Genomic DNA, 115,343 nt, shown 5'->3' on the forward strand with positions numbered 1-115,343 from the left:
CTAGACAGTCTAGTTCCGCGCAACTAGACTAGCAAGTCTAGTTACATAGCATTAACGTTTAACTTACAGCGGAAGCACTTAAAATGGATCGAACTGCCCGACGTTCTTGGCGCACTATTAGCGTCTGCGTGTTTGCTTTAGTCACATTATCCGCCTGTCAAAAGGAAGTTACTGAACACGCCACGACAACCGTACTGCCCACAGTCACGAGCCAAGCGTTGATCCTGACCCCAAGCTATCAGCACGAGCAGACCTTCACGGGGACTATCCGTGCGGGCAACACAACTGGCGTCGGCTTTGAACTGGCTGGTAAGTTAAACGAACTACAGGCCGATTCCGGCATCAAAGTGAAGCAAGGCCAAATACTGGCAATCCTCGATACCCGACTACTCGAAGCCGAGCGTCAAGAGATCCAAGCGAGTCTGGCGCAAACCCAAGCCGATGTTGATCTGGCCACCAGCACTCTAAAACGTAATCAAGAATTGAAAAAATCTGGCTATGTCTCTGAGCAGCTATTAGATGAAAACCGCTCACAATTAAATAGCTTAGCCGCGGCGAAAAACCGCCTACTTGCCTCACAGCATGCCAATCAACTTAAGCTCGATAAATCCATCTTAGTGGCGCCTTTCGACGGCACCATCAGCCAAAGACTGCATAACTTAGGCGAAGTGATTGCTGCGGGTAGCCCCATTTTCACCTTAGTGGGCAATATCAATCCTGAAGCCTACATTGGCGTACCTGTGGCGTTAGCGGAGCAATTTCACGCCGGACAGCAAGTGCAAGTCAGCGTGCAAGACCAAACCTTTACCGCCGAAATTGCCGGTATCAGCGCCGAAGTGAATCCCGTCAGTCGCACCCTACAACTTAGGATCAGCCTGCCCCAAGATGCCCGTGTGATTAACGGTGAAATTGCGTATCTGCATCAACAGCAGCAAATTGAGCAAGCTGGGTATTGGGTGCCAATTTCAGCGCTGACGGATGGCATTCGCGGATTATGGAATCTGTATGTCATCGCAAATGATGAACAGCAATCCATCATAGAGCGACGAGATGTGGAAATTCTCTACACAACCCAAGACATGGCCTACATTCAAGGCGCGATTCAGCCCAATGAAATCTATGTCAGCCAAGGACTCCATAAGCTGGTCGTAGGCCAAGCTGTGTCTCCTATTGCCGCAGCCACGAGGTAGTTATGATTAAAGCCTTTGTTGAAAACGGCCGCTTAGTCAGCCTCGTTATTGCACTATTACTGGTCGCGGGCTTTGGCGCTATCTCGAGTCTGCCGCGCACTGAAGATCCACACATAACTAACCGTTTCGCCTCTGTGATCACCCCTTATCCCGGAGCTTCTGCTGAACGGGTCGAAGCATTAGTCACTGAAGTGCTCGAAAATCAGCTCAGACGCTTAGAAGAAATCAAGCTGATCCAATCGACCTCTCGGCCGGGGATTTCAGTCATACAGTTAGAATTAAAAGACACAGTCATGGAGACAGATCCCGTGTGGTCTCGGGCGCGGGATTTATTAGCCGATGCGAAAATCAATCTGCCCGAGGGCATACCATCCCCGACACTCGATGATCAAATTGGTTATGCCTACACCGCCATTTTAAGCTTAGTGTGGAACAGTAATACGCCCGTTCGAGTCGATATGCTCAACCGCTATGCTAAGGAATTACAGAGCAGGCTCAGGCTGTTATCGGGCACGGATTTTGTCAAACTCTACGGCGCACCGACCGAAGAAATGCTAGTGCAGCTCGATGGCAACAAGATGAGCCATTTACAACTCACTCCCGCTTCCATCGCCCATATTCTCAGCGGCGCCGACAGTAAAATTGCCGCGGGTGAAATCAACAATCGTGAGTTTCGCGCCTTAGTCGAAGTCTCGGGCGAACTCGACTCATTAACACGCATTCGCCAAGTGCCACTCAAAATTGATAACCAAGGCCAAATTATTCGCCTTGGGGATATTGCCCTTGTCACTCGCCAAGTCAAAACGCCCGCGGATAGCATAGCGTTAGTCGATGGTGAACAAGGCGTTTTTGTCGCCGCGCGCATGCTTAACAATAGCCGTGTCGATCTCTGGCAAGCACAAGTGAATAACGTCGTCGATGAACTTAATCGCGAAGTGCCCGCCAACATCAAGATCCAATGGCTATTCGAGCAAAACAGTTACACCAGCGATCGCCTTGGCGGACTCGTGGTTAACCTGCTGCAAGGATTTGTGATCATCTTGCTGGTATTGCTACTCACCCTCGGACTACGAAACGCCATCATAGTGGCGATTTCATTGCCCCTCACGGCACTGTTTACCTTGGCCTGCATGAAATATATCGGCCTGCCCATACATCAAATGTCGGTGACTGGACTCGTCGTCGCCCTTGGGATCATGGTGGATAATGCGATTGTGATTGTTGATGCCATCTCACAACGGCGCCAACAAGGGATGAGCCGCCTAGCCGCAGTGAGTGAAACCATACACCACCTTTGGTTACCCTTAGCGGGTTCCACGATTACCACGATTTTAGCCTTTGCGCCCATAGTACTGATGCCAGGTGCCACTGGGGAGTTTGTCGGCGGCATTGCCATGTCAGTGATGTTTGCGCTGCTGGGCTCTTACCTGATTTCCCACACGATAATTGCGGGACTCGCGGGACGATTTAGCCATGAAGGCAAACATGATGCCTGGTATCAACACGGGATCAACCTCCCACTGGTGAGCCAATATTTTCAAGTGAGCCTCAGAATCGCCCTTAAACGCCCTATTCTCAGTGCGCTGCTTATCGGCATTACACCAGTATTAGGTTTTTACGCCTCGGGCAAGATGACAGAGCAATTCTTTCCGCCATCGGACAGGGACATGTTCCAAATTGAAGTCTATCTTGCGCCCCATGTGAGTTTAGACAACACCTTGAACCAAGTGCAGTTGATGGACAAAAAGCTCCATGCCGTCAATGGGATTACCCAAGTCGATTGGGTGGTGGGCGGCAATACGCCCTCATTTTATTACAATCTGACACAGCGCCAACAGGGCGCGACTAACTATGCGCAGGCCATGGTGAAAGTGACCGACTTTGAACGTGCCAATGAGCTGATCCCCGAATTACAACAGAAATTCGACAGTGCTTTCCCCGAGGCACAAGTGCTAGTACGAAAACTCGAGCAAGGTCCGCCCTTTAATGCGCCGGTAGAATTGATGATCTTCGGTCCAAATCTCGATACGTTGCGTTCGCTGGGCGACGAAGTCCGCAATATCCTCGCGCAAACGCCGGACGTACTCCATACCCGAGCAACCTTAAGTGCCGGTGCGCCTAAGCTGTGGCTGCAAGTGAATGAAGATGCCAGCTTAATGAGTGGTTTAAGTCTGACGGACATTGCCAAGCAGATCCAAATGTCGACCACGGGCGTTATCGGGGGCAGCGTGCTTGAGCAAACGGAGTCATTACCAGTTCGAGTTCGACTCGGTGATGGCAGTCGCGAACAAGTCACCCGCCTTTCAGAAATTCAATTAGTGACCCCTTCGGGTGAGTCAGTCGCGCTCGCTGCCCTCGCCCACAACGAAGTGCAAGTGAGCCGCGGCGCCATTCCAAGACGTAACGGCCAAAGGGTGAATACCATAGAAGCCTATATTGTCAGTGGTGTGTTACCCGCCCAAGTGCTTAACGATGTCAAAGATAAAGTGGCTCAACTCGCGCTACCATCGGGATATCGCATTGAAATCGGCGGTGAAAGCGCGAAACGTAACGAAGCGGTCGGCAATTTACTGTCCAATGTGATGTTAGTCGTCACCTTGCTATTGGCCACTGTGGTGTTGTCGTTCAACTCCTTTAGGCTCACGGCCATCATTTTGTTGAGCGCGATACAATCAGCCGGGCTTGGCCTATTAGCCGTGTTTGTGTTCGGCTATCCCTTTGGATTCCCTGTCATCATAGGTTTACTAGGCTTGATGGGACTGGCCATTAACGCTGCCATAGTGATCTTGGCTGAACTTGAGGATATGCCAAGTGCCAGACTCGGCGATATGGAAACCATAGTCTCAACCGTCAGCAGTTGTGGCCGCCATATCAGCTCGACAACCATCACCACAGTGGGCGGGTTTATCCCGCTTATCATTGCTGGCGGTGGATTTTGGCCTCCCTTTGCCATTGCTATCGCGGGTGGCACGCTGCTGACGACTTTGCTCTCTCTGGTTTGGGTACCGACTATGTATTTACTGTTGATGAAAACCCGTAAGGCGAACAATCAGTCCGCCATTCCAGCTTAAATCGCATCGTGGACTAGGTATTGATACAGTTTATCTTTGAGGTTTAACCGCTCTAATTTTAACGCTAAAAAGTGCTCATCGGCGGTGGGCACTTTAGTTAACTCCAGTGCCCTAATTTTATTGTCGAGCTCATGGTAACGACTGGCCATAGTCGCAAAAGCACTATTATTGACTTTTAGATGCTTAATTTGATCGACAAAATCAGGAAACTCATAAACTAACGCATGATTCTCACCTAGCATATACACTTCCCCTATAATGGTTCTGACTCAATGAACTCCATTCACCTTAAGCAGCTTAGTCCATGCCATCACAATACGGCCAGTTAGCAGGACTTTTTATCTGCCGACATGTCTGTGGAATGAATCCATTAACTCAAGTCTAAAACTGTTAAAATATCAAATAATTGACTATACAATTGCTTAAATACTAGACCCATATCAAGACCATGGAGTGAAACTTAGGCTACATTGATGTAACCGTTACCTATAGGATCGTACGATGAATTATAAAAATTGGCCTATTGCAAAACAAATAGGTGCCCTTGCGTTTATTCTCACACTCACCATTTTCGGCATACTCAGTACCGTTTCCTACAAAGCCGCTTCGAATGTATTAGAAGATAAAGGCATGAGTGCCATGAAGTCCGAAATGCGAGCCGTTTCAGACATGTTAGAACTGCAATACGATAGCCTTTTGCAGCTTGCAAGGCGCAACGCCGATGTGTTTAAGGAAATGTATCCAGGGCAATTTAGTAAACCAAATAAAACCGTCAATGTGATGGGAGTCAGCTCCCCCGCCCTCATGCACGAACAAGAACAAATTAACTCCTCAAAAAGTAAAGTCGATCGTTTTGCTAACCTGACAGGCGGCACGGCAACGGTATTCGTGCGTGATGGCGATGATTTTATGCGGGTGTCGACCTCACTCAAAAAAGCCGATGGTAGCCGTGCACTAGGGACCTTCCTCGGCAAAACGCATCCAGGCTATCAAGCGCTGATCAGCGGCCAAGAATACGAAGGCTACGCCAAACTCTTCGGCAAAGACTATATGACAGTCTATCGCCCAGTAAAGGACGTCCAAGGCCAAGTCATTGGTATCTTATATATTGGCTTTGACATCACCAGCTCGTTAAAACAATTACAAGATGCAGTAAACAGACTCACCCTAGAAGAAAGCGGTTATTTTCTGTTAGTGCGTAAAGCGGACAATGTACTTGTCGCGCATCCTCAGTTTAATGCTGGCGACGTTATCACCGAAAGTATGCTCGATGGGTTAAGTGTGGCTGAGGCCACGAAAGAAGATTCTGAGTACAGTTATAGCAATGGTAAAAATGAGCCTATGTTTGCCTATAGCCAAACCGTAACTGGCTGGAATTGGATGCTGGTAGGCCAAGTTAAGGCGAGTGAACTCAATGAAGAAAGTATGCAGTTACTCACTATCAACGCTATCGTTGCCCTCACTGGGATTGCACTGATCACAGCACTGCTGTCTGTGGTATTAATCCGTGCACTTAAACCGTTACATGCCCTACAAGTGCATATGGAAAGACTAGGGAGTGGCGATTTCAGTCATCACTTAGCGCCATCAGAACCACAGAGTCAAAACGAAGTTGATCGCATAACCACCAGCGTATCGACCATGTCCTCAGAGTTAAGGCAGTTGATCATTGCTCTGCAGGATTCGGTAATGAGCTTAGAGCAACAGGCTTCTAAGGCACAAAGTATCGCCAAACAGAATGGCGAAGAAGCTCAGGCTTTGATGCTACAAACGGATCAAATTGCTACTGCCATTGAAGAAATGTCGACCTCTATCCGTGATGTGGCGAATCATGCCCAAGACGGCGCAGTGCAGAGCCAGCAAGTGGATGCCGCAGCGAAAGAAGGACAAGATCAACAAGTTAAAGTAGTGCAAGATTTACTCAAGCTCAGTGAACAGCTCAGTAACAGTCATCAGTCGGTTGAAAAAGTGAGTCACGAAAGTGAAGCCATCAGTAAAGTCACCGAAGTAATTAACAGCATTGCCGAGCAGACAAACTTACTGGCACTCAATGCGGCGATTGAAGCGGCGCGCGCAGGCGATCAAGGTCGAGGCTTTGCGGTCGTTGCAGATGAGGTGAGAATCTTAGCTCAGCGTACCCAATCATCCATTTTAGAAATTGGCCAAACCATTGGAAAGCTGCAAACCCAAGTGAAAAGCACCACAGAGCAAATGGGTCAGAGTCATCAATTAGGCATGGAATCCGCAGCACAGGGCGAATCAACCGGCGAGCAGCTTAAGGAAATCACCCGCCGGATTGGTGAACTCGCCATTAGTTCACGTAATATCGCCTCCGCCACTGAACAGCAAAGCAGTGTTGCAGAGGAAATCACCCACAATTTGCATCAGATCAGTGAACTAGCAAATGAGGGCGAGCACCGTGCCACTGAAACCGTGCAGTCAGCCAATGAACTGTCTTCTTTAGCCGCGGCTTTAAAACACCAAATAAGCCAGTTTAAGGCTTAATTAGACTAGCGCGACGGGTTCAACTAGCTCAAATTTTTAATGAGTTGTTTATCAAATGCCACCCACACTGGGTGGCATTTTTTATGGCCGCGATTCCAACAATTTTGGGGCATCATTCAAGAAAGCGACTTGAGGAGACAGTTATTGATATTCGCTATTTTAAAAGCGCGATGTAAAAGAATAAGGAGTAAAGATTTTAAATAATACGGAGCAATAACCTGTATCTATTGCCATCAAAAAGCGATGAAGTGATAAAGCCTCAATGGGTGAAATGCCTTTTGGTAAGGTGCCGTCTCAGAGTTCGTCACTTGATGACGTATCTTTAATGGAATGCTTCACTTATTCATGCTGCCCCATTCCCCATTCAGCCTCAGCAATAACTGCACTTAGGCATTCAGCCCTGATAATCCACACTCTTTGTCACAACCTCTCAATCTTAGACGCCACATCTGTCAGGCATCACACTCACGACAAAACGGATATCAGGCGCACCTGCTGCGATTGCATCAGCACACGGCTACCTTTTATGGAGTTAGGTATGCAGGCTAATAGGATAGTTCTGCTGCAACACAGGTTAAACCATGCCTCACCCAGCAAATAAATCCCAATAAAAAACCCCGCTAGTGCGAGGTTTTTTAAATCGAGTTTAGACGTTACTCGGCATCATCTGCCGATCTGTCCATGTTCTCAGTATTCTCAAGCCACAGGGCATTGATAATCCCGAAAGAACAGGCCAACAAAACCCCTAATATCCACGTAAAATACCACATAGCAGATGCTCCTTAATGCCTAATAGAGTGAGGCTTTGTTATCTTCAATATGCTTACGGCCGATACGACCAAACATTTTGAAGTAAGTCCAAACAGTGTAGCTCAACACTATGGGTACGAAAATCGCAGCTGCAGCAGTCATAACACCTAAGGTCATTTTACTGGCTGTTGCATCCCACATAGTCAAACTGACGTTAGGGTCTAGTGACGATGGCATAACGAATGGGAACATAGCCGCACCGCAAGTCAAAATCACCATAGCCACAGTCAGTGAGCTGAATAGGAACGCAAAACCTGAACGGTTAAAGCGGCTCACCAGAATCACTAACAGCGGCAATACCACACCTAAGATAGGGAACAGCATAGTGATGGGATATTTGTCATAGTTGGCAAGCCAAGCACCCGCTTCAATCGCGACTGTTTTCATTGCTGGGTTAGAAACCGCATTATGGTCAAGGACAGATGTCACTACATAACCATCGATACCATTGGCTAACCACACGCCCGCCGCAGCAAACAACACAGCCACTAACAATGCGAAGAATTGTGTCGCTTTCGCAGCACGCACTCGCAGCTCGCTATCTGTCTTCATTTGTAGCCAAGAAGCGCCTTGCATCATAAACATGCTCACGCTCACAAGACCAGCCAGTAGACCGAAAGGATTCAACAGACCGAATAGACCGCCGTGGTAAGTCGCACGTAGGAACTCGTCGAATTCAAACGGTACGCCTTGTAACAAGTTACCAAAGGCTACGCCTATGATCAGCGGAGGCACAAAACCACCGGCAAACAAGGCCCAATCCCATGACTTACGCCACTTTGGATTTTCGATTTTAGAACGGTAATCGAATCCAACTGGGCGCATGTAAAGAGCAAACAGCACTAACATCATGGCGACATAGAAGCCAGAGAAAGACACTGCATACACCATAGGCCAAGCAGCAAATAACGCACCGCCTGCTGTGATTAACCACACTTGGTTGCCGTCCCAATGGGGAGCAATAGTATTAATCATGATACGGCGCTCAGTATCGTCTTTGCCTATGATTGGCAGTAACGCACCGACACCCATGTCAAAACCGTCAGTAACCGCAAATCCGATGAACAGTACGCCGATCAGAGCCCACCAGATAACTCTTAATATTTCATAATCAAACATAATGAAATCCTCTGCTTAGGCTTCTAGGTTCTCGAAATGATAACGACCAGTTTTCAAACTGCTCGGACCAATGCGGGCAAACTTAAACATCAAGAACATCTCAATCACCAGCAGCACAGTGTAGAAAAGGGTGATAGAAAGGATACTGAACCATAAGTCGCCAGTCGTTAAGCTTGAGGCAGACATAAAGGTCGGTAATACCTCAGAAATCGTCCAAGGTTGACGACCATACTCAGCCACAAACCAACCACACTCAATCGCAATCCAAGGCAATGGCAAGCTATAAAGTGCAGCTTTAAGTACCCATTTCTTCTCGACGATTTGATGACGTGTGCTTTGCCAGAATGCCGCAGCAAATACGAATAACATGATAAAGCCTAGACCCACCATCACACGGAAGCTCCAGAAAATCGGTGCTACGTTAGGAATAGAATCTTTAGCAGCGGCTTTAATTTGCTCTTCAGTGGCATCGACCACTTTGTCTGTGTAGCGTTTCAGCAAGAAACCATAGCCTAAGTCGACTTTTGCTTCTTCGAAGGCCGCACGTAATTCAGGCGTTTCTTCACCCGCACGCAGCTTCACTAACATGGCATAGGCTTTCATACCGTTACGGATGCGCACTTCATGCTCAGCAATCAAGTCATGGATACCCGTGACTTCTTCATCCAATGAACGTGTTGCCACAATGCCCATAGCATAAGGAATTTTGATCGCATAATCCGTGTGCATGGTTTCTTGATTTGGGAAACCAACCGCAGTAAAGGCCGCAGGAGCAGGCTCAGTGTGCCATTCAGCTTCAATCGCCGCTAATTTAACACGCTGTGCTTCACCGACTTTATAGCCAGATTCATCACCTAACACGATAACCGATAGAATTGCCGCCATACCAAAGCTTGCCGCAATCGCGAATGAGCGACGGGCAAAAGGTAAGTCACGTTTCTTGAGGATGTAATAAGCACTGATTGCCAGTACAAACATGGCACCCGCGACATAACCCGAAGCCACAGTGTGAACAAACTTCACCTGCGCCACAGGGTTAAACACCACTTCGGCGAAGCTGGTCATTTCCATGCGCATGGTTTCGTAATTGAACACTGAACCCACAGGGTTTTGCATCCAACCGTTTGCCACTAAAATCCACAATGCCGACATGTTAGAGCCAAAGGCCACTAACCAAGTCACCACTAAATGTTGACGTTTAGTGAAACGATCCCAACCGAAGAAGAACATACCGACGAAGGTAGATTCGAGGAAGAAGGCCATTAAACCTTCAATAGCCAGAGGCGCACCAAAGATGTCCCCTACGTAATGCGAATAGTAAGACCAGTTAGTACCAAACTGGAATTCCATTGCCAAACCTGTGGTAACCCCCAAGGCAAAGTTAATACCAAATAACTTACCCCAGAACTTAGTCATATCTTTATAAATTTGTTTATCCGTCATCACATACAGTGATTCCATGATAGCCAGCAAAAATGCCAACCCCAACGTCAAGGGAACAAACAGGAAGTGATACATGGCTGTCAGCGCAAACTGCAACCGCGATAGCTCAACAACCTCTTCAACAATCATCGGTGACTCCTTACTTGGTGCGTCCAATTGCTATGATAAAACCCGCGTTAATCACAGCAAGTGCCTTTGTAGGATAGTGAGTTTTCATTTTGTGTTTATATCTGAACATCAGTATAAACCGTTAAATTTAATCTTTTGCATTAGTTCGAAGCAGCAAGGGCTAAAAAGTACCAATATCCGTCGCATATTGAGACGCGAGTCACACTATCGCAAGTAACTGAGACCGACACCTTACCACTCAATCAATCAAATGATCTCATCGATATAAATATCAGATAGTTAAGATATTTATTCGTTTTCATTTGTGGCTATTTTATACCACCTCGCTTTGATGCAAATCAATCAAACTCAGTGGTTTAGGTGGGTTTTGCGGTGAGGTACACACTTCCCCATCGAGAGGGATTGACAACTACACGAAACAGGAGTAGCGAACAAACGTTAATTAATGTAAACCCATACTTTTATTGATTAGCCACCACAAATCAGCTCCAGCCACCAAAAAACTAACAAACAAATAATGTTGCAACAAATTAACTAAAAAAACATAAAAATATTTTTAGCGTAAATCAATTTAAAACCTTTAAAATCAACAAATAAATCCACATATAGAAATAGCGATATAAAAACAGCATTAAAATTCATTAGTTTTAATAATGAATAATTGTATTTTTTCTCGTTTGAGAAGCTAACCTGAGTTGTTTAATATATGTCCTGTGTTAAGGAGACAATTTGGTAGAACTGGTGTCGTAGCCCAGTCAATGCCAACTTCGCGCACATAGGTATTAACTTTTGGTGTGGAGATATAGATATGACTAAATTATTTGAACGTGTGGTTAACAGCTACAAGCGTGTTTTTGTTGAACTTTATACAGCTAATGAGCTGAAATAATTCCCCGAATTACTCGTGAAATTTATTGCATTAATTTGAAGTTTTGTTAGCGCAAAACGAGCCCCCCTCTCATTGAGAGTGGGGGCTTTTTCTTTTCTAAAGCCGCAACATCTGCCTTCAACTCTAGAACCCCATAAAACGTCACTCTCAGTATCAAGTACGCAACATACCTATTAATAGGTATTTACCGTAAAAAGATGCTGTTTTATCACTTTGATCCATTAGATTATTTGCAACAAGTGTTAATGATTTGAAATGCAAGATATTTCATAAAAGTGCATTTTAAATATAAAAAAAGGAGCGAAATTATCGCTCCTTTTTTACGATTAACTAAACCCGTTTTTACCATTCAAAACTGGTAAAAGCCGCTGAGTTTACTCGCTTAACCTAAGGTCACTCGCGCATTACGGAACATACGCATCCAAGGGCTATCTTCACCCCAAGCATCTGGATGCCAAGAGTTAGCGACGGTTCTGAACACTCGTTCTGGGTGCGGCATCATCAAGGTTACGCGGCCATCAGTCGTACAAATCCCCGTCAAGCCATTTGGCGAGCCATTCGGATTTTGTGGATACTGAGTCGCGATATCACCCTTACCATTGACAAAACGCAGGGCAATTGTGCCTGACGCTTCGGCAATCGCCAGCGCTTCAGGGCTGGCAAACTCAGCCAAACCTTCACCGTGCGATACAGCGATAGGCATACGCGAACCTGCCATACCTTGGAAGAATAACGACGGGCTCTGTTGCACTTCAACTAAGCTGAAACGCGCTTCGAAACGCTCTGAGCGGTTACGCACAAAACGTGGCCAATGTTCGCTTCCTGGAATGATTTCTTTCAGGTTTGACAGCATTTGACAGCCGTTACACACGCCGAGGGCAAAGCTTGAGTCACGTTCAAAGAAACGTGAAAACTCATCGCGTGCACGGTCATTAAACAGAATCGACTTAGCCCAACCTTCACCTGCGCCTAATACGTCACCATAAGAGAAACCACCACAGGCCACTAGACCTTGGAAATCCTCTAGGCTGATACGGCCAGATAAAATGTCAGACATGTGCACGTCGCGGCTTTCAAATCCTGCGCGATCAAAAGCAGCTGCCATTTCCACGTGGGAGTTAACGCCCTGCTCACGCAAAATCGCCATCTTAGGCGCAGCGCCTTTAAGAATATAAGGCGCGGCAACGTCAGTGCTTGGATCGAAGCTTAAGTTAACGGTTAAGCCTAAATCGGTTTCGTCTTGCTTAAGTTTGAACTCTTCCAGTGCACACGCCGGGTTATCACGCATGGCTTGCATACGATAAGTGGTTTCTGACCACACAGTACGCAGCGCAACACGGCTATCACTGAAAATTTCACGCGCGCCATCTTTAATGGTGATGCGTTGATCGTCAGCTAACGTCCCAATAACATGGCAAGGAACGCCAGCGATAGCAAACTGAGCGGCAATTTTCGCAGCGTTGTCGCGGCTCACTTGCAGCACAGCGCCGAGCTCTTCATTAAAGAGTCGCTCTAAATCCGTGCCCTGCAAGTCTTCTACATCTATGTCTAAGCCAGTATTACCCGCAAAAGCCATTTCCACTAAGGTGGTGAATAAGCCGCCGTCGCTTCGGTCGTGGTAAGCGATAACGGATTTCTTAGCCACTAGATTTTGCATGGTTTCAAAGAAACCGCGCAGCAGTGCAGCATCATCAAGATCCGGCGCAATATCACCTAGCTCACCAAACACTTGGGCTAAACAAGAACCGCCTAAACGATTTTTACCCGCACCGAGATCAACTAACAGTAAAGACGTTTCGCCTTTATCTGTGCGCAGCTCTGGCGTCACTGTATTACGAATGTCTTGTACCACGCCAAAAGCAGTGATGACCAATGACATGGGCGACGTCACGGTTTTATCCGCGCCATCTTGCTGCCATGCGGTCTTCATCGACATAGAGTCTTTACCGACCGGAATGGTTAGGCTGAGCTCTGGACACAGTTCTTCACCTACGGCTTTAACCGCTTCATAAAGACCCGCATCTTCACCGGGGTGACCCGCAGCAGACATCCAGTTAGCAGAAAGCTTGATACGCTTAAATGAACCGATATCGGCACCAGCGATGTTCATAATTGATTCTGCCACTGCCATACGGGCAGATGCGCCGAAATCAAGCAGTGCCAGCGGTGTACGCTCGCCCAGTGACATTGCTTCACCGGCGTAGGTATCAAAGCTTGCCGCAGTGACCGCGCAATCGGCCACAGGCACTTGCCATGGACCCACCATTTGGTCACGGTTAACTAAACCTGTTACTGTGCGGTCGCCAATGGTGATAAGGAAGGTTTTATCCGCAACTGTAGGCAAGCTCAGCACGCGTTTAACCGCTTCTTTAACATCAATCTTGTTTTGTTCGAGCGCTGGCGATACCGCTTTGGCTGATACCACATCGCGGCTCATCTTAGGCGCTTTACCTAATAAGACTTCGAGCGGTAAATCGATAGGATTATTATCGAAATGGCTGTCGCTAAGGGTCAGGTGTTTCTCCGCTGTCGCTTCACCCACAACCGCAAACGGGGCGCGCTCGCGCTCACAAATTGCAGTAAATAGTGCGAGGTTTTCAGGGGCAACGGACATCACATAACGCTCTTGTGATTCGTTACACCAGATTTCCAGCGGGCTCATGCCTGGCTCATCTGAAGGCACATTACGCAGATTGAATAAACCGCCGCGCTCGCCGTCATTCACAAGTTCAGGGAAAGCGTTCGACAAACCGCCCGCGCCCACATCGTGGATAAATTGGATAGGGTTTTTATCGCCAAGCTGCCAACAGCGGTCAATCACTTCCTGACAACGACGTTCCATTTCTGGGTTTTCACGTTGCACAGAAGCAAAGTCGAGATCTTCACTCGATTGACCCGATGCCATTGATGAAGCGGCGCCGCCACCCAAACCAATGTTCATCGCAGGGCCGCCCAGCACAATCAGCTTAGCGCCAACGGTGATTTCGCCCTTCTGTACATGTTCTTCGCGAATGTTACCTAAACCACCGGCCAACATAATGGGCTTGTGGTAACCACGCACTTCAACGCCGTTATGGCTGCTGACTTCCTGCTCGTAGGTACGGAAATAACCGACCAATGCCGGACGACCAAACTCGTTGTTAAATGCCGCGCCGCCCAGTGGGCCTTCGGTCATGATGTCCAACGCGCTAACAATACGATCTGGCTTACCGTAGTTACCTTCCCATGGTTGAACAAAACCCGGGATTTTTAAATTTGATACGCTAAAGCCCGTTAAACCGGCTTTAGGTTTAGAACCACGACCCGTTGCGCCTTCATCACGGATTTCACCACCTGAACCAGTTGCAGCGCCAGGATAGGGGCTGATTGCGGTTGGATGGTTGTGGGTTTCCACTTTCATCAGGATGTGCATAGGTTCAGTGTGGTAGTTGTACACCCCATCTGGATCGGGGAAGAAACGACCGGCAACCGAGCCTTCCATCACAGCGGCGTTATCTTTGTAGGCAGATAACACGTGATCTGGGGTGGTTTCAAAGGTGTTCTTGATCATTTTGAACAATGACTTAGGCTGAACTTCACCGTCAATTGTCCAATCTGCGTTAAAAATCTTATGACGACAATGCTCAGAGTTCGCTTGAGCAAACATCATCAATTCGATGTCGTGGGGATTACGGCCTAAACGGACGAAGTTTTCGACTAAATAGTCGATTTCATCTTCGGCTAAGGCAAGGCCCAATGCTGTGTTAGCCACTTCAAGTGCGCGGCGACCTTCGGCAAGAATATTGACGCTTTTAAACGGCGCAGGCTCAGTGCGTTTGAATAACACATCGGCTTTGGCAAAATCATCAAGCATGATTTCAACCATGCGATCGTGCAACAGCGCATTTAAGGCTTGTTGCTGCGCTACTGTCAGTGCATCTGACTCGACATAATACGCAACGCCTCGCTCCAAACGCTTCACTTTACCAAGGCCACAATTGTGCGCGATGTCAGTGGCTTTTGAAGACCAAGGAGAAATAGTACCGGGGCGAGGAGTGACAAACAGGAGTGAACCTTGGGGGATATGAGCTTCTATCGCAGGTCCATAGGTGAGAATTTTTTCAAGTTGCTGGCGTTCATTTGTATCGAGCAACTCGCTCAAATCCGCTAAATGGACATACTCAGCATAGATTTGGCGTACCGGAAGCGCAGCGTTTTCGCAGGCCTCCATCAGCTTTTGCACCCTAAACGTCGAGAGTGCAGGGGCTCCGCGGATGATCTCCATCACGTCTATTCACCTTATTATTTATTATTGCAGGGGTCAGAGGTGGCGCTATTATAAGGAAATGTCTGCCACAAATCACCTGTGACCTTACGCAAAACAGTGTTTCCTGTGATATAAAAAACGCGACCATTTTAAGTCGCCATTTTCCCCCACGAATGATTTTTTTACGTTATCGCAGACAAACGGATATAATCCCACCAATGTCGGCCAGTTCATCACACATGCCCCACTGTTAACTCGCTATCTATAATATTGATTTTATTTACTATAAGCACATTTAATGACTCGATTCCTGTTCGCTCTTATCTTAGGTTTCTTACTGACTGCCTGTCAGCAGGTGACCGTGGACGAAACAGAATTCGTGCCGAAGAAATTAACTGAGTTAAGAGTCGGCACACTCTACGGCCCACAGATTTATATGACATCGGGCCAAGGTGATAGCGGTTTCGATTACGATATGGCGGTATTGTTCGCCGAATACTTAGATGTGCCGTTAAAAATGGTGCCCTACACTAACCGCACCGAGCTGTACGAAGCCCTTAAAAAGAATGAAATCGACCTGATTGCTGCAGGCATGACAGAAACACCCGCAAGGCGTGAACAGTTCCGCCTAGGGCCGCCGTTGTACCGAGTTAATCAAGTATTGGTTTATCGCGAAGGCATGCCAGCGCCCAAAGACATCAGCGACTTAAAAGGTAAGATTACTGTCATCGCCGACTCTTCCTTCGTCGAGACATTAACTCAATTGCAAAAGCATTATCCAACGCTGGTGTGGGATCAAATTACCGACAAAGACAGCGAAGAATTGCTGGCCATGATCGCCAACAAAGAAATTGACTACACCATAGCAGACTCCAGCAGCGTACAAATCAACCGCCGCTACTTGCCCGATCTGCGTTCGGGCCCCGTACTTGAAGAAAAGCTCGATGTGGTCTGGCTATTGCCGCCGACCCGCAGTGATGAACTCATGAGTCAGTTACTGGCCTTTTGGCATCAAGAGAAGCTTGCCGGCACGCTCGATCATCTCAACGAGAAATACTTTGGCCATGTGAAACGCTTCGATTATGTCGATACTCGGGCATTTATTCGCGCCATCGAAACCGTTTTGCCCCGCTATCGTCAGTTATTTGAAACCCATGCGGGTAATTTAGATTGGCGAAAACTTGCGGCGACTAGCTATCAAGAGTCTCATTGGAATCCCCATGCCCGATCGGCAACGGGGGTACGCGGCATGATGATGTTGACTCAACCTACAGCAAAAGAAATTGGCATCACCAACCGTTTGGATGCGGAAGAAAGCATCCGCGGCGGCGCGGCTTATTTGAACGATATGATCAATCGTCTGCCGGAATCCATTCCCGAGAGTCAACGCATGTGGTTTGCACTGGCGTCGTACAACATTGGATACGCCCATGTTGAAGATGCGCGAAAGCTGGCTGAATCAATGGAGTTAAATCCCAATGCGTGGCGAGATTTAAAGAAAGTGCTGCCACTGCTGCAAAAGCGTAAATACTATCAAAAAACCCGCTACGGCTATGCCCGTGGCAGTGAAGCCGTCCATTACGTCGACAGTATTCGCCGCTACTACGACACGTTAGTCTGGGTGGATAATCAGTCGAAACAGCAAAACCCCGAGGAAGAACCGAGCGATCTTGCGTCGGAAGAACCCGCCATTCCCGCTGGAACATTGAGCCCAGAACAACCTAAGTAATTTGAATCGCCGGAGCCAAGCGTTAGAGCTATGTTTCTACACACTTAGATCAAGAGCCGAGCTTCTAGACCTAAGCTCAGAGATCTCAGTGAGCTTAGGTTTAGAAGCTAGAGCTAGAGTCAAAACTAGATCCAAGCTGGCTTAACTGGGCTGGATCCAACTCAGGTTTACGATTAAAACATCACTTAGTTCAGCTTATCTGACCAGTGCTATTGCTGCACTCAAGTGCAACTGCTACTGTCTTAGGGTTATGACCTGCGATACATCTCTGCAGGGCATCGATAATAACAATGAATGGGGTCAATATGAGAAGAAAAACCATCAGCAATACTGTCGCGCGTCGTCGTACTTTACTCAAAGTTCGTCATCGTCGTATTTTGAATCGTCAGAAACTGTTCTTTACTTTTATTCAGTCTCAGGATTAATCCTGTCGCTTTTACCGCTGTTTACTCTATCGCTTGCTGCGCCTTTTGAGCCTGTTTCAGGGCTTTTTTTTCCTCTCTACGCCGTTTAAAAAAACGACTCAATTGCGCGCTACAGGCGTCGGCCAATACACCCGATGTCACTTCAACTTGATGATTAAATGCCGGATGTTGCAATAAATTCACTACTGTCCCCGCTGCACCGGTTTTTTCATCCCGAGCACCATAAACCACCCGCGCGATCCGGCTGTGCACCATGGCACCGGCACACATAGCACAAGGTTCAAGCGTGACATATAAAGTCGCGTCTAACAGGCGATAGTTTTCGACCAAACGCCCCGCTTCCCGTAAACATAAAATTTCCGCATGGGCGCTAGGATCGTGTTGGCTAATGGATAAATTGTAACCCGTCGCAATTTGCTGACCGTCTTTAACCAATACCGCACCCACAGGTACTTCGCCCTCAGCTTCAGCTTTCTCGGCCATCAGCATCGCGACTTGCATCCATTGCTCGTCTTGCTGCAATTGTTCATCTTGCTGCGATTGTTCATCTTGCTGCATTTGGTCCACTCATGCCCTCTATCGATTAATCAAAAATAACGCCGGATTATACCAGTCAAGCACAAATATTTCACGGCTGAGTCATTCAGCCTAAGTTAATCCATCAAACAACAAAAAAGGCGCACTAGGCGCCTTTTAATCGTTAATTCAAATAATTAACTTATTCCCATTCGATCGTTGCTGGCGGCTTGCCAGAAATATCGTAAACCACACGGGAAATACCATCGACTTCGTTGATGATGCGGTTCGATACGCGACCTAAGAAATCATAGGGCAGATGTGCCCAATGGGCCGTCATAAAATCAACGGTTTCAACGGCGCGAAGTGACACAACCCAATCATATTTACGGCCATCACCCATAACACCGACTGAGCGTACAGGTAAGAACACGGTAAAGGCTTGGCTGACTTTATTGTACAGGTCGGCTTTATGCAGTTCTTCGATGAAGATAGCATCGGCGCGGCGCAATAAGTCACAGTATTCTTTCTTCACTTCACCTAATACACGCACACCAAGACCTGGTCCTGGGAACGGGTGACGATAAAGCATATTATATGGCAGACCTAACTCAAGACCAATTTTGCGCACTTCATCTTTAAACAGTTCGCGCAGTGGCTCAACTAAACCCAGTTCCATATGGTCAGGTAAACCGCCAACGTTATGGTGCGACTTGATCACATGTGCTTTACCTGTGGCGCTGCCAGCAGATTCAATCACGTCTGGATAAATCGTGCCTTGCGCTAACCATTTTGCATTAGCGCATTTTTTCGATTCTTCATCGAAAATTTCCACAAATACACGGCCGATGATCTTACGCTTAGCTTCTGGATCGGCTTCGCCTTTCATAGCGTCAAGGAAGCGATTTTCCGCATCAACGTGGATGATATTCAGGCCGAAATGATCGCCAAACATTTCCATCACTTGCTCGGCTTCGTTCAAACGCAATAAACCGTTATCAACGAATACGCAGGTCAGTTTTTTGCCGATAGCGCGGTGCAGCAACATAGCCACAACCGAAGAATCGACACCGCCCGATAGCCCTAAAATCACCTCATCATCGCCGATTTGCTTCTTCAAGCGCTCAATCGCATCTTCGATGATAGAGGAAGGTTTCCAGTTAGCCGCACAGCCACAAATGTCTAAAGCAAAGTGCGATAACATGCGCATGCCTTGGCGAGTGTGGGTCACTTCTGGGTGGAACTGTACGCCGAAGAATTGCTTCTCTTCGTTTGCCATAGCAGCAAATGGGCAAGTGTCCGTTTTAGCGACCGCCACAAACCCTTCAGGAATGGCCGACACTTTATCGCCGTGGCTCATCCATACGTCGAGTAAGGGTTTGCCTTCGCTGTTAACTGCGTCTTCTATGCCTTTGAATAGCAAGGAATCTGTCAGCATTTCAATTTGAGCGTAGCCAAATTCACCTTCGCCCACACCTTGGATCACTTTACCGCCCAGCTGCTCAGACATGGTTTGCATGCCGTAGCAAATGCCCAGTACAGGCACGCCTGCGGTAAATACGTATTCAGGCGCACGCGGCGAGTTTTCAGCCGTTACACTTTCAGGTCCGCCAGCAAGAATAATACCGTTCGGGGCAAATTCGCGGATTTGGGCTTCTGTTACGTCCCAAGCCCATAATTCACAGTACACACCGATTTCACGGATACGACGGGCAATCAGTTGAGTGTACTGAGATCCAAAATCGAGGATCAGTATCTTGTGCTCATGAATATCGCTCATGGGTAACCTTTATCTCATCTATTGTTTTAACATTGCTCAACGCGGCGAAAGCCGGCCTTGAGTATTGGATCACACGCTTTACAAAGGGGCGGCTTATTGCCGCCCCTCTTATCAAACGATTAAGAACCTGAACGGTAGTTCGGCGCTTCTTTAGTGATAGTCACATCGTGCACGTGGGACTCGCCCATACCCGCTGAAGTCACTTTCACAAATTGGGCTTTTTCATTCAGTTCTAGAATGGTGGCACAACCTGTTAAGCCCATGCATGAACGCAGACCACCCATATGTTGATGGATGATTTCCTTCAACTTGCCTTTGTAAGGCACGCGCGCTTCAACACCTTCTGGGACTAACTTATCGGCAGCATTATCTGATTGGAAATAGCGGTCAGAGGAGCCTTGAGACATAGCGCCTAAAGAACCCATGCCGCGATAAGATTTATACGCACGGCCTTGATAAAGTTCAGTTTCGCCTGGTGCTTCCTCAGTTCCCGCAAACATTGAGCCCGCCATGATACAAGATGCACCCGCGGCTAATGCTTTGGCTAAGTCACCAGAGAAACGAATACCACCATCGGCAATCACAGGAATACCTAGGCTCTTCATGGCTGCGGCAGCATCTGAAACGGCTGTGATTTGTGGCACGCCAACACCAGTTACGATACGAGTCGTACAGATAGAACCAGGGCCAATACCCACTTTAACTGCGTTAACGCCTGCTTCGACGAGCGCTAATGCACCTTCAGCCGTGGCAACGTTACCACCGATAATTTGCAAATCAGGATGTTTAGCGCGAGTTTCACGAATGCGTTGTAAAACGCCTTCTGAATGTCCGTGGGAAGAATCGATAAGTAATACGTCAACGCCAGCTTTAACGAGTGCGTCAACACGCTCCTCGTTACCTGCGCCCGCACCAACTGCAGCGCCAACACGTAGACGGCCTAACTCATCTTTACAGGCGTTAGGTTTACGTTCGGCTTTCTCGAAGTCTTTAACTGTGATGAGGCCTTTCAGCTTATAGTTATCATCAACCACAAGCACTTTTTCGATACGGTGTGAGTGCATCAATTTTTGCACTTCATCTAATTTAGTGCCTTCAGCAACTGTGACTAAACGCGCTTTAGGCGTCATCACTTCTTCTACCGTTTTGCTCCAATCCGTCACGAAACGTACGTCACGGCCAGTAATGATACCGACCAGCTCGTTGGCTTCGTTAACCACGGGATAACCCGCAAAACCATTCTTCAGTGTTAACACTTTCAGATCGGCTAAGGTCGTTGATGGCGTCACAGTTACAGGTTGTTGAACCACGCCCGCTTCGTAAATTTTTACTTTACGAACTTCTTCGGCTTGTTTTTCAATGCTCATGTTTTTATGAATAAAGCCTAAGCCGCCTTCCTGCGCCATAGCGATCGCAAGACGAGCTTCGGTTACTGTGTCCATAGCGGCAGACACAAGTGGGATATTCAATTCAATGGTATTGGTCAGGCGAGTTTTAAGAATGGCGGTATTTGGGAGTACAGTCGAATGCGCAGGAACAAGCAACACATCGTCAAAAGTAAGCGCTTCTTTAATTAAACGTAGCATATGCAACATCTCCCCAGTTGAGTAGGATTTAGAGGTGAAATATTGCGGCGGGATTATACCTTGCATATCGGCACTGGTAAATGGAAAATAGCAAATATCCCCATTTAATTGAGTAATTCAATGCAAGGCACCAAAAACAATATTTATACTGTCTCGCGGCTCAATGGTGAAGTCAGACAAATTCTCGAGGGACAACTAGGTAAAATTTGGCTCAATGGCGAAATATCCAACTTTTCCTCCCCCAGCTCAGGTCATTGGTATCTCACCTTAAAAGACCACTCTTCCCAGATCCGTTGCGCCATGTTTAAAGGCCGTAACCAAACGGTCAGCTTTAAGCCCATCAATGGTCAGCAAGTGTTAGTCAAAGGCGCGATCAGCGTGTATGAACCCAGAGGCGACTATCAATTATTAATTGACTCCATGCTGCCCGCAGGGGATGGATTACTCGCCCAGCAGTTCGATGCGCTCAAAATGAAGCTCGCCGCCGATGGATTATTCGCCGCCGACACCAAAAGACCATTGCCGAAAAATATCCAACGTATTGGCGTTATTACTTCGCCAACCGGCGCAGCGATTCGCGATGTTCTACACGTACTCGCAAGGCGCGACCCTTCAATTGAAGTCATTATCTATCCGACTCAAGTTCAAGGCGAAACTGCAGCGCAGAGTATTTGTCAGGCAATCAATATCGCCAACCAGCGTTTAGAGGTCGACGTATTACTGCTTACCCGTGGCGGCGGTTCGCTTGAGGATTTGTGGTGTTTTAACAGCGAAGCCCTCGCCCACACAATTTATAACAGCGCCCTGCCCGTGGTCAGCGCCGTCGGCCATGAAGTCGACACCACCATTAGCGATTACGTTGCCGATATTCGCGCCCCAACACCGTCTGCAGGTGCCGAGTTGTTATCCCAAGATAGCGACAATAAGGCGCAAAAACTCGCAACAGCCTTATCGCGCCTGCAACAAAGTGCAAAACATTATCAGCTCAAACAAGAAAGACGACTCAGTTTGCTTGAGCACAGACTGCAGCGCCAAGATCCCAAACGGACCTTGCAGCAGTTCGAGCAAAGATTCGATGAGATGCAATTAAGACTGGAGTCGGCGCTGTCGAATCGCTTGCACATACTCAGCCGCCGTCAGCAGTTGCTCGCAAGTCGCCTTGAACAGCAATCTCCCAAGCATAAGCTCACCATTGAGGGTAACCGCCTAAGTTATCTTGCGAGTCGCTTACAGGATGCATTACAGGACAAACTGAGCCAAAGTGAGCAACGGATAAAATACGCGGCCCATCAACTCGAAACCGTCAGTCCGCTTGCTACCTTGAGCCGTGGTTACAGCATCACCACTGACATCCACAATCAAGTGGTCGACTCTGCCGATAAACTGACAATCGGTGATAGCCTGCAAACCCGCTTGCGCCATGGACAAGTGATTTCAACCGTCACTCAGATCAAGCCGCTCGAATAAATCTACATGACGCTGAAATAGTCTAACCAAGGCTGGCATAGTTTAAGTAAGACTGAAATAGTCTTAAAACACAAAAGGAACCCTAAGGTTCCTTTTGTTTCAAATGTGTCTGAAAAAACACTATTTGGTTTTTCTGTCTTTGATATGGCTTTGTGCGCGCTTGCGGCGACGCTCTTGACTCATAGTCAACTTCTCAGTCTTGTTTTCAAATGGGTTATCACCCTCTTGGAAACGTAGCTGGATTGGCGTACCCACCACTTTCAATGAACGACGGAAGTAGTTCATCATGTAGCGCTTGTACGAGTCAGGCAGTCTACTCACTTGGTTACCGTGAATGACCACGATTGGCGGATTATAACCACCGGCGTGAGCGTATTTAAGCTTCACTCGGCGACCATTCACTAATGGCGGCTGGTGATCGTCCTGCGACATTTGCATGATACGTGTCAGCATAGAAGTACTGACGCGGCGCGTAGCACTGTCGTAAGCTTCTTCAATCGATTCAAATAAATGGCCAACACCTGTACCGTGCAGCGCCGAAATAAAGTGAATACGGGCAAAGTCGATAAAACCAAGACGACGGTCAAGCTCGCTCTTAACGCGATCTTTAATACCTTGGTCGATACCATCCCACTTGTTGACGGCAATAACTAAAGCGCGACCCGCATTGAGTGCGAAACCTAACAGACCTAAATCTTGCTCGGCGATACCTTCACGGGCATCGATGATAAGCAACACCACGTTAGCATCTTCAACTGCTTTCAAGGTTTTGATCACTGAGAATTTCTCAATGACTTGATGTACTTTACTGCGACGACGAACACCCGCGGTATCGATAATCACGTACTCGCGACCTTCACGTTCCATTGGAATGTAAATACTGTCACGGGTTGTGCCTGGTTCGTCAAATACCACAACACGCTCTTCACCTAGAATACGGTTAGTCAGGGTTGACTTACCGACGTTAGGTTTACCGATGATCGCCAGCTTGATAGGCAAATCTTGCAGACGCTTTTGCTCAGCTTCCGCTTCTTCTTCGGTATATTCGCGCTCTTCGGTAACTTCGTCTTCGCCTTGACGCACAATGCCCATCGCTTCGGCATAAGGAGTCAGCGCGTATTCAATCATGTTGGTCACGCCGCGTCCTTGAGACGCCGCCATTTGGTAAACTTCACCTAGACCTAAAGACCAAAACTCGGCACAGGCCGAATCGGCATCGATACCGTCAACTTTGTTCGCAACCACGAAAGTGGTTTTTTCACGGCTACGTAAGTGCTGTGCAATCGACAGATCCGCAGCAGTTAAACCCGCGCGCGCATCAGTCATAAATAGAACAACATCGGCTTCTTCAATGGCGGCAAGGGATTGCTCAGCCATTTTCGTCTCGATCCCTTCTTCAGTGCCATCGATACCGCCGGTATCGACCACAATGAACTCATAGCCGGATAAGAATGCTCGACCATATTTACGGTCACGTGTTAGGCCAGGAAAGTCAGCAACCAGCGCATCACGCGTGCGCGTAAGGCGATTAAATAGGGTGGATTTACCGACGTTCGGCCGACCAACAAGGGCCACTACAGGGATCATGATTTTGCCTCTAAAAAACTTTTCAATAAAAAGCCCCCGGAACACACTTCCAGGGGCTCTACAAGGATAACACTTTTAACTATGGAAGTGTTACAACAGCTAACTTTCCACTGCGACCTTGAACATAGATTTTATCGTCAACCACTAATGGCTGGCTGTATAATCCAGAGCTGTCCACTTGGACACGACCCACAATCGTCCCTGTACTGCGATCGATGAAGTGTAAATAACCTTCGAAATCACCCACAACTAAATAGTCTTTATACACAGCTGGTGACGTCAGAGTGCGGTTAGCTAACTCTGAGTTGCTCCACAGTTCTAGACCGTTACGCTTATCAACTGAGTAGATACGGCTGTGGTCATCAACGACGAACAAGCTTAAGCCCGCTGATGCTAACTCGTTAAAGCTAGAATACTTACGTGTCCACACAACTCGACCCGTGCGCAGTTCCATCGACACTAAGTTACCGTTGTAGCTCACCGCATATAAGTTGTCGCCAAGGATCAGCGGCGTCATATCCACGTCGGCCATACGCGTAAACTCGTTACCGCCAGTTGGATTGTAAATCGCCTGTTCCCATGCAGCTTGACCATTGTTTTTAATCACAACAGCCACTTTGCCATCGGCAGTACCGATGAAGAAACCACCCGCTTCGTAAGCTGCAGAACCGGTACCGCGCAGGGTCAGATTCGGCAATTGCATTTCATACACCCATAACTTAGCGCCAGTATCGACGTTAAAGGCTTCGAGTGAACCTGAGCTGGTGCTGACAACCACGACGTCATCGGCAACCGTTGGGGCCGACAGTAATTCTCCGCCCGCAATCACATGCCATAACACTTGGCCATCTTCGGCGTTCAGCGCGGCTAACAGCCCGCTTTCACCACCTAAAAAGACTTTATTACGCGCAGCAGTCACGCCGGCGGCAATACGCGCACCTTTGTTTTTTGCTAACGCGTTATCACGAAATTCTTCGCTGAAATCTTTAGTCCAAACGCGCTCGCCAGTCGCTTCATCAAACGCGGTGACTTCGCCATAGCGATCGGCAGCAAAGATTTTTCCATAACGAACTGCGGGAGCGAGGCGAGAATAATAATCACCCACACCATCACCGACAGAGGCGCTCCAACTTACTTCAGGGAACACTGTCGCCTGAATGGCAGTTAACTCACTGACAGGCTCGTCTTCAACATCGCTCGACGAACAGGCGGATAACATGGCCAGACTTAATCCGGCGGCTAGCAGGTTTTTGCACCAAGACTTCATCAAGGGATCCCTTATGCCTGATTTAGGCTATCAAGTTTGATTTTAAGCGCTGGGCTTGTCACCACACCACCATTGTCCATGGCAGCTTGATAAGCTGTTTTCGCTTTCTCAACTTCACCTTGACGTACTAAGAAATCACCTTTTAATTCATCGCGCTGGGCGAAGAAGGCTTTATCTGTGACTTGATCTAAGGTCGCCAGAGCGGCGTCAATTTGACCTTGCTCGGCTTGGATTCGGGCTACACGTAAAGTGGCAATCACATCTAAACCAGCACCTGGCTTAGCCGCGATAACCTTGTTCAAGGCTTCGATTGCTTTAGGGTAATCCTTGGCTTCTACCGCCGTTTTTGCCACGATCAGTTCTAACAGCGCTTGATAGCCCTTTTGATCATGACTTTTAGAAAACTCGGCGACGCCCGCAAGCATTGCAGTTTCATCGGCTGATTTAGTGGTCAACTCGTGGAAGGCTTTTGAGGCTTCTTCCGCTTGGGCCACTTTAACGTCAGAATAATAATTCCACGCATACAGGCCGCCTAAACCGACGACGGCACCGATTAAAATTGAATTTCCGTAATCTTTCCAGAACTGCTTGATAGCATCAACTTGTTGTTCTTCTGTGCTATAAATTTCCACGCGCACGTCCCCTTATATGATCTATTACTTAATGGCCAGTTCAGCTAAAAATGCGCCTAAGGCACTTCGAGCTACCCGTTGTTGTTCGATGTCATTGCGTAAATGTTTAACCGTCACCATACCTTCGGCAAGTTCATCTTCGCCTATCAGTAACGCCACACTCGCACCGCTTTTGTCGGCACGTTTCATTTGTTTCTTCACGTTGCCGCCACCGCAGTGACTCATCACTTTAAGGTTTGGCAGCGCGCTGCGTAATTCCTGCGCAATTTTAATCGCTTCAACTAGACAGCTATCGCCCATGGCAGTGACATACACATCCACTTCTGACGGAATATCTTTGTTTAGCTCTAAGGTTTCAAGCAGCAAGACAATGCGCTCTAAGCCCATAGCGAAACCCACCGCTGGGGTATCTTTACCGCCTAATTGGGCAACTAAGCCGTCGTAGCGACCACCGGCAAGTACTGTACCTTGCGAGCCTAAACTCGATGTAACCCATTCAAATACAGTGCGATTATAGTAATCTAAACCACGAACAAGGCGCGGATTAATGGTGTATTTGATACCCACTGCGTCAAGTAGTTCACGCAATTGTGAAAAATGTGTCTTCGATTCTTCACCGAGGAAATCCATCAACTCAGGTGCACCAGCCAAAATAGCTTGGACATTTTGATCTTTTGAATCTAATACCCGCAGCGGATTGCTGTACATGCGACGCTTGCTGTCTTCATCGAGCGCATCTTTATGCTGCTCTAAAAACGCAATCAAAGCATCACGGTAAACCGCGCGCTCAGCAGGATCGCCTAAGGTGTTCAGCTCTAACGACACGTGATCGCTAATACCAAGTTTTTCCCACAGGCGTGCCGAAAGCATCAAGACTTCAGCATCAATATCCGCAGTGCCTATGCCATAGACTTCCACACCAAATTGGTTAAATTGGCGATAACGGCCTTTTTGTGGACGCTCGTGGCGGAACATAGGACCCATATACCAAAGACGTTGTTCTTGGTTATACAGCAGACCGTTTTCGTTACCCGCCCGCACTGTCGATGCCGTACCTTCTGGGCGCAGCGTTAAGCTGTCACCGTTATTATCTGCGAAGGTATACATTTCTTTTTCAACAATATCAGTCACTTCACCGATAGAGCGTTTAAAGAGATCGGTATTTTCCACTATTGGAGTGCGGATTTCGCTGTAACCGTAAGCACTGACGCTCGAACGTAGTACCGCTTCCACTTTTTGCCATAGAGGACTTTGAGTTGGCAGAATGTCATTCATTCCGCGAATCGCTTGGATCTGTTTTGCCACTGTATCGACTCGTCCGATTTAGCTAAATTAATAAAAAATGTCACGCATTATAGGCTTTTGAACGTAAAACGTAAAACGACCCCGTCGGTTTCGGGGCCTAGCTCAAAATCATTAGGCGTAATCTATGCCCAAATGCAGATGCATATTACTCAGTTGTGTCTTTTATTTGAATACGGTTCGCCATTTGACTGGCCTTAGCGCGAATTTTCGCTTCGAGGGAATCGACAATGTTGTCGTTATCAAAACGTTCTTTTTGACGTTCGCCCTCGTCGTAATATCCGCTCTTATTGTGTCCGCCGGTTAACCCGATGTGCGACACTAAGGCTTCGCCTGGACCGTTCACTACGCAGCCGATAATAGACACATCCATAGCAGTAGTCACGTCTTCGAGGCGACGCTCTAACTCATTGACTGTGCTTATCACATCAAACTCTTGACGGGAGCAAGATGGGCAGGCGATGAAGTTAATCCCGCGGCTACGGATCCGCAGCGATTTTAAAATGTCAAAACCGACTTTAATTTCTTCGACAGGATCGGCGGCAAGGGAAATACGCAGGGTATCACCGATACCTTCGGCCAATAACATGCCTAAACCCACTGCCGATTTAACAGAACCTGCGCGTGCGCCGCCCGCTTCGGTAATACCCAAATGCAAAGGCTGACGAATTTGCTTTGCCAATAAACGATAGGATTCAACCGCTAAAAACACGTCGGAGGCTTTCACGCTGACCTTGAATTGGTCGAAGTTCAATCTGTCCAGAATGTCCACATGGCGCATGGCTGATTCGAGCAATGCTTGTGGCGTGGGCTCTTTGTACTTGTCCATCAGATCTTTCTCTAATGAACCGCCATTCACCCCAATACGGATGGGAATATTGTGGTCACGGGCGCATTCAACCACGCTGCGAATACGCTCTTCATTGCCAATATTGCCCGGATTAATACGCAAGCAATCGACACCATACTCAGCAACTTTTAAGGCAATGCGATAATCGAAATGGATGTCGGCCACTAAAGGCACGTTGACCGCTTGCTTAATGAGTTTAAAAGCTTCAGCCGCATCCATAGTCGGTACTGAAACACGTACTATGTCGGCACCGACTTTTTCCAAGGCACGAATTTGAGCGATAGTCGCTTCAACGTCTGTGGTCTTAGTATTGGTCATTGACTGAACGGCAATCGGCGCCCCATCACCAATCGGTACATTACCCACATAGATGCGGGTGGAAGGACGTCTTTTTATGGGAGTTTCATTATACATGCTTAATACGCTCTATTTCGGTACGTGCTGCAGATCATTACGCGGTCGTTAGGCTCTCGGCAAGGTTAAACGTGCGACACGTCCCTTGGGGAAATCCGCTAAGCTAACCATTTGACCATCTAAGCTTAAGGTCGCCACATGGGGTGCCCCTAAAATAATTTTAAACGGTGGCACACCGCTCACTTGTACTGCAGCGCCGGCGCCTTTCACACCATCGACTAAGGCTTTGCCTTTAGCATCGACAATGTTTATCCAGCAATCACCGGTTAACTGAACATCAATAATTGATTGTCCAGCAACAGCGACCAGAGTGTTGACTGAGGTGGCTGGCGATGTTGAGGCAGGTAAAGGCGTTGCGGTGGCAACTGGCTGTTGAGCTACAGATTGTTGAGCTACAGTCGCGGCCGTTTGCGGCCCAGTGGTGGCAGCGATAGCTGAGCCACCATCTTCATTGCTCGTATCCGCCGTTTGAGGATAATTGTTGTCAGTAGGCCCTGTGCTCACGTCGATAGTACTGGCATCGGTATCTTTAATCGGACCGTCGATTGACATAGAGCCGTTAGCCGCTATTTCAGTCAATTGCTGGCTGGCATCAGTTTCGGTCAATAGCACGTCACCGGGCAGCGTTTGATTCACCGCAGCGACCTCTTCGGCCGTAGGCTGTGACACATCGATAGTGCTTAACAAGGTCGTTTTTTGCATCCACCAGACGACTAACGAGCCGAGTAACACAATAACGATAAAAATACTCAGCCAAGTTAAACGTGTATCGCTAGCTTGGTAAGTCGTCTTACGTGAAAAGCTTTGCATAGCAGGCTCAGTCACCACCGGCACTTGCCGCACTAAACACGCTTCAATCAAGGCCGCATCGGCACTGACCATACGGGCATAGTTTTTCACATAGCCACGAACATAAGTGGATGAAGCTATATTGGTAAAATTGTCAGCTTCAATGTCTTCAATAATGCGAGGACGTAGATGCAGTTTAACCGCCGCATCTTGAATGCTAAGGCCCATTTTTTCGCGGGCGTCTTTTAATAAGGTTCCAAGCGTTACATCTAGCGCGACTGATTGCGGAGCTACCGACTCAACTGGCGCATTGGTTTCATGATCTTTCATTGATGCAAATTAACTCTGTATTGCTTGGCCTGAGGTGATGCTGGGAATTTGGCAAGCAATAAAATACCAAATCTCTTCACAGCGGCATCATCATTCACTGCCTGCTCTATTTTGATTCCGAGCGCTAAACTTTCTGGAGTTTGCTCAGCCACTTGGTGATATCGCGCTAATTGGTTTCGCGCCTGAATAAAATCACCTTGGTCGACTTCTAACTCTGCCATCTCCAGCAACGACACCGATCTTCTCGGGTCATACTTTAACGCCATCTGAAAATACTGTCGTGCCTTTTCTGCTTGTCCTGCTTCACGGCTACAGAGACCTAAGTTCTCGTAGCTTGAGGCCGTTCGCGTATATTTAGGCATCTCGATTGCGGCCAAAAACATTTTTTCAGCTTTGTCGTATTGCTTTTGTTGACACAAAAACACCCCGAAATTATTCATGGAATCGCCAGAGGCGTCCTTGGTACTAATGGCATTCATGTACGACTCTTCGGTACGTACTAGATCGCCCACGGTTTGATAGTAATAAGCCAAAGCAGTATGCACATCTTCGAGCTCTGGAGCATATTCTAATGCTTTATCAAGATTGTATTTGGCTTGCTCCGAGTTACCTCGATTTAAATAGGTTAAGCCGAGCTGCAAACGCTCGCGCGCGGCGGCGACTTTGTCTAACTTTCGTTCCGAAACAGGAATATCTGTCCCAGTATAAGTACGCTCAGTAACGCACCCTGTCATCAATAATGACAGGGTTAAAATCAACGAAAACCTTGGCAATCCATGCTTCATGGGCAAGCCTATAAATCTGTGCAAACAAAGAGTTAATTCATTGTGACTGAAATCTGGTTTTCTTGCATGCGTTTTTTTGCTAAACGTTTCGTTCTATCGCGAATATCACCAGCTAACTGACCACAAGCTGCATCAATATCATCGCCACGGGTTTTACGCACGATCACTGTAAAACCGTACTCCATTAGCACCTTAGAAAAACGGTCGATACGTGAGTTAGATGAACGGCCGTAAGGCGAGCCAGGATACGGGTTGAATGGGATCAGATTCACCTTACAAGGTGTATCTTTCATCAACTTAGCCAACTCATGGGCTTGATCTGTGCTGTCGTTGATGTGATCTAGCATCACGTATTCAACCGTCACGCGGCCACGGTTTGCATTGGACTTGGCGATATAACGACGAATACCCGCTAGAAACTCATCCAGCGGATATTTTTTATTGATTGGGACCAGAATGTCACGCAGCTCATCATTTGGCGCATGGATACTGACGGCAAGTGCCACATCGATGGCATCACCCAGCTTATCTAACGCTGGCACTACGCCAGAGGTTGATAAGGTCACGCGGCGTTTTGATAAGCTAAAACCAAAATCATCGAGCATGATATCCATCGCAGGGATCACATTAGCTAGGTTGAGCAATGGCTCACCCATGCCCATCATCACGACGTTAGTGATCGGACGCTCGCCCGTGTCTTTTGCAAAACCTAAAAAGTGCGATACGCGCCAAATTTGGCCAACGATTTCAGAAACCGTTAAGTTACGGTTAAACCCTTGCTGACCCGTGGAGCAGAAAGTACATTCGAGGGCACAACCCACTTGGGATGAAACACACAAGGTCGCGCGGTCATCCTCAGGAATATAAACCGTTTCAACTTCTTGGCCTTGACCAACGTTGATCGCGAATTTAATCGTCCCATCGGTCGATTTTTGGAAGCTCGAAATTTCCGGCGCAACGATCTCACAGCGTGCCGCCAATTTTTGACGTAACACTTTGTTGATGTTGGTCATCTCTTCGAAGTCACTGACACCGAAATGATATAGCCATTTCATGAGCTGATCGGCACGAAAGGGTTTCTCTCCCATGTCCGCAAATAATGCGCGCATCGCCTTACGATCAAGGTCTAATAAATTGATCTTCTTTTCACTCATATAGCTAACCTCAACACCAAAACCGGATCCTGTAACAGGGCGGCGAATTATACAGACGCAAATAAATTTTAGCCAGTAACTCAATTAACCTATGCTAGAATCTCCACGGGCTAATGTTGGCCTAAAATACGGAGTTGTAATTCCACCTATATGTTAACCCTCATCATTATAGTGCTTGTCGCTGTCGGAGTTTCTTTTCTGTGCAGTGTGTTCGAAGCTGTTCTGCTATCGGTTACCCCAAGTTATATCGCATCACTCGAACAAACTGACAGTGCCGCAGCCGCGCGCTTGCGTAAACTGAAAGAAAATGTCGAAGCCCCTTTGGTGTCAATCCTTACGTTAAATACTATCGCCCATACCGTCGGCGCCGCCGTTGCGGGTGCGCAAGCAGCGAAAGTATTTGGTGACGATATGTTGGGTGTTTTCTCGGGCGTATTGACCTTTATTATTCTGTTCTTCTCAGAAATCATTCCTAAATCATTGGGTGCCAACCATTGGCGTCGCCTCGCACCGAGCGTTTCTGTTGCCGTGATGTGGATGAAGCGTGTCACTAGACCGCTGATCTGGATGTCGCAGCAAGTCACTCGTTTGATGGGCAAAGGTGATGAAGGCCATTATATCCGCCAAGAAATGAGCGCTATGGCCAAAATCGGCCATGAATCCGGTGAGCTTGATGAGCAAGAGTCAAAAATTCTGACACAAATGCTCAAGGTACGTGATATGCCCGTTACGGCAATCATGACGCCGCGCACTGTGATGTTCTCGCTGCCAGTGGATCTGACTCAAAATGAGTTTGTGCGCCAATATCGCGACAAACCTTTTACCCGTATTCCCGTGTACGACCAAGATCATGATGATGTGATTGGTTACATTACCCGCACCGATGTGTTGCTGGCTGAGCGTTACACGCCAGAAGCGCCGATTGGTGAGCTTAAACGGAGTTTATTTGTGGTGCCTGAAACCGCAAAAATTCTGCCACTTTTTGAGCGTATGATTAAGCGTAACACCCAAATTGCTATGGTGGTCGACGAGTACGGCAGTAGCCAAGGTATCGTGACTCAAGAAGATATTATCGAATCTATGTTAGGATTAGAGATTGTCGATTTAAACGATCCCGCGACCGATATGCAGCAATTAGCACGTAAACTTTGGACTAAGCGCATGAAGCAAAAAGGTATTCGCCTATCCGATGACGGTGATTTTGAAGCTGCATCCGATGATGACGAAGCCAAATCCGGCTGAAGGCTAAGCAAATTTAGTGCTTGTTAATATAAAGGGAGCCTAGCTCCCTTTATTCTTTTAGAATGCAAATGACTCAGAACCGTCTGAACCTCGCATTTTGAGGTCGCTTGGGTATATACTCACCCGCCGTAATAGAGGTAAGTTATGACACAGGGTTACACGCTCTCACTCGCGCACATCAATGACACCCATTCGAATTTTGAACCCAGCCGCGTCCAATTTAACCTTAACATCGGCCAGCATAAGCTTGATGTAACCAGCCATAGCGGTGGTTATGCCCGCATCGGCCATCACATCACTAAGGCACGTCAAGCCGCCGCACAAACCGATACGCCGTTTATTTTCCTGCACGGTGGTGACAGCTTCCAAGGCACGCTTTATTTCAACCATTTTAAAGGCAAGGCCAACGCCCACTTACTTAATCTGCTAGCGCCCGATGCTATGGTGATTGGCAACCACGATATCGATGAAGGTAACGCCAGACTTGCCGAGTTTGCTAAGCAGATTGATTTCCCATTGCTTGCGGGCAACATGGATTTAAGCCAAGAAGATCTCAACAAACCCGGTTGTCTGCGCGGTTTGCCTAATATCTTGGATTATGATCACCAGCAAAAACGCGCGAAATACCTGCTTAAGCCTTTCCACGATAAGACGTTAGCCATTGTCGGCATTACCTTAGATCAAATGAAAGAGATCGCTCGCCCCGATCCTGATACTCATTTTGTCGATGCTATCGCGACAACCGCACGCACGGTTGAGCACCTTAAAAATCAAGGTATTAAACATATCATAGTGCTCAGCCACTTAGGCTTAGATCAAGATAAACGCCTCGCGGCCGAAGTGGAGGGTATTAGCCTTATCGTCGGTGGTCACACGCATACGCTACAGGGCGATTTTCGCGCCTTAGGTTTGAGCAACCTGCCCTACGGTGAAGTCATCAACAACACGCCGATAGTGCATGCGGGTAAATATGCCGAAGTCGTCGGCTTAGCCGAGATAACGTTTGATGCTGAAGGGAAAGTGCTGAGTCTAACAGGCGGCAACTATTTCATGCTGGATCAACACTTTATCTTAAGTGCTAACACAGCTGTCGATAATCAAGATTACCAAGCGGTGCGTCAACAGCTCAGTCAGCACCCGAATGTCCTTTGGGATGATGCCGATGCCGATATTGATGGCGTGATCCGAGACATCTACAAACCCGCCATCGCGGATATGGAGAACAAAGTTTTAGCACTGGTTCCAAAAAACTTAGTCCATACGCGCCTGCCCTCTAAGGCCCTGCCCCACGGCAGTGAAATTGCGCCATGGGTGAGTCGCAGCATGTTCCAAGAAGCTAAGCTTGTTGATCCTAGGGTAAACTTTGCCCTGCATAATGCTGGCGGTGTGCGCCAGTCAGTAGCCCAAGGCCAGTTGACGTTGGCGGATGTGATGGGGCAATTACTGCCCTTCGAATTGCCGCTGGTTAAGTATGAAATTCAAGGTCAATTCCTCTATCAAGCGCTCGAATCGGCGATTAACGCGGCGACCAACAACAGCGTCCGTGGCACAGGTGCGGGCAGTTTCCCTTACACTTACGGCTTACGGTATTACTACGATGGCCGGCGTCCACTGGGCGAGCGTTTATTCAGATTAGAGATGATGCAGCAGGACATTTGGTATCCCGTTGAGCCTGAGTCACTGTATGTCGGAGTATCGACCTCTTACACAGCTGCGGGTAAGGAAGGCTATCATCCATTGCTGCAAGCTCGCTGGCAGGAGTCGATGGAATCTCTGACATTGCCACAGGCATTTATTCGATTCTTAAATCGCTCACCGAATCTGTCTGATTTATTGTCACAGCACGTGCATTACACCAGCCACAGCCAACGTATGGGTTAAGTGCCAATGCTCCTCATGCCGTCAACATTGATGCAGTGAGGAGCAAAGTAAATTAATGAGTGACTGGGTAACTGTCTTCCTTACAAAGCGTTGAATAGACAGTGATGCAAAACAAACGTTGCTCTCATTGCCTGTCATCAAAATTGCTAGACTTATAAAATTGCTAGGCGCCTAAAACTGCCAGTCGCATTGTGGCAAGCGCTCAGTAAACCAATCCTTTGCCTTGCCCTGCGCGTCTTTACGCCACGCCATAAACACAGCTTGGGGGTGGGCGCGGCATTTCCACATGACAAGCCACTAAACTTCCCGTCGCCAACGCATCCAAAATCAAGTGTTTTGGAATATAGCCTACGCCGAGTCCCAATTGCTGCGCCTTAATTTTGGTCTGCATATTCGGGACTCGGATCACTTGGCGACTATCAAATAAACCGCTCGAACGCTGCGCTAAGGCCGTCGAACTGTCAGCCACCACAATAGAAGGGAATTGCAGCAATGCCTCTGTCGGAATAGGACCCGCATGCTGCGCCAATGGGTGAGCAGGATTTAAGGCAAACACAAACTCCAACTCACCGATTTCGACCACATGATATTGACCTTTTGGCAGTTCACCCGTTACGCCGATGGCAATATCGGCACGGCCAGAGTAGAGCGCATCCCAGCCGCCACCTAAGGACTCTTCACTGATGTTCACCGTCACTTGCTTACCCAGCTCAGTAAATTCCCCGATCAACTGCAATAGGGGTAAATCCGGCACGACAGTATCGATTGCTAAGGTTAACGAAGACTCCCAGCCGGTCTCGAGTTGACGCACCGCTTCTTCGAGCCTAGACGTTGCCGAAAGGATTTCTCGACCTTGGCGCAGCACAAGTTGACCGACTAAGGTCAGTTCGGCGCGCTGGCCCTTACGTTCAAATAATTTTGTGCCTAAATCGCTTTCCAGTTTCTGCACTGTGTAGGTCAGCGCCGACGGCACTCGGAACAAGGACTCGGCCGCTGCGGAAAAACTGCCTTTTCTATCAATGGCATCGAGTACGATTAATCCATCGAGACTAATAGATGGCAACATAAAAACCTCATATTCAAATTATTTGAAGTCGACATTGAAAATGTTCCGATTTTCTTTGCCAAAGGTCAAGTCTACACTGCTTAGCAATGGAGAGGTTCTGCGGAACTCACTGCCGAAATCGGATGTAGATACTGAGTAAAGTTAAGTTAGAACAGATTTAAAAACTGAGTTAAAACTGATTGAACAACACACTTAAATACTTGTTAAATAATTTGAAATAAGGAATACCCCATGAAAGCACTCATCGCAAAAACACTCAAATCAGCCCCTAGTCTTGCCCCACTGGCACTGCGTATTCCTATCGGGATTATCTTAATCGCCCATGGTTCACAAAAACTGTTTGGCTGGTTCGGTGGGTACGGTTTAGAAGGCACTGGACAATGGATGGCATCCATTGGTCTGACGCCAGGTTACTTAATGGCACTGATGGCAGGTTCAAGTGAATTCTTCGGCGGCCTATTCCTGTTACTCGGCCTGCTGACTCGCCCAACCGCCCTCGTATTGTCATTCACTATGATAATAGCGATTTTCTCAGTACACATAGGCAACGGTCTGTTCCTTGCCAACAACGGTTACGAATTTGGTCTCGCCCTACTAGCAGCCACAGTGTCATTGGCGGTTTCAGGTGCCGGTAAGTTCGCTATCGATAACCTATTCGCTAACCGCATCAAATAAAGGGGAAGCAAGATGATCACATTAAGAAAAGCACAGGACCGCGGTCAAGCAGATTTAGGCTGGCTAAAGAGTCAACATACCTTCTCTTTCTCTAGTTACTATGACCCAGAGCACATGGGGATTTCATCCCTAAGAGTCATCAACGATGACAGAGTAACGCCCGGCGCAGGTTTTGATACCCATGGCCATAAAGACATGGAGATCATCAGTTACGTGATATCTGGCACTATCGCCCATAAAGATAGTTTCGGTAATATCAAAACCTTACCCGCAGGTGAGTTTCAATTGATGTCGGCGGGTAAAGGCATTTACCACAGCGAGTTCAATGCTTCTAATACTGAGCCGCTACACTTTTTACAGATTTGGATCCGCCCAGATACCTTAGGCATCGATGCGGGTTATCAGCAAAAGGCATTCAAGCAGAGCTCACCGCTGACGGCTGTGGTGACACCAAACGGTGAAAATGGCACGCTGAAAGTGCAACAGGATGCGACCCTATATCGTTTAGTATTAAGCGAAGACGAAAAAGTGACGATGGCCAGAACCGCCGAACAAGCGAGTCGTCATCTGTATGTTCAATTGATTGAAGGTACGCTAGATATCAATGGCACAACACTCACGACTGGAGACGGCGCACATCTGACCCAACTTGCGAGTGTCGACTTTACGGCGACAAGCGGCCAAGTCACCGCACTAGTATTCGACTTGTCAGCTAACGCGTAATACGAGCGAATGGCTTAACTGAACCACTCAGTAAAACCACTTAACGATTGAGTAAACGATTAAGCAAGTCATTGAGCAAACGGTTGAGCAAGTGATTACATGCCAGCTTGATAATCACTCACCTAGAAGCACTGCCACAAGTCATCTTTGGCAGTGTTTTTTATTGGCGTTTTGATGGCCATGTTATAAGGCGATGTTATAAAAGCAGTGCTAACGGCCTCGTTGAGCGAACCAGACCAGCACTTTGATAAGCTGAGTTAAAGCGCGAGTGTCATGCTGAAATTGACCAACACTTGGGCTTGGCCCTGTGCTTTATCCGCCGCATTCAAAAAACGCTTATGTTCATTACGGCGAATACTGCGAAATCCTTGTTTTTCAAAAAATGGTCGCGCGAGATAGGATGCTTCAACCGTTAATCGTTTCAGCGCTAAAATTTTAACTTCTTCAAACAACGCAAAATACAAAGAGGTGGCCACCCCAGAACGGGCATATTCGGGATGAACGAACAGACATTCCACTTCGGCAGCGGCTTCAACTTCACTGTCGGCACCTATCTTAAGATTGATAAATCCCACCAGCATGTTATCCGCTTCAGCAACCCAAATCGTGGTGCCCTTTAAGCGTTCGAGCCAATAGTTCTCACTGCGGATCTCACCTTCGATATAAGCCCAAGCAGAGCGCTCGGCAAACGAGTAAAACTCGCCAGAGCCTTGCATTACACTCGCCTCAAAGATCGCCGCCAGCTGCGAGACATCCGATGGCGTAAATAGTCGGATCTTCATTCTCTGCCCTCCATCTTGAATTGTTAATCGCTTAAGATTAACCGTATTCTAATTTAAGTTAAATAGTGCTGATTTAACTTAAATCGTGTCACTCAACGGCGTTAAGCTAATGTTTTACTGTGGAATACCTTACATTACTTTTTGGTTGAACCCCTAGTAAGCTAACGTTAAATATTCTTCTCCATATTCTTCTCCATATAGAAGCCCGGGATCACTTGCCCAAGTTTTTGCTGATAACTGCGCTGTATTTGAATGAATCCCATACGGGTAAATAACCCTTTAGAGAGATAAGAGGCGTCCACACTCAAGCGCGCATAGCCTTGCGCCTTAGCCCACGCTTCTAAAACACGATAGGCACGCTCACCCAATCCCTTAGCTTGATAATCTGGATGGATATATAAGCTGTCTACATAACCTTGGTGCGCAAAATGGGTTTCGACATTGATAAAACCGCAGCAAATTAAAGAAGCTGTCGCTGCATCTTTGACTAATACTACCCACGCCTTCGAGCGGTTTAAGCGCAAATCCCAATGTTTAGCCGATCTTGGCGCCGCAGACCAAGCTGCAAGTTGCGCTTGTGAATAACGAGCATGGGTAATGTTATGCACACAAAGATGAAATAACTCACTCACCTCACGGGCATAACATGGCTGATAAGGCTGGATCTCGAACTGTTCAAACGCCGTCACTTAATTGTTCTCTGTTGAGTAATAACCGCTAGCAATAGTGCTATTTTGCCGCGTTTCGCTTAATCGAGATAGGCTCAAATTTTGCGGTTTTAATGGTTAGAAACAAAAACGGCCTCGATAATATCGAAGCCGTTTGCTTAAAGAGGCGCACAGGTTAGCGCACTCGTTACTGTTACTTCTTATCGATTTGACCGACAAATAACAGCTTATCAAAGGTGCGGTTTAAAGTTTTACTGGTGAATTCGTTCATCCACATTTGTTCAACCACAGCCACTTTATCGCCTTTACTCACTTCAGTTTGAGGACCCGCAGCCCAAAAAGTAGTGTCAGCTTCTTTAATCTGTACGTAGGTGTAACCACCACCGTTCATCGTATCAACAACAGTACCCTCGTGGGTGACACCTTGAGCCCAAGCACTTGATATGCCTAACGCTAAAGTCGCTACTGCCGCTAATTTTACCCATTTTGCCATCATGCCTGCGTTCCTTTTGTTTTGCTAATATGCTGCATTAAAGCATGCTAAAAACAATAAATCGCTAATCTCTATCACGAAATACAACACTTATCGCAAAAGCAGTATTTTTCTTAAAAGAAGGGAACTCATTTCAACAGCGGTTTTAGCATGCCTTCTAAACCATTAAGCTTGATTTCGTACATTAGGGCTAATTGCTCACCGAGTTTGCCCTGGGGGAAACCTTGCTTATGGAACCACACCAAATAGGGCTCGGGTAATTCCAGCAACTTACGTCCAGCGTACTTACCAAAGGGCATTTTTTGATTTACAGCGTCGATGAGTAGTTGCTGATCCATAGATTGTTATCTCGCGCAGTTCGTCCCGATAATCCCAAGGATGCTACAACATAAGCCAATCAATGTCGCCGTTAACTCATACAACACTCCCACATAAGTCATCCAACACTTAAGGTGAGTACCATAAACGCACAAACTACATTCTCAGCTGAATCCTAAGCAACAATTTTTAATAGATTTGGCCCTAAATTAGCGCATGGCGCATATTGAAAACCATATTCACTGCATAAGCGTTCAGACTCACCATAGGCGGTAATGCTGACACAAGTCCCAGAACTTGCGTGTCCATCGACAAAGTCCATCACTCGCTCAAGCATGATCTTCGCCAGCCCATAGGATTGGTATTCGGGCAACACGATAAAATCTTCAATGGCCAAATGCCCAGGCTTATTACCGTAAACACACGCCGTAGCTAACAGATTAGACTTAGCGACTCCCGCGCCAGCATGCTCCATTTCAGCATTGTCACTCAATCGGATAGAGACCCAAAACAGTGCCTGCACATCCGCAAGCTCAACACCGATCGAAGGGCGGCCAGCGGCACTACGCAGATTGAGTAATTCATGGAATAGCGGTGCTGTTTCAACGAGTTCAAACTTAATAGGCATAATAGTTTTGATATCCATTTGGCATCCCTTCTCTCATGGTTGAAATTGCAAGCGATTTAGACGGCAGTCTAAGAGATGATAAAGCCAGCATTTGGCAGTTTGATGACAAGCACCTCACCAAACAAGACCACTTTCGACTGAGAAGTCGATTCTTTACACGGATTCATTAATAACATTTAGCAATATAAAATTAACATTTATACCGATAGAGAAATAAAAAACCAGAATTCACATCCTGTGCATAGCCATCGATTACAACAAACAAGCCTGCAAGTAGATATAAAATAAATAAAACCATTTAAAACCAATAAGATAAAAAATCGTACTGATACATCCCTCCTCACCTGTTGCTCGTCAAATTAACGGCACATGACCAGATGCTGACAAAAAACCATTGCTGACAATTTAATCAAAAACCGTCAAAAATCAGCCAATTGACTGGGATTAACATAAGGTTTACATTCGATTTCGAGCACAAAAACGGTGTGGCTCCCAACTCATCAACTCGCTGCCCAAGGGTCATCAGAAGAATTAAGGAATGCGTCATGATAGTGTTAATCGGCGGAGAAAAAGGCGGCAGCGGTAAAAGTTGTTTAGCCCAAAACATAGCTGTCTTTCTAACCACAGAATGCAATGCCTCAGTCATTATGGTGGACTGCGATCCCCAACGCACCACATCAGATTGGATCCAGGCAAGGAACAATAATCCCAAATTAGCCAGCATTAATTGCGTGCAGCTTTACGGCAAGATCCGTAATGACTTGCTCAGTCTTGAACAACATTATGATGTCGTCATAGTCGACTGTGGTGGTCAAGATAACTTAGCGCTACGTGCAACCATGTCTGTCGCTGCTTACATTTTAATGCCCTTAAGACCTAAGCGTCGCGATTTGAAAACCGTTAGCCACATGGACGATATCGTCGCAACCTGTAAGATGATAAACCCAAAGCTACAGGCTTCATTTGTGATCACCCAATGTCCAAGTTTACCTAATCAAGCTAACCGAATTTTAGAAGCCAAAGAAGTCTGTAAAACCTATGATATCAATGTCCTTGATGCAATAACCTACTGCAGGAATGTGTATGATGACAGCGAAGAGTCGGGGCTGTCAGTGATTGAAATCGACCCTAGCGGAAAGGCCGCCGACGAAATCCGCACTATCGCCTGTGAACTGTTCCAAGTTGATTGCGCCGCCAATTTAGAAGACCGCCTACATCCTGCGATGCTCGCTCAGAGTGCTGGTAAGGGTCAGATGCACAATGGTTTGACAAATAATGGTTTGCTCAATAATGGTTTGCTCCATCAAACTCAACCCACTCACCTTACCACTCAACAAAGGGGGCAAAATGGGACTCAGCGACCTCAAGAAAAACGCTATGCCATCTAGCAGCATACAACAGTCGCTTTCGTTAGATGAATTTATTGAGGCAGCAAACTTATATGCCATGGGACAAAGCCTAAATAAGACAAAAAGCAGTCATTTCGCTTTTGAAGCGGATGCAACAAACGCTAACACCGCTGACTCAAAGGTCGCTAACATAACGACCGATATAGGGCAGAGTCATTCCAATGTGCTGCGCTTACACAAACTGAGCTTAAGGACTGAAGTCTTATCGCCAGCAAAAGTAGAGGCCACAACTCACTATCGCAAGGCAACGTTTTCACTCAGCGAAGCGGCTATTAGCCAGCTCGCCACCTTGTCGGAAGAAAGCACGCTCTCCAAATCGAAACTGCTCCGATTCTTGATTGAACAACATTACGAACTGCCCATTGCCCTGAGGCAATTACGAGAACAACAGATCCAAAACCGTTAACGCTTCGCAATACTCCCACCCTTTTCCGGTAACTCAGCTAAGCTCGGGTTATCGGCTTTTTTACTTAAGAACAAGCACCAAGATAAAAACCACAATAAAATCGCGGCATAAATTCTGATCCCACCTATCCTTAAATGTACAGAATGCTGAATAAATGATATTTATTCAGGGTTAATACGCAACATTAAGGTGTATTTTTTGTTAAAGCCGATCCGACTTATTTGCCTTTGTTTAAGCGCCGCGTTTCTGATGCCCTGCTACGCAGAGTTTTCATTGGCACAAATCCCGCCGCTCACGAACAAAACGCCCATCACCTTAGTCGCAGAAAAGGGATTTTGGACCGACTATTTAACCCAAGAAATGTTGCCTAAATTTACCGAAAAAACTGGCGTCAAAGTGCAAGTGATCAGCACTGAGCTAGACACTATGTTTAACTTACAGACCCAAGATTTACTCCAAGGTTCGGGCAAATACGACTTGCTAACGATGGAAGCTGGCTGGGCAAAAGAATGGGCCGCCAATGGCTACACTGTGCCCTTAGTCGAACTCGCGAAACTGTACGATCCCGATGGTGAAAAGGCCATGGAGAAATACCTAGAACCCTATTACCCATCGCTACTGAATATTTTGTCCTACCATGGTGAAATCCATGCGATTCCCTACAACAACTATGTGATGGGCAATCATTACCGAGCGGATCTCTTCGATAATAAAACCGAAAAAACACGCTTTCAGAGCCAGTTCGGCTACCCACTCGCGCCAGCAAAAACCTTAACCGAGTTACGGGATCAAGCCCAGTTCTTCACTCGTAAAGCGGGCGCTATGTTGGCGGATAAAATGTTGACCCACGACTTTTACGGCCTAGCGCTAATGTCGGGCGATAAGCCACATATTAACGATGAATTTTCCAGCATGATCTGGAGCTTAGGCGGCGCTTGGATGCAGCCAATTTATAACGACCAAAAACAGATCAGTCATTTTGAAGTCCCCAGTATCAACTATGAGGCAATAGAAGCCGCAAAGCTGTACCGCGAATTAATGCCCTATGCCGTACCTGTTAACGAGCAATTTGCCTTCAATGAGGCCGCCAATGCAATCGCTACAGGCCAAGCGGCAATGTGGCCTTTTGCCTACAATAATTTGTGGCACAAATCTTTTAAAGTTGAACAAAATATTCCCGGCGCACGTCTTGCTGTGAGCCAAGTGCCCGGCGGTTATCCCTATAACGGCGCCTATGCTTTTGCCGTGAGCTACGACAGCAAAAATCCCCAAGCGGCCTATTGGCTCATCAAGTACATGGGCACCTATGAGGCGCAACACGCTTATGCTCTCGGCGGCGGTAATCCCTGTCGTATGGATGTCGTGACCGCCCCCGAATTAAAAAGTGAATCGTTAAGGACCATAGCGGGGGCATTCGAAGCAAGCCATATCGCTAATATGTTTTGGTCAACTAAAGTGCTAGAACTTGGGCATTTTACCAGTACCGCCATGGGACAGATTTACCCTGAACTCAGCCATGCTTGTTATCGCGCTAGCCGCAGGCCCGCTGACAGCGAGGATATTTTCATTAAATTAAGTGCAGAGATAAAACACCTCCAAAATACCTATGGAGAGGTACCTGCGATTGACAAGAAAACCAATGACAAGCACTAAACCGCTGAAAAGCCTAAAAAAAAAAATAACCTTAGCCTTCTATATCATAGTGGGCATGGCGCTGTTTAATGGTGTCGTCGCCATACTGCTGTCACAGCAACTGAAATCAGAAATTGAGCAACTGGTGGGCGTCGATGTGGTAAAAGTCACCACTGCGCTGCAACTGGCAAAAAACAGTGAAAAACTCCAAATCATCACAGCGCGTCTTAATCATTATGATAATGAACAGCAAAGACTTCGCCTATTGAGTGAGCTCTCGGCGCAGTGGGAACTATTAATTAATGACTCCCGATTACTGGCCTTAATTGAAACCTCTAGTGTCAGTAAGCAAGAATTGAATCACGCGTTAGATATCCAACTTTACTATTTACAACAGCTGCCATTACTTGCCGAGTTAACCGATTCCGCCCTACAAGCCAATTTACAAGCAACAAATATTCAAGCCAATTTAACCTCAATGGCATCGGGATTTACCGATGAAATGCAGACCCAATTTCACAGCATCAATGCCGATTCAGAGCGTCAGCTTAAGCTGAAAAATTTTGATAAAATTGCGATGAATATCAATACCAACCAGCAATTGTCTCAATTTAGTCATTTGGGAGAACACTTATTTACCCGCCTATCTCAGGTAAAAATTATCGACAATCTGGTTGAGCTTAACCGCACCCAAAGAGAAGCGATGCGGCTGCTGTTAAATATGGAGGCGATTCTCGAGGGCGTTAGCGGAGATACCAGTTTATATTTTAATTTGTTATCGCAAATAAAACAGACCATGGTCGGTGAAGATAACCTGTTTGAACTTTCACGCAAGGCCATTAAAAGCACGCATATCGCCAATGCGCATTTAGAGTACCAAGCCGATGCCGCGCAAATCGTAGCGACCTATACCCAAAATCTGGTCAACCAAGTCGAGAATGAAATCCAACAAACGGGCGGCGAACTTAAAAGCGACAGCACCGCATTTATCATATTGATTTTCTGCAGTGGTATTCTGTATTGCTTCTTCATCTGGCTCACCAGCTGGCACTTTATCACTAAGGGCATTATCAAACCTGTGATGGCGACGCGAGATGCCATGAACGCTATCGCCAATGAAAAGCTCGACACCCACATGCCGGTCACTGACAACCTAGAACTGCAGCAAATGGTGAACTCTTTAGAAACCCTAAAAAGCTATGCGGCCCAGGTTAAAGGAATGGCGGAAACCGACGGACTAACAGGCTGCTACAACCGCCGTTATTTAGACATACAACTCCAAAAAGAACTCGAGTATGCAAGGGATCACAATATGCCCCTTGGCATCATTCTGTTTGATATTGATAACTTTAAACAATTTAACGACAGATACGGCCATGTCACCGGCGATCAATGCCTGAAGAACATTGTTAACGCCGCTAAATCCATCTTAAAACGCCCAACTGACATGCTTGCCCGCTATGGCGGTGAGGAATTTATGATAGTGCTGCCATCGAGTCATCTCGAAGAGGTCTATCAATTTGCCGAACTATTGCGGGAGAAAATCATCAGCCTAGAAATTCCCCATGAAGACTCTCCCCATGCGGGCATACTTACCATCAGCGCCGGGATTACTTGCTGGCAACTACCGCAACAGCTGGATGCCAATAGTTTAATTAATCGCGCCGATGAAGCCCTCTATCATGCCAAACTGACGGGACGTAACCGCACCGAAGCCCTCCTCGGCCAACCCATTCGCTATTCCTAAGGCGCCAATCGCGGCGGCAGAAACGTTTCTTTTTTCAGCAAAGGATTGAGTTAAGTCCTCTTCACCCCCATTAGCTAATACTAAGTTAATCAGGATCAGGTCAGGGAAAGTATGCTCGCTATTGTTATCACGCTTATCCTCGGAGTCGGGGCAATTGCTTGGCTACTTTCAAGTCGTTGGCGCAAAACCTTGCACCGCCGCCGAGTCACGGCCAAACCCTTTCCAAAAGAATGGCGCAGCATTCTCAAAAAAAGACTGCCTTACTTCCATGCGTTACCGACAGATTTACAGCTACAGCTCAAACGGCTTATCCAAATCTTCATCGATGAAAAGGAGTTTGTTGGCTGCGATGATTTCGAGATCACCGATGAAGTCAGAGTCACTATCGCAGCACAGGCGTGCCTCCTGCTGCTCAATCGAAAAACAGACTTTTACCCCAAACTGAAACAAATTTTGGTCTATCCCGATGCCTTTATCGTTAATAATCAACATAGAGACACGAGCGGTATTGTGTGGGAACAACGCAATGTGCTGGCGGGCGAATCTTGGGAATACGGCAAAGTGGTGCTCTCGTGGAAAAATACCTTAGACGGCGCCGCCGATCCCCACGATGGCAATAATGTCGTGATCCACGAGTTTGCCCATCAGCTCGATCAAGAAGACGGCCAAGCCAATGGCGCGCCGATACTGCAGCATTTTGCCGATTACAGCACTTGGTCAGAAGTACTAAGCAAGGCTTTCACCCAATTACAGCACAGCGCAAACTTTGGCATACCCTCAATATTTAATTACTATGGTGCGACGAATCCCGCTGAATTTTTTGCCGTTATTACTGAAGTCTTTTTTGAAAAGCCAGAGGATTTCTACCAACAACACCCAGACTTGTATCGGGAACTGAGCCGCTTTTATCAACTCGATCCGATAAACTGGCATTAACCACTCAAACTAGAGACACGCAAAATGCTCAAGGACACTCATGCATTCGCAGTTAAAGGCACCACTGTTAATCGCGCCGCTAATATGAGTCGCGCGACTAATGCCAGTCGTGCCACTAATATTATTCGCATTAGCTTGGGGTTACTGCTCAGCGTATTAATGCTCGTCGGCCTTAATGTAAGCGCACAGGCACAGGACTCGCCAACACAAAGCGCTCAAACACAAGACACTCAAGTCCAAGGCGCTCAAACAACATCGAGTTCAGACCAACAAGCGGCAGCTCAGGTGTTGGATTTACTCAACCAATATTCAAGCGATGCCGATTGGGATAAGTATTTTGCCCTGTACCGAAAAGACGGCATTTTTATTGGTACGGATGCGAGTGAACGTTGGGGAATGGCGGAATTTGAACATTACTCCCGCCCTACAAAAGGTTGGCGCTATGATTTAAAGGAGCGGCATTTAATCCAATATGGCGACGTCATATTGTTCGACGAGTTATTAAATAGCCCCGCCTATGGTGTCAGTCGAGGAACCGGTACTTTGATCAAAACCGATGGCTACTGGAAAATTGCGCAATACCACTTAAGTTTCCCAATCCCCAATGAGATCGCGAAACAGATCACCACCGAGATCAAAGCCGCAAAAAAACAATAATGCCGTACTCCGCCGAATAGGGTTTCGAAAGCGTACAATTTATAAAAGTTAGATTTCGATAGCATCGCTGTTTCAAATTGTACGGTTTCAAAAAACCAGCGTTAAGATAAAAAAGTTAACAGCGAACGCTATCTCAAGGACACCGTAAAACACACATTCGCCAATTGGGAGAAGTGGATAAAACTTTGAAAATCCACTTCTTCAAATGCCCTTTCCGAAGGGCCCCTATCAGCATAATAAAACCCGATCACTTTGCTATCAACCAACAAAGGCGCCAGTAAAAAGCCCTTCCTTGACACGTGCCGTGCCTGTAATTCTTTGCACTGCTCCTGCCATTTTTTAGAACTGGGATCGTCCACCCAAAGTGGTGCCTTATGCTCCATCGCTTGATGAAATAGCCCACGTTTGTCACTCAAATCGATAATAAACTCTTGTTTTATCGCATCGGCATCACGGCCCAATATCACCCTAGGCTGGAGCTGTTTACGGCTTGGCGATAACAACAAAACACCGCAGCGGTCAACACCCACGCCCTCAAGAACACCTTCAAGAACCGTCTGCATTATCTGATTGAAATCTGCTTTATTAATGGCAAAACCTGTCAATTCACGCAACTTAGCTAACTGAATATTCAAGTTAACTTGATAGACTGGCATATCTAACGGAATGGGAGGTAGATCGGGTTCAGCGGCGACAATACGTTTAGGATCGGGCAAGTAATCGAGTAACACTTTAGCACCGTACACTTCTGCCAACTTATGGGTCGCATTCGCGCAGCGCTGCATTCGTACCAAAAACTCTTTCTCTTCTAGCCCAGTAAAACTCGCCGCTTGAGTCATACGTTTCGCTAACTCGAGCTTATCGAGAACGGGTTGCGATAAAATGTCGCAGAGCTTATCGGCAAGAAAAATAGCCCGAATATCTGGCCGCTGATCCTCTGGATAATTCAACGCTTGGATCAGCAACTCACCCAATCCCCAATTGCGGGCAATACTCTGGGTGAGCTGCAAAAAAGAAGCACCAAGGGCTTCGCGGGTAGCACTTCTCTCTTCGGCGGGCGTTTCACATTGGCAAAGAGTTAAATCTAACTCCTCAGTAAATTCTCCCCCAATACTCCAAAAAGCGCTCTCGCCTATGTGATATAACAAAGAGGCAATAAAGGCTTCCTCCTGCATCTCCTCGTCATGATGACTCAACATCATCCGCGCAATCATGGCCGCTTGAAATGCTTTGGCCATCAACTTAATTAACCTTTGATAGACATTGGGCGCGAGATTTTTACTCTCCAACAAGCTTGAGAGTAACTTAGCTGTAATACAGATATTTCGCACCGCATCGAAACCAAGCACTATGGCGGCGCGGCTAACGGTGGAGATTTGGCTACTCCCCTTATGATAAATAGCACTATTGGCGACTCGAAGAATACGAGAGGTTAAGGCGTTATCGTGCATCACGCTACGCCCAAGTAATGCGAGAGAGGAAACGTCATCCTTGGCGAGCTTTTCTAGCGATTTAACAGTCGAACACAGTGCGGGCATTTCTAATTCACTGATCCGATTTGTCCAATAATCGACCCCTTTATTAGTATTATTAGGCTTCAACCCAAATTTACCTTAGCAATAAAACCTTATTGTTTTGAGTATAGATAAGCACAAATATTTCGCCCGTGGTCTAAGGCTTGTTTTCACCAATCAACAGTTAATTGCTCAATAATTCAACATCAAGTTATACCCGCAAATAAAAATGCCCGAGACAAAGCCCGGGCATTTAGAGGTTTTAAAACAAGCAGCGCTTAGGCGGTGAAGTGCTGCTTCATAACCCGCAACACTTTATCTATGTCCTGACGGCTCACATCGTTGTGAGTCACAAGCCGAATCGTGCGCCCAGGGCTTATTAGAATGCCTTCAGCTCGACAGTGTTTCGCCAATAAAACCGCATCAACTTTAGGCGCTAATTTGGCAAATAACATATTGGTTTGTACTGCGGCTAAATCGACGTCGAACTCACTCAACTCTGCCAACTGGCGAGCCAAATACGCCGCGTTGTCATGATCTTCACTCAGTCGTTGCACTTGCTCAGTTAAGGCGAGCTTACCTGCCGCAGCAAGTATCCCAGCTTGACGCATGCCGCCACCTAGCATTTTACGCCAGCGTATCGCCTTCTTAATCAAACGCTCGTCACCTAAGAGTAATGAGCCAACTGGCGCGCATAACCCTTTGGACAGACAAATCGACACAGAATCAAAATGCGCCGTAATCTTACTTATCGCGATATTCTGCGCCACAGCCGCATTAGCAACTCGTGCGCCGTCGAGATGGATTTTTAACCCGCGATTAAAGGCCAGAGCCTGCGCGTCCGCTAAATAGCTTTGCGGGATCACTTTACCGCCAATCGTATTCTCTAAACTGAGCAAACGCGTGCGGGCAAAGTGGATATCGTCAGGCTTAATGGCGGCTTCAATATCGGCCAAGGCAATGGTGCCATCGACTTGATTCAACAAAGGTTGAGGTTGAATGCTGCCTAAGACAGCGGCACCGCCACCCTCAAATTTATAGTTATGGGCCTGCTGGCCGCACAGATACTCATCACCACGCTCACAGTGGGCCATCAAAGCCAATAAATTCGCCTGCGTACCCGAACAGGTAAATAATGCGCTTTCAAAGCCAAACATCTCTGCAGCCATATCCTGCAGACTATTTACCGTGGGATCATCACCGTAAACATCGTCACCTACTTCGGCTCTGGACATGGCTAATCGCATCGCTGCTGTTGGCTGGGTAACAGTATCACTGCGTAAATCTATCATCTCGTCCTCAACTTAAGGTTTGGTTGGCGCTTAATGGGCTCAAGACTCTAGCGCCAAAGGCTTATTTTGTATAGTTTATCATCATGCTTATTCATCATTTTACTGACTCCAAACGTGAATACATGGGCGAAGTGATGATCTGAATATTGGCTTCAACTAATAAAAACATAAATATACTCAAGATATTGCCGATATATGCCTGTCGATGAGTTGACGCGTGAACGCGTTTCACTTGGCGAAATGCGCCTAAGTCGATAGAATGCCGCACTAAGATGGTCATGCTACAACCATGCGATCACTTTAGTAATTTTGACTAGTACTTATCGTTCAATAGGTGATTTGTAGTGAAAAACTCCCAATCTCGATGGATCCAGCTGGTACTTTTACTATTAAGTTTAAGCCTGACATCGCAGGTATTCGCTTGGTCTGATACAGACCAAGATGGCGTGCCTGACATCAAAGATGCCTGCCCTAACACAGCGCCAGACACGCAAGTAATGGCCAATGGCTGTGTTGAAGAGGTAGAGGTGGAAGCGACTGCATCAGCAGATTGTAGTACGAGTAATCCCAATGCTGAGTTCAGCGCAGATTGTCATAATATTTCTACCGCTGTGGTGTATTTTGAATTTGCCATTGCCGAAGTTGACTTTTCGCAATGGAAAACTTTAGCCTTAGTGAAAGCATATTTAGCAGCGAATGATGTCGCATTAACCTTAGTGGGCCACACGGATATCGTTGGCACGCCTGAGTTTAATTATCAGCTGTCACTTCAGCGCGCTCAAAATGTGAAACGTATTTTGGTTGAAGATTATGGCTTTAATCCAAATCGCTTTACCGTAATGGGTAAAGGTATATCTGAACCTGTAGCGGACAACCGTTCTAGCGAAGGGCGCAGTTTAAATCGACGAGTACAATTTATCGTCAATAATAAATAGTTTTAGTTAGCGTATATTTAGGGAGTTATTCAATGGAAAACCTTGAAGGTTTATTAAAGCAAGCACCGGATCTGATTGTGACTTATGGCTTAAAAGTTTTATTTGCCATTATCATTTTCTTTGTTGGTAAATACTTTGCCGGCGTAGCGCAAAAGCTGGTTCGTAAATTACTGAACAGCCGTAAAGTTGATCCGACCGTTGTTTCATTTGTCGCAAACCTCGCTTGGGCAATTGTGTTTGTTTTCGCAGTGATTGCCACCTTAGGCCAAATTGGCGTACAAACCGCATCATTGGTCGCCGTTATCGGTGCCGCTGGTTTAGCGGTGGGTTTAGCGCTACAGGGTTCTCTGTCTAACTTCGCATCGGGCGTGTTAATGGTGTTATTCCGCCCTTGCCGCGTTGGTGACTATATTGAAGCCGCTGGCATTGCCGGTACTGTTGATGAAATTACTATATTCTCAACCAAACTTCGCACACCAGACAACAAGGTTATTGTGGCGCCTAATTCATCCATCATGAATGGCACTATCACTAACTATTCGGCAATGGATACTCGCCGTATCGATTTAGTGATTGGCGTATCTTATTCTGCCGATATCGCACTCACGAAGAAAATCTTAACTGAGATTTTAGATAACAACCAATATGTGTTAAAAGATCCATCATATACAGTTGGACTGGCTGAATTAGCGAACTCTTCAATTAATTTCGTGGTTCGCCCTTGGGTAAAAACGGCTGATTATTGGACGGCTCGTTTCCAACTGCTTGAGCAAATCAAAAATGCATTAGATGCAGCCGATATCGGTATTCCATTCCCACAAATGGATATTCATGTCAAAGAATTGCCACTCAGCAAATAACCCTAAATGAATAACAAAGGTCGGCAATTGCCGGCCTTTTTTTATGGTTCTGCATAGCATTTTAGCGTACCTTAAAGGACAGATATTAGCGAAGGCACAGATATTCATGTGCGAGGAAATCCAATGCAAAAATACGTTTCATTTTTAGCCGCCAGCTGCATTTATGGCTTAGTGCTGATAAGCCCCAATGTGCTTGCCAGTGAGAAAACCCAGGTTCTTATGGGTGAAAAAACCGTCACCTTAGAAGGAAAATTACCTAAGCTGTCGCAAATGGCGCCAGGATTCAAAGTGGTTGATGATCATTTTGCGCCAGTTATGCTAAGCGACTTTAAGGGGAAAACCGTGCTGATAAGTGCCGTACCAAGCTTAGATACGGGCGTGTGTGCACTACAAACTAAACGTTTCAACAGCGAAGTAGGCCATTTTTCCGATGACGTGGTCATGCTAACCATCAGTGCCGATTTACCCTTCGCACAGAAACGTTTCTGCAAAGTAGAAAACGTAGATAAAATCAAAGTACTATCCGATTCCGTCTGGCGTGATTTTGGTGAAAAATATGGCTTGTTGATTCAAGATTACGGCTTGCTCGCGAGAGCTATTTTCATCATAGATGCCGAAGGTAAACTCCAATACCAAGAGTTAGTTCCGAATATCACCGAGCATCCTAACTATGATGCCGCACTTGAAGCGCTGAAAACCATTCAAGCACAGCAGTAATTTACCGCTAAAAAAACAGGGCAGCCTTAGCTGCCCTTTTGTTATACGATTGTATATCTACGATTTGGTTTTACGATCTAATGTGTGTGCTGATCGCCATTGGCCTGATAATCAAAGGTCGGCATAGACCAATGATAGCGCAGCGCTAACATCCGCAGGCTAAAACCAACGCTCAGACAAATAACCAGATTAATCCACTCGGTTAATTGATAGGCTTTTAAGACTATATACAAACCAGCCGTCAGTAGTGAAATCACCGCGTAGAGTTCTTTCTTAAAAATCAAAGGCACTTGATTACACAGGATATCGCGGATAACGCCACCAAAAACACCCGTCACCAATCCCATCACCACAGCAATCGTTGGGCTAAATCCCAGCATTAAGGTCTTCTGCGCGCCCACGATAGAGAACACAGCTAAGCCTAAGGCATCGATAGCCAAAAATAACTTAGACAGATAACGCATCACAGGGGCGATAGCGACTGTGAGTAAAGAAGCGAATGCAATCGCAATAAGGTAATTCACGTGCTCAACCCAAATTAAGGGGTAATTGCCGAGCATCATGTCCCTTAGTGTGCCGCCACCAATCGCCGTTGCGCAGCCAATGATCACTACACCAAACAAATCCATCTGCTTGCGACCCGCCGCCAGAGCGCCCGTCATAGCCTCGGCAATAATACCAATCAGCCAAAGTAATCCAATAATCTGCGTCTCATGCATCTCTGCTACTACCAACAAGGTAAAGAAACAGATTCTGCCTGATAAACCCTCAGTTCTATAATGATTTTATTTTGAATAGATCATTAGAAAAATTAATTCATCATTTCATCAATAATGAATTGCCAATACCTACAACCACAAAATAGCACTGTATAAATTGCAAATAAAATAGCCAGTTATGCGCAAAACTACTTCTCACGTCTATTTAGATAACTAAAGTTTTTAATAAGTATTAATAACGTAAATTCAATTAGATGATAAATAACTGCAGATCATCTAATCGAATGGGCAAAACGCATAAAAATCAGCCACAAAAAAGCGGCCCTCAGGCCGCTTAATTTTCATTCAAACTGAGTCAGAACTACTTAGTGTCAGACTTAGGGGGATAATTTGCCATCACACTGCCCACCGCTTGATTGATGATCTGTACTCTTTCTTCTGGGGTATTTTTGTCGCGAATGGTATCGGCAACAGAACCACGCCAGATAAGCTTAGTAGTTTTATTATCAACTAAATCAATAATCAGAGTACCAACTTCATATTCTCTCACTGTAGTTTGGGTCTGCATATTGCCGCCCCAACCCCATCCTGGACCATAGTATGGGTTATAGCCAAAATTACTATTGAAGGTATCAACATTGATTTTCTTATCGACTTTGGTCAGGTAGTTCACCAGTACATCAGCGTCTTTCGCATCGACTAATGTCATACCTTTACTCGCTAACTGGCTATTAACCGCTTCTCTTACTCTTTGATCCATCAAGCCATCAAGATGATATCCGGCAGAATCGGCTTTCTGAGCAACCCAAGCATAGGTTTTATATTGGGTAAAATTGGCGCTAGGATCATAGTCCCAACCAGACTTCATCGAGCTACAGGCACTTAATGCCAGCACGGCTAAAGCTACAAAAATATTTTTCATCTTAATTTCCTCAGATGTTCGAACCGAACAAAGACAAGTATCAGAGATATGAATTTAGCTTACAGAGCAATCATCTGATCTACAACTCAATTGATTAAAAAGCAGCATCTCATTCAGCTTGACTTCAGCAAAACCGAAGATGATAATGATTATCAATTGAGATTAAAGGAGTAATGAAATGTACTGGTTTATTAGCGCGTTTTTGGTTGCATCAGCCATTTTTTTCCTTGCGCCAGAAAAAATCTCACTCGAGGCCAATAACGCTAAGATAAAGCGTCATTTACCCGTCAGCTTACTGATTTTACCTCTCATTGTACTTGACTGGCTGGTCATCGATGCCGTCGCGAATGGCACTAATTATGCGACAGTCGCCGCATTCGGCTTTGTAACCACCGCCTGCTTAATTGCGCTACCTAAGCTGCATAAATTTATTATGCCCAGCGCCTTACTGACAGCAGTAGCGCTGATCGTCATGGTCTTTATGCGCATGAATTAAAACGGCGGATAACGCTCCCTTTTTCAAAATATGCTTACTTCCCTGCAAAGAGTTAGCATTTTGTTCAGACCACTTAAGGATAATCCTCAAGTGGTCTTTTTTTACCTCCCAGAACCCCTGCAAATTTGATAAACTCAACGGGTATAAGTCATCTTTTAACACCAATGAATGAAATCTATGAAAGCAGATCCTAATGTATCCTTAGTGTACAGCACCGACAAAGGCCGTATTAATGCAGAGCCCGTCACTAAAGTGATTCCTGAATCCGACGGTATAGTCAGGATCCATAGAGACAGTAAGGGCCGCAAAGGCAAAGGCGTTTCGATAATCTCAGGCCTAGGTCTCGATGAAACCGCGTTAAAAGCAATGGCTCAGACCCTTAAAAAACAATGTGGTTGTGGTGGCACGGTTAAAGATTTCACTATTGAGGTCCAAACCGATAACCGCGAGCAATTAAAGCTATTGCTTGAGAAGCAGAACTACAAAGTTAAATTAGCTGGCGGTTAATCTCGCCCGACTTAGCAATATAGCAGCATGCTAGATCAACTTAGCCACATCGAACGGAGTAGTTTAATGGAGAGTCTGCAGAACCATTTCTTAATTGCCATGCCTTCACTGCACGATACGTTTTTTGAACGCTCAGTCATCTATATCTGTGAACATGATGCCAAAGGCGCCATGGGACTGGTGATCAATAAACCGCTCGGTATCGAAGTTAATTCGCTATTAGAACAAATGGATTTACCAGCTGAACAAGTCTCCACCGATTTAGCGTTCAATGCCAACGTCATGATGGGCGGACCCGTTTCCCAAGATCGTGGCTTCGTACTGCATACCTCTCAGCCCTATTGGGCCAACAGCACAGATCTGGGTTGTGGTTTAATGCTAACCACCTCACGCGATGTGTTAACCGCGATAGGAAGCAACAGATCGCCAGAGAAATTCCTCGTCGCCTTAGGATATGCTGGATGGAGCAAAGATCAGCTCGAACAAGAGCTTGCCGATAATTCTTGGCTAACGATTCCAGCAACCAATGCACTCTTGTTTGACATTAAACACGAAGACCGTTGGCCACAGGCCAGCCGAGCTCTTGGATTTGATGCTTGGCAGGTTTCAGCTCAAGCGGGTCACGCTTAAGCCTATTTCTTAATATAAGTCAGCACACTATGAATTCGAAAACCGTATTAGGCTTTGATTTTGGCACTAAAAGTATTGGTGTGGCTATAGGCCAAGAAATCACCGCTAGCGCCACGCCATTATTGTCAATCAAAGCCGTCGATGGGATCCCCAACTGGGATCAGATAGGCGATTTAATCAAAGAGTGGCAACCCGACCTAGTGGTTGTTGGTCTGCCCTTAAACATGGATGGCACTGAGCAAGATATGACCCACAGGGCGCGTAAATTTGCGAACCGTATCAATGCTAAGTTCAAAGTCAAAATAGCCACTCAAGATGAACGATTAACCACTACCGATGCTAAGGCGAGATTATTCGAGTTAGGCGGATTCAAGGCGCTCACCAAAGGCCAAGTCGATGCCGTGTCTGCCGTACTGATTATTGAAAGCTACTTCGAAAATAACTTCAGCAAGTAATGCCACAATAAATAAAACCACAGAAAAAAGAAAAGGATAAGTTGCCTTATCCTTTTCAGTTTGATGTTTAACCCGATAAATTACCGGATCAAAAATGTGGCTTCACTAAGTTAGCCATCATAGTAATGTGTGCATCATCATCGTTTAGTGCAGCAATGTAGCGGAACTTCTCACCACCCGCCTCGGCAAAGAGATGACCATTCTCACCAACAATTTCTTCCAGCGTTTCTAAACAATCGGCGCTAAAAGCCGGGCAAACGATAGCAATATCTCGCACGCCTTGTTGCGGCAACGCTTTCAAAGTCGCATCAGTATAAGGTTGTAGCCATTTAGCTTTACCAAAACGCGATTGGAAAGTCATCACAAACTCATCTTTAGCTAACCCAAGCTTTTCGGTAACCAGTCGAGTCGTTTTCATGCAGAAGCAGTAATACGGATCGCCTAAATGCAAATTACGCTCAGGCATACCATGGTAAGACAACACCAATTTTTGCGGTTTACCATTTGCTTTAAAATCAGCCGAGATCGAATTGGCTAACGCATTAATAAAATCGGCATTATCATGATAAGTATTAATAAAATGCAATGATGGAATATAGCGCCATTTAGACAACTCAGCCGCAATCGCATCAAAAGCAGAACCCGTAGTTGGCGCCGCATATTGAGGATACAGGGGTAACACCACGATTTTATCAATGCCATTTTGATGCATAGTTTGCAATGTACTGGCGACCGATGGACTGCCATAACGCATTGCTAAATGGACAGAAACATCATGGTTATCAGCGTTAAGTTTATCCGCTAACTTCGCCGTTTGACGCAAACTAATGTCCATTAACGGTGAACCAGCCGCCGTCCATACCTTCTGGTATAACGCCGCCGATTTTGCTGGGCGTACCCGCAAAATGATCCCGTGTAAAATCATCATCCACACTAATTTAGGGATTTCGACTACGCGGGGATCTGCTAAGAACTCAGCTAGATAACGCCTAACAGCCGATGCTGTGGGTGCATCTGGCGTGCCTAAATTTAATAACAGCACGCCCACTTTGCCGCGCTGTCCGTGTCCAACTTCTTTGGATAAGCCTGAAAATTTAGCCAAAACAGCCTCTTAATTAATAAATACTTATAAAATTAAAGTACAGATTCTATTGCTTGCTTAAGCTCTTCGCTATCTGGCTTCACTTTAGAATTGAACTGTTGCACAACCGCGCCATCGCCGCTAACGACATACTTGTAGAAATTCCACTTAGGCGCACCGGTTTTCTCGGCTAAGTATTTAAATACGCTATTGGCGTCACTGCCACGCACAGCCGAAGTCGACAACATAGTGAAAGTGACACCGTAATTGATGTAACACACCTTAGCCGTGTCTTTCTCATCATTTTCTTCTTGGAAAAAATCATCTGATGGGAAACCAATAACCACTAAGCCTTTGTCTTTATAGTTTTCATGCAATGCTTCGAGCGCTTTAAACTGCGGGGTGTAACCACAGTTACTTGCAGTGTTAACAATCAACACTGGCTTTCCCTGAGTCAATTCACACAGATTAACTGTCTCTTCAGAATGTAATTTTCGTACTTCAAGGTTCAAATACTCGGGACAAGTGGCCGCCATAGCGCCAACACTCATCAAGCTCGCTGTCATAGCGAATATCATAGGTAATTTTTTCATTGCTTTCTCCTTTACCGGTACATTACGTAAACGTACTAGGTAAAGATCATATTGAATTAAAAAATAAAAGCTATGGTTAACGACCGCATAGCGATGAAGTAAAACCGATTGAGCTGAACGAAAATCTAACGACACTAACAAAAAGCAGCCCATAAAGAGCTGCTTAACCTAGAACCTGGCTCTCGCGTTAGTCCATGTCTAAGGTGACACCTTCCATAAAGCCTGAGCCCGTGGATTCTTTATTCTGTAATTTAATCATCAAACGTAAATCGTTCGGTGAATCAGCATGGTGCAGCGCATCAGCGTAACTAATCTCGCCATCGACATAAAGTTTGAGCAAGGCCTGATCGAACGTCTGCATGCCCTGCTCGTTGGATTTAGCCATGGTTTCTTTGAGCAAATGCAGCTCGTTCTTCGCAATTAAACTCGCCACCCTTGGGGTGTTGATCAATACTTCAATCGCGGCGCGGCGCCCAGTGCCATCGACTTTTGGGATTAATTGCTGCGCCACAATACCGCGCAAATTCAATGACAAATCGAACAATAACTGCTGATGTTTACTCTCAGGCACGAGGTGCATAATGCGGTCTAATGCTTGGTTGGCGTTGTTGGCATGCAAGGTTGCCATGCAGAGATGGCCCGTTTCCGCAAACGACAGGGCGAACTCCATCGTCTCTTGGGTACGAATTTCACCAATCAAGATCACATCGGGTGCTTGGCGAAGGGAGCTTTTTAGCGCCGCATCGAAAGACTCAGTATCTATGCCCACTTCACGCTGAGTGATAATGCTTTTTCTGTGGTCGTGAACAAATTCGACTGGATCTTCAATCGTGAGAATATGACCACGAGCATGACCATTACGATATCCCACCAAGGCCGCCAGAGATGTTGACTTACCCGTACCCGTTCCGCCCACCATAATGATGAGACCACGTTTACTCATCACCAGATCTTTCAGAATGGGTGGCAGTTTTAAATCATCGACGTCAGGGATTTTAGTTTCGATACGGCGCATCACGCAGCCTGACGATTCACGCTGCCAAAAGGCGCTCACCCGAAAACGACCTAAATCCTTTGCCGCAAAAGCAAAGTTACACTCACGACTCGAATGAAACTCTTGTTTCTGCGCTTCGGTCATTAAGGATTCAACAAAATCCAGTGATTGTGCCGGAGTAAAGGCACTTTCGGCCAAGGGACGCAATTCACCGTCAATCTTGGCACTTGGCGGAAAGCCAGCTGTGATGAACAAGTCGGAGGCTTTGCGCTCAACGATCACTTTTAAAAACGGAAGAACATCCATCATAAATCCTTAAAATGTCGCTTGTTTATTCGAACTCTTCGCCATTGCATCTTCACGGGTGATAAGACCGCGATTGACTAAGTTCTGTAAACATTGCTCTAAGGTCTGCATTCCGTGGGCCATACCGGTTTGAATCGCCGAATACATCTGCGCCACTTTGTCTTCACGAATAAGGTTACGAATAGCGGGAGTGCCCATCATGATTTCATGGGCGGCGACACGGCCTCCGCCTACCTTTTTAATCAGGGTTTGCGAAATAACCGCTTGCAGCGATTCCGACAACATAGTGCGCACCATGTCTTTTTCACCGGCGGGGAATACGTCGACCACACGGTCAATGGTTTTCGCGGCAGAGGTGGTATGCAAGGTACCAAACACTAAGTGGCCTGTTTCTGCAGCGGTCATCGCCAAACGAATGGTTTCAAGGTCACGCATCTCACCGACTAAAATCACGTCCGGATCTTCACGCAGTGCGCTTCTAAGCGCCGCATTAAAGCTGTGGGTATGGCGGTGAACTTCACGCTGGTTAATCAAACATTGCTTATTTTGGTGTACGAATTCGATAGGATCTTCAATGGTTAAGATGTGATCGTGTCGATTTTCGTTAACGTAATCCACCATAGCGGCAAGTGTGGTACTCTTACCCGAACCCGTTGGCCCAGTCACTAGGACTAATCCCCGAGGGAAACTGGCGATTTTTTTAAAAATCTCCGGCGCACCCAATTGCTCAAGTGACAAGATGTGGCTAGGAATGGTACGAAATACGGCCGCGGCACCACGGGATTGATTGAATGCGTTAACACGAAAGCGTGCAAGATTAGGGACTTCGAACGAGAAATCGATTTCTAAATGTTCTTCGTAGTCCTTGCGCTGCTTATCATTCATTATGTCGTACACTAGGCTGTGTACGCCTTGGTGATCGAGCGCGGGCAGGTTAATTTTTCTCACTTCACCGTCGACACGGATCATGGGAGATATCCCTGCAGAAAGGTGTAGATCCGAGGCTTTGTGTTTTACACTAAATGCCAATAACTCAGTGATTTCCATCGTTTGGGATATCCTTGCAACTAGATAATTACATCATGACAACAATAGCAGACAGACTCGCAATCGCCCAGCGCAGGATCGCACAAGCGGCGCAAAAATGTGCACGCCAACCTAGCAGTATTCGCTTACTTGCCGTCAGCAAGACCAAACCTATTGAAGACATTATAGCAGCCTATCAAGCGGGTCAGCGTTGCTTCGGCGAAAACTATGTCCAAGAAGGCGCGGAGAAAATTACCGTACTCAAGGGGGATTTTCCGGACATTGAATGGCACTTTATCGGGCCACTCCAATCCAACAAAACCAACATAGTCGCCCAGCATTTCGATTGGATGCACACTGTCTCGCGCGACAAAATTGCCCAACGTCTCAATGACCAACGTCCAGCTGAATTAGCGCCATTAAACGTCTGTATTCAAATTAATATAAGTGCTGAAGACACAAAATCTGGCATAGATGCGGCGCAAATGCTGCCACTAGCCGAGCTAATCGCTCAGCTACCTAATCTCGCACTGAGAGGCCTAATGGCAATCCCAACGGCTACTGCAGATACTGAGTTACAGCTTAAAGAGTTTTCGATGTTAAACAATCTATTTCAAGAACTTAAATCACATTACCCCAGTGTAGACACGCTTTCCATGGGGATGAGTAATGACCTAGATGCAGCGATTAGCTGTGGTTCAACTATGGTGCGTATTGGCAGTGCCATTTTTGGTGAGCGCAATTACGCTGCGTAAACTCACTCGAGGCATGAAGTTCGAGGTCAGTGTACGAGCTTGACCTTGTTTTTAGCGCTTTATGCCCAAATACTGTATTAAAGATCACGACATTTAAGTTCAATTAGCGAGAGTCGACTAATCTGGCTCTGACATTCAAATGACTAACCGTTTTATCATCTTGATTTAAGGTGAGTCTGTTACAAATTAACGGTTAACACACTGAAGAGAATCAAATGGATCAACAGAAAATCTGCTTTATCGGTGCCGGCAACATGACGCGCAGCATCATCAGTGGCCTAGTTCATAGCGGCTATCCTGCTCAACTCATCCAAGCGACCAATCCTAGCCAAGGTAAACTCGACGCACTAAAAGCCGATTTAGGGATTTTGGTTTCTCAAGATAATTTAGCCGCAGCACAAGCTGCCGATGTCATAGTGCTGTCGGTAAAACCGCAATTGATGCAGCAAGTGTGTGAAGCATTACAAACTGTCGATATGTCGCAAAAGTTAGTCATCACTATTGCTGCAGGCATTAAAGCAAAGCGTTATACCGATTATCTGGCGCAGGATATTAAACTTATTCGCGCTATGCCCAATACACCGATGCAGATTAGTGTGGGCATGACAGGCCTCTATGCGCCTCAGGCTATTTCTACCGAGCAAAAAGCCATTTGCGATCGTTTGATGTCCAGCGGCGGCGAAATTGTGTGGGTTAATGAAGAGTCAGAATTAGATCAAGTGATTGCACTATCGGGCAGTTCACCGGCTTATTTCTTTTTGCTGATGGAGTCTATGATAGATGCTGGCAAAGAAATGGGAATGGATGAAGACAAAGCCAGAACTTTAGTGCAGCAAGCCGCGCTCGGCGCTGCTATGATGGCAAAGCAAAATCCACAACTGACCTTAGGTAATCTAAGGGAGAATGTCACCTCAAAGGGCGGTACCACCGCACAGGCACTGGCGACATTTGAAGCTGCGGATATGCGTGGTTTAGTAAAAAAAGCCATGGAAAACTGTATTAAACGTGCAGAAGAAATGGCTAAGACATTTTAATTTTCACTAACGCGTTTTTATATCGGACTTTAATAGGTAGAAATCTCGATGAATGCATTTACCTTTTTAATCACCACACTATTCGACTTATATTTGATGGTGGTGATTTTGCGGATTTGGCTGCAACTGGCAAGGGCGGATTTTTATAATCCTTTTAGCCAATTTATTGTCAAAGCGACTCACCCGCTCATCGCGCCAATGCGCCGTATTCTGCCTTCCTTAGGACGGTTTGATACCGCATCATTCGTCCTCGCGTTGCTGGTCGTGATGGTCAAAGTACTGCTGATCAGCCTTATCGCGGGCGGTGGCATAGACATACTGCTGTTTTTGATGTTTGCCGTCGTATCTGTGATCAAAAAAGCAGGGGTATTGCTGTTTTGGATGCTATTGATACGCGCAATATTGAGCTGGTTTAACCAAGGCTATAACCCCATTGTGATGGTCATGGGTCAGTTAACTGAACCCGTATTAGCGCCAATCCGCCGTATCATACCGCCAATTGGTGGCTTAGATTTATCGGTAATGTTGGTGATTATTGGTATGAATTTCCTCAATATGTTACTTGCCCAATATATCCCTTATTGGGCTGTGATCTAATGAGTGCAGTGACTTTGCAGCAAGGTGACTTGCTGCTTAATCTGTACATTCAGCCTAAGGCCAGCCGAGATCAAATTGTAGGACTGCACGGTGATGAGCTAAAAGTAGCCATCACTGCGCCGCCTATTGATGGCAAGGCCAATGCCCATTTAAGTAAGTACTTAGCAAAGACCTTTAAAGTGCCAAAGAGCGACATTCATATAATGAAAGGTGAACCTGGCAGGCATAAGCAAATCCGCGTGATTGACCCAAAGATCATCCCAAGCATCATTACTGAGCTGATGGGACAAACTAGCTAAGCTAATGCTGTTGAAAGGCTAAAAACCAAAATACTTCTTTGAATGCGGTTAATTTATCGATAAACAGATAAACATAAACAATAGTCACAGCGACCTATACTCAAACATTCCCTAATATGAGGTATCCCATCATGTTCCGTAATATTCTGGCTGTATTAGCCCTCACCGCTAGCCTTTGTGGTGTTGCAAACGCAGAGCAAAAAGAAACTGTCGGCAATTTTGACATTCATTACATGGCACTTGGCAGTACATTTTTAACGCCTAGCATAGCCAAATCCTATGGCATTCAGCGCAGTAGCTATACAGGCATTATCAACATTGCCGTGTTAGATATCAGCGAAGCGAATAAACCCGCAGTACCCGTTGAAATTACCGGTGTCGCCAATAACTTATTAGATGCTCGAATCAACTTAACCTTCAAAGAGATCCGTGAAGGTGATGCGATTTATTATATTGCCGAAGTTCCTTACCGCGATGATCAGGAGATCAACTTCAATATCGCGATCAAGCATGGTAATCAATTAAATACCAACTTGCAGTTCAAGCAAAAATTCTACGTTGAATAAGCCAAGCTGAGATTACCGCAAGACATAAGTAACTTTGGGACGGTACAAGTCTGTACCGTCCCGCCCTTTTCCTGTCCTTTAGCCCTCAGCTTGGGTATCATTGCCGCAGTATAAGTCGCCCCAATGATATAGGTGTTCCATGCAACAAATCGTCCTCGCCAGTGGCAACAAAGGCAAACTCGCCGAATTCGATCAAATGCTCGCCAGCTACGGTGTCACTGTACTGCCGCAGAGCCAATTTAATGTCAGCGAAGTGGCCGAAACGGGCACCACTTTTGTCGAAAATGCCATTATCAAAGCCAGGCACGCTGCCGAAATCACCGGACTTGCGGCCATTGCCGATGATTCAGGTTTAGAAGTGGATTTACTCCAAGGCGCTCCCGGCATTTATTCAGCGCGTTACGCGGGCGAAAATGCCAAAGATCAAGACAACGTATTGAAACTACTTGAAACATTAAAAGACCAGCCAGCACCTCGCAGTGCGAGATTCCAATGCGTGCTGGTATATATGCGCCACGCCAAAGATCCAACCCCAATTATTTGCCAAGCCGCATGGGAAGGCCAAATCGACTTTAACCAACGTGGCGACAATGGCCATGGTTACGATCCGATTTTTATCCCTGAAAATTATCAATGTAGCGCGGCGGAGCTCAGCAGCAACGAGAAAAATGCCTTAAGCCATCGTGGTAAAGCCCTAGTGCAACTCATCGCCGCCATGCAAGCCCAAGGCGTGTTAACCGGCGGGAATGCACAATAATGTCGTCAACTGCCGTGACTACTGCGATGAAACTCGAACTGCCGCCACTCAGTCTGTATATCCATATTCCCTGGTGCGTACAAAAGTGTCCTTATTGTGACTTTAATTCCCATGGCCAAAATGGTGAGCTGCCACAGGAAGCCTATGTTGATGCGCTATTGGAAGACTTACGCCAAGATTTACATCTCGTCCAAGGGCGGCAAATTCATACCATCTTTATCGGTGGCGGCACACCATCCTTATTCGATGCTTTGCAAATCAAACGCATACTCGATGGTGCCAATGCGCTAATCCCCTTTAGTGACAATATCGAAATCACCATGGAAGCCAACCCCGGCACTTTAGAACACGATGACTTTAGTGCCTATCGTGCAGCCGGTGTCACCCGTTTATCTATCGGGGTGCAGAGTTTTTCTAAGGATAAGCTCAACTTACTTGGACGTATTCACGATCAAAACGAGGCACAAGTCGCTGCTCAAAAAGCCAGCCAAGCGGGATACTTGAGTTTTAACCTCGATTTAATGCATGGATTACCCAACCAAAGTTTTGCTGAAGCGATGGCCGATATCGACACGGCAGCGGCGCTCAATCCGCCCCACCTGTCTTGGTATCAGTTAACCATTGAGCCCAACACCCTATTCCACTCAAAACCGCCGCAGTTGCCCGATGACGAAGCGCTCTGGCATATCTATGAGCAAGGTCAACAAAAACTGGCCGCATTAGGGTATGAGCAATACGAAATATCCGCTTATGCGAAACCCGGTTACCAATGTAAGCACAATCTCAACTACTGGCAGTTTGGTGATTATCTAGGCATAGGCTGTGGCGCCCACGGTAAAGTGACGCTGCCAGAAGAAAACCGCATTATACGCACGGTAAAAATTAAACATCCCAAGGGATATCTGAGTGCCAGCAACTACACCTTCGAATCGATTGATGTGGCAGAGGAAGATCGCGCGCTTGAATATTTAATGAATCGCCTGCGCCTGATGACACCTATCCCTAAGCAAGAATTTGAACTGCGTACCGGACAGCACAGAGACACATTGACCGAAGGAATGGAAAAGGCCAAACAACGCGGTTTACTCACAGAATCCGCTGAACATTGGCAATTAACCAGTAAAGGTCACATGTTTGTTAATGATTTACTGACACAATTCTGCTAATACTGCCGTTAAAATAGCTATATAAATAATGTGTTAGTGGTAAATAGTGCAGTTTAATACTATTACTGCTAACACATTTTCTAACATTAATATCCATACATTCTTGTCCAGCTTCTTTAGAATTGATGCAACTCAATCCAGGAAGCCTGATCATGCCAATAAAAACTAAAATCAGCTTAGTCGCACTGACCCTTTCAGCTCTGCTGACCATTCCCGCGTATGCTGCATCAACTTCGCCAGCCTTACACAGTGCAACCGAACCTGTGAATGCAGTGGTGCAAACCGAGTCAGACAAAGCCAATGCGTTGTTCGAAACCATCTTCATGGAAAACATCATGGCGAGCCCCATTTCGCAAACCTATATGGGGATCAAGCAAGACTATGATAAATGGGATGAACTGGGTGATGCCGCCGATGATAAAGCCCTAGCGCGCACGAAAAAACAACTGGCGCAGGTCAATCTGATTGATGCGGCCAAACTCGATCCACAAACAAACCTCAGCCTCACCTTACTCAAACAAAATCTGCAAAATGACATCGAAGATGACCAATGGCGCTACCATAATTATCCTGTGAATCAGATGTATGGCGGCCACTCTATGATCGCCTCCTTCTTGATTAACCAACATCAAATCACAGATGTCAGCGATGCCAAGGCCTATATCAGCCGCTTAAATGGCGTGCCCAAACGTTTAAGTCAATTACAGACAGTGTTAGAAGTCCGCGCAGATAAAGGCATTATTGCGCCTAAGTTTGTATTCGCTTATGTGATTTCAGACAGCCAAAACATCATCAAAGGTGCGCCTTTTAATAAGGGCGACGATAGCGCGCTACTCGCAGATTTTCGCCGTAAAGTGAACGCATTAGCGATTAAAGAAACGGAAAAGCAAGCACTGCTTAAACAGGCTGAGCATGCACTAGTAACTCAAGTCGAGCCCGCCTATAACAAGCTCATCAGTTACATCAAAACCTTAGCAACCAGAGCTGACGACCGCGATGGTGCGTGGAAACTCCCTAACGGCGATGCCTTCTACAACAATGCTTTGGCCCGCACTACCACCACAAATATGACCGCTGATCAAATCCATGACTTAGGCCTTTCTGAGGTGGAACGTATCCATAATGAAATGCGCGCCATTATGAAGAAGGTCAATTTTAAAGGCGATTTACAGCAATTCTTTAGCTTCATGCGTGACGATCCCCAGTTCTACTACCCCAATACTGCCGCAGGCAAAGCCGCCTATTTAGCTGAGGCGACTAAGCTCATCGACAATATGAAATCGCGCTTAGATGAAGTGTTCAAAGTAAAACCTAAGGCCGCCATGATAGTGAAACAGGTTGAAGCCTTTAGAGACAAATCCGCGGGTAAAGCCTTCTATGAGCAACCTGCGCCGGATGGCTCGCGTCCAGGTAGCTACTATGCAAACCTATATGACATGAAAGCCATGCCGAAATACCAAATGGAGGCGCTGGCCTACCACGAAGGTATTCCGGGTCATCACATGCAGATCGCCATTTCCCAAGAGCTGCAAAATATTCCTAAGTTCCGCAAATTTGGTGGCTATACCGCGTATATTGAGGGCTGGGGTTTATATAGCGAATCTTTCCCGAAAGAAATGGGACTCTACGCCGATCCCTATTCTGACTTTGGTCGTCTAGCAATGGAACTGTGGCGTGCATGTCGCTTAGTCGTTGATACTGGTATCCACGCTAAAAAGTGGACCCGAGAGCAAGGCATTGCCTATTACGTGGATAATACGCCCAATGCTAAATCGGATGCGGTGAAAATGGTTGAACGCCATATCGTTATGCCATCACAAGCGACAGCCTATAAAGTGGGCATGATTAAGCTGCTGGAACTCAGACATAAAGCAGAGCAACAGCTTGGCAGTCAATTTGATATCCGCGACTTCCATACGCTAGTACTTGCTAACGGCGCATTACCGCTGGATGTGTTAGAGCAACAAGTCGATCTCTGGATAGCCAGCAAGAAAAAGGCCTAATACCCTAATGTTTTAATGCCTTAATGCCTAGCCGTGAAGCATTGTTAACCTGCTTCACGACTAAAGCGACATAGATAGCTACGCCCAATAAAAAAGCCACTCGAAAGTGGCTTTTTTATTGGTACCATTATCCCGTTAGATAACAGAACCCTTCTCTCTGTGGGTCACTATATTTGTTGTATTAATTTATGCTCTAGCACTCGCCTTCACACACTTAACACACAGTTGCGACTTTAGGGTACAGGGAGACAAAACGCTTGCCCAAGGCTGCACAAACCATCAATAAAAAATTACCTCAGCGATAAGGCTGAGGTAAACCAAAAACTAGGATGATGGTTTAAAGAGCCAACATTGTTTTAGTTCTCAAACTTCTGTTGGCTGTGATCCAAAACTGCATTAACGCCGACCTGTATACAAAAATTGAAAGGGGTCATTTCCAATAAACGTATAGGACTCAGATCATTCCGAATCAACTGTTACCATTGTATTCAATTAAGAACAGAGTTCAAGGATGTTATAAAAAAGTGCTTTAGAACACCCTAAAAAACCATCAACAAATGTACTCATCAACTCAATCTAAAGTATTGATTTTAAATAACCATAAAAGTGCGCCTTCAATTTAAAACCACATAAGACTGCTTTTGAGAACAATGTTTCCTATTTTACTGACGTTTACTGAATAATTCGACATAGGGAGCATCCCAATACGGTAGCGTTCCTATGTGATCTTTGATGAATTCGATAAAAGAACTGACCTTAGGTGCTAAGTGCTTACGACGGGGATAAACCGCCTGCAATGGCAGATGGTGGGTCAATTGCCAATCCTTCAGTAAAGGCACTAATGTCCCTTTGGCAATTTCATCTTCCATCAGATAACTCGCAAGATACACAACCCCAAGACCACTGATTGCAGCAGATTTTAATGCAGGCGCATTATCCACCCTGAAATTACCCGATACGCCAATTTCACAGTAGTCATCACCCTTCTTAAATTGCCACATGCTGTGCTCGTGCCACTCGCCTTGATAGACCAAACAGTTGTGGTCAACTAGCTGCTCAGGTCGAGTTGGCTCGCCATGTTGAGCAATATAGCCAGGCGAAGCAACTAACAGGAATTGACACTTCATCAGAGGTCTAGCAACCATGCCAAGCGGTAATTGCTCAGACATAGTTAACAGTAAGTCTAAGCCTTCGCTCACGACATCCACTTTATGGTCCAGTAAGCTCACTTGTAGCTCAAGCTCAGGATGTTTTGCCATAAAAGATGGCAACGCAGGAATGATATGCATCACTCCAAAGGATTGGGAAATCCCCACCTTAAGCACGCCGCGGGTCGCATCATTTAAGTTATGCACGCTGGCTATCGCTTGTTCAGCGTCACGCAGCAGTTCTTCACCTTGCAGATACAGCAAATGCCCTGCTTCAGTCAGACTTAAGCTGCGGGTGGTACGTTGAATTAATTGAACACCAAGTCTATGTTCAAGATCGGCGACTTGTGTACTGACCTTAGACTTAGAGATCCCAAGCCTTCTTGCGGCGGCACTAAAACTACCTGCTCTGGCCACATGAGTAAAAATCGCAATAGGTTCTAACAGTTCTAACATGGAAGTCGCCTTAAGCTGTTTACGACAATGATATTAACTTTCGGTGAGCAGCTATGGTTAGCGTAATCATCGCTTAAAAATAACCATAGCATTGATATCTCGCATCAAAATGATATAACGCAGAGATTTAGACCGAAAAAGTCCACTAAAGTAGGGGGTTATATCTGACTGATATGCCAGCTTTTAATTATATTTTAAGAGTATACCAAATATTCGTCTCTAGACTGTAACATTCCGAACTAAATCGCTGCAAGCCTAGCCTATAAGCCACATCAACTTAGCCATAACGATTGTCACCACGATTAAACCGTAGCCAATAAAAAAGCCCCTAGTCGATAAATTGACTAGGGGCGTAGCATTCAAGTTTGACTCATGCACAAGGAGATAGAAGTTATTGCAGTTAAAACTAAGGGCGATTCGCAAGAACTATTCACGCAGTTCCTTGGTTGAGTTTTGTGTCAACACATAAGGTGCTAGTTCAGGCACTTCTTGGCGCAATTGATTTTCAAGCACTAACAGATTTTCAAATCGGTCGCACAAACGGTCAGCCTTAGCTTCTAATCCCTTAGATTGGCTCTCAACTTGTTGCTCAATATCTTGGCCTAAATTGTCCATTTTTTTGGAGAAGGTATCCATCTTGGCTTCAAAATTTTCACCGCCACCAGACATGATTTGGCCACCTAAGTTCATCATAATTGCGCCAATTGAATTCTGGACAATTTGTTCCATTTCCTGCTCGAATTCATCGTTAAATGTACTTTGCATCGAGTCTTCAGTCGCCCCTAAATAGAAGCTATCACCATTCTTGTAAGCCACTGAATCAACCCGTTTTTGAACGCCAGCCATCATTTCATCAAATTTTGCACCAGCGGCATCACCCATTAAAGGTGTTAAGGCCATACCAACCGCTTTGGAAGCAAGAGATACTGCCTCATTCACCAGTTCAATCACTTCTGGCACTTGAGTCGAAACTTCATCGGCATATTGAGTAACCAATTTTTTCTGCTTGTCGGTTAAGTTAACTTGCTTACCTTCCACAAATAACTTGTCAACTTCGATACGATACTTTTCTGTGCCCTTCTCGCTCATGACTAATTTTTTAGGCTCAACCATAACGTCATAATTTAAGGAAACTTCACAGCGTTCATCTATTTTTGGCTCTGTTTGTGCTTGCGCCAGCTGCACACTAGATGTTCCTAAAATCACGCCAGATAATGCAAATCCAGTTAATAACTTATTTAATTTCATTTTTGTTCGTCCTTTAATCTGAATAATTCGATAAACCTAAACTACTGAATAGCTTATAGCAGGAGACGTGCCAACTTTATAACAATTTGATTGTGTTGAATTTTTTAAAGTTAGCACTAAAAGGTCATTAGCGAAATTCGCTAACATTTAGTCTGATAGTGCTAATAAAAACGAGAGATAAGACTAGAAAATAGAACGACCGAGACGCTGACTTAGATGCTCAAGCATCGCAGTGCCCGCAAGTGAGTTGCCATTGCCATCGAGTTCTGGCGACCAAACACAAATCGACAGTTCCCCTGGAATAACGGCAATGATGCCGCCACCGACGCCACTTTTACCAGGCATACCAACACGATAGGCAAACTCACCCGCACCATCGTATAGGCCCGAGGTCGCCAACAGGGCATTAAGCTGCCGAGTTTGCACCTGAGAGATAAGCTCAGACCCCGTTATGCTTTTGCCGCGATTAGCCAAGTACAACATGGCCTTAGACAAGTCAGCACAATTCATCTTCAAGGCGCAATAATGAAAATACGTGCGCAGCACAGTATCGACATCGCCTTGAAAATTACCAAAGGACTTCATCAAATAAGCAATCGCCGCATTGCGCGCACTGTGCTGATATTCTGAGTCGGCCACTTGTTTGTCGAAACTAACCTTATCGTTTTGGCTTAGTTGCCTGACTAACTCGAGCATTCTGTGTTTAGGCGCACCTAAACGACTCTGCAATAAGTCAGCAATCACTAACGCGCCAGCATTGATAAATGGATTACGCGGCTTGCCACGTTCTAACTCGACTTGTACTAAAGAGTTGAATGAATGGCCCGAAGGTTCTTTGCCAACTCGGCTCCAAATTTCGGCTTCTTCATATAAAGTTAACGCTAAGGTTAAGCTGAAAACTTTGGAGATACTTTGAATCGAAAACGGCTCAAGGTAATCGCCCGCACCTAAGGTTTCACCATCAACGGTTGTGACGGCAATGCCTATTTTGCCAGCATCAACGCTGGCCAGTGCGGGGATGTAATCTGCAACCTTTCCTTGGCCGAGCAAGGGTCGAACTTTCTCGACCACTTCCTCAAGTAATGCCAACTCGGGCATTAACCCCACCAAATGTCGTACAGTTCGCTAACTTCAACCTGAGAAACTTTTTGGTTCGCCCAGAATGCCTTAACTGCAGCAATATCTTCTTCGGTACATTTGCCGATCGTTTGGGTTGCGATAATGCCTTCCCATTCGATGTGACCGCCGCCATGGAAACCTAACTTACGGGTTTCGATCACTTCATCGATGAATTTATCCACTGTTGCATCGATATCGGCTTCTGATACAGATGCATCAAAAGTCCAAGCCATATCAAAACCTAACTCTTGGAATTCATCAACGCGCATTTTCTTACGTAAACGACGGCTACGATTAGTTGCCATAGTGACTTTCCCCGTTGTGTTAAAAAACTAATTAATCAATTGAAATATCTAGATTAAGCGATACGCTCAAACATCAGATCCCATACACCGTGACCCAATCTATGGCCGCGGGCTTCAAACTTTGTCAGTGGGCGATGATCAGGACGTGGCACCACAGTGCCGTCACTCGACTGGTTTTGATAACCAGGAGCCGCTTGCATCACTTCCAACATGTGCTCGCTGTATTCTTCCCAATCGGTTGCCATATGGAACACGCCGCCAATTTTTAGCTTGCGGCGGATCAGTTCAGCAAATTCAGCTTGTACGATACGACGCTTATGATGACGTTTCTTATGCCAAGGATCGGGGAAAAACAATTGCACTCGGGCCAATGAACCGTCGGCAATCGCATGTTCTAATACTTCCATGGCATCATGGTGATACACACGTAAATTAGTCACACCCGCGATGGCGGCATCGCTTAAGCAAGAACCGACACCCGGTTTATGCACTTCAATACCAATAAAATTTTGCTCTGGTGCGTCTTTAGCCATTTGCACTAAAGAGGCGCCCATGCCAAAGCCAATTTCCAGCACAGTATCGGCTTCACGGCCAAAAACGTCGCTCAGAACCAATGGCGTTGGGCTGTAATCTAAGCCCATTGTTGGCCACTGGCTTTCAATAGCTTGGGCTTGGCCTTTAGTTAAGCGACCTTCTCTTAGGACAAAGCTTCTGATCTTACGCAGATACTTGCCTTCTTCATTAAATTCAGCGGTAGTGACTTCGCTCATTTTTGCCTCGTCTAGTGGACAGCACCATCATAAAAGAAGGGCATTATCCAAAGTTCAACATACAGTGCAAGCACTAATGGGGCGAAAGTATACCAAGATTATTTGAGAGTGCGAATTTAGCAGTGATTTTCGGCTTTTTAGCCCTTATCCACTTGTCTTTGAGCTTGTCTAAGAAGATAACTGCCGCTACACTGCGCCGATGAAATCTACAGCCTCCTTCGCTACACGTATCGTCTCTTGGTACGACAATCACGGTCGTAAAACCCTCCCTTGGCAGCAAGATAAAACCCCATATAGCGTATGGGTTTCTGAAATCATGCTGCAACAAACTCAGGTTGCGACTGTAATTCCCTATTACCTTAAATTTATGGCGCGTTTCCCCGATGTGTTAGCACTTGCTAACGCGCCAGATGATGAGGTGTTGCATCATTGGACTGGTCTTGGGTATTACGCTAGAGCGCGTAATCTACATAAAGCAGCCAAGATGATCCGCGACGATTATCAGGGATTATTTCCAACGGATTTTGAGCAAGTACTTGCGCTGCCTGGCATTGGTCGCTCAACAGCAGGCGCGGTATTGTCACTGTCACTTGGGCAGCATCACCCAATCCTCGACGGTAACGTCAAACGCGTGTTAGCAAGACACGGCGCTATAGCAGGTTGGCCGGGGCAAAAAACGGTCGAAGCGCAGCTTTGGCAGCTAACTGACACGTATACGCCGCAGCAAGATATTCAGAAATATAATCAAGCCATGATGGATATCGGCGCCAGTATTTGCACTCGTAGCAAACCTAACTGCGCCGCTTGCCCTGTGGCGATTGATTGCAAAGCTCAGCTGATTGGCAGACAAACCGATTTCCCCGGCAAGAAGCCTAAAAAAACCATACCGACCAAAGCGGCGTGGATGTTAGTGCTAATGCAAGACAATCAAGTGTTTTTAGCTAAACGTCCGCCAGCGGGAATTTGGGGCGGACTTTGGTGTTTCCCTGAGTTTGCCACCCAAGCCGCCCTTGAAACTCATCTTGAAGAGCAAGGGTTTGCTGGGCAACCACTCGAATGGCTAACTGGCTTTAGGCACACGTTTAGCCACTTCCATTTAGATATTCAGCCCATGATGCTTAATTTAGATAACACCCACGGCAATAAAGAGAGCGTGGGCGCTGTCATGGAACAAAACCAGTCACTCTGGTATAACATAAGTCATCCTTCCAAAGTGGGACTCGCCGCCGCCACCGAGCGCGTGCTAGCCAATTTGGGATCACTCGTTCAATCCGCAGTCAGTAAGGAATAATCATGGCGCGTACAGTCAATTGCGTATATTTAAATAAAGAAGCCGACGGCCTAGACTTTCAACTGTATCCAGGTGATTTAGGTAAGCGCATTTTTGATAACATCAGCAAAGAAGCTTGGGGCCTATGGCAAAAAAAGCAAACCATGCTGATTAACGAAAAGAAACTCAACATGATGAATGTTGATGATCGTAAGTTTCTTGAAGAACAAATGACCTCTTTCCTCTTTGAAGGTAAAGAAGTAGAAATTGAAGGTTTTGTGCCTGAAAAAGACCAAGATTAATTTTTGTCGTTCACTTAACGATAAAGCTTACAAAAAGCGCCTTTCGGCGCTTTTTGTTTATTCATCTCGTGAAGAATAACTGAGCGTTACTTACGCACGCCTTCAACCACAAGATCTAACTCAACATGGCTTGATGCTGGGCCTAAATCCATTTTGATACCGAAATCTTTCATCGCAAACGTGGTTGTGCCCGTAAAACCTGCACGGTAGCCACCCCAAGGATCTTGACCTTCGCCCACTGCATGGGCATTGATCGCTAATGGCTTAGTGACACCATTTAAGGTTAAGTTGCCGTTAATCACTAAGTCGCCATTACCTTTATCTTCAACTGTGGTTGAGGTAAACGTCGCTTGCGCAAACTTACTCGTGTTTAGGAAATCGGCGCTACGAATATGCTTGTCACGCTCGGCGTGGTTTGAATCCACACTAAGCGTATTTACTTTCACATTCACTTTAGCCGCAGTGGGTTTAGCCGCGTCATAGCTAAAGTCACCGCTAAAATCATTAAAGCGACCAACGACATAGCTATAACCTAAGTGACTCACTTTGAAAGTAATAGAGGCATGTGCTCCTTCACGGTCAATGACATAGTCCGCCGCTGAAGCCGCCATCGGAGCCAATAGAGATGCACCAATCAGTGCGCTTAACAGTTGCTTTTTCATTGTATTATCCTCGATTAAATTTAATCATTTTGAGTAAAGTTGCGTCTTTATCGATAAAGTGATGCTTTAACGCACCTGCAGCGTGGATTACCACGAGTGCGATTAAGCTATAAGCTGCGTATTGGTGGATATCGCCTGCTATATCAGCTTGGTTTTCAAAAAAAGGTCCAAATCCTGGTAGTTCAAACCAGTCAAACACCATAATTCCACGGCCTTCTGCCGTTGAAATAAGAATGCCGGCACACATGATCACCAGCAGCAATACATAAATAGCTAAATGCGCAATATGAGCAGCCAGCCTCTCCCAAGGCTTATGATTCGCCTCTGGTACGGGTTTAGGATTCACTAAGCGCCACAACAGACGGAATAACGTCACTGCCAAGAGTAAAATCCCGACGCTCTTATGTAGATGTGGCGCTGTCTTGTACCACGCGCTGTAGTAGGTTAACTCCACCATCCACACACCTACCGTAAACAACCCAATGACGACGATCGCACTCAGCCAATGAGTCACAATTGCGGTTATCCCATAAGCCAACTTACTATTTCGAAACATACTGCGACTCCGTATTCGCGTTTTCTTCATGCCATCCATGAAATAATATTCATTATCATAAGTCTAATTTTAAAAACTAAAATAAGTAAAAATCGCTCATATCTTTCTAAATTTTAGAAAGTAAGCCGAAAATTAGGATTTATGAGCACAAATCTATAGTAAACATCAGCATCCCCCTGACTTGAAAAATACAGTCAACGAATGAAATTGACCTGAATTCACAGAATAAGAGATAAAAAACAGCCAAGATGCACATTAAACCGCCGAACGAGTTATTTATTGGGAAAAAGCACTTGCAGAGGTGAAACTCACTAGCTAATATAGCCGCACTTCGAACGAGATGGCTCAGCTAGCGAGTTCAAAGTAGTTAACTAACGCTCAGTTTAGTTGCCCGAATAGCTCAGTCGGTAGAGCAGAGGATTGAAAATCCTCGTGTCCCTGGTTCGATTCCGGGTTCGGGCACCATTATTTTGCAGTAAAAGTTTAGCCGGCATAGCTCAGTTGGTAGAGCAACTGACTTGTAATCAGTAGGTCCCGAGTTCGACTCTTGGTGCCGGCACCATATAAACAACGAAGCCACTCAATGAGTGGCTTTTTTGTATTTGAAATTTAAATAATTTGAGCAACTGCAAAGCCTTTGGTCACCGCAACTGACTTACTCTCGATAAACCAGTAGGTCCTGAACTCGACTCTTGGTGCCGGCACCATATAAACAACGAAGCCACTCAATGAGTAGATTTTTTGTATCTGAAAATTGAATGATTCAAACAACAAAGCCTGTGGTCAATCGCAACTGACTTACTCTCGATAATACCAGTAGGTCCTGAACTCGACTTTTGGTCGTTCAATTCATGCCAGTTCAAAATCATAGTTGCAGACAAACTTATAAACCAAAATCTGCTGTCGACAAAAGTACCGTAACACTCACTAAACTTCGCCATCAGACGATATTCCCCTCCCCTTCGCATACATAAAATGCCTTAAGCGTTAATTTTCTTTCTTAAAACACAGATTAAACGAGCACTGAAGTTAACCTTATCAGTCTAAAGGCAAGGCTATCATCACTAAAATGCTGAAACTTTCAGCGACTCAATATGAGTAAAGTGGAAGAATCAAATAAATGTTCGATTTTTGTTTAATAGTTAATCAGTCATTTAAAAAGGGCTTGCACAGCCAAAGCGAGCACTATATTATACGCGCACTTCGAACGAACAAGGTCTTTACGACTTAGTTTGAAGTAGTTAACTAACGCTTAGTTAGTTGCCCGAATAGCTCAGTCGGTAGAGCAGAGGATTGAAAATCCTCGTGTCCCTGGTTCGATTCCGGGTTCGGGCACCACAATTTAGCCGGCATAGCTCAGTTGGTAGAGCAACTGACTTGTAATCAGTAGGTCCCGAGTTCGACTCTTGGTGCCGGCACCATATAAACAACGAAGCCACTCAATGAGTGGCTTTTTTGTATCTGAAATTTGAATTAGTTCAAAGCAAAGTGCAACTGACTTACATCAACACCAGCAGTTTGTGTTGCTTGCCCTAAAAAACTCACTATCGAACCCCGCCTTACTCAAGTACTCGATAAATTGCGTAAACAGAGCATCAATACTCTCCATATAAAAAAGCCACTCATTGAGTGACTTTGGGCTCTTATACAAACTATCAGATCAAGCAGCTCGCGCTTATTTAATTAGCTCGAGTGGAATAGGCCTATCACCGGCTTGAACTTGATGTTGAACATGGCGCCACCCTTGAGTGAGCTCACTAAGATGTGCTTTTCTCTCGGGGAATTGCGCAGAAAGTTTTTCGATAACATCGATTTGCTTCTTACACAATAATGACCAACGATCTGCATTTGATAAGTACATGGCGTTTTCCTTAACTGAGGGGTTACTTTTCCTTAGCCTGTTAAGTCTAGGCGGGAATGATTTTATTGCCAATTCAAAATTGCGTGTTAGCGCACTGTTAAAACAAGTCACTCAGGAGTATCTTTGACCTATAAACATAAGATAGGAGGCGTTATGACAGCCGATATTTTCAAACTCATTTTTGTCGCTATTGGTATATTTCTCGTTTACAAACTGATATTTGGTGGCAAGAAAGGTCTGACTATTTTTGAAATGCATTTTAAAGATGGCCGCATGACTCAACATAAAGGCAAGATCCCCGAGCGCTTCGAGCGGGAATGCCGCCACATTGCTAAAGCAGAAAAACTGACGTGTACTGTTAGGGCTGAAAAATCTGGAGATGTACGCTTACATATTTCTGCCAACGTGAGTGACAATGTGAAGCAAAGGATCCGTAATCTGTTTCCGTTTGAATATTATGACAAAAAATCGATAGATAACAGTCGCCAAGCAGGCTAGTTCTTCACCTTTCCCCTAGCAAACTCAATACTTAATCCTCAATGCTTTTTGAGGTTTAGTATTGAGACTGCAGCGAGTCCCTAACCCACTCTTCTTATTTAAACTTAACCGGATACCTAGGTTTTAAAAAATCGGATTCTAAACGACCATCTTCCCTCGCATCTCGAATACGACGTTCATTATCTTGCACCATAGGATCGCTGGCAGGTTGATAGGGATCGGCTTTTGTCTCAGCTTGTTCCTCAAACATAACATCAAAGGATGAACAAGCCGTTAACGACAAACTCAGCAAGGCACCCCATAGAACTAAGTGTTTTTTAATCATTTATCTATACCAACTTAAACTCGGAATAATTAAAATAATAAACAATGAGTTACACCACATGACTCTTATATTTATCACTTTATGCCGCTAGCAAAAAATGCCTAGCTGCCACTTTGGTTTGAGCTGAATACTTTAGTGCAGACAAAAGGTAATTATTAGTCAAGCTATACTGTTTAACTCAAGTTAAATCTCAATCAAAATTTAGGCCTTAATGAACATGTAAGCCTTAATAGACCTAGTGAATCCAAGACAAGCTGAGATAAATGTAATTAAGCTTAGCTAAGCAAAAATTAGCTCATGTTATTTTTGGATCACTAAAGTCACTTGGGCGACTGTGATGCCAAACTTAATAATATCGCTCTGATTTATAATGGTATTGTCATTCACTAAGAACATCCAATCGTCGAAATGAACTTGGTATTCATCGCCATCCACGGGTAATAACATATCGTATTTCCAACGTAGCGCACTACCACTGGATTGACCATCGGCGGTGCCGATAATGTCACCTGCAGTTCCAGAGTATCGCCCTTCCCCTAGCGCTTTAATGCGCCACACACGAGTTTGAGTTTCGCCATCATCATAAACAAACCATTCATTAATGACGCCCTCGTTTCCCTGCCAACTGGCTTCCATAGTGACATTGAATTTGCGGATCACTTTGCCACTAAAATCATGCACTATCCCAGACGCTTTTAATGGCCCATTAAAGAATGATTCCAACACCAGTGTAGGATGAGTATCTTTATAATCCGTCACTTCCACCGATGAGCAACTCGATAGCAGACCTATCATTATTAGGCCTAACAATAACTTTTGACCGATAAGTCGTGTTAACAATCGCATGGTTTTTCTCCGAGTAATTGCGCCCGTAAACTCGGACGGCTAGTGTCTTTCGATAACCAAATCGCTAAAAATGCATCAGCAAAATTAGCATCGTGGATAATGTCGAGTGGTTGATGATTAAAGAAAAACTGACTCGTTTGCCCATCCATAACCTTAAAACTTAAATGGTCGCCCTGCTTCACATCGGGCCAAGTGGCGGTTAATAAACTCAACCAACGCTGGATATCATTTTCGGCAAACGCTAGATGCTGCCATTGATCCTTGGTCGCTTCTAACAGATCTTCAGACTCTATATCTCGATAATATTCAATATCTAGTAGTAGAGGATATTGCCCCTGTTGATAACGGCCATTTACCGTCATCAGTCTCGCCTTATACAAACTAAACCACAGCCAATCCATTTCTCCGCGCCCTACTTCCTGAAAAGTCTGCGTCACATCGGCGGCATCATTCAGCTCGATAGTAATGTTTTCAAAATCTGGCGTTTTCGCCTCTAATGCTTTTAGAGGTGCGGTCAATAAACTGAGCGCCAATAAACTTAAGCAGCTTGAATTCAAAAATGAAAAACCAAGATTTGAGCTGCGATTACGAACTGACGACATAGGATCCCCTTTGACTGCATGATGTCTTACAACAGGTATTGACTAAAAAATGACTTAACCGGACTCAATTCCTAGATTTCAATAATTAACGTCCAAATACAGTAAAAGAGCGAGCCTTAGTGCTTCGATTAAATCCATAGGGATTAGCAAGTTGGATTAAAAATGGCAGCAAGACTAGCCAAACAAAAAATAACACCACAGCAGAAATGACATTGCCGTAGGGCAAAGTCACCGCATTAAACTGCGCGCCCGCGACATAGCTTAACGTGCCAAATATTCCTCCGAGTAACGCCTGAAATATCAGCGGTAAGGGTCGCATAAACGCTAAGCTATGATTCAAACTCAAGCCAAAGTGCAGCCATAAACAGCCAAGCCACCAAGGGAAGACAGCAAACTCGAACAGTCCTAAAACCGACAGCACAGCGTCAATGCCAATCCCTAGGGCGGCAACCTTGAGCATTAATCGTAAATCCGCCTGACGATACTGGCGCTTACCAGACGAGGACAACAGGATAAAGTGAAGCAATAATAAAGGTATAGTTAGCAGCAGTGACAAGTTAAGCCAAAGCACACTCGACCACCACACAGCCTGAAAACTCAGGGCGTTATAGAGAATAAAACCCTGATGTTTAGGCAGATGCCGAGAGTTAGCTAACATTGACTTCATCTTTACCTCACTTTTATCTTGCTACAACTACAGCGACAATTTCATTTAAACGGATGCACCTAAACGAACTACTCTCAACGGCTAATCTAACCGGATTGCCGCAGGAACAGCCTAGCTAGGCTGACCATTGCCTAGAACGCGATAGTCCGGACGTACGGCAACTAAATGCACTGTGCTTGTGGTGCGTTCTAAAAATCCACCTTCACAATAGCTTAGGTAGAATTTCCACATGCGGATAAAGTCTTCGCCATAACCTAATGTTTGGATTTCACCCACGGCATGATCGAAATTCTCATGCCAATGCCTCAGCGTTTTAGCGTAATCGAGCCCCATATCATTGAGCGACCAGACCACCATGTCCGTCTGTTTGGCAATATGACCGACCATTTGACTGACAGAAGGTAAACAGCCACCGGGGAAAATATAGCGCTGAATAAAATCCACACTTTTGCGATAACTGTCGTAACGTTGATCGGCAATCGTTATCGCCTGAAGCAGCATACGCCCATGGGGCTTTAACAGTGATTCCAGCTTTTTAAAGAAACCCGGTAAATATTCATGCCCTACCGCTTCAATCATTTCGATAGAAACAACCCTGTCGTATTCCCCCGTCAGATTGCGATAATCCTCGGTCAGCAGTGTCACTTTATCGCTCAGGCCTTCGCTTTCAACGCGCGCTTTGGCATAGGCGTATTGCGCATCTGAAATCGTCGTCGTTGTCACGTGCACGCCATAGTACTTGGCCGCATAAATAGCCAGTGCGCCCCAGCCAGTACCAATCTCAAGCAAGGTTTGACCGGGCTGTAAATCGAGTCGTTCGCAGATAGTCATCAGCTTAAACAGCTGTGCTTCCTGCAAACTGGCTTCCTCATGGGGATAAAGCGCACTCGAGTACAACATTTCACGGTCGAGGAACTGCTCGTACATGGCATTACCCAAATCGTAGTGGGCCAGAATGTTGCGCTTCGAGCCCTCCTGCGAGTTACGATTCAGCACATGCTTCACGCGGTTTATCGTGCCGGTTAACCAAGAAAATTTGGCTTCAATCTTATCGAGCAAGGCTAAATTGCGGGCAAACAGTTGCACGACTTTGGTGAGATCTGGGCTTGTCCAATGGCCTTGAATATAACCTTCTCCCGCACCAATGGAGCCTGAAAGCATTATTTGACGATAAAAACTGGGGTGTTTAACCACAAGCGTGGCATGTAAATCGGTATGACTCTCACCAAAACGATAGCTCTTGTCACCTTCAACTAAGGTCAAGCAACCGTGGGGCAGACTTTCCAGCGCCTTGAGCAAGACTTTACGCGCAATACTGTCGGGCAGTTTCCCTGTGGCGACTGAGGTTTGCGAAGCAGTATTTTCCATGTTATTTCTCCATCTGAGCTGGATGCGGCACAAAGGGCACACGTTTGAAAAAGAGTTTCAGCGCTTGCCAATAAATCCCGAAGAAGATCTTGAGAGTCATAAAAGGAAAGCGAAATAAAAGCGTCCGTAAATTGGCCGCCGTGATCGGTTGGCGTTTCATCATTAGATTGGCATTAAACAGTTTTTTACCATTCTCTTGCATCGACTTGTTTTCAATACCAATATTTAAGTCTTCACTCGGCGCAGCCACATGCCATAGATAACGCATATCGAGGGTCATAAAGGGGGAAACATGAAACACTTTGTCAGAAGGTTTGGGCGCGGCTACATCCACTAAATAGCAATGACGTTGATCCCAAGGCGTGTTACTCACCTCGGCCAACATGTACAAAGGCGTTTGATCTTGATAACAAAAGTAGAAATTTACTGGGCTAAAATACACGCCAAAATGGCGGATCTGACCCACAAACAGAACTCGGTCGCACAGCTTATCTGCACCTAACTCGGCCACTTGCGCCAGCACTCGACTCTTAAGTGCCGCGGCGCTCGGATCGGCAACTGCCACTTCACCGCTGTTATTGGATTTGGTCGTAAAAGAAGTTAAATAGTCTTTCGGATTAAATCTCAGTAAAGCGCGGCGCTGACTGGCAAAAACTCGCCCCATGGCACTGATCTTGTCGACTTCATCTAAGTCAATCGCCAGCAGCGCCATTGCATAACTAAAGCTATGTTTAATCGGCGTAAAACGGCTGTGGGATACAGTGCCGTAATAAATGCCGCTATTGAGCTCTGTCATATTTAAGCTTGTCACATTTACATCGGTCATAGGCTGACACCAAAATGGGCGCACACATCCAGTGCACTGCGAACGCCATCTTCATGGAAACCATTGTGCCAATAGGCTCCAGCAAAATGGGTATGATTTTGGCCGGATATTTCCTCACGGCGGCCCTGCGCCTTAAGGCTGGCTTCGTTAAACACTGGGTGGGCATAATTGAAGCGGCGTATCACTTTCGCCTCATCAATCAACTCTGACTGATTCAAAGTGACACAAAACGTCGGCGCATTGGCTGGTAACTGTTGCAGTATGTTCATGTTGTAAGTTACTGACGCAGGGCGTTTTAGATTGCCATCTAACCTATAGTTCCAACTCGCCCAGGCCGCTTTTCGCTTAGGCAGGATACGCGTATCCATGTGCAGCACCACATCGTTATTCTGGTAGCTGAGATCGCCTAAAATGGCGCGTTCTGTTGGCGTGGGATCGTTTAACATCCGCAGTGCTTGGTCGCTATGACAGGCTAAAATCACCTCATCGAATTCCAACCATTCACCGTGGACCTGCAACTTCACCCCATTGCCATGACGTTCAATACCTGTCACAGGAGAGTTAAGGCGAATATTGTCTTTAAAGGGCGCAATAAGATCAGGAATATAGCTACGCGAGCCGCCCTTTAGCACATACCACTGGGGCCTATCACTGACATTTAATAAACCGTGGTGCTGGAAGAAGCGAATAAAAAACTTCAACGAAAACGCACGCATATCTTCTATGCTCGAAGACCAAATTGCCGCGCCCATGGGCAAAATATAGTGCTCGGCAAAAAAGCGCGAAAAGTTTTCACTGTCTAAATAATCACCTAAGTTGCCTTCAGGGTAAATATCCTGTTGATAGAGTGCCTTACAGCCTTTATTGAAGCGTAGAATTTCTTTTAAAAAGGCCCAAAAGCGCGGATTCAGCAGGTTACGCTTTTGGGCAAACAAACTCCCTAAATTGTGGCCGTTATATTCAAGCCCTGTCAGCGCATTATGGACGCTGAAACTCATCTCAGTCGGTAATATGGTCACGTTAAGGCGAGCCAATAAACGCTCAAATCGTGGATAGGTTCTGTCATTAAACACGATAAAACCTGTGTCTATAGCGTAGGTTTGGCCTTGGTGCTCCACATCGACTGTCGCCGTGTGGCCGCCGATATAGTCATTGGCCTCAAACACTGTGACCTTGTGCGACTCGCTTAATAGATGTCCGCAGGTTAATCCAGAAATGCCGGTGCCGACGATGGCGATATTTTTCATAAACTCTTGTCCTTAAGCGGCTTGGCTTGAGTATCGTTTGCAATCATTTTTTGCCACACAAAGGCAGGTAAAAACGACATCAATTTCAATAGATAAGTAAAGCGTCGCGGAAAATGGATCTCGCGCTTGCCACCTTTAAGCCCATTGCGGATTGCCTTAGAAGCGGTTTGCACACTCACTTGCATTGGCATTGAAAAATCATTTTTTGCGGTCAGTGGCGTCGCCACAAAACCAGGGCAAATCAAGCTCACACCTATGTCATTCTTGGCAAGATCAAGCGAGAGACTCGAGGCGAGATACTGCACGCCAGCTTTAGAAGCGCCGTAGGCTTCAGCGCGAGGGAAAGGTAAATAAATAGCGCTGGAACTCATTAAGCCAATACGTGAGCCCCTTGGCATTAAAGGTAAAAATGCACCGAGACAATATCCCATCGCAATTAAATTGGTATGGACGACGCGCTCGAATAACATATCATCGAAGGCCTTAGCATCGTCTATATACTCACAACTGCCCGCGTTCAAAACCACCAAATCGAGCTGACAATCGGTTTTCGCCAACAGCTCTGCTAAATCTTGGCCAGCTTGTTGAACTTGGTCGCGCTGGGATATATCAAAAATTAACAGCGTGGCACCTACGAGTTCATTCAAGGCTAACGCATCTAATCTTTCTTGGGAGCGGCCACAGGCAATGACGTGCCAACCTAAGGCTAAATAATCCTGCGCAAGTTGCAGCCCAATTCCTGAGCTTGCACCTGTAATCAGCACGGTATTAATTTTCAATGGTTTAACAGCGCTCATTATTTTGCCGCCCTGTCTTTGAGCAAGCGGATAAGCCCGCCCATGCAAGGCAAATGCTCGTACAACATTTGCCCTAAGTCGAAATAATCCCTGTGAAAATAAATCTTGTCGTTGAATTTAAGTTGGCTCATGCCATCAACACGGATAAGTCCGCCTTTATTCAACTTAGGGTGGCTATATTCCATCTGCCAAAACAGCGCGGCTTGATTCGCATCCTGCTGTACTTCTTTGATCTCAAACTGAATATGCTTAACATTCTTATATAACTTCGCGAAGTACTGAGTTAACGACTCTAGCCCTTTGATTTGATGCATAGGATCGGTAAAGCTAATACTGTCGTCGTAAACTTGACCCAACAGGTGCAAGTTATCTTTATTCAAGGCTTGATAAAGCTGAATAAAATCATCAACAAGCGTATTAGTCTCAGTCGTCGCTTGGTTTGTCATCTGGTTATTGCTCCTGATCCTATTTATTGGGCCGCGGCCTTTTTCAATACGCCTAGTACGGTTAACGCCCTCGCTCTTGCTGCACTGTGCTCGACAATCGCACTCGGATAAGCCGTTTTAGTGTTAAATAACGGCTGTTCAAACAAGGACGGTGTCTGCGCTGTACTGGGTTGATGTAATTGCTTAATTCCCCAAGATGCGAGCTCTGGTAAGTACTTACGGATGAAGCTGCCATCTGGATCAAACTTTTCACTCTGGCTCATAGGATTAAAAATGCGGAAATAAGGCTGGGCATCGCAGCCACAACCGGCGGACCACTGCCAGCCGCCATTATTTGCAGCCAAGTCACCATCGATGAGCTTTTGGCGGAAATAACGCTCGCCCCAACGCCAATCAATCAGTAGATGTTTAGTTAGGAAACTCGCCACCACCATACGCAAACGGTTGTGCATCCAACCCGTTTGATTGAGTTGGCGCATAGCCGCATCGACAATCGGATAGCCAGTACGACCTTCACACCAAGCGGCAAACTCCTGTGGATTGTTTCGCCACTGCACATGGTCGGCTTGTCGATTGAAATTATGATTCTTAGATAAGTCAGGAAATGCCACCAGCAAATGACGATAAAACTCACGCCAGGTAAGCTCATTTAACCAAGTACGAGCTGGGCTAGTATCGTCGACAATCACCTCGGGGAAGTCATGCAGCAACGCGGCAACGCATTGTCTTGGGCTAACGACGCCAATGGCTAAATAGGGTGAAATTGAACTGGTACCATCGATGCCAGGGAAATCCCTATCTTGCTTATAATCCTGCACTTTCTGCTGAATAAATGCAGAAAGTATACGCTTTGCCTGCCCTTCTCCCGCAGCCCAAAGTTCACTCGATACTTTAGTCACATTGTTAAACAAATGCGGCTTTGGCTCGGTCAACACAGGTCCAAGCGGCGCCGGAACTGGAAGCGGCAAAATGGCATGACGGGCGGCAATTTCTCGCCACTTACGGCTAAAAGGCGTGAAAACCTTATACATGTCGCCGGACAAGTTCAGCACTGTGCCCGGCTTAAGCAAACAATGCTCTTCGCTTAGCACCAGAGGAATACCAGCCTGAATACAGGCTTGGTCACGCTGTTGCTCGTTAATCTCAGGCTCACTGCCTGCAAACACGCGGCTAATACCTTGCTGCTGGCAGTAATCACTGATAAACGCTGGCACATCGGCAAAGGTATCTAACTGAATTAATTCGAATGTAATCCCCAAACTCGCCAACCCTTGGGCAAGCAGATTGATGTGACGTTCGATAAAATCTAACTGAATGGGCGCCACATCATGACGTTGCCACTGGGTTGGCGTAGCGATATAAATGGCCTTAAGTGCCACGCCATTCTCCCGCGCCCAATCACAGGCTGCACTTAGCGCCTGATTATCGGCAAGGCGTAAATCTTGGCGAAACCACATGAGTGCATTATTGCCCTGCACTTTTTTTGACATTGAATCTACTGGCATTAAATCGTTAACTGATGTCATTGTTTTCTCCACTATTGCCCTGCTCGCTTTGACTCATGCCAATACTTTTCCCTTTGCCTTTGTTACTTCTGTTGACCTTACCCACAGAGCGAGACGGTATTTGTCCAATCAAGTCTGTCATCGAAGGCGCCCAGAAAGCCGATAAGGAAGTCAACGTCGGTACAAAGGGGCCAACAAATCGACATGGGAAGCTCATTTGTGCCAATACAGTGAGCATTTCAGTCTGCTCAGAACCCGAATGATTTGGATCGGGAATAAGCAAAAGCGCATCGACGTTAAGCCTGCCCTGCAGCAGCGGTAAACTGCCTATGGCCTGCTCGCCAAGGTCGATTACCGATACTCGAAGCGATGCTAACTCAAGCAATAGCAACAAAGAAAACAAGCTTTTAGTGCGAGTAGAGCTAGGCGGCGTGGCAGCGCCGCGGGATAACTGCACCACAGCCATTCGCGCCGCAATGGCCTGTCCGGTAAAGGCATAACGCCCACCAACTCGGCTGAGTAATTCGCTTTTTAACCAAGCGAGAATTAACTCGGCATCGAGCCGCTCATCCGCTAAGTCATCGAGTTGATTAAGCCAAGGTTGCAGTAACTTTTCTTTCACTAATTGAAACGGATATAAGCCAAATGCATCGTCTAATATCTGCTGCAATTTATGCTGATTGAAGTCGAACAATGCCGCATTCAGCGCAGTAATTTGCTCGCCCCACAGATCGACAACTTGGGATTCAATCATTTCACTTGATAATTTGGCGGCACTCATCAGCAAAGGTTTAACTTTGCTGATCGCAACACCTTTAGCTAACCATGTATTAATCTCGTGGATTTCTTGGATATTTTTACTCGTATATAATCTGTGTCCCTTGGGCGTGCGCGCAGGGATCACTAAACCAAAACGGCGCTGCCATGCCCTTAAGGTCACAGCATTCACGCCGGTTAAGGCCGACACTTCACCAATGGGGAGTAATACTCCATCATTGGGCTCATCGTTGGTTATGGACTGGGTATCTTGTTTCATATATCAGTAATAACTCACTAAATTCTAAGCTAAAAACCACTCAGTACAACAAAGCCAATGCTAGTAGGCATAGCGCAGCTTCAACGCCTCTGGATGGGGATTCAAATACACTTGCTCTTCAATGTAAGGCGTTGGGAATTCCCGCAGATAATGATTTATGAGCGTGATAGGCACTAACAGAGGCAATAAACCTTCGCGATATTTCATAATCGCTTCAGACAGTTCTGTCTTTTGCTCTTTGCTCAAATGCTTTTTAAAGTAGCCCTGAATATGCTGCAGCGTACTGGTATGATTTTTACGGGTCGCATTGATTTTCAGCGCCGTCATAAAGCCTTCAAAGTAGCGGGTTGCGCTTTGTTCAAGATCCTCAATATTGGCCACTATCGGCCCAAGCTCGCGATACCATGTAGGGCTATGCGCCATTAACAGGTATTTATAGCGGGAATGAAACTTCACTAACTTATGCTTAGTCAGCCCTTCATGCTTCATCAGATGCCAATCGTGATAGGCATAAACGCGGGTGAAAAAGTTCTCCCGTAGCACCATGTCATGCAAACGGCCTTCTTCTTCCACGGGCAATAGTGGATAACGTTCCATCAACTTGCGGGCGAACACACCAATCCCCGACTTAGAGCCATTGTTAGTGCCAATTTTGTACTCAGTCACCCGCTCCATGCCGCAGGTTGGCGACTTAGCGCAAAGCAAGTATCCGCCGAGGAAATCGAGCTCTTCAACCTTGTTTTCGCTGTATTCATTGAGCTTATCGGTCACATCTAAGCTACCGTCACCGCTCTGCACTAAGATGGTTTCACCATCACGGACTAAACGGATACTTTTACGAGGTGCACCTAGGCCAATCGCCATTTCTGGACAGATAGGCACATAATCGAAAAATTGCTTAATCTCTTGATTACAATAGGTAGAATTTTTATGTCCGCCATCAAAACGAACCTTCTCCCCTAATAAGCAAGCACTGATCCCAATCTGAATTCGCTGCGGGTTAAACTTGTACATAAGTCGACTCCTTGTATCACTATGTCTTTAATTACGGACCATAGTTGTACAAGGATCAAGTTTTTGTATAAATATTTTTTAAAAGTCTCGTTCAAGCGTGACTTCTGATAAATCAATCACGAATGAACCATACATAAACCCCACATAAGCCTGAGTTGGCCTCTAACTTGCTTAATAAAATACCGAGCATCATTAGATTGAGTTGAACGCCCAGTAGCACCATTTAACCGCACAGCATTAAAGCCAAAGGTGACCAAGGGACTCAATCGCAACCACTGGGCCATACCAAAAGGAATCGGACATGAGCACTATCAACTCCAACAGCTATACCAATCCCTATGCTAATTTGGCACTCTCGCAACTCAAATCGAGCCAGAGTAGCCAAGCCAATGCTCCCACTTCGATGGCGGCATCGGGTCCCGCAGTAAGCCAAGATACTGTAACCCTCTCCTCATCTGCGCCTGTAGCGACAGCCGATACCTATAGCCATCTCGCACCTAACGCCAAACAAGGCTATACGGGTAATGTGCAAGCCATTGCTGGCACCCCTGAGTCAGATAAAAGCACCGACAAATTGGCTGAAGCCATGCAGACGATCCTCGATAAGCGTACAGGTATCGATAGGGAAAAACTGAAGCAGCTAGAAGCTGAAATGGAAAAAATTGCCAACGATGAAAGCCTGTCTGAAGAAGAAAAAGCTAAGCAACTAGAGTTACTGCAAGCGCAAAAAATGGATCTGATAAAGGAGTCTTCAGAGAAAAATGAACAGAGGCAGCGCAGTGTCGATCCCGAGGTGTATTACAGCTAACCAAGCAATGGAATGCCTAGGCGTTAGGCGGAATGAGGTGTATTGAGTATTGAGTATTGAGTATTGAGAGAAGTGTAAGCGGGTGTGGAAGATAGACTGATGACGTGGCGAGTGATTCATTCGGTAAGAAATCAGCCTAAGCATTTGAACTTAGGCTGATCTTTAATATTTTTTAGCTCACTCTTTTGCTAAAAACTGTCTAAGAGAAAGTGGCTAAAAACGAGCTGCTAAAATGCGTTACCAGTAACTGTTCTAAGACGCTTAAGCTTGTTTCTCTATTTTGTTAATACTGCCCTTATAACCCGTTTCATCAACGGCCTTGAGTAAATTATCGAGATTAAAATCCTCTGGCACAGTCACTATTGCTTGCTCAGTTTTCAACGAAGCCTTGGCCTTAATCACCCCATCGGTTTTACGCAGGGCTTTATTCACGACAGTGACACACAGCGGACAAGTCATGCCCTTAACATCTAAGGTAACCAACACGTTTGCCGCCCAGCTCGACGCTGAACACAGGCTAAAGGCGAGAAATAACACTAACTTCATTCGAACACCTCTAATAACCAAGGTAATACAAAAGGATATAACTGAAATGCCAGCACGACAGGCACAGTTAACCAGTACAGCCACACCATCTGAGTACGACTCAACGTCGCAGTACAAAATAGTTTTTTAGCAAAATAGAGCCGCCAAAATCCCATCAGGATAAGTCCAGTAGACAGTATCAACATCGGCACTTGCAGCCAGCTCAGCTGCTCAATCCCCGACAGGCTCGCGGCCGACACCCCGAACACCAGATAAATAAGCGGGGCAATACAGCATAGGCTTGAAGCAACCGCAGCAACCACTGCGGCGGCCATCGTCGCTAAGAGTCCCTTAGCGTTGTTCGGTTGACTGGTAGTCATAGCCAAACACTTTTGGTTCATAATAATTCACAGGATCGCCATCGACTTCCGCATAGGGATAACCAAAGTTATTCAGTGGTGTCTGCTCGGCTTCAGGGAATAAATCAAAGTCGCGACCATAGTTAAAGCCAACCCAGTTCATTTCCCAGTTACCAAAGAGGTAATCATTCACTGCCTGAACCGCAGGATCGCTGTGTTCTTTTTTCTCTGTTAAGCGCATTTTAGTCACATCGGCAGGATCGGCGGGCAACCAACCATAACCCGCTAAATAGAACATAGCGCGGCAATGTTGACCGCCACTAACATCGGCAGCCCCTTTGTCATCGGCGCTCCCAAAGGCCTTTTTAGAGTAATGGCCCATCTTGATCGCCTGACCTAAGCGAATACCAAACATTTCACGGGCAGGGATACCTACAGCACGCATTAACGCCACAAATACCGAGTTAATGTCGGTACACTTACCGCCTAACTTGCCACTTTCTAAAATGCTGGCCACATCACCCGTGCCACAACCAATCACGCTATTATCGCGGAACATATTAGAGCTAACCCAAAGGTAAATCAGTCGCGCTTGTTTCAGTGGTTCAGTTTCGCTGCCGACGATTTTATCCGCCGTTTGCTTCACAATACCGTTAATCGGCATATGTTTAGTCGGCAGTAAATAACGTTCTACATCTGCAGGATAGTGGATCTGTGTTGGTGTGCGATAGTGAGTCAAAGCGCCGCTTTTAAGCGGTTCCCAATCTAAGGTTTCAATGTCTAACTCAACGGTCATTGTCATGCTGTCTTTAGCATCTGGCCAAGTCGCAAACAGCGTTTTGGCGCCATAACTGTTGTTTGAGCTGATATAGGCATCTTTAAAACTGCCTGTGAAATTCAGCTTACTGACCCGTTGGAATTGCGTGTCTTCAGGCAAAGGGATCCACAACTTCACCACGCCCTCAGAGCCTTCAGGAGCAACAAGATGGTAAGTGTTGGTTAAGATAAAACGGCGACGTCCATCGCTTGCGCTAGGTTCAACGACACTCGATTTAGAGGAAGACGCCAGTACCGGCGTGATAAAACCCGCAGTCGACAAAATAGCCGCACTTTTTAAAAAATTGCGTCTTTGCATTATGACATTCCTTAATATTATTTAGCGCCAGAGAAAGAGGTACTACTAAAGTTCTGTGCGCCATTATAGGGCGTCCCACTGTGAGCACAATAACGCTTGGAACACAGCAGTAAAAAACTTACATCAGAGCTCATTAAGTCTATAAACCCATATTCACTTTAGACAAAATGACCAATCAGAGAATTAAGTATCACATAAAAAAGCAAGTATTGAGTGATCCAATACCTGCTTTTGCAATATTTGGATTTTATCGCGATGTTAGCTGCTTCAGCGGTTTTAACTCGCGTGAATATTAACTAAACGCCAAGAAAGGTGATACACATAGCAATAAACCTGTGATGATAATGATGTACAGCGACGCACCTTTGTACTTATGCAGTGCAGGCACTTGATACACTAAATAAGCAGGGATCAAACACCCGACCAAACCAAAGATTGGACTGCAAATCGACGTAAAGCTCAGCACTGGCGCATTCAATACAATCGCCCCCCACGACAGTAGAATCGTGAAAATCATGATGCCGTAACCCACAAGCTTTTTGTTGATGCGATCTTCAGGCATATATCGACGCAGCATATTCATGGTTAGCCCTTGGCAAGCTTCCCTGAAACCAAGATACACCCCAAAGTAAGCCGTCATTACCGCAAAAATATTCAGCGTTAGACTCAGTAATTTCAGTGTTTGTCCCTGCATACCTTGGGCGACCATGGCTAAGGCTGAGATATTTTCTTCCGATGCCCGCACCGCTTGTTCATGACCCATAGCGAGCGTGAATGACACAGCATAAAAGAACACCACGACAAACAAGACACCAAAGGCAATATTCATGGCGCGCATCGCTTTGAAACGCGCTACAGCTAAGGATTTTTCCCGCGAACGGTATGAAATCACCATAGGGCTTAAGCTTTGAATAAACAGAATCGATGTCAGCGTAAAGGGCAGCATAACGACCGCATCTTTTAACCAATCTCCCGTTGCTGGGATAGCGCCAATATTATTGATATCCCACTTATCCACCATCAATAGCCCTAACACAGCCACAACGCCCAGCTTAGTCAGCACCATAAAAGTGGAGATCTTAAACAGTAGATTTTCGCCGCGGGATGCTAAAGCAACTAAGCCGCAGATCAGCGCTAACCCGTAGAAGGGATTATGTGACAACAAGTCTTTCGTCACCCCAAAGCTCTGCAAAAAAGAAGCACTGTCGTTAGTAATGGCCGTTGAATAAACAAACACCCAAATAACCAGCATGATGAAGTACAAACCGCCCAACAACATGCCCCAGTTTTTACCTAAGTAACCCGAAATCACACTCGGGTAATCCTTACACTCAGGTGATTCAGCTAAGGTATTGATGAATAACCGCTGGAACATATACATGGCCGGATAGCCAATAATGCCTGACAGTAAGAACACCCATAGACCCATTAAACCGACCTGAACAGGCAAGAAAACTATCCCCGCGCCAATTGCCATACCGATACTCATGATTATCCAGCCCCAATCCGTACTATCGAAGCGGGTATCTGCTTTCCACTGTGCAGCAGTAATTGTTGCATCCATTATTTCACCTTTACCTTGTTGCTATTATTTTGTGCAAATATATTTGAACAAAACAAACTCAGCAACCATTATACTCAACTTTTGTTGAACAAAGAGTTAACGCTCACAACTTAGCTAAAAACGGGATAAATAGCGCACAAATCACAGTGACAAGTGAAATTTATTAAAAAATAATTGCAATAAATGCAAAAAATACAAATAATGTTGCACATAAGCCGACCGCGGCATTCAATTTTATTTGCACGTTGGAGAGACAATGAAAACCATTATTCACGCAGAAAGCGCTCCCGCAGCCATTGGCCCTTATTCACACGGTACGAGCTATGGCAATCTCATCTTCACCTCTGGCCAACTGCCCGTTTGTAAAGAGAAAGGCGGCGTGGTTGACGGTGGGATCACCGCACAATCGATTCAGTCGCTAGAGAATCTCAAATACGTGCTTGAAGCGGGTGGCGGTAGCTTAGAAACGGTTCTCAAAACCACTTGTTATCTTGCTGAGATCAGTGACTTTGCCGCCTTTAACGAAGTGTATAAAACCTATTTTAAAACCGACTGCCCTGCGCGTAGCTGTTTTGCGGTGAAGGATCTTCCACTGGGCGTTAAAGTGGAAGTTGAAGCGATAGCACACGTGAAAATTTAAGTATTAACAAAAGGTTGTAAGCTGATGAAACCCCAATGGCAGCAGTATATTAACATCATCAAACAAGTCGTTAAGCCCGCATTAGGCTGCACTGAGCCCATCGCCGCCGCTTACGCCGCCGCCGTCGCTCGCGCCTTACTGGGTGTTGAGCCCGATTCAATTGCGGTACAAGTGTCTGACAATCTTTATAAAAACTCTATGGGTGTGTTTGTGCCTGGTACAGGCAAAATCGGTCTGGCAATTGCCGCAGCGGCAGGCGCCATTGCCGGTAATCCTGATGCGGGCTTAGAAGTATTGGCAGTGATCACGCCGGAGCAAGTCGCCAAAGCACAAGCACTGATCGATGCGGGTAAAGTCACCGTCGAGCGCACTGAAACGGCAGAATTTATTTATTGCTGTGTTATCGCAAAAAAAGGCGACCGCGAAGCCCTAGTGAAAATCTGTGGTGGCCATACGCTTATTGCCGAAAAGCGCCTCAACGGCGAATCCGTCTTCAGTGTCGATAGCACGCAAGCTAAAGCCACGGGTTCCATCTGTGAAGGCGTGGATATCACTATCGAATCCATTTATCGCTTCGCCCAAGAAGTCCCCTTCGAAGAGATCAAGTTCATCCTCGAAGCCTCTGAGTTAAACGGCAAATTATCCGATGAAGGCATGGCCAATCCCTATGGACTCGAAGTCGGTCGCACCATGAAAAGTGGCATAGCCGCCGGCATTATTGGTGAAGATTTACTCAATAAAATCGTCATGTTAACGGCTGCCGCCTCAGATGCTCGCATGGGTGGGGCAAACTTGCCCGCCATGAGCAATCTTGGCAGTGGCAACCAAGGCATAGCGGCAACTATCCCTGTGGTATTAACGGCGCAATGCTATAAGGTTTCGGAAGAACAACTCGCCCGCGCGTTGATCATGAGCCATCTCGGGGCAATTTATATCAAGTCCCATTACCCACCGCTGTCAGCATTTTGTGGCAATACAGTCACCAGCGCCGCCGCGTCTATGGCCATGGTGTATTTGGCGGGAGGTTCGTTCGAACAATCCTGTTTCGCGATTCAAAACGTGATCAGTGACAGCTCGGGCATGGTGTGTGACGGTGCTAAAGCTTCCTGCGCAATGAAGGTCAGCACGTCTTCCAGTGCGGCCGTGCGCTCATTTTTGATGGCGCTAAGTAGTCACAATGTCTCCGGCCAAGGTATTATTGCAACCGATGTTGAAAAAACCATTAAAAACATTGGCAAAATGATCCTCAATGGCATGTCATCCACAGATGTCACTATTATCGATATTATGTCGGCATAATGATTTTAACCCGCTGAATAATGGCGGGTTAATAACCAAAGGTTGAAATTGTGAAACTGCAAGATTTAACGCAAAGTGATCTGGATATTCTGAAATCGGTCGAAAATATCGTCGATGGCATCGCGGCTATGTATGGTCAGCACACAGAAGTGGTATTGCACAGCCTAGATGCGAAACATCCGTCTGTGGTCAAAATTGCCAATGGCCATGTCACAGGTCGAGAAGTGGGGGCGCCGATAACCAACCTTGCCTTGCTTAAACTCAAGACCGGTCAGGATATTTCTAACTCTTACCTAACTAAATGCGCCAATGGTAAGACGCTGAGATCGATCACAACAGTTATCCGTAACAGTAAAAATCAGCCCATAGGTTTGCTGTGCATTAACAGCGACATGGATGCGCCGCTGCAATCTGTACTGCGCACTATGATGCCGGATAATCTCTTCAGCACTGAAGTAACCAGCTCACCAGAGATATTTGCCCGCAATATCGATGAAGCGCTGCATAGCACGATTGACAGTATCAACCATGAAGTGCGCTCCAATCCAGGGATTTCACCCTCACAAAAGAGCCGTGAAATCGTCAATCAACTCCACGAGTTAGGTATTTTTGAGCTCAAAGACAGCGCCCAAGTGGCCGCTACTCGTTTAGGGATTTCGGTACATTCGATTTACCGTTACCTGCGGGAAATTAAAGCCAATCAAGCTTAAAGCAAGAAAAACTCGCCTAAATAGAAAGGGCTAAGGTGTAAATAACCTTAGCCCTTTGGTTTTATTGTTTTTGCGCTTGTTATTCCGTAGATTGTCCGCTGTGGCCCCTCATATTCCATGCCTGCACTCGGCCATCGGCCATTAAAGCAATTGCATCAATCAAATTGCTGCGAATGTCGCGCATTTGGCTCAAATCAACGAATTGTTTATTGATGGTCAGCGCTGGATTACCTCCCATCCACACGGCAACCGAGCCATCTTGACGTTTAGCCGTAAACCCAAAGCCAGTAGGGAAAATATCCGTTGCTTGAGTGATTCGAGTTTTGGGTCCAGAGTGGCCATCAACCACAGTGCCATCCTGTTTTAAAAAGACAAACTCCCGCTCATAAGTCACCACTTTGCTCACCTGAGTGACTTCTTGATAATGTGGTTGCTTGTCTACCAAGTCCCAACTATCCCAAGCAATCGCGGTATTATCCTTACGTAGCGCGACAAAGCCCTCATCAACGGGATAAACCTTGTGCACGTCTTGCAACTTATTTTGTAGGACTGATGTATCAGCACCATTGAATTTACTGCCCCATACGTAGAGTTGACGACTGATGGTTAGGGCTGCAAATGCGCCGCGATTTGCATAAATATCAATCACTTTATCGGCGTGGTTTGTGGTAGATAAACGATCTGGAAACGCGACATGATGCTCAGTCAATTCGCCCTCACCCCAGGTATATACGCTGCCATCCGCCAGCAGCGCCGCAAACCCATAATCAGTGTTGACAACTTTCACTGCAGGCGCTAATTGGTTGAGTTTTGCAAGTTGTTCGCGGCCTTTTTGATCATCGTTGACAGCGCCCCAAGACACTAATTTTCCCGTCGCAGTCCTCGCAGTAAAGGCATTATTGTTGGCATAGAGCAGATCGACATGGTTAAGCGCAGAGGCCACGTGGCGACTATCGCCGCCATAAGCTTCTTCTCCCCAAGTTACTACAGTCCCATCCTGTTTTAAGGCAGCAAAGGCCCCTTCGTTAATCAACACAGAGTCAACATGGGTCATCGCAGGCGCTGCATATAGATCCGAGAACTGTGCAAGTGGTGTTGAATCGAGGATAGACCAACTGACTACACTACCATCTTGTTTAATGGCCGCATAAAGCCCCTCTCCCAACACAAAAGAACGAACGCCCGTCTGCACTTGCTTCCTTCCTATCCCCCTCCCCCAGGGGATAAGTTTACCGTCACGGGTTAAGGCCGCAAAACCACAGGTATTCTCTGTCGTGTATAGCTGTTTTACATTGACCAGAGGCTCAGCAGCATTATTGATATAGCCACCACAGTCACGATCGCCCCACGCAACCACAGTGCCATCTTGTTTGAGCGCCGCAAATGCACTGAGATTACTGTAGATTTGACTCACTTGGGCTAACTGAGCGGGCATCCGGATTTTGGACGACTCGTCAGCCACTTGAAGATTATTCGGAATGGACGTTAATGAATTATTAGTGGCGGATGGTGGTCTGTGAGCCAAGATCGTGTCAGAAATTTGCTGTTTTAATTCGGGCGATATATCAGAGCCCTGTTTATCTATGAGTAAGTTAACCACATGACCCAAGGCAAAAATCGCCAGCGCTACACCGCCCCATGAGACCTGTTTTTTATCCACAAGTATATCCTTATCGTAACTGCAAACTCTCACTGAGTTTTAACTGAAACATAACGTCGACTGAGGACGCTAAATGTGAACTGTGATTGTAACCAAAACGGGGCTAAATGACATTGCCCTAAAATCGAAAGCTGACCAGATTCAAGTAAGATGAGCATATGAGCAAAAAAATAAAAAGCAGCCTATCTCGCTGCTTTTATTGAATATGATGTTGAGGCAACAAAGAGCTAATCCCTTTTACCCACTTTCTCTAAACCCCATACCAGTGCAATCGCCGCCAGCATACACACAATCGCAAAGGCGAGTTGCGAAGGTAGGCCCGTCACTTGCTCAAAATTAAGCGGCGAAATATTTTGCTCCAGCAAAGGCACTTGCTCACCGTGGGAGTTAGTCCGCCAAGTTAAGGTTTCTTTCCATGGCCAAATTTTACCTAAGGTGCCTAACATTAATCCGGTTAGAAACACGATAGTGGCATCGTGGTGCTTACGCAGCAGTGCCGACAATAGATGACTGAATGTCAGTAATCCCATCACAGCGCCAACGGCGAAACAGGCCAAAATATCCAGCTGAATATTTTTAGCCGCTGCTAAAACCACGGGATATAAACCCAGTAATAATAAGATAAAACTGCCAGAGATCCCTGGTAACACCATGGCGCAAATGGCAATCGCGCCACCGAAGAAGATATTCATGTAACTGGCTTCTACCGCGACCGGATTCAACACAGTTATCGCCCATGCAGCCAGCACACCAAGAGCAAATAAACCTAAACGTGCCACAGTGAAACCACTCACTTGCTTAAGCATATGCACAACAGAGATAAGAATAAGCCCAAAAAAGAACGACCAAATCGGGATCGGATGCGTCGCCAGTAACCAAGAGATCAGCTTAGCAAAGGTAAAAATACTGGTCAGGATCCCCGCCAGCAGACTCACTAAAAAGCCACCATTAATATGGGCAAATGCCCCTTTTATGCCCTGCGACTTAATCACGCCCCAAAGGGAAGGATTGATGCGTTTTACACTGTCGAGCAAGGTATCGAGAATACCGGTAATAAACGCTATGGTGCCGCCCGAAACGCCTGGCACGACATCGGCAGCGCCCATGGCCATTCCCTTAAAATACGTCAGCAAATATTTCACTGTGAGTCCTTGTAGTTAAATCAATATGCCATTGCCGCTAAACGACAAATTGGCCGCAATTATACGGTGTTACACTAAAAACCGCGAAATGAAGTTTGCTTAATTAAGTCGACTGGTATTTGTTGTTATCCTAATGTTACACTCATCCGACCAGAGCAGTCCAAACCCAACTTGGAACAGGCTCAAGATAACAATACCCTTTTGCACCATTATTAAGGATGACCATGAGCCAGACAGACTCTTCTAGCACTGCAGAACAAAAACCAAATAAAGTGCTCGCGCTCTACCATAAGACTCGCCGTTATCCCTTCGGCCAAAAACTGTTTTCAATCATGGTTTCACGCATGGCGCCCTATTTCGGCACCATCAAACCACTGATCACTGAATTACGCCTTAATCATTGCGCCTGTTTAATTAAAAAACGCCATGCTGTTCATAATCATATAAAAACTGTGCATGTGATTGCGATTTGTAACGGCCTAGAAATGGCGATGGGCGTGATGGCCGAAGCCTCAATTCCAAAGCATTTACGTTGGATCCCTAAGGGCATGAGTTTGGATTATACCGCTAAAGCCGGCAGCGATATTTTGTGTATCGCCGAAGTGACGCCAGAGCAATGGACTCCTGGCGATATGCTCGTTCCCGTTACCGCCTACGACACCCAAGGTGTGGTTGTGGTGAAAGGACATATCAAGTTGTGGATTTCAGAAAAACCACAGAAATAAGCGTTTTACACGAGCGCTGTGCTTAATGTCTGCATCTAAAAAGGGAGCTAAGCTCCCTTTTACTTTTTAGCCTTCAGCCGTATTTCGTTAAAAAACTCGGTTAGCGCAATTGCACGGCGCCTTGCTCGCTCACTTTTAAGTAAGGATTTTTAAGTGCGGACTTTTAAATCCGAACTGTTAAATATGAGCTCTTAAATATGAGCTCTTAAATACGAAATCTTAATTCGACCTGTTAAATACGAGATTTTAAAATAGCAGCCCTTTATCGCAGCACTACCCTATATAGCAGCCCAGTTAAACCAGATGTTAAGCAAAATGACTGGCGGTAAAACGCTCAATCAAACGGATAAAGTCGGCTTCGGCAAGCTTGGCACATGTTAAGGTTTGTTCATGGGATAACAGCACGTCCCCCAATCCTTCGGCCATATTGGTAATGGCACACACAGCCAAGACGGGCAAACCACAATGCGCCGCCGAAATCACCTCTGGCACCACAGACATTCCCACTACATCGCCACCGATGATTTGCATCATGCGGATTTCAGCCGCGGTTTCAAAACACGGGCCAGAGTAAGACACAAATACCCCTTGATTCACTGCAATGCCTGCGGCTTTTGCGACACTTAAGGCTTCTGCTCTGAGGTCTTTATCATAAGCATTGGCTAGGCTAAAAAAGCGCGGACCGTAGCTGTCATCGTTTGCGCCTGTCATAGGCGTACCCGGCATAGTGTTGATGTGATCGCTGAAAATCACTAATGATCCCACGCCGATCCGCTCTGGCCGTAATGACCCCGCAGCGTTAGTCACCAGTAACAATTCACACCCTAAACGTTTGAAAGTACGCACAGGCGTCGTCATCACCTTCATGCTTTGGTGCTCGTAAAAATGCCCGCGGCCTTTCATGCACACTATATCGATGCCATGTAAGCTGCCGAGCACCAGCTCTCCCGAGTGACCGACGACGGTACTCACGGGAAAGCCGTCTAATTCTTCATAGGGGATCACTACTTTGTTATCTAAATTATCGGCAAACGCGCCAAGCCCTGAGCCCAAAATCATAGCAGCGCGGGGAGAGAAATTGGGTTTACGGGCTCGAATCGTCGCAAGGGCATTAATAACAGGATCATGACTCATACAAGGTACCTCATAGCAAAGGAATGAAAGAGTAAACGACCCATAGTATAAGCGGGCTTGGGGTTGCAAATAATCGCGATTAATCGCACTATTGTGCTGATAAAAAGGACAATAACTAAAAAGCAGTGAGCCTGAGATGAGCAAGATAAACGCACCAGAACTCGTTACCTTGAAGATGCTGCGGTATTTCCATCGAGTGGCTGAAGTAAAAAACTTTACCGCTGCCGCCGAGCAACTGCATCTATCGAAATCTCCGCTGAGCGCACAAATCAAAGAGTTAGAATCGCTCCTTGGTGTTGAGCTGTTCACTCGCAGCACTCGGCAAGTCGAGCTCACACCCTATGGCCAATTGTTAAGAGAGAAGTGCGAGCAAATATTCGAGCTGGTGAATACCTCATTGGAACAAGTAGCTCAGCTTGGGCGACTCGATAGAAACCATATTCGGATTGGCATCATGAGCTCGCTGTTTTGGATGGGATTTGGGGACATTCTGAAAAGCTTTCGCAAGCAATGCCCTGAAAATAAGCTGATCTTTCAAGAGTTATCACCTGAAACTCAAAAAGTCGCCTTAGCGCATCAAGAAATCGATTTTGGCCTAGTGCGCTACGCCGACACCTTAAATCTGCCGCACCTCATCGCCGAAACCATCACCAGCGAACCTATGGTGTTAGCGCTGGCAAATAAACATCCCTTAGCCAGACGTAAAAGCATCGACTTGAGTGAACTCAAAGATGAGCCCTTTACCTTACTCAGCCGTGCCAACTCCGCCTCTAGCGATTTGATTATCGCCAACTGTCAGGCCGCAGGATTTATGCCGCAGCTGATACAGGAAATGGTCGAGCCCAATAGCTTGATGGCGATCATCGCTGGCGATAACAGGGTATCCATAGTGCCGCAAAGTTATGCATCACAGCCTTGGCCTAGGGTAAAGTTTATTAAATTAAAACAAACTATTCCCGCCGATATCTGTCTGATTTATCGGCCAGAAATGGCTTCGCTGCCGATTCTCGATAGCCTGAGGGACTTATTGAAGCAACAAATCAAAACCATTTAGATTGTCTCCCAAACGAGTGCTATGCTGAGTTTAATATTCAGGGTTCATATTTTAAGGATATCAAGATGGATGAATTTTTAGCGGCAGCCATTGAAGAAGCCAAGCAAGGACTCGCCGAGGGCGGCATCCCCATTGGTTCGGTATTAGTGATCGATGGCAAAATCGTCGGGCGCGGCCACAATAAACGGGTACAAAAAGGCAGTTCAGTTTTGCATGCCGAAATGGATTGCCTCGAAAATGCCGGCCGATTTAGCGCCGCCGAGTACCAAAGAGCGACCTTGTATTCCACCCTATCGCCCTGTGATATGTGCAGCGGTGCGGTATTACTTTATGGCATACCTAAAGTCATCGTCGGTGAAAACACCACCTTTCAAGGGCCAGAAGCCTATGTCAAATCCCGCGGCGTCGATGTCACTGTGGTCGATAACGCCGAGTGCAAACAACTGATGCACGACTTTATCGCCAGCCATCCCACACTCTGGAACGAAGATATCGGCGAGTAGTGGATCTTCACTCTTCTCAGTCACTTTCTATATTTCACTTGCTATCTTTTTTGTATTTCACTTTTTGTATTGGCTGTATTTCATTGGGGGCTAGCGCCTGCTAGGCTAGCCCTCCCAAATCCCAGTGAAAAGTCGAACATGCCTACTAGCGAAAGGAACTCAGCTAACGTGCCAGCCAACTTACCTAAAGATCCTTGGTCAAGATCAGACTCCACGCAGCCAGTCGTCATGGCGATTCCTGCACAGCGTAATGCCAATCTCGATGCCATTCGCGGCTTAGCCGTGTTGGGGATATTTTTTATGAATATCTATTTTATGGGCATTACTTTTTTTGGCTATGCCCCCCACGAAACGCCGCCGCTGTCGGATCACATAATCAAAGTGTTCAGTAACTTTTTCATCGAGGCGCGCTTTATCAGTCTGTTTTCCATCTTGTTTGGCGTCGGGCTTTTTATTCAATATCAGCGATTTAGCGCCAAAGGCCTAGAAGCATATCCTTTACTGCGCTCACGTTTGAAATGGCTAATGGTGTTTGGCTTACTCCACGGCATCATTATCTGGCCTGGTGATATTTTATTAACCTATGGGATCAGCGGATTTTTAGCTTTGTGTTACAAAGATTTAAGTATTGAAGCCCTTAAGCGCAAAGCGAATATTTTTATTTTAAGCGCCTTAGTGATCATTACGCTGATTAGCCTTACGGGCAGCGATGAACCTTTCACTCGAGAATCGAGTCTATTTGCAGAGCAATACAGCGCATGGACCTCAGGCTATGCCGACCAACTGTTCCTGCATTTGATGCAAGTGGGTTATATGGCGCTGGTGATCCCTTTTACCATAATGTGGTTTACGGCGGGCTTAATGTTGCTTGGCATGGCCTTGTATCAACAGGGGACTTTTGAGCGGGGGTTTAGCAAGCCACAACTGCTGAAATTAGTGCTAGCCAGCGTGACGGTATCGCTACTCGATACTGGTTTAGACTTTACGGACAACCCTATTCTAGTCACGTTTTCAGATGTGTTAATCATGCTAAGCGCTATTCCTATGGCGCTGATTTACATTCATATTATGGTTAAAATTTGCCAAAATAATCCAAATAGACTCACGCCACTGCAAAATGTTGGCAAACTCGCCTTTAGCCTCTATATTCTGCAATCCATCGTTGGCGTGTTAGTGTTTAGGCACTTCGCCCCCGAATTGCTATTGAGTCTAGACAGATGGGGATACATGGCCATGGCACTGGTTTATTCAGTAGTGCAATTACTGTTAGCCAGCCTGTATTTACGCTATTTCAAGCAAGGGCCATTGGAAAAACTTTGGCGCCACCTCGCGTTTAAAAAATACGCGGCATCACAAGAACACAAGCAAGCTTAAAAACACTGACACGAGATTGATACCAGATAATGACGAACAAAAAAACAGCCAAAACGGGCAACAGCGCTTCACCTCAAACAAATCGTGCTCAAAAGAGTCGACCACAAAACAATCGCGCTCAGAACAGTCGCACTCTGAACAATCGCGCCCAAAGTAGTCACACTCAAAAATCCAATGCAGCCGCTTCAGGCTCAAGCCTTATGCCGCTGTTATTGGTGGTGATTTTTCTTGCTGGTTTAATCGGCGCAGCGCAGCAACATATGTTGCCCTACGGCATTGCGGGTATGTACCTCACACTGAGCCTGCTAACCTTTATCGCCTACGCTATCGATAAATCCGCCGCAAAACGCGGTAAATGGCGCACTAAAGAAAGCACTTTGCATCTGCTGGCGCTCATGGGCGGTTGGCCCGGCGCCCTATTTGCCCAAAACGTATTAAGGCACAAGTCAGTTAAAGCCTCATTTAGAAATGTCTTCTGGCTCACCGTTGTCGCTAACTTAGCCGTGCTGGGTTATGGCATAAAAACCGGCGCCGTAGATATGTTTATCTAGCAAGCTATGGATTCTATGAAAATCTAAAGTTTGTCACTAAAACGCTTTAACTTATTTTAATACAAAAACAAAAGGTTAAATTATGAAAAAATTTTTAGTTGCAGTTTTGGGTGTTGCAATACTATCGGGTTGTGCCGCACCTCGCTATACAGCAAAACCAATAGAAACAAATACTAACAATGTAGAAATAGTCATTATTAAAGATAAAGAAACACGTGACGGCTTCCAAGAAACAATGGAGACATGGCTAAAAGCAAATAATTACACCTACACAGTGCAGCCTGATGGTTCTAAACATGATTTAAATAAACTCACATTAGAATATGAAGGTAATTGGACTTGGGACTTGGCATTATATTTAAAAAGCGCTGAAATTAACGCATTTCAGAATGGCCAAAGAGTTGGCAGTGTTAAGTTTCAAGTACCCTATACTGCGAACCCGAGTAAGTTTGGTAATGCTGCGAATCGTATTAGCTATATGATGTCAGCTCTATTTGGTCAAATCACTGCTGATGAAGCAACAAAAAAAGTAAATGGTTCAAGCGATTAATATCATTGAAACCTTAACTAAAAACAGGGTAATCATAGAATTACCCTGTTTAGTTTTGCACTGTTTATTATCTTTAAAACCAGCTCAACGCGATACTGATAATCACGCCTGTGATCATCAGTTGCATCAAACAAAATCCCATAATATCCCGCGCTTTTAAGCCTGCAATTGCCAGCACGGGCAGTGCCCAGAAAGGTTGAATAAGGTTAGTCCAGGCATCGCCCCAAGCTACGGCCATGGCCACCCGAGCAACATCGGCGCCCAAGGCCTGCGCAGCAGGTAACATAATGGGTGTCTGCACGGCCCATTGACCGCCTCCCGATGGCACAAAAATATTTACAATTCCCGCGCTGATAAAGCTCCAAAATGGCAGGCTATCGGCGCTGGCTATGGCCACAAAACCTTCCGAAATACTTTGGGCTAAACCCGACTGCACCATCACCGCCATAATGCCCGCATAGAAAGGGAATTGGATCACAATCCCTGCGCCGCCCTTAATGGCCTCATTCAAGCTGGTTAATAAACTGCGTGGCGTTTGATGTAAGAGGATGGCGAGAAACAAGAATAAGAAGTTCACTAAGTTAAGGTTTAAGCTGCCACCCTGTACCCAAAAGTAATAGCCTAAGTACACAAGCCCAGCGCCACCGACGCTCCAGCCGAGTAAGCGGCTATTTTCAAGCTTATCCGCAGGACGGCTTTCAAGCTGACACTCGCTCACATTGGCAGGGTTAAGCTCCAGCGCCGAAGCTGCGGGTTCGCTGCCTTTGTCGTTAAGGGCACTTGGGTCGACATAAATGCTGTCCTTGTCTTCAGGCAGCATAAAGCGATTCACTAAGGGCATGACCACAAACAGAATCGCCACTAACAGTAAGTTAAAGCTCGCGAAAATGGTTTCGCTGGTTGGGATAATGCCAATTTGTGCTTCAGAAAAATGCCCAGCCGTTGCTATGGTTAATGGGATAGAACCCGCAAGCCCACCATGCCAAACCACAAAGCCAGAATAGGCGCTGGCGACCAGCAGCCGATAATCCACTTTCACTTTACGCGCTAAGGCTTTGGCAAATAACGCGCCCACCACTAGCCCGAATCCCCAGTTAACCCAACTGGCGGCCAGTGAGACCAAGGTTACTAAAATAATGGCTTGCGGTGCCGATTTAGCGAATCCTGCAATCGCATCGAGCAGCTTTTTAATCGGCGGCGAGCTTGCCAGCATGAATCCCGCCACCAGCACTAACAGCATCTGCATCGAAAAACTCAGCAAGGTCCAAAAGCCATCGCCCCAATAATTGATGACTTCCAGTGGCGTTTTGTGTTCTGCGACCACAGCTGCAATTAACACCACTAAGGTGAGTAAAAGCACGAAAATATAGGGATCGGGTAGATATCGGTCGACGAGTTTGACCAAAGGTTTTGCCGCTTTGTTTAACATAGACTTTCCTTGTTTATTATCTAAATTCTAGTTTTTATCTGTTTTTATTGAATTTTTATTGAGTCTTAAGCCCACAGGTTAAGCGATCTCTAAAGCGGGATAAAGTCTTGCAGCTGTTTTTAACTGTAGGAAAATGTAACGCCAGTCATCCAATTAAAGGCTGAGTTGCCATAAGTAGCCTCACACGCTAAAAAACTGATAACATGGCCAAAATTAACTTAAGGTGCTCTTTATATGAAAATGTTACTTGCCATTGTGGTGATAGCTGGGGTGATTTTTTACTTTGGATACATTAGTTATTCAGGACTTGAAAATTCCACAAAAATGGAAATAGCCGCCCAAGAGAATATCCGTTTAGGCAATGAATTTTTAGCCCAAAACAAAACCAAAGAAGGTGTGATCACCACAGCTTCGGGTTTGCAATATCAAGTGTTAACTAAGGGCGATGGTACTGTTCATCCTAAAGCCAGCGATACAGTGACAGTGCATTACCATGGCACTTTGATCGACGGTACTGTGTTTGATAGTTCAGTTGATCGCGGTGAGCCTATCGCATTTCCGCTTAATCGGGTGATTAAAGGCTGGACCGAGGGCGTACAACTTATGGTCGTTGGCGATAAAGTGCGTTTCTTTATCCCGAGTGAACTCGCCTACGGCAACAGCAGCACGGGCAAGATTGGCGGTGGTTCAGTGCTCATTTTTGATGTAGAACTGCTTAAGATTGATTAAATCTGTCTTCAATGAGCCTAATTGCGTCATAAAAAGCCCTGTATTATCGCAGGGCTTTTTGTCTCTATAACTCAAATAATATTAGTATGTTGGATGATTAAGGACAGCTTGCTGCGCCAATATCAACCCATACTGCCGCAACGCCAGGTACATCACCTTTAGTCCAGTAACTCGCCTTCCACACACGACCGTTATAGCTGGTGGTTTGACCGCCGTTATACACCACACCCGCATCCCAACCGAGATCAACTTGGCTGAGTAGCTGCCATTGATCAGCGGTGCGAGATGGCGTATTGCCCTGCGTCCAGTACTTGGCTTTCCATACCAACTGACTGTGACTCACAGTATCGCCCGTGTTGTACACCACACTGGCTTGCCAAGCAGGATAGTTACCGGCATTAGGATCGGTTGCATCACAACCACCACCGATTACTTTTGGCGTCACGGTGAGATTCGTCGATGCGCTCGCATCTAAGGCACCATCGGAAACCAGCACGCTCAAACCATAGCTGGTCGCTTCGGTGACATTAGGCCCAGTGACCACTAAGGTGGCACTATTTTGTCCGGTTGCCGACACGCCAGCGGGCACAGTCCAAGCGTAAGTTAAGGCATCACCGTCGGCATCAGAGGCACTCGCCACTATGCTAACAGTTTTACCCGCTTCCACTGTGGCAGTGGCAGCTACACTCACCACGGGAGCTTGGTTCGGAGTATCCGCCTTATTGGTCACTGTCACTGAATCTGTAGCAGATAATCCTTCTGGATCAGTTACTTTAAGGCTAAAACTATAGGCAACATCAGCTTGCGTTGCACCCAATTGAATCGCCGCATTCGCCATATCGGCGTTCGCAATGGCAATCGTTGGGCCAGACACTTGAGTCCAAAGATACGTCAGCGCCTCATTTTCAGGATCGCGCGATCCGCTACCATTGAGCACCACATCGGCGGGACCTGTGACATTCACATCCGCACCCGCATTGGCAATTGGCGCTTTATTCACCGGTGGCGTAGTTCCTTCGCCATGGCCTAAACCTTCGTGCATCGCATTTAGAATATCGCCGTTATCGGCATCAATTTCCCATGCAAATAAACCACCTAACTGATTGGCAAGCACATATTGGCCCTTGGCTTTAACGGAACGCGCATCATCGAAAGTGATTAAATCACCCGTAGATGCCTTGAACAATGATGGCGCCTCGGCCGTTTCATCATAGCTGTAAGTCCAACCGCTCCCCATATATTCGTTCACTATCTGGCGATAATCCACTATGCCATCTTCCCATGTGCCTTTCACTTTACCCGTCGCTGTCCCTGTGAATGGGTTATTACCCGTGTAGCCATTAACGCCTGTCCAGCCGCGACCATACATAGCGGCACCAACCACAATTTTTCCTGGGGTAACACCTTGAGTTAACAGAGCTTTAATACCCTTGTCTGTGGTGTAGCGGGTATCAGGATCCCAACTCGCCTCATAAAGATTGGTTTGATGACCGAGTTCAGTGTTCGTCCAACCGCCATTGAAGTCGTAACTCATCAAGAAGATGTAATCCATGTACTGCTGAGCAGCCTGATAATCGACCTTTGCCATTTTTTGAGCATCGATACCAATTGCGGAAGTCAATTCATAGGTACGACCCGTCTCAGCACTTAACTCGTCGAGCATGGCGCGCAATTCACGCATTAGGGCCACATAGGTTTCACCGTCATTGGCATTTCCTAAGTTTGGATTCGCACCGCCACCACCTGGATATTCCCAGTCAATGTCAACGCCGTCAAAGAACTTCCACGTTTGCAGGAATTCCTTCACCGATGCGACAAAAGTATCGCGCTTAGTTTTATCGCCAAAGTAGAAGAAGGGATCAGATAGCGTCCAGCCACCGACCGAAGGTAAAATCTTTAGATCGGGGTGGGCTTGCTTCAGCGCCATCAATTGGCCGAAGTTGCCTTTGTAGGGATCAGAGTAGTCACTCACGCCCGCCTGTGGCATTTGAATTGCCGCCCAAGGATCGTGGATAGCGACTTTAAAATCTTCACGGCCACTACAGGCACGTTGCAGCGCTTGGAAACTGCCGTCGATTTCTTTCAAGCTATCGTTAATGCCATCACCACCGCAAATAGGGGTAAAGCCATATAAAATATGAGTTAAGTTCTGTGCTGGGATCTTATCGACTGGGAACTTACGGCCATACACACCCCATTCTACAAAGTAACTGCCGACCACTTTGCCCGACTTGTTAACGTATGGGCGATTGTTTTCTTTAAGCGGAGCATTGAGTGGCACTAAATGGCTGCCATCGGTATCGGCCACGAGGATTTCTTTGGCATCGCTCTGCGTACAACCATCGCTGTTACACAGTTGCACTTGCATCTGATAACGGCCGCCTTTGTTCACCTTAAAGTTAGCGGTGCCCGAAGCGCCAGAGGGGCCCTCCCAAGCTACATTGCCGTTGAGCAGAACTTGGGCTTTATTGCCCACATCACCACTCCAAAGGTTCCAGCTGACGGACACGTCGGCAGCATCTTTAATGGTCACCAACTGATTGTAAGCCGTAGCAGCTTGATTAACTTCGATAATAGCGAACTTGGTTTCACCCCAACCTATAGTCGGTTTGCCGGGCGCTGCGGCAAATGCACTGGCACTCACGGTAGATGCCAGCGCCGATGCCACCAGCAAGGCTGATGTTGAAATTTGAGTCTTGAACATGAGATATCCCTATTGAATTTTTTATATGAATCAATAAGGCAAACAAAGCGTAGACAGGAAACAACACTCTCTTAAGACCATGCAACACGACAGACAATTGCACGAAGAAAAACCTGTGGTATCCCCGCTATCATAGGTACAGACGAACCCTTAGACCGGAGGCTTTGCGTCCCAGTTTTTCAACTGGTTTGCCTTTTACACGCGATGACAACGTTGTCATTGCGATAATCAGCATAGACGTAAGCGCAATAAAAATGCAACAAAATATTATCAACTAAGGTAGTGGTCTGATAAGAAAGCAATTAAATACAGTTCAGCTATTTCTAATATTTACTTTGATAATTAAGGCTTTGCTGACTATTTGAGCCATAAAAAAACAGGACACGATAAGCCAAAGGCATCACCTGTCCTGTTATCAATTTCACTATTTATGCTGCTAATACTGCTTAAACCACTAGCACTGAGCCACTGTAATCTAATAGCTCAAAACCATTAGCTAACAGCATCTATGCTCCTTATGCGCGAGGATAATCCCTTGCGAGCATCACAGATAAACCTCGGCACACTAAGGTTTCCATATCATCGACGCGGTTGATTTTCATCTCAGCTAAGGGCGCGCTCAATGCCATTTGCTTTAAGCTTTCGAGGCAGCCTTTGTAGTAAGGAGCACTGTTCATCATGTTACCCGCGAGCCAAATCCGATTGGGATTAAACAAATTAACGGTCCACGCCAGCCCCATACCAAGGTAACTGCCCGCACGGTATAAATCATCCTGAGTGGTGATGTTACGGCTGCGTACAGAATCGCCACTGGCGAGTTGTTCTAAACTAAATTCGCCTGATTCTGTCATCACGCGGCAATGCCCCAACTCCCCTGCCACCCCTGTCGCTCCAGTAAAAGCTTGCCCATTAAACGCAATCGACATCCCTATCCCAGTGCCGCACATGACCAACAACTCACAGGCATATTTGGCATCGCACGTGGCTTGCATACCCGCATCCATATCGTTGCAAATAAACTTAAGCTCGCCTTGAGTTTTCACTGTGTCAAAACTCAAGCCATTGAGTCCGGGTAACGATTTACAGGCAACCAAACGATTATTTTGTACGAGTCCTGGTACGCCAATCGCTAATTGGTAATGCTGTAAATCGTAATCGCGTTCAAGCGCAGCGATTTGATTATTTAACTCTTCAATTTTAAAACCTTCGCCTGTGGGGATTTTATATTGTTCTGTATGTCCCGCGAGCTGAAGTTCGAACAGGGCTGTCGTACCGCCCACATCTATTGTTAGTATTTGCATCGCTTACTCCACTGATACATGTGCCCCACTCTGACCCCGAGCGGAGATGGCAAATGTTAGCATAGGGTCCAAATGTTAGCGATTGAATAAAACTTAAGTCGCTAATTTGTAAGGAACAAGTCTACAAAAAATATGACTGACATTTTGTTTTACTCAGATTTTATGCTAAGAATCACACAAATAAATTAAGGGTAAAACACTTAGCTTGCTCATCACAGTCAACACAAATTCACGATTGTATACAAAATCCTTTATTCGCTCCCCTTGCATCGCGCGCGTTAGACTTGCGATAATCCGAGCTGGTTAGAACTCAAATAAACATAGACCTACTTATCCTTAGGCAAGCTTTGCCTACCGACTCGCACAGCGTGCCAGTCTCACTTGGAGCCCATATGTCACATTCAATTGCCAGCCGCCTCGGTGCCATTCGCAGCGAATTATCTTCCGCCAATCTCGATGCTTTTATCATTCCCCGCGCCGACGAGTATCTGGGCGAATATGTGCCAGAACATAACGAACGTTTATACTGGGCAACCAACTTCACTGGCTCAGCAGGTATGGCTATCGTATTGAAAGATAGAGCCGCTATCTTTACCGACGGCCGTTATACGGTTCAAGTTCGTCTGCAAGTGGATGCCGCACTTTTCAGCTATGAAAGCCTGACAGACACACCGCAAATTGAGTGGTTATGTGACACGTTGCCAGCGGGATCTCGCGTTGGCTTCGATGCACGCTTGCATACTTTAGCTTGGTATGAAAATGCCAAAGCAACCTTAAGCAAAGCCCAAATTGAATTAGTGGCGGTTGAGCAAAATCCTATCGATTTGCATTGGCAGGATCGCCCCGCACCATCGAGTGCGCCGATCACGCTATTCAGTAACGAGAGTGCCGGTAAAACCAGTCTGCAAAAACGTACTGAAATTGGCGCCTTAGTGAAAAAAGCCGGTGGGGACGTTGCTTTGATTGCCGCCTTAGATTCTTTCTGCTGGCTATTAAACATTCGCGGTAACGATATTCCGCGTCTGCCTGTCGTGCTCGGCAGTGCCCTGCTCCACGCTAATGGCGATATGCAGCTGTTTACCGATTTAAGCAAACTCCCAGAGGGCATTGAGGAGCATGTCGGTGCAGGCGTTAGCTTTAAGGACGAAGCCACGCTCGCCGATACCCTTGCCAGTTTGCAGGGCGTCAAACTGCTGGCCGATCCGAACTCTGCTAACGCTTGGGCGCAAAATCTCGCCCGTGAAGCGGGGGCTAAATTGATTGCTGGCATTGATCCGGTTTCTTTACCTAAAGCGCAGAAAAATCCTTCTGAACTTGCTGGCATGCGCGCTTGTCACATTCGTGATGGCGTTGCTGTGAGTCGCTTCCTTGCATGGTTAGATGCCGAAGTTGCCGCCAAGCGTATGCACGATGAAGCCACGCTTGCCGATAAATTAGAAAGCTTCCGCCTGCAGGATGAGCGCTATCGCGAGCCAAGTTTCGACACCATTTCAGCAGCGGGCCCCAATGCAGCCATGTGCCATTACAATCACAACAATGGCACACCTGCGATGATGACGATGGACAGCATCTACTTAGTGGATTCTGGCGCGCAATATATCGATGGCACCACAGATGTGACCCGTACTATTGCGATTGGCAAAGTCACCGATGAACATAAAAAAATGGTCACGCTGGTGCTTAAAGGTCATATCGCGCTAGACCAAGCTCGCTTCCCTAAAGGCACTTCAGGCCAGCAGCTCGATGCATTCGCCCGCCAGTATTTATGGCAACATGGTTTTGATTACGACCACGGCACAGGCCATGGCGTGGGTCACTTTTTAAGTGTGCACGAAGGTCCGCAGCGCATAGGTAAAAATGTCAACGGTATCGCACTGATGCCCGGTATGGTGCTTTCCAACGAGCCGGGTTACTACCGCGCTGAGAGTTTTGGCATTCGCTTAGAAAACTTAGTCGTAGTGCAACACTGTGAAGCACTGAAAGGCGCTGAGCGTGAGATGTATGAGTTCGATGCACTGACTATGATCCCTATGGATGCCCGCCTTATCGATAAGAGCTTGCTAACGCAAGGGGAAATCGACTGGTTCAATGCTTACCATCAGCAAGTGTTCCATACACTTTCGCCGCTGATGTTTGGGGATGAACTCGCGTGGTTAACGCAAGTGACTAAAGCGATTTAGAGCGATTTAGCACTCCTGCGGATAAGTAGCGATTTAAGTCGTCATTTAAATCATCCTCTAAATCAGTTATATGCTACAAAATAAAACGCCCAAGGCTATGAGCCTTGGGCGTTTTTTTTAGCACTGCTTCTGTACTTTCAAGCCTCGTTCCTATTTCAATAGCATGCTTTCAAAACATGATAAAAAAACGAGCCTCTAAACCATAGTGGGCTGCGCCATCGGCTGATAAGCATCATCCAGCGATGCCTTAGATAACACTTCAAACTCCTGATGAATTGCCATAAAACAATCGACTAATTCAGGATCGAAATGCTTACCTTTGCCTTCAATCATTAAATCGATGGCTTCTTGGTGACTAAAGGGTTGCTTATAACATCGCGGCGAAGTAAGCGCATCATAGACATCCACCAAGGCAACGATGCGCGCCGAAAGCGGAATATCCTCACCTTTCAACCCTAAGGGGTAACCACTACCATCCCACTTTTCATGGTGACCCGAAGCAATATCTTGGCCCATCTGAATAAAAGTACATTGGGGCGCATATTCCAACAAACTGCGTAACACTTGCCCACCAATCACAGGGTGGGCTTTGATCTGCTCAAACTCCTGCGGGGTTAATTTACCCGGTTTGAGCAGAATAGCATCGGCAATACCGACTTTACCTATGTCGTGCAAAATGGCCGATAGACTAATATCTTGAATAAAATCATCGTTCAATTCAGCCGGAGGATTGTCGGCCTGCAGTCGCTGCGCCGCGAGCATTTTTGAATACTGCCGCATACGTAATAGATGCGCGCCCGTTTCGTTGTCTCTGTATTCGGCAAGTTTGGCTAACCCTAATACAGTCGCTTGGCGTGAGGCTAAGGTTGAATCGAGTGAATCCGCCAACTTACCTAATAAGTAAGTGATGGTTAGCGTCAACATGGCATTGGTTACAATAAAATTGACCACGACAACGGCCCAAATACCCAAACTGTAACCGTGAATATCAGGCCAGTTTAACCAGCCAAAGTGATAGGCAAGCCCAATCAGAACCAGACTCAGCCCATTCAAATATTGGGCATATAAACTCGCGCGACTTCCTAAGAAAATGCCAACTAATGGCGGAAAGATAAATAACCAGAAGAACCCCGCACCCGATGGACCTATCGCAATCAAAAAACCAACGCCAATAGCAAACCCCAAGAAGCAGCCACAGCCAAAACGCGTGCTATCAGCAAGCTTAGGAAAATACAGCAAAAATAGTAAAAAAAGATAAGCCAGCGTATCGAATACCACCATAGACCAAAGATCGGCGATGACACATAAATACACGCTGGTGATATATACGGGCACGCAGAGAAGCGCAAGAAAGCCAAATAGACGTTCAAAAATCAAACGTCGCCAATGGGGAAGTGCCGCTGCTGTCCCCAAGGACGCGGTAGCCAATTTAGCTACGCCACGTCTAAGTGATATCGCCATGGGAAAATCCTCTTATGTTGCATTCCCGCTATGAGCTAATGAAGCTGAACTTATGAACCTAAGCTAATGAACATGAGTTAATAAACTAAAGGGTGCGGATAATATTATAAAGCTGAGGCAAAGCCAGATAAATCACACGCTCAGCAAGTCATAGTTTGTTGCCCATTAAAGAATAGACTAAGACGAATAAAGCGCCCGAATGAATGCCGCGATATGGCAACCGAATCAACGACATTAGTCCAATATCGCAGAGCTGATTTAGTCGATAACATGAGCGATTAATATCCACTCAATATCTGAGGAAAAATAACCCTATACAAAATACTGAAATTTGCGTTTTAGCAGGATAAACGCTCGTTTAATTCTGTATTTGCATTACTTAAAAATTTTATATTTTGCAATAGCTTATAAATACAACGAACGATTGATTTTCATAGGTAAGCCATCAAAAAGCGCTCTCCTATACCCATACAAAAATGATAGTCTTATCACATAACAAGCTTACCCCAATGAGAGTAAGCGCAAGAAAATTAGCGCCTAACACCGCGCCCCTGAACCCCAATGAATCATATCGGCCCTGAATGGACACACTAAATGAGCCAGAGTAACGCGTCTGCCAACAGAACACTGAATGCACAGAGATCAGATCAAGAAATCCGCTTAACACCACAGGACGAACTCATTTCCACCACCGACACTCGCGGTGTTATCACTTACGTTAATGCCCGTTTTGCCGAAGTCTCAGGCTATAGCGCCCAAGAGTTAGTCGGCAGTGCCCACAATATGGTTCGTCATCCCGATATGCCGAGCGCCGCCTTTAAAGAAATGTGGGAAAAGCTTAAGTCGGGTCAATCTTGGCGCGGCATAGTGAAAAACCGCTGTAAGAATGGCGGCTTCTATTGGGTCGATGCCTTTGTCTCGCCATTGTTTGAAAACGGCACCATTGTCGGTTATCAATCGGTGCGTATTCAGCCTCAGGCCGCCTACGTCAGCAAGGCGAACGAGATATACCAAAGACTTAAACTGGATAAATCCATTTCTAAGCCCTTAAGCTTAATGCAGAAACGTATCCTCTCGGCGGTTGTCGCCTCGACCGGCTTATTGATCGCAGGCTACTTTTGGGGCTGGGGCGTGATTATCGCGGGGGCGGTTTTGATGAGTATAAACTTGGCTATATTCTACGATGAGGCCTTTCGCATTCCCGCTAAACTGATTGAAATGCAAACCAAATACGACTCTATCAGTCGCTACATATACTCGGGTGCCGATACGTCTTCTATCCTCGATTTCCAGCTCATCATGCTGCAAGCCAAAATGAATGGCGTACTGGGGCGCACACAAGATCAAGCCAATCAATTGCACGCGATTGCCGATCAATTAGTGGTCGCGACCGAGCAAACCTATGTCAGCCTAGATCAAGAGAAAAGTCA

The 115,343-nt window shown here is 46.2% G+C and carries 107 protein-coding genes, 4 tRNA genes, 1 pseudogene and 1 riboswitch (1 of these 113 only partly in view); of the genes and pseudogenes, 50 read left to right on the forward strand and 62 right to left on the reverse strand.

The genetic code is table 11. The features are described 5' to 3' along the window. The first annotated feature begins 83 nt into the window (after positions 1–83). Both KV201_RS07490 and KV201_RS07495 read left to right on the forward strand, forming a co-directional pair. Positions 84–1,190: an efflux RND transporter periplasmic adaptor subunit gene (locus KV201_RS07490; RefSeq protein WP_226058956.1), complete on the forward strand. Its 1,107-nt coding sequence runs from the start codon at positions 84–86 to the stop codon at positions 1,188–1,190. Between the two features lie 2 nt (positions 1,191–1,192). Then, on the forward strand, positions 1,193–4,261 hold the full coding sequence (locus KV201_RS07495; RefSeq protein WP_226058957.1) for an efflux RND transporter permease subunit: 3,069 nt from the start codon (positions 1,193–1,195) through the stop codon (positions 4,259–4,261). On the opposite strand, the gene KV201_RS07500 is transcribed toward KV201_RS07495, so the two are convergent. Continuing rightward, positions 4,258–4,503: a YdcH family protein gene (locus tag KV201_RS07500; protein ID WP_006082467.1), complete on the reverse strand. Its 246-nt coding sequence runs from the start codon at positions 4,501–4,503 to the stop codon at positions 4,258–4,260. The two genes, KV201_RS07495 and KV201_RS07500, sit on opposite strands and share 4 nt — an antisense overlap. Positions 4,504–4,762: 259 nt before the next feature. Here KV201_RS07500 and KV201_RS07505 point away from each other — a divergent pair, with 259 nt between their 5' ends. After that, on the forward strand, positions 4,763–6,766 hold the full coding sequence (locus KV201_RS07505) for a methyl-accepting chemotaxis protein (protein ID WP_226058958.1): 2,004 nt from the start codon (positions 4,763–4,765) through the stop codon (positions 6,764–6,766). A gap of 653 nt (positions 6,767–7,419) precedes the next feature. Here the strand turns inward: KV201_RS07505 and cydX are convergent. The 4 genes from cydX to purL all read right to left on the reverse strand — a co-directional run bounded on the left by cydX (position 7,420) and on the right by purL (position 15,420). After that, complete coding sequence (gene cydX / locus KV201_RS07510; RefSeq protein ID WP_006082469.1) at positions 7,420–7,536, reverse strand: cytochrome bd-I oxidase subunit CydX; 117 nt, start codon at positions 7,534–7,536, stop codon at positions 7,420–7,422. Between the two features lie 19 nt (positions 7,537–7,555). Further along, positions 7,556–8,695: a cytochrome d ubiquinol oxidase subunit II gene (gene cydB, locus KV201_RS07515; RefSeq protein ID WP_226058959.1), complete on the reverse strand. Its 1,140-nt coding sequence runs from the start codon at positions 8,693–8,695 to the stop codon at positions 7,556–7,558. A gap of 15 nt (positions 8,696–8,710) precedes the next feature. After that, the gene (locus KV201_RS07520; RefSeq protein ID WP_006082471.1) at positions 8,711–10,267 is read right to left on the reverse strand and encodes a cytochrome ubiquinol oxidase subunit I; all 1,557 of its coding nucleotides are present in this window, start codon (positions 10,265–10,267) and stop codon (positions 8,711–8,713) included. A gap of 1,271 nt (positions 10,268–11,538) precedes the next feature. Then, positions 11,539–15,420: a phosphoribosylformylglycinamidine synthase gene (purL, locus tag KV201_RS07525; RefSeq protein WP_226059021.1), complete on the reverse strand. Its 3,882-nt coding sequence runs from the start codon at positions 15,418–15,420 to the stop codon at positions 11,539–11,541. 280 nt (positions 15,421–15,700) lie between these two features. Between purL and mltF the strand changes: the two genes are divergently transcribed. Further along, positions 15,701–17,131, forward strand: coding sequence for a membrane-bound lytic murein transglycosylase MltF (gene mltF, locus KV201_RS07530; RefSeq protein ID WP_006082473.1), 1,431 nt, complete (start codon positions 15,701–15,703; stop codon positions 17,129–17,131). A gap of 446 nt (positions 17,132–17,577) precedes the next feature. Here mltF and tadA read toward each other — a convergent pair whose 3' ends face one another. The 3 genes from tadA to guaB form a co-directional block, all read right to left on the reverse strand. Then, entirely contained in the window at positions 17,578–18,114 is a 537-nt protein-coding gene (tadA, locus tag KV201_RS07535) for a tRNA adenosine(34) deaminase TadA (protein WP_226058960.1), read from the reverse strand. 160 nt (positions 18,115–18,274) lie between these two features. Further along, entirely contained in the window at positions 18,275–19,852 is a 1,578-nt protein-coding gene (gene guaA / locus KV201_RS07540; protein ID WP_006085676.1) for a glutamine-hydrolyzing GMP synthase, read from the reverse strand. Between the two features lie 119 nt (positions 19,853–19,971). Further along, complete coding sequence (gene guaB, locus KV201_RS07545) at positions 19,972–21,438, reverse strand: IMP dehydrogenase (protein WP_006085677.1); 1,467 nt, start codon at positions 21,436–21,438, stop codon at positions 19,972–19,974. A 120-nt stretch (positions 21,439–21,558) separates the two neighbouring features. On the opposite strand from guaB, the gene xseA reads away from it, so the two are divergent. Beyond that, positions 21,559–22,905 carry an exodeoxyribonuclease VII large subunit gene (xseA, locus tag KV201_RS07550; protein WP_226058961.1) on the forward strand — a complete coding sequence of 449 codons (1,347 nt, stop codon included), beginning with the start codon at positions 21,559–21,561 and terminating at the stop codon, positions 22,903–22,905. Between the two features lie 120 nt (positions 22,906–23,025). Here the strand turns inward: xseA and der are convergent, their stop codons facing one another. From der to KV201_RS07590, 8 genes are all read right to left on the reverse strand, one after another. Further along, on the reverse strand, positions 23,026–24,492 hold the full coding sequence (der, locus tag KV201_RS07555; RefSeq protein ID WP_006082478.1) for a ribosome biogenesis GTPase Der: 1,467 nt from the start codon (positions 24,490–24,492) through the stop codon (positions 23,026–23,028). Positions 24,493–24,571: 79 nt separating this feature from the next. Further along, positions 24,572–25,759: an outer membrane protein assembly factor BamB gene (gene bamB / locus KV201_RS07560; RefSeq protein ID WP_006082479.1), complete on the reverse strand. Its 1,188-nt coding sequence runs from the start codon at positions 25,757–25,759 to the stop codon at positions 24,572–24,574. 11 nt (positions 25,760–25,770) lie between these two features. Next, positions 25,771–26,391 (reverse strand): tetratricopeptide repeat protein, encoded by a 621-nt coding sequence (locus KV201_RS07565; RefSeq protein WP_226058962.1) that lies wholly within the window; start codon positions 26,389–26,391, stop codon positions 25,771–25,773. Positions 26,392–26,415: 24 nt separating this feature from the next. Continuing rightward, positions 26,416–27,696, reverse strand: a complete 1,281-nt coding sequence (gene hisS / locus KV201_RS07570; protein WP_006082481.1) for a histidine--tRNA ligase — start codon at positions 27,694–27,696, stop codon at positions 26,416–26,418. 145 nt (positions 27,697–27,841) lie between these two features. Then, positions 27,842–28,957: a flavodoxin-dependent (E)-4-hydroxy-3-methylbut-2-enyl-diphosphate synthase gene (ispG, locus tag KV201_RS07575; RefSeq protein WP_006082482.1), complete on the reverse strand. Its 1,116-nt coding sequence runs from the start codon at positions 28,955–28,957 to the stop codon at positions 27,842–27,844. Positions 28,958–29,005: 48 nt separating this feature from the next. Further along, positions 29,006–30,076, reverse strand: a complete 1,071-nt coding sequence (locus tag KV201_RS07580) for a RodZ domain-containing protein (protein WP_226058963.1) — start codon at positions 30,074–30,076, stop codon at positions 29,006–29,008. Continuing rightward, the gene (gene pilW, locus KV201_RS07585) at positions 30,073–30,861 is read right to left on the reverse strand and encodes a type IV pilus biogenesis/stability protein PilW (protein ID WP_006082484.1); all 789 of its coding nucleotides are present in this window, start codon (positions 30,859–30,861) and stop codon (positions 30,073–30,075) included. The genes KV201_RS07580 and pilW overlap by 4 nt, the downstream gene beginning before the upstream one ends. 32 nt (positions 30,862–30,893) lie before the next feature. Continuing rightward, positions 30,894–32,015 carry a bifunctional tRNA (adenosine(37)-C2)-methyltransferase TrmG/ribosomal RNA large subunit methyltransferase RlmN gene (locus KV201_RS07590; protein ID WP_006082485.1) on the reverse strand — a complete coding sequence of 374 codons (1,122 nt, stop codon included), beginning with the start codon at positions 32,013–32,015 and terminating at the stop codon, positions 30,894–30,896. A 150-nt stretch (positions 32,016–32,165) separates the two neighbouring features. Here KV201_RS07590 and KV201_RS07595 point away from each other — a divergent pair, with 150 nt between their 5' ends. Together KV201_RS07595 and KV201_RS07600 are read left to right on the forward strand one after the other, a co-directional pair. Beyond that, positions 32,166–33,257, forward strand: a complete 1,092-nt coding sequence (locus tag KV201_RS07595; protein WP_006085682.1) for a CNNM domain-containing protein — start codon at positions 32,166–32,168, stop codon at positions 33,255–33,257. Positions 33,258–33,401: 144 nt separating this feature from the next. Further along, complete coding sequence (locus tag KV201_RS07600; protein WP_226058964.1) at positions 33,402–35,138, forward strand: bifunctional UDP-sugar hydrolase/5'-nucleotidase; 1,737 nt, start codon at positions 33,402–33,404, stop codon at positions 35,136–35,138. Between the two features lie 171 nt (positions 35,139–35,309). Here the strand turns inward: KV201_RS07600 and KV201_RS07605 are convergent. Further along, positions 35,310–36,204 (reverse strand): annotated as a pseudogene (locus KV201_RS07605) (LysR substrate-binding domain-containing protein). Positions 36,205–36,435: 231 nt separating this feature from the next. Here KV201_RS07605 and KV201_RS07610 point away from each other — a divergent pair. Both KV201_RS07610 and KV201_RS07615 read left to right on the forward strand, forming a co-directional pair. Then, positions 36,436–36,879 (forward strand): DoxX family protein, encoded by a 444-nt coding sequence (locus tag KV201_RS07610; protein WP_011847349.1) that lies wholly within the window; start codon positions 36,436–36,438, stop codon positions 36,877–36,879. Positions 36,880–36,891: 12 nt separating this feature from the next. After that, complete coding sequence (locus KV201_RS07615; protein ID WP_226058965.1) at positions 36,892–37,602, forward strand: pirin family protein; 711 nt, start codon at positions 36,892–36,894, stop codon at positions 37,600–37,602. Between the two features lie 257 nt (positions 37,603–37,859). Here KV201_RS07615 and KV201_RS07620 read toward each other — a convergent pair whose 3' ends face one another. The 5 genes from KV201_RS07620 to KV201_RS07640 all read right to left on the reverse strand — a co-directional run bounded on the left by KV201_RS07620 (position 37,860) and on the right by KV201_RS07640 (position 40,509). Further along, positions 37,860–38,384 carry a GNAT family N-acetyltransferase gene (locus KV201_RS07620; protein WP_006082491.1) on the reverse strand — a complete coding sequence of 175 codons (525 nt, stop codon included), beginning with the start codon at positions 38,382–38,384 and terminating at the stop codon, positions 37,860–37,862. 167 nt (positions 38,385–38,551) lie between these two features. Then, the gene (locus tag KV201_RS07625) at positions 38,552–39,073 is read right to left on the reverse strand and encodes a GNAT family N-acetyltransferase (RefSeq protein ID WP_226058966.1); all 522 of its coding nucleotides are present in this window, start codon (positions 39,071–39,073) and stop codon (positions 38,552–38,554) included. A 172-nt stretch (positions 39,074–39,245) separates the two neighbouring features. After that, entirely contained in the window at positions 39,246–39,548 is a 303-nt protein-coding gene (locus KV201_RS07630) for an NrfJ (protein ID WP_106649949.1), read from the reverse strand. Between the two features lie 125 nt (positions 39,549–39,673). Further along, the gene (locus KV201_RS07635; RefSeq protein ID WP_006082494.1) at positions 39,674–39,883 is read right to left on the reverse strand and encodes a DUF3820 family protein; all 210 of its coding nucleotides are present in this window, start codon (positions 39,881–39,883) and stop codon (positions 39,674–39,676) included. A gap of 155 nt (positions 39,884–40,038) precedes the next feature. Continuing rightward, complete coding sequence (locus KV201_RS07640) at positions 40,039–40,509, reverse strand: GNAT family N-acetyltransferase (protein ID WP_226058967.1); 471 nt, start codon at positions 40,507–40,509, stop codon at positions 40,039–40,041. Between the two features lie 527 nt (positions 40,510–41,036). Between KV201_RS07640 and KV201_RS07645 the strand changes: the two genes are divergently transcribed. The 6 genes from KV201_RS07645 to KV201_RS07670 all read left to right on the forward strand — a co-directional run bounded on the left by KV201_RS07645 (position 41,037) and on the right by KV201_RS07670 (position 47,278). Further along, positions 41,037–41,879, forward strand: coding sequence for an AAA family ATPase (locus KV201_RS07645; protein WP_226058968.1), 843 nt, complete (start codon positions 41,037–41,039; stop codon positions 41,877–41,879). Continuing rightward, complete coding sequence (locus tag KV201_RS07650; RefSeq protein ID WP_226058969.1) at positions 41,839–42,306, forward strand: CopG family transcriptional regulator; 468 nt, start codon at positions 41,839–41,841, stop codon at positions 42,304–42,306. The genes KV201_RS07645 and KV201_RS07650 overlap by 41 nt, the downstream gene beginning before the upstream one ends. Before the next feature lie 249 nt (positions 42,307–42,555). Further along, positions 42,556–43,959, forward strand: a complete 1,404-nt coding sequence (locus KV201_RS07655) for an ABC transporter substrate-binding protein (protein ID WP_226058970.1) — start codon at positions 42,556–42,558, stop codon at positions 43,957–43,959. After that, the gene (locus KV201_RS07660) at positions 43,946–45,685 is read left to right on the forward strand and encodes a GGDEF domain-containing protein (RefSeq protein WP_226058971.1); all 1,740 of its coding nucleotides are present in this window, start codon (positions 43,946–43,948) and stop codon (positions 45,683–45,685) included. The genes KV201_RS07655 and KV201_RS07660 overlap by 14 nt, the downstream gene beginning before the upstream one ends. A 111-nt stretch (positions 45,686–45,796) precedes the next feature. Then, complete coding sequence (locus KV201_RS07665) at positions 45,797–46,621, forward strand: zinc-dependent peptidase (protein WP_006085694.1); 825 nt, start codon at positions 45,797–45,799, stop codon at positions 46,619–46,621. A gap of 24 nt (positions 46,622–46,645) precedes the next feature. After that, positions 46,646–47,278 carry a nuclear transport factor 2 family protein gene (locus tag KV201_RS07670; RefSeq protein WP_226058972.1) on the forward strand — a complete coding sequence of 211 codons (633 nt, stop codon included), beginning with the start codon at positions 46,646–46,648 and terminating at the stop codon, positions 47,276–47,278. Between the two features lie 128 nt (positions 47,279–47,406). Here the strand turns inward: KV201_RS07670 and KV201_RS07675 are convergent, their stop codons facing one another. The 3 genes from KV201_RS07675 to KV201_RS07685 form a co-directional block, all read right to left on the reverse strand. After that, positions 47,407–48,879 (reverse strand): HDOD domain-containing protein, encoded by a 1,473-nt coding sequence (locus tag KV201_RS07675; RefSeq protein ID WP_226058973.1) that lies wholly within the window; start codon positions 48,877–48,879, stop codon positions 47,407–47,409. Between the two features lie 191 nt (positions 48,880–49,070). After that, entirely contained in the window at positions 49,071–50,084 is a 1,014-nt protein-coding gene (ltaE, locus tag KV201_RS07680; protein ID WP_006085697.1) for a low-specificity L-threonine aldolase, read from the reverse strand. Between the two features lie 94 nt (positions 50,085–50,178). Further along, positions 50,179–50,364 (reverse strand): hypothetical protein, encoded by a 186-nt coding sequence (locus KV201_RS07685; protein WP_226058974.1) that lies wholly within the window; start codon positions 50,362–50,364, stop codon positions 50,179–50,181. A gap of 64 nt (positions 50,365–50,428) precedes the next feature. Between KV201_RS07685 and KV201_RS07690 the strand changes: the two genes are divergently transcribed. The 3 genes from KV201_RS07690 (at position 50,429) to tpx (ending at position 52,596) form a co-directional block, all read left to right on the forward strand. Continuing rightward, positions 50,429–51,019 carry an OmpA family protein gene (locus tag KV201_RS07690; protein ID WP_006085698.1) on the forward strand — a complete coding sequence of 197 codons (591 nt, stop codon included), beginning with the start codon at positions 50,429–50,431 and terminating at the stop codon, positions 51,017–51,019. Positions 51,020–51,051: 32 nt separating this feature from the next. Next, positions 51,052–51,879, forward strand: coding sequence for a mechanosensitive ion channel family protein (locus tag KV201_RS07695; RefSeq protein ID WP_006082505.1), 828 nt, complete (start codon positions 51,052–51,054; stop codon positions 51,877–51,879). Positions 51,880–52,002: 123 nt separating this feature from the next. Further along, on the forward strand, positions 52,003–52,596 hold the full coding sequence (tpx, locus tag KV201_RS07700) for a thiol peroxidase (RefSeq protein ID WP_063883290.1): 594 nt from the start codon (positions 52,003–52,005) through the stop codon (positions 52,594–52,596). Positions 52,597–52,673: 77 nt separating this feature from the next. Here the strand turns inward: tpx and KV201_RS07705 are convergent, their stop codons facing one another. Together KV201_RS07705 and KV201_RS07710 are read right to left on the reverse strand one after the other, a co-directional pair. Then, positions 52,674–53,315, reverse strand: a complete 642-nt coding sequence (locus KV201_RS07705; protein ID WP_006082508.1) for a trimeric intracellular cation channel family protein — start codon at positions 53,313–53,315, stop codon at positions 52,674–52,676. 361 nt (positions 53,316–53,676) lie between these two features. Further along, positions 53,677–54,237, reverse strand: a complete 561-nt coding sequence (locus tag KV201_RS07710) for a DUF4136 domain-containing protein (protein WP_226058975.1) — start codon at positions 54,235–54,237, stop codon at positions 53,677–53,679. Between the two features lie 178 nt (positions 54,238–54,415). On the opposite strand from KV201_RS07710, the gene KV201_RS07715 reads away from it, so the two are divergent. From KV201_RS07715 to ruvX, 4 genes are all read left to right on the forward strand, one after another. Beyond that, a complete protein-coding gene (locus KV201_RS07715) occupies positions 54,416–54,733 on the forward strand; it encodes a hypothetical protein (RefSeq protein WP_226058976.1) in 318 nt (105 codons plus the stop codon). A 177-nt stretch (positions 54,734–54,910) separates the two neighbouring features. Further along, positions 54,911–55,240 carry a stress response translation initiation inhibitor YciH gene (gene yciH / locus KV201_RS07720; protein WP_219253466.1) on the forward strand — a complete coding sequence of 110 codons (330 nt, stop codon included), beginning with the start codon at positions 54,911–54,913 and terminating at the stop codon, positions 55,238–55,240. Positions 55,241–55,306: 66 nt separating this feature from the next. Then, positions 55,307–55,870, forward strand: a complete 564-nt coding sequence (locus KV201_RS07725; protein WP_006082512.1) for a YqgE/AlgH family protein — start codon at positions 55,307–55,309, stop codon at positions 55,868–55,870. A gap of 29 nt (positions 55,871–55,899) precedes the next feature. Next, the gene (gene ruvX / locus KV201_RS07730) at positions 55,900–56,325 is read left to right on the forward strand and encodes a Holliday junction resolvase RuvX (RefSeq protein ID WP_006082513.1); all 426 of its coding nucleotides are present in this window, start codon (positions 55,900–55,902) and stop codon (positions 56,323–56,325) included. 88 nt (positions 56,326–56,413) lie between these two features. Here the strand turns inward: ruvX and hemH are convergent, their stop codons facing one another. The 4 genes from hemH to KV201_RS07750 all read right to left on the reverse strand — a co-directional run bounded on the left by hemH (position 56,414) and on the right by KV201_RS07750 (position 60,346). Continuing rightward, positions 56,414–57,427, reverse strand: a complete 1,014-nt coding sequence (gene hemH / locus KV201_RS07735; RefSeq protein ID WP_226058977.1) for a ferrochelatase — start codon at positions 57,425–57,427, stop codon at positions 56,414–56,416. Positions 57,428–57,459: 32 nt separating this feature from the next. Then, positions 57,460–57,999, reverse strand: a complete 540-nt coding sequence (locus KV201_RS07740; RefSeq protein WP_037392614.1) for a glutathione peroxidase — start codon at positions 57,997–57,999, stop codon at positions 57,460–57,462. A 187-nt stretch (positions 58,000–58,186) separates the two neighbouring features. After that, the gene (locus KV201_RS07745; RefSeq protein ID WP_006082516.1) at positions 58,187–59,299 is read right to left on the reverse strand and encodes a PilT/PilU family type 4a pilus ATPase; all 1,113 of its coding nucleotides are present in this window, start codon (positions 59,297–59,299) and stop codon (positions 58,187–58,189) included. A 9-nt stretch (positions 59,300–59,308) separates the two neighbouring features. After that, complete coding sequence (locus KV201_RS07750; RefSeq protein ID WP_226058978.1) at positions 59,309–60,346, reverse strand: type IV pilus twitching motility protein PilT; 1,038 nt, start codon at positions 60,344–60,346, stop codon at positions 59,309–59,311. 35 nt (positions 60,347–60,381) lie between these two features. On the opposite strand from KV201_RS07750, the gene KV201_RS07755 reads away from it, so the two are divergent. The 8 genes from KV201_RS07755 (at position 60,382) to KV201_RS07790 (ending at position 67,502) form a co-directional block, all read left to right on the forward strand. Beyond that, complete coding sequence (locus tag KV201_RS07755) at positions 60,382–61,080, forward strand: YggS family pyridoxal phosphate-dependent enzyme (RefSeq protein ID WP_226058979.1); 699 nt, start codon at positions 60,382–60,384, stop codon at positions 61,078–61,080. 215 nt (positions 61,081–61,295) lie between these two features. Next, complete coding sequence (gene proC, locus KV201_RS07760) at positions 61,296–62,114, forward strand: pyrroline-5-carboxylate reductase (RefSeq protein WP_006082519.1); 819 nt, start codon at positions 61,296–61,298, stop codon at positions 62,112–62,114. 48 nt (positions 62,115–62,162) lie between these two features. Further along, complete coding sequence (locus tag KV201_RS07765) at positions 62,163–62,711, forward strand: YggT family protein (protein ID WP_006082520.1); 549 nt, start codon at positions 62,163–62,165, stop codon at positions 62,709–62,711. After that, positions 62,711–63,010, forward strand: a complete 300-nt coding sequence (yggU, locus tag KV201_RS07770) for a DUF167 family protein YggU (protein WP_226058980.1) — start codon at positions 62,711–62,713, stop codon at positions 63,008–63,010. The genes KV201_RS07765 and yggU overlap by 1 nt, the downstream gene beginning before the upstream one ends. A gap of 131 nt (positions 63,011–63,141) precedes the next feature. Further along, on the forward strand, positions 63,142–63,576 hold the full coding sequence (locus tag KV201_RS07775; RefSeq protein ID WP_006082522.1) for a DUF4426 domain-containing protein: 435 nt from the start codon (positions 63,142–63,144) through the stop codon (positions 63,574–63,576). A 139-nt stretch (positions 63,577–63,715) separates the two neighbouring features. Then, a complete protein-coding gene (gene rdgB, locus KV201_RS07780; RefSeq protein ID WP_011847370.1) occupies positions 63,716–64,333 on the forward strand; it encodes an RdgB/HAM1 family non-canonical purine NTP pyrophosphatase in 618 nt (205 codons plus the stop codon). After that, positions 64,333–65,499, forward strand: coding sequence for a radical SAM family heme chaperone HemW (gene hemW / locus KV201_RS07785; protein WP_115334186.1), 1,167 nt, complete (start codon positions 64,333–64,335; stop codon positions 65,497–65,499). Before rdgB ends, hemW begins: the two co-directional genes overlap by 1 nt. Positions 65,500–65,651: 152 nt before the next feature. Then, positions 65,652–67,502 carry a DUF885 family protein gene (locus KV201_RS07790; protein ID WP_226058981.1) on the forward strand — a complete coding sequence of 617 codons (1,851 nt, stop codon included), beginning with the start codon at positions 65,652–65,654 and terminating at the stop codon, positions 67,500–67,502. Between the two features lie 662 nt (positions 67,503–68,164). Here KV201_RS07790 and KV201_RS07795 read toward each other — a convergent pair. From KV201_RS07795 to trmB, 5 genes are all read right to left on the reverse strand, one after another. Beyond that, positions 68,165–69,106: a LysR family transcriptional regulator gene (locus KV201_RS07795; protein ID WP_226058982.1), complete on the reverse strand. Its 942-nt coding sequence runs from the start codon at positions 69,104–69,106 to the stop codon at positions 68,165–68,167. 426 nt (positions 69,107–69,532) lie between these two features. Continuing rightward, on the reverse strand, positions 69,533–70,354 hold the full coding sequence (locus KV201_RS07800; protein WP_173497617.1) for a YggN family protein: 822 nt from the start codon (positions 70,352–70,354) through the stop codon (positions 69,533–69,535). A 183-nt stretch (positions 70,355–70,537) separates the two neighbouring features. Beyond that, complete coding sequence (gene glsB, locus KV201_RS07805; protein WP_226058983.1) at positions 70,538–71,452, reverse strand: glutaminase B; 915 nt, start codon at positions 71,450–71,452, stop codon at positions 70,538–70,540. Beyond that, on the reverse strand, positions 71,452–71,778 hold the full coding sequence (locus KV201_RS07810; protein ID WP_006082529.1) for a YggL family protein: 327 nt from the start codon (positions 71,776–71,778) through the stop codon (positions 71,452–71,454). The genes glsB and KV201_RS07810 overlap by 1 nt, the downstream gene beginning before the upstream one ends. Positions 71,779–71,831: 53 nt before the next feature. After that, positions 71,832–72,548: a tRNA (guanosine(46)-N7)-methyltransferase TrmB gene (gene trmB / locus KV201_RS07815; RefSeq protein WP_011847376.1), complete on the reverse strand. Its 717-nt coding sequence runs from the start codon at positions 72,546–72,548 to the stop codon at positions 71,832–71,834. Positions 72,549–72,747: 199 nt separating this feature from the next. Between trmB and mutY the strand changes: the two genes are divergently transcribed. Both mutY and KV201_RS07825 read left to right on the forward strand, forming a co-directional pair. Then, entirely contained in the window at positions 72,748–73,839 is a 1,092-nt protein-coding gene (gene mutY / locus KV201_RS07820; protein WP_226058984.1) for an A/G-specific adenine glycosylase, read from the forward strand. A 2-nt stretch (positions 73,840–73,841) separates the two neighbouring features. After that, positions 73,842–74,120: an oxidative damage protection protein gene (locus KV201_RS07825; RefSeq protein WP_006082532.1), complete on the forward strand. Its 279-nt coding sequence runs from the start codon at positions 73,842–73,844 to the stop codon at positions 74,118–74,120. An 86-nt stretch (positions 74,121–74,206) separates the two neighbouring features. Here KV201_RS07825 and KV201_RS07830 read toward each other — a convergent pair whose 3' ends face one another. Together KV201_RS07830 and KV201_RS07835 are read right to left on the reverse strand one after the other, a co-directional pair. Further along, complete coding sequence (locus tag KV201_RS07830) at positions 74,207–74,782, reverse strand: YceI family protein (protein ID WP_011847378.1); 576 nt, start codon at positions 74,780–74,782, stop codon at positions 74,207–74,209. Positions 74,783–74,786: 4 nt separating this feature from the next. Further along, a complete protein-coding gene (locus KV201_RS07835; protein ID WP_226058985.1) occupies positions 74,787–75,338 on the reverse strand; it encodes a cytochrome b in 552 nt (183 codons plus the stop codon). Between the two features lie 389 nt (positions 75,339–75,727). On the opposite strand from KV201_RS07835, the gene KV201_RS07840 reads away from it, so the two are divergent. The 4 genes from KV201_RS07840 (at position 75,728) to KV201_RS07855 (ending at position 76,759) form a co-directional block, all read left to right on the forward strand. Continuing rightward, positions 75,728–75,803 (forward strand) — tRNA-Phe (locus tag KV201_RS07840). 21 nt (positions 75,804–75,824) lie between these two features. After that, positions 75,825–75,900: transfer RNA gene (locus KV201_RS07845), tRNA-Thr, on the forward strand. Between the two features lie 700 nt (positions 75,901–76,600). Further along, a tRNA-Phe gene (locus KV201_RS07850) sits at positions 76,601–76,676 on the forward strand. A gap of 7 nt (positions 76,677–76,683) precedes the next feature. After that, positions 76,684–76,759: transfer RNA gene (locus KV201_RS07855), tRNA-Thr, on the forward strand. Positions 76,760–77,013: 254 nt separating this feature from the next. On the opposite strand, the gene KV201_RS07860 is transcribed toward KV201_RS07855, so the two are convergent. Further along, on the reverse strand, positions 77,014–77,199 hold the full coding sequence (locus KV201_RS07860; RefSeq protein ID WP_226058986.1) for a hypothetical protein: 186 nt from the start codon (positions 77,197–77,199) through the stop codon (positions 77,014–77,016). A 153-nt stretch (positions 77,200–77,352) separates the two neighbouring features. On the opposite strand from KV201_RS07860, the gene KV201_RS07865 reads away from it, so the two are divergent. Continuing rightward, a complete protein-coding gene (locus tag KV201_RS07865; RefSeq protein WP_006082536.1) occupies positions 77,353–77,697 on the forward strand; it encodes a DUF3634 family protein in 345 nt (114 codons plus the stop codon). Between the two features lie 94 nt (positions 77,698–77,791). Here the strand turns inward: KV201_RS07865 and KV201_RS07870 are convergent, their stop codons facing one another. From KV201_RS07870 to KV201_RS07925, 12 genes are all read right to left on the reverse strand, one after another. Continuing rightward, complete coding sequence (locus KV201_RS07870) at positions 77,792–78,022, reverse strand: hypothetical protein (protein ID WP_006082537.1); 231 nt, start codon at positions 78,020–78,022, stop codon at positions 77,792–77,794. A 300-nt stretch (positions 78,023–78,322) separates the two neighbouring features. Further along, a complete protein-coding gene (locus tag KV201_RS07875) occupies positions 78,323–78,868 on the reverse strand; it encodes a DUF3833 domain-containing protein (protein ID WP_107946882.1) in 546 nt (181 codons plus the stop codon). Beyond that, positions 78,856–79,470: a chalcone isomerase family protein gene (locus tag KV201_RS07880; protein ID WP_226058987.1), complete on the reverse strand. Its 615-nt coding sequence runs from the start codon at positions 79,468–79,470 to the stop codon at positions 78,856–78,858. Before KV201_RS07880 ends, KV201_RS07875 begins: the two co-directional genes overlap by 13 nt. 85 nt (positions 79,471–79,555) lie before the next feature. Then, the gene (locus KV201_RS07885) at positions 79,556–80,137 is read right to left on the reverse strand and encodes a DUF2878 domain-containing protein (RefSeq protein ID WP_226058988.1); all 582 of its coding nucleotides are present in this window, start codon (positions 80,135–80,137) and stop codon (positions 79,556–79,558) included. Between the two features lie 111 nt (positions 80,138–80,248). Continuing rightward, positions 80,249–81,505: a cyclopropane-fatty-acyl-phospholipid synthase family protein gene (locus KV201_RS07890; protein ID WP_226058989.1), complete on the reverse strand. Its 1,257-nt coding sequence runs from the start codon at positions 81,503–81,505 to the stop codon at positions 80,249–80,251. A gap of 1 nt (position 81,506) precedes the next feature. Continuing rightward, positions 81,507–82,331, reverse strand: coding sequence for a DUF1365 domain-containing protein (locus KV201_RS07895; protein WP_226058990.1), 825 nt, complete (start codon positions 82,329–82,331; stop codon positions 81,507–81,509). Then, on the reverse strand, positions 82,328–83,578 hold the full coding sequence (locus tag KV201_RS07900; RefSeq protein WP_115334179.1) for an NAD(P)/FAD-dependent oxidoreductase: 1,251 nt from the start codon (positions 83,576–83,578) through the stop codon (positions 82,328–82,330). Before KV201_RS07900 ends, KV201_RS07895 begins: the two co-directional genes overlap by 4 nt. After that, the gene (locus tag KV201_RS07905) at positions 83,575–84,375 is read right to left on the reverse strand and encodes an SDR family NAD(P)-dependent oxidoreductase (RefSeq protein ID WP_107402335.1); all 801 of its coding nucleotides are present in this window, start codon (positions 84,373–84,375) and stop codon (positions 83,575–83,577) included. Before KV201_RS07905 ends, KV201_RS07900 begins: the two co-directional genes overlap by 4 nt. Next, the gene (locus tag KV201_RS07910) at positions 84,375–84,821 is read right to left on the reverse strand and encodes a nuclear transport factor 2 family protein (protein ID WP_226058991.1); all 447 of its coding nucleotides are present in this window, start codon (positions 84,819–84,821) and stop codon (positions 84,375–84,377) included. Before KV201_RS07910 ends, KV201_RS07905 begins: the two co-directional genes overlap by 1 nt. A gap of 23 nt (positions 84,822–84,844) precedes the next feature. Then, complete coding sequence (phrB, locus tag KV201_RS07915; RefSeq protein ID WP_226058992.1) at positions 84,845–86,347, reverse strand: deoxyribodipyrimidine photo-lyase; 1,503 nt, start codon at positions 86,345–86,347, stop codon at positions 84,845–84,847. Beyond that, complete coding sequence (locus tag KV201_RS07920) at positions 86,334–87,362, reverse strand: MerR family transcriptional regulator (RefSeq protein ID WP_226058993.1); 1,029 nt, start codon at positions 87,360–87,362, stop codon at positions 86,334–86,336. Before KV201_RS07920 ends, phrB begins: the two co-directional genes overlap by 14 nt. Positions 87,363–87,422: 60 nt before the next feature. Next, positions 87,423–88,376 carry a DUF523 and DUF1722 domain-containing protein gene (locus tag KV201_RS07925; RefSeq protein ID WP_006082548.1) on the reverse strand — a complete coding sequence of 318 codons (954 nt, stop codon included), beginning with the start codon at positions 88,374–88,376 and terminating at the stop codon, positions 87,423–87,425. A 301-nt stretch (positions 88,377–88,677) separates the two neighbouring features. On the opposite strand from KV201_RS07925, the gene KV201_RS07930 reads away from it, so the two are divergent. Then, positions 88,678–89,184, forward strand: coding sequence for a hypothetical protein (locus KV201_RS07930; RefSeq protein WP_226058994.1), 507 nt, complete (start codon positions 88,678–88,680; stop codon positions 89,182–89,184). A gap of 261 nt (positions 89,185–89,445) precedes the next feature. Here the strand turns inward: KV201_RS07930 and KV201_RS07935 are convergent, their stop codons facing one another. The 4 genes from KV201_RS07935 to KV201_RS07950 all read right to left on the reverse strand — a co-directional run bounded on the left by KV201_RS07935 (position 89,446) and on the right by KV201_RS07950 (position 92,767). Continuing rightward, on the reverse strand, positions 89,446–89,730 hold the full coding sequence (locus KV201_RS07935) for a heavy-metal-associated domain-containing protein (protein WP_063884572.1): 285 nt from the start codon (positions 89,728–89,730) through the stop codon (positions 89,446–89,448). Beyond that, positions 89,727–90,044, reverse strand: a complete 318-nt coding sequence (locus tag KV201_RS07940) for a hypothetical protein (protein ID WP_319000210.1) — start codon at positions 90,042–90,044, stop codon at positions 89,727–89,729. The genes KV201_RS07935 and KV201_RS07940 overlap by 4 nt, the downstream gene beginning before the upstream one ends. Positions 90,045–90,060: 16 nt before the next feature. Next, a complete protein-coding gene (locus KV201_RS07945; RefSeq protein ID WP_226058996.1) occupies positions 90,061–91,203 on the reverse strand; it encodes a transglutaminase-like domain-containing protein in 1,143 nt (380 codons plus the stop codon). 292 nt (positions 91,204–91,495) lie between these two features. Continuing rightward, positions 91,496–92,767, reverse strand: coding sequence for an amino acid permease (locus tag KV201_RS07950; protein WP_011847396.1), 1,272 nt, complete (start codon positions 92,765–92,767; stop codon positions 91,496–91,498). A 256-nt stretch (positions 92,768–93,023) separates the two neighbouring features. Between KV201_RS07950 and KV201_RS07955 the strand changes: the two genes are divergently transcribed. The 3 genes from KV201_RS07955 to KV201_RS07965 are packed head-to-tail and all read left to right on the forward strand — an operon-like array spanning position 93,024 to position 95,416. After that, on the forward strand, positions 93,024–93,407 hold the full coding sequence (locus tag KV201_RS07955) for a RidA family protein (RefSeq protein WP_006085736.1): 384 nt from the start codon (positions 93,024–93,026) through the stop codon (positions 93,405–93,407). A gap of 24 nt (positions 93,408–93,431) precedes the next feature. Next, complete coding sequence (locus KV201_RS07960) at positions 93,432–94,706, forward strand: serine dehydratase subunit alpha family protein (protein ID WP_011847397.1); 1,275 nt, start codon at positions 93,432–93,434, stop codon at positions 94,704–94,706. A gap of 50 nt (positions 94,707–94,756) precedes the next feature. Continuing rightward, positions 94,757–95,416, forward strand: coding sequence for a transcriptional regulator (locus KV201_RS07965; protein WP_006085738.1), 660 nt, complete (start codon positions 94,757–94,759; stop codon positions 95,414–95,416). Positions 95,417–95,495: 79 nt separating this feature from the next. Here the strand turns inward: KV201_RS07965 and KV201_RS07970 are convergent, their stop codons facing one another. Both KV201_RS07970 and KV201_RS07975 read right to left on the reverse strand, forming a co-directional pair. Further along, positions 95,496–97,076 carry a hypothetical protein gene (locus KV201_RS07970; protein WP_226058997.1) on the reverse strand — a complete coding sequence of 527 codons (1,581 nt, stop codon included), beginning with the start codon at positions 97,074–97,076 and terminating at the stop codon, positions 95,496–95,498. 227 nt (positions 97,077–97,303) lie between these two features. Continuing rightward, the gene (locus KV201_RS07975) at positions 97,304–98,218 is read right to left on the reverse strand and encodes a DUF368 domain-containing protein (RefSeq protein ID WP_126492467.1); all 915 of its coding nucleotides are present in this window, start codon (positions 98,216–98,218) and stop codon (positions 97,304–97,306) included. A gap of 224 nt (positions 98,219–98,442) precedes the next feature. Here KV201_RS07975 and KV201_RS07980 point away from each other — a divergent pair, with 224 nt between their 5' ends. Continuing rightward, positions 98,443–98,943, forward strand: coding sequence for a hotdog fold domain-containing protein (locus tag KV201_RS07980; RefSeq protein ID WP_006085741.1), 501 nt, complete (start codon positions 98,443–98,445; stop codon positions 98,941–98,943). 306 nt (positions 98,944–99,249) lie between these two features. Here the strand turns inward: KV201_RS07980 and xapA are convergent, their stop codons facing one another. Further along, entirely contained in the window at positions 99,250–100,077 is an 828-nt protein-coding gene (xapA, locus tag KV201_RS07985; protein ID WP_226058998.1) for a xanthosine phosphorylase, read from the reverse strand. Between the two features lie 136 nt (positions 100,078–100,213). Between xapA and KV201_RS07990 the strand changes: the two genes are divergently transcribed. The 5 genes from KV201_RS07990 to KV201_RS08010 all read left to right on the forward strand — a co-directional run bounded on the left by KV201_RS07990 (position 100,214) and on the right by KV201_RS08010 (position 104,109). Further along, a complete protein-coding gene (locus KV201_RS07990) occupies positions 100,214–101,131 on the forward strand; it encodes a LysR family transcriptional regulator (protein WP_226058999.1) in 918 nt (305 codons plus the stop codon). A gap of 65 nt (positions 101,132–101,196) precedes the next feature. Further along, entirely contained in the window at positions 101,197–101,634 is a 438-nt protein-coding gene (locus tag KV201_RS07995) for a nucleoside deaminase (RefSeq protein WP_071938312.1), read from the forward strand. Positions 101,635–101,802: 168 nt separating this feature from the next. Continuing rightward, the gene (locus KV201_RS08000) at positions 101,803–103,008 is read left to right on the forward strand and encodes a DUF418 domain-containing protein (protein ID WP_226059000.1); all 1,206 of its coding nucleotides are present in this window, start codon (positions 101,803–101,805) and stop codon (positions 103,006–103,008) included. A 29-nt stretch (positions 103,009–103,037) separates the two neighbouring features. Beyond that, positions 103,038–103,559: a DUF1294 domain-containing protein gene (locus tag KV201_RS08005; RefSeq protein ID WP_226059001.1), complete on the forward strand. Its 522-nt coding sequence runs from the start codon at positions 103,038–103,040 to the stop codon at positions 103,557–103,559. Between the two features lie 82 nt (positions 103,560–103,641). Continuing rightward, positions 103,642–104,109, forward strand: coding sequence for an Sbal_3080 family lipoprotein (locus tag KV201_RS08010; protein WP_012587132.1), 468 nt, complete (start codon positions 103,642–103,644; stop codon positions 104,107–104,109). Between the two features lie 73 nt (positions 104,110–104,182). On the opposite strand, the gene KV201_RS08015 is transcribed toward KV201_RS08010, so the two are convergent. After that, positions 104,183–105,538: a short-chain fatty acid transporter gene (locus tag KV201_RS08015; protein WP_226059002.1), complete on the reverse strand. Its 1,356-nt coding sequence runs from the start codon at positions 105,536–105,538 to the stop codon at positions 104,183–104,185. Between the two features lie 234 nt (positions 105,539–105,772). Between KV201_RS08015 and KV201_RS08020 the strand changes: the two genes are divergently transcribed. Further along, positions 105,773–106,267, forward strand: coding sequence for an FKBP-type peptidyl-prolyl cis-trans isomerase (locus tag KV201_RS08020; protein ID WP_226059003.1), 495 nt, complete (start codon positions 105,773–105,775; stop codon positions 106,265–106,267). Between the two features lie 97 nt (positions 106,268–106,364). Here KV201_RS08020 and KV201_RS08025 read toward each other — a convergent pair whose 3' ends face one another. Both KV201_RS08025 and KV201_RS08030 read right to left on the reverse strand, forming a co-directional pair. Then, a complete protein-coding gene (locus KV201_RS08025; RefSeq protein WP_226059004.1) occupies positions 106,365–108,971 on the reverse strand; it encodes a glycosyl hydrolase family 18 protein in 2,607 nt (868 codons plus the stop codon). Between the two features lie 114 nt (positions 108,972–109,085). Then, positions 109,086–109,174: riboswitch (cyclic di-GMP riboswitch) on the reverse strand. Positions 109,175–109,486: 312 nt separating this feature from the next. Next, positions 109,487–110,272, reverse strand: coding sequence for an ROK family protein (locus KV201_RS08030; protein ID WP_115334163.1), 786 nt, complete (start codon positions 110,270–110,272; stop codon positions 109,487–109,489). Positions 110,273–110,664: 392 nt separating this feature from the next. Here KV201_RS08030 and KV201_RS08035 point away from each other — a divergent pair, with 392 nt between their 5' ends. Continuing rightward, positions 110,665–112,452 carry an aminopeptidase P family protein gene (locus tag KV201_RS08035; RefSeq protein WP_226059005.1) on the forward strand — a complete coding sequence of 596 codons (1,788 nt, stop codon included), beginning with the start codon at positions 110,665–110,667 and terminating at the stop codon, positions 112,450–112,452. 195 nt (positions 112,453–112,647) lie between these two features. Here KV201_RS08035 and KV201_RS08040 read toward each other — a convergent pair whose 3' ends face one another. Beyond that, complete coding sequence (locus tag KV201_RS08040) at positions 112,648–113,913, reverse strand: HD-GYP domain-containing protein (protein ID WP_226059006.1); 1,266 nt, start codon at positions 113,911–113,913, stop codon at positions 112,648–112,650. Positions 113,914–114,507: 594 nt separating this feature from the next. Here KV201_RS08040 and KV201_RS08045 point away from each other — a divergent pair. Further along, positions 114,508–115,343, forward strand: the 5' portion of a protein-coding gene (locus tag KV201_RS08045) for a methyl-accepting chemotaxis protein (protein ID WP_226059007.1). 733 nt of this gene lie beyond the right edge of the window; 836 of the gene's 1,569 nt are visible here — the first part of the coding sequence; the start codon lies at positions 114,508–114,510; its stop codon lies off the right edge, out of view.

It is taken from the genome of Shewanella sp. SR1 (assembly GCF_020447145.1).
Taxonomy (GTDB): domain Bacteria; phylum Pseudomonadota; class Gammaproteobacteria; order Enterobacterales; family Shewanellaceae; genus Shewanella; species Shewanella baltica.

Coding starts and splice junctions, on each gene's coding strand:
- xapA (WP_226058998.1), bottom strand. CDS start 100,077: ATGAGTCATGATCCTGTTATTAATGCCCTTGCGACGATTCGAGCCCGT.
- yciH (WP_219253466.1), top strand. CDS start 54,911: ATGAAAGCAGATCCTAATGTATCCTTAGTGTACAGCACCGACAAAGGC.
- KV201_RS07895 (WP_226058990.1), bottom strand. CDS start 82,331: ATGACCGATGTAAATGTGACAAGCTTAAATATGACAGAGCTCAATAGC.
- guaA (WP_006085676.1), bottom strand. CDS start 19,852: ATGAGCGATATTCATGAGCACAAGATACTGATCCTCGATTTTGGATCT.
- KV201_RS07885 (WP_226058988.1), bottom strand. CDS start 80,137: ATGAAGTCAATGTTAGCTAACTCTCGGCATCTGCCTAAACATCAGGGT.
- cydB (WP_226058959.1), bottom strand. CDS start 8,695: ATGTTTGATTATGAAATATTAAGAGTTATCTGGTGGGCTCTGATCGGC.
- KV201_RS07580 (WP_226058963.1), bottom strand. CDS start 30,076: ATGAAAGATCATGAAACCAATGCGCCAGTTGAGTCGGTAGCTCCGCAA.
- hemW (WP_115334186.1), top strand. CDS start 64,333: ATGTCGTCAACTGCCGTGACTACTGCGATGAAACTCGAACTGCCGCCA.
- KV201_RS07800 (WP_173497617.1), bottom strand. CDS start 70,354: ATGAAATTAAATAAGTTATTAACTGGATTTGCATTATCTGGCGTGATT.
- KV201_RS07695 (WP_006082505.1), top strand. CDS start 51,052: ATGGAAAACCTTGAAGGTTTATTAAAGCAAGCACCGGATCTGATTGTG.
- guaB (WP_006085677.1), bottom strand. CDS start 21,438: ATGCTACGTTTAATTAAAGAAGCGCTTACTTTTGACGATGTGTTGCTT.
- KV201_RS07865 (WP_006082536.1), top strand. CDS start 77,353: ATGACAGCCGATATTTTCAAACTCATTTTTGTCGCTATTGGTATATTT.
- KV201_RS07795 (WP_226058982.1), bottom strand. CDS start 69,106: ATGTTAGAACTGTTAGAACCTATTGCGATTTTTACTCATGTGGCCAGA.
- KV201_RS07835 (WP_226058985.1), bottom strand. CDS start 75,338: ATGTTTCGAAATAGTAAGTTGGCTTATGGGATAACCGCAATTGTGACT.
- KV201_RS07725 (WP_006082512.1), top strand. CDS start 55,307: ATGGAGAGTCTGCAGAACCATTTCTTAATTGCCATGCCTTCACTGCAC.
- KV201_RS07880 (WP_226058987.1), bottom strand. CDS start 79,470: ATGTCGTCAGTTCGTAATCGCAGCTCAAATCTTGGTTTTTCATTTTTG.
- yggU (WP_226058980.1), top strand. CDS start 62,711: ATGAGTGCAGTGACTTTGCAGCAAGGTGACTTGCTGCTTAATCTGTAC.
- KV201_RS07980 (WP_006085741.1), top strand. CDS start 98,443: ATGAGCCAGACAGACTCTTCTAGCACTGCAGAACAAAAACCAAATAAA.
- KV201_RS08010 (WP_012587132.1), top strand. CDS start 103,642: ATGAAAAAATTTTTAGTTGCAGTTTTGGGTGTTGCAATACTATCGGGT.
- KV201_RS08040 (WP_226059006.1), bottom strand. CDS start 113,913: ATGGCGATATCACTTAGACGTGGCGTAGCTAAATTGGCTACCGCGTCC.
- KV201_RS08015 (WP_226059002.1), bottom strand. CDS start 105,538: ATGTTAAACAAAGCGGCAAAACCTTTGGTCAAACTCGTCGACCGATAT.
- glsB (WP_226058983.1), bottom strand. CDS start 71,452: ATGCCCGAGTTGGCATTACTTGAGGAAGTGGTCGAGAAAGTTCGACCC.
- KV201_RS07495 (WP_226058957.1), top strand. CDS start 1,193: ATGATTAAAGCCTTTGTTGAAAACGGCCGCTTAGTCAGCCTCGTTATT.
- KV201_RS07930 (WP_226058994.1), top strand. CDS start 88,678: ATGAGCACTATCAACTCCAACAGCTATACCAATCCCTATGCTAATTTG.
- KV201_RS08020 (WP_226059003.1), top strand. CDS start 105,773: ATGAAAATGTTACTTGCCATTGTGGTGATAGCTGGGGTGATTTTTTAC.
- KV201_RS07945 (WP_226058996.1), bottom strand. CDS start 91,203: ATGCAAAGACGCAATTTTTTAAAAAGTGCGGCTATTTTGTCGACTGCG.
- der (WP_006082478.1), bottom strand. CDS start 24,492: ATGATCCCTGTAGTGGCCCTTGTTGGTCGGCCGAACGTCGGTAAATCC.
- KV201_RS07990 (WP_226058999.1), top strand. CDS start 100,214: ATGAGCAAGATAAACGCACCAGAACTCGTTACCTTGAAGATGCTGCGG.
- KV201_RS07750 (WP_226058978.1), bottom strand. CDS start 60,346: ATGGAAATCACTGAGTTATTGGCATTTAGTGTAAAACACAAAGCCTCG.
- KV201_RS07655 (WP_226058970.1), top strand. CDS start 42,556: ATGCCCTGCTACGCAGAGTTTTCATTGGCACAAATCCCGCCGCTCACG.
- KV201_RS07890 (WP_226058989.1), bottom strand. CDS start 81,505: ATGGAAAATACTGCTTCGCAAACCTCAGTCGCCACAGGGAAACTGCCC.
- KV201_RS07830 (WP_011847378.1), bottom strand. CDS start 74,782: ATGAAAAAGCAACTGTTAAGCGCACTGATTGGTGCATCTCTATTGGCT.
- KV201_RS07920 (WP_226058993.1), bottom strand. CDS start 87,362: ATGAAACAAGATACCCAGTCCATAACCAACGATGAGCCCAATGATGGA.
- trmB (WP_011847376.1), bottom strand. CDS start 72,548: ATGAGCGAAGTCACTACCGCTGAATTTAATGAAGAAGGCAAGTATCTG.
- KV201_RS07705 (WP_006082508.1), bottom strand. CDS start 53,315: ATGCATGAGACGCAGATTATTGGATTACTTTGGCTGATTGGTATTATT.
- KV201_RS07755 (WP_226058979.1), top strand. CDS start 60,382: ATGACAACAATAGCAGACAGACTCGCAATCGCCCAGCGCAGGATCGCA.
- KV201_RS07685 (WP_226058974.1), bottom strand. CDS start 50,364: ATGACCATCTTAGTGCGGCATTCTATCGACTTAGGCGCATTTCGCCAA.
- KV201_RS07995 (WP_071938312.1), top strand. CDS start 101,197: ATGGATGAATTTTTAGCGGCAGCCATTGAAGAAGCCAAGCAAGGACTC.
- KV201_RS07505 (WP_226058958.1), top strand. CDS start 4,763: ATGAATTATAAAAATTGGCCTATTGCAAAACAAATAGGTGCCCTTGCG.
- KV201_RS07590 (WP_006082485.1), bottom strand. CDS start 32,015: ATGAGTGAAAAGAAGATCAATTTATTAGACCTTGATCGTAAGGCGATG.
- KV201_RS08030 (WP_115334163.1), bottom strand. CDS start 110,272: ATGCAAATACTAACAATAGATGTGGGCGGTACGACAGCCCTGTTCGAA.
- KV201_RS07600 (WP_226058964.1), top strand. CDS start 33,402: ATGACACAGGGTTACACGCTCTCACTCGCGCACATCAATGACACCCAT.
- purL (WP_226059021.1), bottom strand. CDS start 15,420: ATGGAGATCATCCGCGGAGCCCCTGCACTCTCGACGTTTAGGGTGCAA.
- mltF (WP_006082473.1), top strand. CDS start 15,701: ATGACTCGATTCCTGTTCGCTCTTATCTTAGGTTTCTTACTGACTGCC.
- KV201_RS07925 (WP_006082548.1), bottom strand. CDS start 88,376: ATGTACAAGTTTAACCCGCAGCGAATTCAGATTGGGATCAGTGCTTGC.
- KV201_RS07610 (WP_011847349.1), top strand. CDS start 36,436: ATGAAAGCACTCATCGCAAAAACACTCAAATCAGCCCCTAGTCTTGCC.
- mutY (WP_226058984.1), top strand. CDS start 72,748: ATGAAATCTACAGCCTCCTTCGCTACACGTATCGTCTCTTGGTACGAC.
- rdgB (WP_011847370.1), top strand. CDS start 63,716: ATGCAACAAATCGTCCTCGCCAGTGGCAACAAAGGCAAACTCGCCGAA.
- KV201_RS07870 (WP_006082537.1), bottom strand. CDS start 78,022: ATGATTAAAAAACACTTAGTTCTATGGGGTGCCTTGCTGAGTTTGTCG.
- tadA (WP_226058960.1), bottom strand. CDS start 18,114: ATGCAGCAAGATGAACAATCGCAGCAAGATGAACAATTGCAGCAAGAC.
- KV201_RS07910 (WP_226058991.1), bottom strand. CDS start 84,821: ATGACAAACCAAGCGACGACTGAGACTAATACGCTTGTTGATGATTTT.
- pilW (WP_006082484.1), bottom strand. CDS start 30,861: ATGAAGCATGGATTGCCAAGGTTTTCGTTGATTTTAACCCTGTCATTA.
- KV201_RS08005 (WP_226059001.1), top strand. CDS start 103,038: ATGACGAACAAAAAAACAGCCAAAACGGGCAACAGCGCTTCACCTCAA.
- KV201_RS07905 (WP_107402335.1), bottom strand. CDS start 84,375: ATGAGCGCTGTTAAACCATTGAAAATTAATACCGTGCTGATTACAGGT.
- KV201_RS07660 (WP_226058971.1), top strand. CDS start 43,946: ATGACAAGCACTAAACCGCTGAAAAGCCTAAAAAAAAAAATAACCTTA.
- cydX (WP_006082469.1), bottom strand. CDS start 7,536: ATGTGGTATTTTACGTGGATATTAGGGGTTTTGTTGGCCTGTTCTTTC.
- KV201_RS07620 (WP_006082491.1), bottom strand. CDS start 38,384: ATGAAGATCCGACTATTTACGCCATCGGATGTCTCGCAGCTGGCGGCG.
- KV201_RS07645 (WP_226058968.1), top strand. CDS start 41,037: ATGATAGTGTTAATCGGCGGAGAAAAAGGCGGCAGCGGTAAAAGTTGT.
- ispG (WP_006082482.1), bottom strand. CDS start 28,957: ATGTATAATGAAACTCCCATAAAAAGACGTCCTTCCACCCGCATCTAT.
- KV201_RS07745 (WP_006082516.1), bottom strand. CDS start 59,299: ATGGATGTTCTTCCGTTTTTAAAAGTGATCGTTGAGCGCAAAGCCTCC.
- KV201_RS07595 (WP_006085682.1), top strand. CDS start 32,166: ATGTTAACCCTCATCATTATAGTGCTTGTCGCTGTCGGAGTTTCTTTT.
- KV201_RS07670 (WP_226058972.1), top strand. CDS start 46,646: ATGCTCAAGGACACTCATGCATTCGCAGTTAAAGGCACCACTGTTAAT.
- KV201_RS07500 (WP_006082467.1), bottom strand. CDS start 4,503: ATGCTAGGTGAGAATCATGCGTTAGTTTATGAGTTTCCTGATTTTGTC.
- bamB (WP_006082479.1), bottom strand. CDS start 25,759: ATGAAGTCTTGGTGCAAAAACCTGCTAGCCGCCGGATTAAGTCTGGCC.
- KV201_RS07950 (WP_011847396.1), bottom strand. CDS start 92,767: ATGGATGCAACAATTACTGCTGCACAGTGGAAAGCAGATACCCGCTTC.
- KV201_RS07900 (WP_115334179.1), bottom strand. CDS start 83,578: ATGAAAAATATCGCCATCGTCGGCACCGGCATTTCTGGATTAACCTGC.
- ltaE (WP_006085697.1), bottom strand. CDS start 50,084: ATGATAGATTTACGCAGTGATACTGTTACCCAGCCAACAGCAGCGATG.
- tpx (WP_063883290.1), top strand. CDS start 52,003: ATGCAAAAATACGTTTCATTTTTAGCCGCCAGCTGCATTTATGGCTTA.
- KV201_RS07940 (WP_319000210.1), bottom strand. CDS start 90,044: ATGGCCGCCGCAGTGGTTGCTGCGGTTGCTTCAAGCCTATGCTGTATT.
- KV201_RS07715 (WP_226058976.1), top strand. CDS start 54,416: ATGTACTGGTTTATTAGCGCGTTTTTGGTTGCATCAGCCATTTTTTTC.
- KV201_RS07490 (WP_226058956.1), top strand. CDS start 84: ATGGATCGAACTGCCCGACGTTCTTGGCGCACTATTAGCGTCTGCGTG.
- KV201_RS07860 (WP_226058986.1), bottom strand. CDS start 77,199: ATGTACTTATCAAATGCAGATCGTTGGTCATTATTGTGTAAGAAGCAA.
- ruvX (WP_006082513.1), top strand. CDS start 55,900: ATGAATTCGAAAACCGTATTAGGCTTTGATTTTGGCACTAAAAGTATT.
- KV201_RS07935 (WP_063884572.1), bottom strand. CDS start 89,730: ATGAAGTTAGTGTTATTTCTCGCCTTTAGCCTGTGTTCAGCGTCGAGC.
- KV201_RS07615 (WP_226058965.1), top strand. CDS start 36,892: ATGATCACATTAAGAAAAGCACAGGACCGCGGTCAAGCAGATTTAGGC.
- KV201_RS07955 (WP_006085736.1), top strand. CDS start 93,024: ATGAAAACCATTATTCACGCAGAAAGCGCTCCCGCAGCCATTGGCCCT.
- KV201_RS07640 (WP_226058967.1), bottom strand. CDS start 40,509: ATGGATATCAAAACTATTATGCCTATTAAGTTTGAACTCGTTGAAACA.
- KV201_RS07790 (WP_226058981.1), top strand. CDS start 65,652: ATGCCAATAAAAACTAAAATCAGCTTAGTCGCACTGACCCTTTCAGCT.
- KV201_RS08035 (WP_226059005.1), top strand. CDS start 110,665: ATGTCACATTCAATTGCCAGCCGCCTCGGTGCCATTCGCAGCGAATTA.
- KV201_RS07740 (WP_037392614.1), bottom strand. CDS start 57,999: ATGAAAAAATTACCTATGATATTCGCTATGACAGCGAGCTTGATGAGT.
- KV201_RS07650 (WP_226058969.1), top strand. CDS start 41,839: ATGGGACTCAGCGACCTCAAGAAAAACGCTATGCCATCTAGCAGCATA.
- KV201_RS08025 (WP_226059004.1), bottom strand. CDS start 108,971: ATGTTCAAGACTCAAATTTCAACATCAGCCTTGCTGGTGGCATCGGCG.
- KV201_RS07960 (WP_011847397.1), top strand. CDS start 93,432: ATGAAACCCCAATGGCAGCAGTATATTAACATCATCAAACAAGTCGTT.
- KV201_RS07825 (WP_006082532.1), top strand. CDS start 73,842: ATGGCGCGTACAGTCAATTGCGTATATTTAAATAAAGAAGCCGACGGC.
- KV201_RS07665 (WP_006085694.1), top strand. CDS start 45,797: ATGCTCGCTATTGTTATCACGCTTATCCTCGGAGTCGGGGCAATTGCT.
- KV201_RS07710 (WP_226058975.1), bottom strand. CDS start 54,237: ATGAAAAATATTTTTGTAGCTTTAGCCGTGCTGGCATTAAGTGCCTGT.
- KV201_RS07775 (WP_006082522.1), top strand. CDS start 63,142: ATGTTCCGTAATATTCTGGCTGTATTAGCCCTCACCGCTAGCCTTTGT.
- KV201_RS07810 (WP_006082529.1), bottom strand. CDS start 71,778: ATGGCAACTAATCGTAGCCGTCGTTTACGTAAGAAAATGCGCGTTGAT.
- KV201_RS07635 (WP_006082494.1), bottom strand. CDS start 39,883: ATGGATCAGCAACTACTCATCGACGCTGTAAATCAAAAAATGCCCTTT.
- xseA (WP_226058961.1), top strand. CDS start 21,559: ATGCAAGGCACCAAAAACAATATTTATACTGTCTCGCGGCTCAATGGT.
- phrB (WP_226058992.1), bottom strand. CDS start 86,347: ATGACATCAGTTAACGATTTAATGCCAGTAGATTCAATGTCAAAAAAA.
- KV201_RS07520 (WP_006082471.1), bottom strand. CDS start 10,267: ATGATTGTTGAAGAGGTTGTTGAGCTATCGCGGTTGCAGTTTGCGCTG.
- KV201_RS07630 (WP_106649949.1), bottom strand. CDS start 39,548: ATGATGGCAAAATGGGTAAAATTAGCGGCAGTAGCGACTTTAGCGTTA.
- proC (WP_006082519.1), top strand. CDS start 61,296: ATGGATCAACAGAAAATCTGCTTTATCGGTGCCGGCAACATGACGCGC.
- KV201_RS07875 (WP_107946882.1), bottom strand. CDS start 78,868: ATGCGATTGTTAACACGACTTATCGGTCAAAAGTTATTGTTAGGCCTA.
- KV201_RS07765 (WP_006082520.1), top strand. CDS start 62,163: ATGAATGCATTTACCTTTTTAATCACCACACTATTCGACTTATATTTG.